Annotated in this window: 112 protein-coding genes, 2 pseudogenes and 2 other annotated features (2 of these 116 only partly in view); of the genes and pseudogenes, 23 read left to right on the top strand and 91 right to left on the bottom strand. The window is 33.8% G+C overall.

Going from position 1 to position 115,343, the window contains the following annotated elements; translation table 11 throughout:
* The 3 genes from M1D66_RS17190 to M1D66_RS17200 form a co-directional block, all read right to left on the bottom strand.
* Positions 1-1,007, bottom strand: the 5' portion of a protein-coding gene (locus M1D66_RS17190; RefSeq protein ID WP_242554645.1) for a methyl-accepting chemotaxis protein. 976 nt of this gene lie to the left of the window's left edge; 1,007 of the gene's 1,983 nt are visible here — the first part of the coding sequence; the start codon lies at positions 1,005-1,007; the stop codon falls past the left edge of the window.
* 200 nt (positions 1,008-1,207) lie between these two features.
* Positions 1,208-2,257, bottom strand: a complete 1,050-nt coding sequence (rsgA, locus tag M1D66_RS17195; RefSeq protein WP_001073050.1) for a ribosome small subunit-dependent GTPase A — start codon at positions 2,255-2,257, stop codon at positions 1,208-1,210.
* Between the two features lie 182 nt (positions 2,258-2,439).
* Entirely contained in the window at positions 2,440-2,967 is a 528-nt protein-coding gene (locus tag M1D66_RS17200) for a DinB family protein (protein WP_000687338.1), read from the bottom strand.
* A 196-nt stretch (positions 2,968-3,163) separates the two neighbouring features.
* Between M1D66_RS17200 and M1D66_RS17205 the strand changes: the two genes are divergently transcribed.
* Together M1D66_RS17205 and M1D66_RS17210 are read left to right on the top strand one after the other, a co-directional pair.
* On the top strand, positions 3,164-3,511 hold the full coding sequence (locus M1D66_RS17205; RefSeq protein WP_000426317.1) for a DUF4257 domain-containing protein: 348 nt from the start codon (positions 3,164-3,166) through the stop codon (positions 3,509-3,511).
* An 84-nt stretch (positions 3,512-3,595) separates the two neighbouring features.
* Positions 3,596-3,820: a hypothetical protein gene (locus M1D66_RS17210; protein WP_000162602.1), complete on the top strand. Its 225-nt coding sequence runs from the start codon at positions 3,596-3,598 to the stop codon at positions 3,818-3,820.
* A 294-nt stretch (positions 3,821-4,114) separates the two neighbouring features.
* On the opposite strand, the gene M1D66_RS17215 is transcribed toward M1D66_RS17210, so the two are convergent.
* Both M1D66_RS17215 and M1D66_RS17220 read right to left on the bottom strand, forming a co-directional pair.
* On the bottom strand, positions 4,115-5,290 hold the full coding sequence (locus M1D66_RS17215; RefSeq protein ID WP_001082493.1) for an MFS transporter: 1,176 nt from the start codon (positions 5,288-5,290) through the stop codon (positions 4,115-4,117).
* Between the two features lie 47 nt (positions 5,291-5,337).
* Positions 5,338-6,273 (bottom strand): aldo/keto reductase, encoded by a 936-nt coding sequence (locus M1D66_RS17220; protein ID WP_000877965.1) that lies wholly within the window; start codon positions 6,271-6,273, stop codon positions 5,338-5,340.
* Between the two features lie 106 nt (positions 6,274-6,379).
* Between M1D66_RS17220 and M1D66_RS17225 the strand changes: the two genes are divergently transcribed.
* The gene (locus M1D66_RS17225) at positions 6,380-6,688 is read left to right on the top strand and encodes an ArsR/SmtB family transcription factor (protein WP_001259906.1); all 309 of its coding nucleotides are present in this window, start codon (positions 6,380-6,382) and stop codon (positions 6,686-6,688) included.
* Positions 6,689-6,729: 41 nt separating this feature from the next.
* On the opposite strand, the gene M1D66_RS17230 is transcribed toward M1D66_RS17225, so the two are convergent.
* The 3 genes from M1D66_RS17230 to M1D66_RS17240 all read right to left on the bottom strand — a co-directional run bounded on the left by M1D66_RS17230 (position 6,730) and on the right by M1D66_RS17240 (position 10,238).
* Complete coding sequence (locus M1D66_RS17230; RefSeq protein WP_000099748.1) at positions 6,730-7,677, bottom strand: serine protease; 948 nt, start codon at positions 7,675-7,677, stop codon at positions 6,730-6,732.
* A gap of 275 nt (positions 7,678-7,952) precedes the next feature.
* Positions 7,953-8,240 (bottom strand): AbrB/MazE/SpoVT family DNA-binding domain-containing protein, encoded by a 288-nt coding sequence (locus M1D66_RS17235; protein ID WP_000648324.1) that lies wholly within the window; start codon positions 8,238-8,240, stop codon positions 7,953-7,955.
* A 117-nt stretch (positions 8,241-8,357) separates the two neighbouring features.
* Positions 8,358-10,238: an FtsX-like permease family protein gene (locus M1D66_RS17240; protein WP_001025986.1), complete on the bottom strand. Its 1,881-nt coding sequence runs from the start codon at positions 10,236-10,238 to the stop codon at positions 8,358-8,360.
* A gap of 270 nt (positions 10,239-10,508) precedes the next feature.
* Between M1D66_RS17240 and nadE the strand changes: the two genes are divergently transcribed.
* The gene (gene nadE, locus M1D66_RS17245; protein WP_000174901.1) at positions 10,509-11,327 is read left to right on the top strand and encodes an ammonia-dependent NAD(+) synthetase; all 819 of its coding nucleotides are present in this window, start codon (positions 10,509-10,511) and stop codon (positions 11,325-11,327) included.
* Positions 11,328-11,376: 49 nt separating this feature from the next.
* Here nadE and M1D66_RS17250 read toward each other — a convergent pair whose 3' ends face one another.
* The 4 genes from M1D66_RS17250 to M1D66_RS17265 form a co-directional block, all read right to left on the bottom strand.
* On the bottom strand, positions 11,377-11,838 hold the full coding sequence (locus M1D66_RS17250) for an NUDIX hydrolase (RefSeq protein WP_000024999.1): 462 nt from the start codon (positions 11,836-11,838) through the stop codon (positions 11,377-11,379).
* Positions 11,839-11,869: 31 nt separating this feature from the next.
* Positions 11,870-12,067 carry a DUF4083 domain-containing protein gene (locus M1D66_RS17255; protein WP_001048091.1) on the bottom strand — a complete coding sequence of 66 codons (198 nt, stop codon included), beginning with the start codon at positions 12,065-12,067 and terminating at the stop codon, positions 11,870-11,872.
* A 121-nt stretch (positions 12,068-12,188) separates the two neighbouring features.
* The gene (locus tag M1D66_RS17260; RefSeq protein WP_242554646.1) at positions 12,189-13,349 is read right to left on the bottom strand and encodes a transglutaminase domain-containing protein; all 1,161 of its coding nucleotides are present in this window, start codon (positions 13,347-13,349) and stop codon (positions 12,189-12,191) included.
* 150 nt (positions 13,350-13,499) lie between these two features.
* Complete coding sequence (locus tag M1D66_RS17265) at positions 13,500-14,252, bottom strand: YwqG family protein (RefSeq protein ID WP_001034844.1); 753 nt, start codon at positions 14,250-14,252, stop codon at positions 13,500-13,502.
* Positions 14,253-14,470: 218 nt separating this feature from the next.
* Between M1D66_RS17265 and M1D66_RS17270 the strand changes: the two genes are divergently transcribed.
* A complete protein-coding gene (locus M1D66_RS17270) occupies positions 14,471-14,611 on the top strand; it encodes a YjcZ family sporulation protein (RefSeq protein WP_000540419.1) in 141 nt (46 codons plus the stop codon).
* Positions 14,612-14,698: 87 nt separating this feature from the next.
* Positions 14,699-15,664, top strand: coding sequence for a patatin-like phospholipase family protein (locus M1D66_RS17275; RefSeq protein WP_000686802.1), 966 nt, complete (start codon positions 14,699-14,701; stop codon positions 15,662-15,664).
* Between the two features lie 112 nt (positions 15,665-15,776).
* Here M1D66_RS17275 and M1D66_RS17280 read toward each other — a convergent pair whose 3' ends face one another.
* Positions 15,777-15,944, bottom strand: a complete 168-nt coding sequence (locus M1D66_RS17280; protein ID WP_000816389.1) for a DUF3933 family protein — start codon at positions 15,942-15,944, stop codon at positions 15,777-15,779.
* Positions 15,945-15,956: 12 nt separating this feature from the next.
* Positions 15,957-17,399: an aminotransferase-like domain-containing protein gene (locus M1D66_RS17285; protein WP_144596457.1), complete on the bottom strand. Its 1,443-nt coding sequence runs from the start codon at positions 17,397-17,399 to the stop codon at positions 15,957-15,959.
* 118 nt (positions 17,400-17,517) lie between these two features.
* On the opposite strand from M1D66_RS17285, the pseudogene M1D66_RS17290 reads away from it, so the two are divergent.
* Positions 17,518-18,133: pseudogene (locus M1D66_RS17290) on the top strand (LysE/ArgO family amino acid transporter).
* Between the two features lie 53 nt (positions 18,134-18,186).
* On the opposite strand, the gene bcbE reads toward M1D66_RS17290, so the two are convergent.
* The 22 genes from bcbE to M1D66_RS17400 form a co-directional block, all read right to left on the bottom strand.
* Complete coding sequence (gene bcbE, locus M1D66_RS17295) at positions 18,187-19,416, bottom strand: bacillibactin exporter BcbE (protein ID WP_113303231.1); 1,230 nt, start codon at positions 19,414-19,416, stop codon at positions 18,187-18,189.
* Positions 19,417-19,652: 236 nt separating this feature from the next.
* On the bottom strand, positions 19,653-19,859 hold the full coding sequence (locus M1D66_RS17300) for an alpha/beta-type small acid-soluble spore protein (RefSeq protein ID WP_000113545.1): 207 nt from the start codon (positions 19,857-19,859) through the stop codon (positions 19,653-19,655).
* A gap of 124 nt (positions 19,860-19,983) precedes the next feature.
* Complete coding sequence (locus M1D66_RS17305; protein ID WP_000877673.1) at positions 19,984-20,826, bottom strand: sugar phosphate isomerase/epimerase family protein; 843 nt, start codon at positions 20,824-20,826, stop codon at positions 19,984-19,986.
* A 37-nt stretch (positions 20,827-20,863) separates the two neighbouring features.
* Entirely contained in the window at positions 20,864-21,847 is a 984-nt protein-coding gene (locus M1D66_RS17310; protein ID WP_242554648.1) for a DUF6005 family protein, read from the bottom strand.
* A 23-nt stretch (positions 21,848-21,870) separates the two neighbouring features.
* Entirely contained in the window at positions 21,871-22,146 is a 276-nt protein-coding gene (gene asbD, locus M1D66_RS17315) for a petrobactin biosynthesis protein AsbD (protein WP_001250560.1), read from the bottom strand.
* The gene (locus tag M1D66_RS17320; RefSeq protein ID WP_000909583.1) at positions 22,143-23,381 is read right to left on the bottom strand and encodes an AMP-binding protein; all 1,239 of its coding nucleotides are present in this window, start codon (positions 23,379-23,381) and stop codon (positions 22,143-22,145) included. The genes asbD and M1D66_RS17320 overlap by 4 nt, the downstream gene beginning before the upstream one ends.
* The gene (locus M1D66_RS17325; protein ID WP_242554649.1) at positions 23,368-25,206 is read right to left on the bottom strand and encodes an IucA/IucC family protein; all 1,839 of its coding nucleotides are present in this window, start codon (positions 25,204-25,206) and stop codon (positions 23,368-23,370) included. The genes M1D66_RS17320 and M1D66_RS17325 overlap by 14 nt, the downstream gene beginning before the upstream one ends.
* A gap of 60 nt (positions 25,207-25,266) precedes the next feature.
* Positions 25,267-27,075 (bottom strand): IucA/IucC family protein, encoded by a 1,809-nt coding sequence (locus tag M1D66_RS17330; RefSeq protein WP_001163345.1) that lies wholly within the window; start codon positions 27,073-27,075, stop codon positions 25,267-25,269.
* A gap of 297 nt (positions 27,076-27,372) precedes the next feature.
* Entirely contained in the window at positions 27,373-27,894 is a 522-nt protein-coding gene (locus M1D66_RS17335; protein WP_140335824.1) for a GNAT family N-acetyltransferase, read from the bottom strand.
* Positions 27,895-27,990: 96 nt separating this feature from the next.
* On the bottom strand, positions 27,991-28,671 hold the full coding sequence (locus M1D66_RS17340; RefSeq protein ID WP_000119510.1) for an MgtC/SapB family protein: 681 nt from the start codon (positions 28,669-28,671) through the stop codon (positions 27,991-27,993).
* Positions 28,672-28,830: 159 nt separating this feature from the next.
* Positions 28,831-29,487, bottom strand: a complete 657-nt coding sequence (locus M1D66_RS17345; protein WP_000873566.1) for a YkyA family protein — start codon at positions 29,485-29,487, stop codon at positions 28,831-28,833.
* 14 nt (positions 29,488-29,501) lie between these two features.
* Entirely contained in the window at positions 29,502-30,323 is an 822-nt protein-coding gene (locus tag M1D66_RS17350; protein WP_000409484.1) for a peptidoglycan-N-acetylglucosamine deacetylase, read from the bottom strand.
* A gap of 101 nt (positions 30,324-30,424) precedes the next feature.
* The gene (locus M1D66_RS17355) at positions 30,425-31,783 is read right to left on the bottom strand and encodes a sensor histidine kinase (protein ID WP_242554650.1); all 1,359 of its coding nucleotides are present in this window, start codon (positions 31,781-31,783) and stop codon (positions 30,425-30,427) included.
* The gene (locus tag M1D66_RS17360; RefSeq protein ID WP_000036071.1) at positions 31,780-32,469 is read right to left on the bottom strand and encodes a response regulator transcription factor; all 690 of its coding nucleotides are present in this window, start codon (positions 32,467-32,469) and stop codon (positions 31,780-31,782) included. The genes M1D66_RS17355 and M1D66_RS17360 overlap by 4 nt, the downstream gene beginning before the upstream one ends.
* Before the next feature lie 12 nt (positions 32,470-32,481).
* A complete protein-coding gene (locus M1D66_RS17365; protein WP_144596460.1) occupies positions 32,482-33,729 on the bottom strand; it encodes a hypothetical protein in 1,248 nt (415 codons plus the stop codon).
* 164 nt (positions 33,730-33,893) lie between these two features.
* Positions 33,894-34,895, bottom strand: a complete 1,002-nt coding sequence (locus tag M1D66_RS17370) for an LCP family protein (protein WP_242554651.1) — start codon at positions 34,893-34,895, stop codon at positions 33,894-33,896.
* 320 nt (positions 34,896-35,215) lie between these two features.
* Entirely contained in the window at positions 35,216-37,519 is a 2,304-nt protein-coding gene (locus tag M1D66_RS17375) for a glycoside hydrolase (protein WP_144596461.1), read from the bottom strand.
* Between the two features lie 207 nt (positions 37,520-37,726).
* Complete coding sequence (locus tag M1D66_RS17380) at positions 37,727-37,936, bottom strand: DUF6366 family protein (RefSeq protein WP_086385894.1); 210 nt, start codon at positions 37,934-37,936, stop codon at positions 37,727-37,729.
* Between the two features lie 133 nt (positions 37,937-38,069).
* Entirely contained in the window at positions 38,070-38,963 is an 894-nt protein-coding gene (gene thrB / locus M1D66_RS17385) for a homoserine kinase (protein ID WP_242554652.1), read from the bottom strand.
* Positions 38,960-40,018, bottom strand: coding sequence for a threonine synthase (gene thrC / locus M1D66_RS17390; protein WP_242554653.1), 1,059 nt, complete (start codon positions 40,016-40,018; stop codon positions 38,960-38,962). Before thrC ends, thrB begins: the two co-directional genes overlap by 4 nt.
* Positions 40,011-41,306 carry a homoserine dehydrogenase gene (locus M1D66_RS17395; RefSeq protein WP_016124457.1) on the bottom strand — a complete coding sequence of 432 codons (1,296 nt, stop codon included), beginning with the start codon at positions 41,304-41,306 and terminating at the stop codon, positions 40,011-40,013. Before M1D66_RS17395 ends, thrC begins: the two co-directional genes overlap by 8 nt.
* A gap of 155 nt (positions 41,307-41,461) precedes the next feature.
* Positions 41,462-41,693 (bottom strand) — a binding site (T-box leader).
* Between the two features lie 116 nt (positions 41,694-41,809).
* Positions 41,810-42,041, bottom strand: a binding site (T-box leader).
* Between the two features lie 384 nt (positions 42,042-42,425).
* Entirely contained in the window at positions 42,426-43,064 is a 639-nt protein-coding gene (locus M1D66_RS17400) for a pyridoxamine 5'-phosphate oxidase family protein (protein WP_197323854.1), read from the bottom strand.
* Positions 43,065-43,145: 81 nt separating this feature from the next.
* Between M1D66_RS17400 and M1D66_RS17405 the strand changes: the two genes are divergently transcribed.
* Positions 43,146-43,754, top strand: a complete 609-nt coding sequence (locus tag M1D66_RS17405) for an NUDIX hydrolase (protein ID WP_242554654.1) — start codon at positions 43,146-43,148, stop codon at positions 43,752-43,754.
* A gap of 47 nt (positions 43,755-43,801) precedes the next feature.
* Here M1D66_RS17405 and M1D66_RS17410 read toward each other — a convergent pair whose 3' ends face one another.
* From M1D66_RS17410 to M1D66_RS17440, 7 genes are all read right to left on the bottom strand, one after another.
* Entirely contained in the window at positions 43,802-44,140 is a 339-nt protein-coding gene (locus M1D66_RS17410; RefSeq protein ID WP_025118474.1) for an SdpI family protein, read from the bottom strand.
* A gap of 70 nt (positions 44,141-44,210) precedes the next feature.
* On the bottom strand, positions 44,211-45,038 hold the full coding sequence (locus tag M1D66_RS17415) for a peptidoglycan-N-acetylglucosamine deacetylase (protein ID WP_242554655.1): 828 nt from the start codon (positions 45,036-45,038) through the stop codon (positions 44,211-44,213).
* A gap of 118 nt (positions 45,039-45,156) precedes the next feature.
* Positions 45,157-46,029: an aminoglycoside 6-adenylyltransferase gene (locus tag M1D66_RS17420; protein ID WP_086385889.1), complete on the bottom strand. Its 873-nt coding sequence runs from the start codon at positions 46,027-46,029 to the stop codon at positions 45,157-45,159.
* A 290-nt stretch (positions 46,030-46,319) separates the two neighbouring features.
* On the bottom strand, positions 46,320-47,039 hold the full coding sequence (locus tag M1D66_RS17425) for a 3-ketoacyl-ACP reductase (protein ID WP_000818985.1): 720 nt from the start codon (positions 47,037-47,039) through the stop codon (positions 46,320-46,322).
* Between the two features lie 227 nt (positions 47,040-47,266).
* Positions 47,267-48,340, bottom strand: a complete 1,074-nt coding sequence (gene hitS, locus M1D66_RS17430; RefSeq protein ID WP_065211678.1) for an envelope stress sensor histidine kinase HitS — start codon at positions 48,338-48,340, stop codon at positions 47,267-47,269.
* The gene (gene hitR, locus M1D66_RS17435) at positions 48,337-49,014 is read right to left on the bottom strand and encodes an envelope stress response regulator transcription factor HitR (protein WP_000612414.1); all 678 of its coding nucleotides are present in this window, start codon (positions 49,012-49,014) and stop codon (positions 48,337-48,339) included. The genes hitS and hitR overlap by 4 nt, the downstream gene beginning before the upstream one ends.
* A gap of 85 nt (positions 49,015-49,099) precedes the next feature.
* Positions 49,100-50,860 carry an ABC transporter ATP-binding protein gene (locus M1D66_RS17440; RefSeq protein WP_000453883.1) on the bottom strand — a complete coding sequence of 587 codons (1,761 nt, stop codon included), beginning with the start codon at positions 50,858-50,860 and terminating at the stop codon, positions 49,100-49,102.
* A 240-nt stretch (positions 50,861-51,100) separates the two neighbouring features.
* Between M1D66_RS17440 and M1D66_RS17445 the strand changes: the two genes are divergently transcribed.
* Positions 51,101-51,865 carry an alpha/beta fold hydrolase gene (locus tag M1D66_RS17445; RefSeq protein ID WP_001194315.1) on the top strand — a complete coding sequence of 255 codons (765 nt, stop codon included), beginning with the start codon at positions 51,101-51,103 and terminating at the stop codon, positions 51,863-51,865.
* A 97-nt stretch (positions 51,866-51,962) separates the two neighbouring features.
* Here M1D66_RS17445 and entFM read toward each other — a convergent pair whose 3' ends face one another.
* Positions 51,963-53,213, bottom strand: a complete 1,251-nt coding sequence (gene entFM / locus M1D66_RS17450) for an enterotoxin EntFM (protein ID WP_242554656.1) — start codon at positions 53,211-53,213, stop codon at positions 51,963-51,965.
* Positions 53,214-53,951: 738 nt separating this feature from the next.
* On the opposite strand from entFM, the gene M1D66_RS17455 reads away from it, so the two are divergent.
* On the top strand, positions 53,952-54,122 hold the full coding sequence (locus M1D66_RS17455) for a hypothetical protein (RefSeq protein ID WP_001244279.1): 171 nt from the start codon (positions 53,952-53,954) through the stop codon (positions 54,120-54,122).
* 47 nt (positions 54,123-54,169) lie between these two features.
* Here the strand turns inward: M1D66_RS17455 and M1D66_RS17460 are convergent, their stop codons facing one another.
* Positions 54,170-54,772, bottom strand: a complete 603-nt coding sequence (locus tag M1D66_RS17460) for a nitroreductase family protein (protein ID WP_175879510.1) — start codon at positions 54,770-54,772, stop codon at positions 54,170-54,172.
* Between the two features lie 246 nt (positions 54,773-55,018).
* Positions 55,019-55,972 (bottom strand): D-alanyl-D-alanine carboxypeptidase family protein, encoded by a 954-nt coding sequence (locus M1D66_RS17465; protein ID WP_097862606.1) that lies wholly within the window; start codon positions 55,970-55,972, stop codon positions 55,019-55,021.
* 259 nt (positions 55,973-56,231) lie between these two features.
* On the opposite strand from M1D66_RS17465, the gene M1D66_RS17470 reads away from it, so the two are divergent.
* The 3 genes from M1D66_RS17470 (at position 56,232) to M1D66_RS17480 (ending at position 58,049) form a co-directional block, all read left to right on the top strand.
* On the top strand, positions 56,232-57,233 hold the full coding sequence (locus M1D66_RS17470) for a S66 family peptidase (protein WP_242554657.1): 1,002 nt from the start codon (positions 56,232-56,234) through the stop codon (positions 57,231-57,233).
* A gap of 143 nt (positions 57,234-57,376) precedes the next feature.
* Entirely contained in the window at positions 57,377-57,718 is a 342-nt protein-coding gene (locus tag M1D66_RS17475) for an EamA family transporter (RefSeq protein WP_000805125.1), read from the top strand.
* Positions 57,711-58,049, top strand: a complete 339-nt coding sequence (locus tag M1D66_RS17480; RefSeq protein WP_001089868.1) for an EamA family transporter — start codon at positions 57,711-57,713, stop codon at positions 58,047-58,049. Before M1D66_RS17475 ends, M1D66_RS17480 begins: the two co-directional genes overlap by 8 nt.
* 35 nt (positions 58,050-58,084) lie before the next feature.
* Here the strand turns inward: M1D66_RS17480 and M1D66_RS17485 are convergent, their stop codons facing one another.
* The 15 genes and pseudogenes from M1D66_RS17485 to M1D66_RS17555 all read right to left on the bottom strand — a co-directional run bounded on the left by M1D66_RS17485 (position 58,085) and on the right by M1D66_RS17555 (position 74,225).
* The gene (locus tag M1D66_RS17485) at positions 58,085-58,531 is read right to left on the bottom strand and encodes a DUF6376 family protein (protein ID WP_000695198.1); all 447 of its coding nucleotides are present in this window, start codon (positions 58,529-58,531) and stop codon (positions 58,085-58,087) included.
* A 90-nt stretch (positions 58,532-58,621) separates the two neighbouring features.
* A complete protein-coding gene (locus tag M1D66_RS17490; RefSeq protein WP_000459099.1) occupies positions 58,622-58,843 on the bottom strand; it encodes a hypothetical protein in 222 nt (73 codons plus the stop codon).
* Between the two features lie 184 nt (positions 58,844-59,027).
* A complete protein-coding gene (locus tag M1D66_RS17495) occupies positions 59,028-59,594 on the bottom strand; it encodes an acyltransferase (protein ID WP_001084190.1) in 567 nt (188 codons plus the stop codon).
* Positions 59,587-60,717 carry a DegT/DnrJ/EryC1/StrS aminotransferase family protein gene (locus M1D66_RS17500; protein WP_000427966.1) on the bottom strand — a complete coding sequence of 377 codons (1,131 nt, stop codon included), beginning with the start codon at positions 60,715-60,717 and terminating at the stop codon, positions 59,587-59,589. The genes M1D66_RS17495 and M1D66_RS17500 overlap by 8 nt, the downstream gene beginning before the upstream one ends.
* A 19-nt stretch (positions 60,718-60,736) precedes the next feature.
* A complete protein-coding gene (locus M1D66_RS17505; protein WP_242554658.1) occupies positions 60,737-63,298 on the bottom strand; it encodes a glycosyltransferase in 2,562 nt (853 codons plus the stop codon).
* 122 nt (positions 63,299-63,420) lie between these two features.
* Positions 63,421-64,554 (bottom strand): hypothetical protein, encoded by a 1,134-nt coding sequence (locus M1D66_RS17510; protein ID WP_242554659.1) that lies wholly within the window; start codon positions 64,552-64,554, stop codon positions 63,421-63,423.
* Positions 64,555-64,687: 133 nt separating this feature from the next.
* Positions 64,688-66,412: a thiol reductant ABC exporter subunit CydC gene (gene cydC, locus M1D66_RS17515; RefSeq protein WP_242283690.1), complete on the bottom strand. Its 1,725-nt coding sequence runs from the start codon at positions 66,410-66,412 to the stop codon at positions 64,688-64,690.
* The gene (gene cydD, locus M1D66_RS17520) at positions 66,409-68,130 is read right to left on the bottom strand and encodes a thiol reductant ABC exporter subunit CydD (protein ID WP_144596466.1); all 1,722 of its coding nucleotides are present in this window, start codon (positions 68,128-68,130) and stop codon (positions 66,409-66,411) included. Before cydD ends, cydC begins: the two co-directional genes overlap by 4 nt.
* On the bottom strand, positions 68,130-69,146 hold the full coding sequence (cydB, locus tag M1D66_RS17525; RefSeq protein ID WP_242554660.1) for a cytochrome d ubiquinol oxidase subunit II: 1,017 nt from the start codon (positions 69,144-69,146) through the stop codon (positions 68,130-68,132). The genes cydD and cydB overlap by 1 nt, the downstream gene beginning before the upstream one ends.
* The gene (gene cydA, locus M1D66_RS17530; RefSeq protein WP_000448870.1) at positions 69,133-70,536 is read right to left on the bottom strand and encodes a cytochrome ubiquinol oxidase subunit I; all 1,404 of its coding nucleotides are present in this window, start codon (positions 70,534-70,536) and stop codon (positions 69,133-69,135) included. Before cydA ends, cydB begins: the two co-directional genes overlap by 14 nt.
* A 593-nt stretch (positions 70,537-71,129) precedes the next feature.
* Complete coding sequence (locus tag M1D66_RS17535) at positions 71,130-72,185, bottom strand: LLM class flavin-dependent oxidoreductase (RefSeq protein ID WP_000417583.1); 1,056 nt, start codon at positions 72,183-72,185, stop codon at positions 71,130-71,132.
* A gap of 120 nt (positions 72,186-72,305) precedes the next feature.
* On the bottom strand, positions 72,306-72,749 hold the full coding sequence (locus tag M1D66_RS17540; protein ID WP_001205523.1) for a MarR family winged helix-turn-helix transcriptional regulator: 444 nt from the start codon (positions 72,747-72,749) through the stop codon (positions 72,306-72,308).
* Between the two features lie 153 nt (positions 72,750-72,902).
* A complete protein-coding gene (locus M1D66_RS17545) occupies positions 72,903-73,226 on the bottom strand; it encodes a carboxymuconolactone decarboxylase family protein (RefSeq protein ID WP_033687717.1) in 324 nt (107 codons plus the stop codon).
* A 3-nt stretch (positions 73,227-73,229) separates the two neighbouring features.
* Positions 73,230-73,634: pseudogene (locus M1D66_RS17550) on the bottom strand (tautomerase family protein); the annotation flags it as partial.
* Positions 73,635-73,676: 42 nt separating this feature from the next.
* Positions 73,677-74,225 carry a DUF4865 family protein gene (locus M1D66_RS17555; RefSeq protein ID WP_076876582.1) on the bottom strand — a complete coding sequence of 183 codons (549 nt, stop codon included), beginning with the start codon at positions 74,223-74,225 and terminating at the stop codon, positions 73,677-73,679.
* 120 nt (positions 74,226-74,345) lie between these two features.
* Here M1D66_RS17555 and M1D66_RS17560 point away from each other — a divergent pair, with 120 nt between their 5' ends.
* Positions 74,346-75,134 (top strand): LysR family transcriptional regulator, encoded by a 789-nt coding sequence (locus M1D66_RS17560; RefSeq protein ID WP_000404991.1) that lies wholly within the window; start codon positions 74,346-74,348, stop codon positions 75,132-75,134.
* Between the two features lie 61 nt (positions 75,135-75,195).
* On the opposite strand, the gene M1D66_RS17565 is transcribed toward M1D66_RS17560, so the two are convergent.
* From M1D66_RS17565 to M1D66_RS17600, 8 genes are all read right to left on the bottom strand, one after another.
* Positions 75,196-76,149: a branched-chain amino acid ABC transporter permease gene (locus tag M1D66_RS17565; RefSeq protein WP_002040965.1), complete on the bottom strand. Its 954-nt coding sequence runs from the start codon at positions 76,147-76,149 to the stop codon at positions 75,196-75,198.
* Positions 76,150-76,198: 49 nt separating this feature from the next.
* Positions 76,199-77,059, bottom strand: a complete 861-nt coding sequence (locus tag M1D66_RS17570) for a branched-chain amino acid ABC transporter permease (RefSeq protein WP_000382787.1) — start codon at positions 77,057-77,059, stop codon at positions 76,199-76,201.
* 21 nt (positions 77,060-77,080) lie between these two features.
* Complete coding sequence (locus tag M1D66_RS17575) at positions 77,081-77,782, bottom strand: ABC transporter ATP-binding protein (protein WP_001196696.1); 702 nt, start codon at positions 77,780-77,782, stop codon at positions 77,081-77,083.
* Positions 77,760-78,533 carry an ABC transporter ATP-binding protein gene (locus M1D66_RS17580; RefSeq protein ID WP_144596467.1) on the bottom strand — a complete coding sequence of 258 codons (774 nt, stop codon included), beginning with the start codon at positions 78,531-78,533 and terminating at the stop codon, positions 77,760-77,762. Before M1D66_RS17580 ends, M1D66_RS17575 begins: the two co-directional genes overlap by 23 nt.
* Positions 78,534-78,622: 89 nt before the next feature.
* On the bottom strand, positions 78,623-79,840 hold the full coding sequence (locus M1D66_RS17585; RefSeq protein ID WP_144596468.1) for a substrate-binding domain-containing protein: 1,218 nt from the start codon (positions 79,838-79,840) through the stop codon (positions 78,623-78,625).
* A gap of 262 nt (positions 79,841-80,102) precedes the next feature.
* Entirely contained in the window at positions 80,103-81,026 is a 924-nt protein-coding gene (locus tag M1D66_RS17590) for a CobW family GTP-binding protein (protein WP_001044939.1), read from the bottom strand.
* Complete coding sequence (locus M1D66_RS17595) at positions 81,027-81,143, bottom strand: hypothetical protein (protein ID WP_001987043.1); 117 nt, start codon at positions 81,141-81,143, stop codon at positions 81,027-81,029. It abuts the gene before it with no gap.
* Complete coding sequence (locus M1D66_RS17600) at positions 81,133-82,569, bottom strand: flavin monoamine oxidase family protein (RefSeq protein ID WP_000528002.1); 1,437 nt, start codon at positions 82,567-82,569, stop codon at positions 81,133-81,135. The genes M1D66_RS17595 and M1D66_RS17600 overlap by 11 nt, the downstream gene beginning before the upstream one ends.
* Before the next feature lie 200 nt (positions 82,570-82,769).
* Here M1D66_RS17600 and M1D66_RS17605 point away from each other — a divergent pair, with 200 nt between their 5' ends.
* Positions 82,770-83,714, top strand: a complete 945-nt coding sequence (locus M1D66_RS17605; protein WP_000715321.1) for an L-lactate dehydrogenase — start codon at positions 82,770-82,772, stop codon at positions 83,712-83,714.
* An 86-nt stretch (positions 83,715-83,800) separates the two neighbouring features.
* Here M1D66_RS17605 and M1D66_RS17610 read toward each other — a convergent pair whose 3' ends face one another.
* The 7 genes from M1D66_RS17610 to M1D66_RS17640 form a co-directional block, all read right to left on the bottom strand.
* The gene (locus M1D66_RS17610; RefSeq protein WP_001006597.1) at positions 83,801-84,814 is read right to left on the bottom strand and encodes an AI-2E family transporter; all 1,014 of its coding nucleotides are present in this window, start codon (positions 84,812-84,814) and stop codon (positions 83,801-83,803) included.
* A gap of 182 nt (positions 84,815-84,996) precedes the next feature.
* Positions 84,997-86,607, bottom strand: coding sequence for an amidase family protein (locus tag M1D66_RS17615; RefSeq protein WP_086385882.1), 1,611 nt, complete (start codon positions 86,605-86,607; stop codon positions 84,997-84,999).
* 111 nt (positions 86,608-86,718) lie between these two features.
* Positions 86,719-86,850: a hypothetical protein gene (locus M1D66_RS17620; protein WP_000997344.1), complete on the bottom strand. Its 132-nt coding sequence runs from the start codon at positions 86,848-86,850 to the stop codon at positions 86,719-86,721.
* A gap of 126 nt (positions 86,851-86,976) precedes the next feature.
* The gene (locus tag M1D66_RS17625; protein ID WP_001277021.1) at positions 86,977-87,579 is read right to left on the bottom strand and encodes a nitroreductase family protein; all 603 of its coding nucleotides are present in this window, start codon (positions 87,577-87,579) and stop codon (positions 86,977-86,979) included.
* A gap of 57 nt (positions 87,580-87,636) precedes the next feature.
* Positions 87,637-88,287 (bottom strand): DsbA family oxidoreductase, encoded by a 651-nt coding sequence (locus M1D66_RS17630; RefSeq protein WP_006922059.1) that lies wholly within the window; start codon positions 88,285-88,287, stop codon positions 87,637-87,639.
* 70 nt (positions 88,288-88,357) lie between these two features.
* On the bottom strand, positions 88,358-88,789 hold the full coding sequence (locus M1D66_RS17635; RefSeq protein ID WP_042515328.1) for an Rrf2 family transcriptional regulator: 432 nt from the start codon (positions 88,787-88,789) through the stop codon (positions 88,358-88,360).
* Between the two features lie 120 nt (positions 88,790-88,909).
* On the bottom strand, positions 88,910-89,779 hold the full coding sequence (locus M1D66_RS17640; RefSeq protein WP_086385880.1) for a LysR family transcriptional regulator: 870 nt from the start codon (positions 89,777-89,779) through the stop codon (positions 88,910-88,912).
* Positions 89,780-89,876: 97 nt separating this feature from the next.
* Between M1D66_RS17640 and M1D66_RS17645 the strand changes: the two genes are divergently transcribed.
* Positions 89,877-90,782 carry a DMT family transporter gene (locus tag M1D66_RS17645; RefSeq protein ID WP_000192791.1) on the top strand — a complete coding sequence of 302 codons (906 nt, stop codon included), beginning with the start codon at positions 89,877-89,879 and terminating at the stop codon, positions 90,780-90,782.
* Between the two features lie 42 nt (positions 90,783-90,824).
* On the opposite strand, the gene M1D66_RS17650 is transcribed toward M1D66_RS17645, so the two are convergent.
* The 5 genes from M1D66_RS17650 to M1D66_RS17670 all read right to left on the bottom strand — a co-directional run bounded on the left by M1D66_RS17650 (position 90,825) and on the right by M1D66_RS17670 (position 96,252).
* Entirely contained in the window at positions 90,825-91,445 is a 621-nt protein-coding gene (locus M1D66_RS17650; protein ID WP_212125869.1) for a YcnI family copper-binding membrane protein, read from the bottom strand.
* Positions 91,446-91,479: 34 nt separating this feature from the next.
* Positions 91,480-93,129 carry a copper resistance CopC/CopD family protein gene (locus M1D66_RS17655; RefSeq protein WP_242554661.1) on the bottom strand — a complete coding sequence of 550 codons (1,650 nt, stop codon included), beginning with the start codon at positions 93,127-93,129 and terminating at the stop codon, positions 91,480-91,482.
* 329 nt (positions 93,130-93,458) lie between these two features.
* Positions 93,459-93,878, bottom strand: a complete 420-nt coding sequence (locus M1D66_RS17660) for a VOC family protein (RefSeq protein WP_000750853.1) — start codon at positions 93,876-93,878, stop codon at positions 93,459-93,461.
* Positions 93,879-93,962: 84 nt separating this feature from the next.
* Positions 93,963-95,321, bottom strand: a complete 1,359-nt coding sequence (brnQ, locus tag M1D66_RS17665) for a branched-chain amino acid transport system II carrier protein (protein ID WP_001284786.1) — start codon at positions 95,319-95,321, stop codon at positions 93,963-93,965.
* Between the two features lie 238 nt (positions 95,322-95,559).
* Positions 95,560-96,252, bottom strand: coding sequence for an FMN-dependent NADH-azoreductase (locus tag M1D66_RS17670; protein WP_000522528.1), 693 nt, complete (start codon positions 96,250-96,252; stop codon positions 95,560-95,562).
* A gap of 292 nt (positions 96,253-96,544) precedes the next feature.
* Here M1D66_RS17670 and M1D66_RS17675 point away from each other — a divergent pair, with 292 nt between their 5' ends.
* Entirely contained in the window at positions 96,545-97,510 is a 966-nt protein-coding gene (locus M1D66_RS17675) for an arsenic resistance protein (protein ID WP_086385877.1), read from the top strand.
* A 187-nt stretch (positions 97,511-97,697) separates the two neighbouring features.
* Here the strand turns inward: M1D66_RS17675 and M1D66_RS17680 are convergent, their stop codons facing one another.
* The gene (locus M1D66_RS17680) at positions 97,698-98,945 is read right to left on the bottom strand and encodes a DUF4153 domain-containing protein (protein WP_006922049.1); all 1,248 of its coding nucleotides are present in this window, start codon (positions 98,943-98,945) and stop codon (positions 97,698-97,700) included.
* Between the two features lie 267 nt (positions 98,946-99,212).
* Positions 99,213-101,357 carry a DNA topoisomerase III gene (topB, locus tag M1D66_RS17685; RefSeq protein ID WP_000766735.1) on the bottom strand — a complete coding sequence of 715 codons (2,145 nt, stop codon included), beginning with the start codon at positions 101,355-101,357 and terminating at the stop codon, positions 99,213-99,215.
* Positions 101,358-101,679: 322 nt separating this feature from the next.
* Between topB and M1D66_RS17690 the strand changes: the two genes are divergently transcribed.
* Complete coding sequence (locus M1D66_RS17690) at positions 101,680-102,225, top strand: hypothetical protein (RefSeq protein ID WP_025710121.1); 546 nt, start codon at positions 101,680-101,682, stop codon at positions 102,223-102,225.
* 332 nt (positions 102,226-102,557) lie between these two features.
* Here the strand turns inward: M1D66_RS17690 and M1D66_RS17695 are convergent, their stop codons facing one another.
* Together M1D66_RS17695 and M1D66_RS17700 are read right to left on the bottom strand one after the other, a co-directional pair.
* Positions 102,558-104,252 carry an SH3 domain-containing protein gene (locus M1D66_RS17695; protein ID WP_000721642.1) on the bottom strand — a complete coding sequence of 565 codons (1,695 nt, stop codon included), beginning with the start codon at positions 104,250-104,252 and terminating at the stop codon, positions 102,558-102,560.
* 620 nt (positions 104,253-104,872) lie between these two features.
* Positions 104,873-106,513, bottom strand: coding sequence for a multicopper oxidase family protein (locus M1D66_RS17700; protein WP_000820025.1), 1,641 nt, complete (start codon positions 106,511-106,513; stop codon positions 104,873-104,875).
* Positions 106,514-106,879: 366 nt separating this feature from the next.
* Here M1D66_RS17700 and M1D66_RS17705 point away from each other — a divergent pair, with 366 nt between their 5' ends.
* The gene (locus tag M1D66_RS17705) at positions 106,880-107,515 is read left to right on the top strand and encodes a pentapeptide repeat-containing protein (protein ID WP_000687270.1); all 636 of its coding nucleotides are present in this window, start codon (positions 106,880-106,882) and stop codon (positions 107,513-107,515) included.
* Positions 107,516-107,609: 94 nt separating this feature from the next.
* On the opposite strand, the gene M1D66_RS17710 is transcribed toward M1D66_RS17705, so the two are convergent.
* A complete protein-coding gene (locus M1D66_RS17710; protein WP_086385872.1) occupies positions 107,610-108,893 on the bottom strand; it encodes an aminopeptidase P family protein in 1,284 nt (427 codons plus the stop codon).
* A 221-nt stretch (positions 108,894-109,114) separates the two neighbouring features.
* Here M1D66_RS17710 and M1D66_RS17715 point away from each other — a divergent pair, with 221 nt between their 5' ends.
* Together M1D66_RS17715 and M1D66_RS17720 are read left to right on the top strand one after the other, a co-directional pair.
* The gene (locus M1D66_RS17715) at positions 109,115-110,098 is read left to right on the top strand and encodes a F510_1955 family glycosylhydrolase (RefSeq protein ID WP_000683844.1); all 984 of its coding nucleotides are present in this window, start codon (positions 109,115-109,117) and stop codon (positions 110,096-110,098) included.
* 15 nt (positions 110,099-110,113) lie between these two features.
* Entirely contained in the window at positions 110,114-110,830 is a 717-nt protein-coding gene (locus tag M1D66_RS17720) for an urease accessory protein UreH domain-containing protein (protein WP_222128282.1), read from the top strand.
* A gap of 54 nt (positions 110,831-110,884) precedes the next feature.
* Here the strand turns inward: M1D66_RS17720 and M1D66_RS17725 are convergent, their stop codons facing one another.
* A complete protein-coding gene (locus tag M1D66_RS17725; protein ID WP_242554662.1) occupies positions 110,885-111,757 on the bottom strand; it encodes a LysR family transcriptional regulator in 873 nt (290 codons plus the stop codon).
* A 143-nt stretch (positions 111,758-111,900) separates the two neighbouring features.
* Between M1D66_RS17725 and M1D66_RS17730 the strand changes: the two genes are divergently transcribed.
* Positions 111,901-112,608 (top strand): alpha/beta fold hydrolase, encoded by a 708-nt coding sequence (locus M1D66_RS17730; protein WP_000109162.1) that lies wholly within the window; start codon positions 111,901-111,903, stop codon positions 112,606-112,608.
* Between the two features lie 72 nt (positions 112,609-112,680).
* Here the strand turns inward: M1D66_RS17730 and M1D66_RS17735 are convergent, their stop codons facing one another.
* Positions 112,681-113,595: a membrane protein gene (locus M1D66_RS17735; RefSeq protein ID WP_000994715.1), complete on the bottom strand. Its 915-nt coding sequence runs from the start codon at positions 113,593-113,595 to the stop codon at positions 112,681-112,683.
* 246 nt (positions 113,596-113,841) lie between these two features.
* On the opposite strand from M1D66_RS17735, the gene M1D66_RS17740 reads away from it, so the two are divergent.
* Complete coding sequence (locus tag M1D66_RS17740) at positions 113,842-114,072, top strand: DUF896 domain-containing protein (RefSeq protein WP_000789783.1); 231 nt, start codon at positions 113,842-113,844, stop codon at positions 114,070-114,072.
* A 47-nt stretch (positions 114,073-114,119) separates the two neighbouring features.
* Here the strand turns inward: M1D66_RS17740 and M1D66_RS17745 are convergent, their stop codons facing one another.
* The 3 genes from M1D66_RS17745 to M1D66_RS17755 form a co-directional block, all read right to left on the bottom strand.
* Positions 114,120-114,599 carry a CcdC family protein gene (locus M1D66_RS17745; protein WP_153595309.1) on the bottom strand — a complete coding sequence of 160 codons (480 nt, stop codon included), beginning with the start codon at positions 114,597-114,599 and terminating at the stop codon, positions 114,120-114,122.
* A gap of 207 nt (positions 114,600-114,806) precedes the next feature.
* Positions 114,807-115,202, bottom strand: coding sequence for a cytidine deaminase (locus M1D66_RS17750; protein WP_000358533.1), 396 nt, complete (start codon positions 115,200-115,202; stop codon positions 114,807-114,809).
* 33 nt (positions 115,203-115,235) lie between these two features.
* Positions 115,236-115,343 carry the final stretch of a pyrimidine-nucleoside phosphorylase gene (locus M1D66_RS17755; RefSeq protein ID WP_025710128.1) on the bottom strand. Its footprint extends 1,194 nt past the window's final position, so the window shows 108 of its 1,302 coding nt (coding positions 1,195-1,302); its start codon lies beyond the right edge, outside the window; it ends in the stop codon at positions 115,236-115,238.

The following is a 115,343-nucleotide window of genomic DNA, read 5'->3' on the forward strand; positions in this document are numbered from 1 at the left end:
ATTTCATCATTAGAATGGATTTCAATTGTTTGCGTTAAATCCCCTTCGCTTATTTCTTTAGAGGTAACAACTAATTTCTTTAAAGGCTTCGTAATTGAAAGTGTCACAAAATAAATAAGTGCCCCACCTACTACTAATGAGATAAGCATAACAATTAACATATTATAAAATACAGGTTGAGCAGCTTCAATTACTTCAGTTGCGTACATCGTCCCACCAATTTTCCAACCTGTTTTTACGTTTGTAGCAAATACCATATTCTTTTCACTACCACCATAAGAATATGTAAAAGCACCGTGATTATCTTCATAAATTTTCTTTGCCCAAGAATCAGCTGCTTTATCCCCTGATTTTTCTTGTGGATGAGCAATGATTTTTTGCTTTCCATCTAAAATGAAGGCATATCCTTTTTTACCAATATTGATTAACTTTGTTGTTTTTAATAAATTGTCTAAACTTAAATCTAGCGCAACAACCCCATTTTTATCTTCTGTTTGTTTTGCAATCGTTACGACAATATGTCCATTTCCTTTTGCCTTATATGGCTCGCTAACAACAATACCACCTTGTTTTGCCACTGCATCTTTATACCAAGGTCGTGTTGTTGGATCATAATCTGCTGCCATTTGTATATTTGGTTCCTGTACAAATTTCTTATCATTACCGGCAACATACACTTGTTCAACATCTATATTCAAATTGATATACTGAGATAATGTCTTTCTTAGCTCATCCTGATTATCCCCTTGATACATATTCCCTTGAATTACTCGTGCAAAGTTATTCACATCGTTAAATTTTGCTTCAATCATTTGATTGATTAAATTATCTAATATTTTTATATTATCGTTAGCACTACTCGTAATTTGTGATTCAAAATTCTTTTTAGCAGTTTGATAAGACATGCCCCCGATTATAGAAACGGCTGCAATTAAAATTACAAAGAATGAAATTAATAGCTTTTTTGCTACTTTCATATCACGAAACAAATTTAATAGTTTACCCATTATGAACCTCCTAATTTTCAAATTTAAAAGTTAAATTGAGTTAATTATGAATATTTCCCATTCCTTAATTATTATTTTCATAACCTATTATGGTGAATACTTTGTAAAGTTTAAACAATTAATTTCTCTTTGTCTATATATACGAATAATATTATTATAAAATTTACAAATAGAAAAAACCAAAGGGGCCCCTTTGGTTTTTACATTTTTTTATGTTGTTTAGAAAGCTTTTTCCACTTATCACGCTCTGCTCTGGCAAGGATTGCATCTTGTTTTCTTATAAAATACGCCAGTTCTCTTTGTAATTTTTTATAGCTTTTCAAACGATCTATCGTAATAAGTCCGTTTTCAATTGCACTATACACCGCGCACCCTGGTTCATTCTCATGCTTACAATCACGGAAACGGCATGTTGTCGCAAGTTCTTCAATATCAGAGAATGTTGTTTGAATCGCTTCGCTTCCTTCCCAAAGTTGCAATTCCCTCATACCGGGAGTATCAATTACGAGAGCGCCACTTGGCAATTGAAATAACTCTCGATGCGTTGTCGTATGCCTTCCCCTACTATCCTCCTCACGTATATCTCCCGTTTTTGCTACCTCAATTCCTATTAGCGCATTTAACAAAGTTGACTTTCCTACCCCTGATGACCCAACTAAAGCAATTGTTTTCCCTGAAGAAACGAATTGTTTCAACGAATCAATACCTGTATGCTCTAAACTATCAACAACAAAAATAGGAACACCAATTGCTATAGCTTCCGTTTCTACAATTTTTTGTTCTATATCATTACATATACTACTCTTTGTTAAAACAATAACTGGCATAGCGCCACTTTCATACGCTAATAATAAATAACGTTCCATCCTTCTAACATTAAAATCATGATTAAGTGCATTCACTAAAAATAAATAATCTACATTTGCTGCTATAATCTGTTCTTCTGTTCTTGTTCCAGCCTCTTGTCTTGAGAAAGAGCTTCTTCGCTGGAAAATACGATGAATAATCGCTTTCTTTTCATCTTCTATTTTCTTTATATACACCCAATCACCAACTGCTGGATAATCGCCTTTCGTAACTGCTTCATGCCGAAACTTCCCAGACAGTTCTGCCATATACTCACCATCATTACAAATAATTCGATATATATGCTTATGCTCGAGTAAAATTCGTCCTACTTCAAAGTTCTCAACAGCTTGTTCCTCAAAAAAAGAATCCCAGCCGAACGATTCTAAAATATTTTGATTCAAATTGATATCCTCCCTAGTGTAAGCTAAGCGGAAGGATCGTGCGCTCACTTATATAGTCTCGCCCTTTCCATCCACCTTTGTATTTGGTTTATTATTCATATAAGTTATTTTTGCCATAATACATCACCCCGTTCTTCTTTTAATTACTCTCATTATATGGAATTCTCCTATAAAAAGCTACATTATTTAACGTAATTTTCAAACAACTTTCTTTTGAGCATTCTAATTTGTCCTCGGTGACTAATTTCATCTTCTAGCACATGATACCAAAGATAGTGCTGGTTATATATTACACCGTTAGGCCACTTTCTTTCTGACATGAGCCACTCATCACTTTGTTCACTTAAATACTTCAGAGATTCTTCTCGAACACTTTGTAGAAGTTGTACATAATACTGTATTTCATGACCACGGATCGCTCTACCCGCTTCCCCTAAATACAGTGCATCTTCCCATATTTCTAATTCTTCTTTTGTAAAGTCACGATTTTGAAATGAAATAAGCTGATGAACTTTTTCAATAGCTGCTATATGCTTTAATAAGGCGCCAATTGAATTTCCGCTGCTCTGCATAATTAAATCTAATTGCTCAACTGATAAATTTTTTACTTCGCCTAATGTTACAGCCCTCGTATGCTCCAGCATGCTTACTAATTCCCCTATATTTTTTGTATAACCATCTACACTTCTTATTCGATAATCTATCTTCATATCACGCACCCCTTTCTGCATTCATATTATTGTAAAAATGATTCATATAATAGACTGAAACTTTTCGAAATTTTCTGTTATAATTAAATTGAATACAAAATATACCCAAACAAACTTTCTCAATATGCTTATATGAAATATTAAAAGGAATCAATATAAAATAATCGAATCTTATTCACTAAAAGGAGTGGATTCGATGGAAATGTATCAATGGCTAACCGCTGTTCTCGTTGGTGGCATTACCGGCTTCGTTTCCCATCTAATCAATAACCAAGGTAAGTTATTGCTTCCACGCCGTTTGAAAACATTTTTTCATTTTGGATTTTTAACTGATATTTTTACTGGTAGCCTAGCCGCACTTCTTGGGCTCGTTTTATTCGATGTCACCGCGATAAAAGAAATTATAAAAGTATCCATTGTAACTGCTATTTCTGGCCAAACTTTCTTACTACATCAAGCTCTTGGTGGCGAACAGGCTAAAAATACGCAAATTGGGAAAGCTGATGAGAAGATTCAAGAAATTGACAAATTATTGCGACGTTAGTGTATACTTTCTTTTAAAATTATTGTTATAATGAGAAATAAATATTTTCTATTGCGTCGTTTGTCAGGAGAAAGGGTGTTTCGTATGACAAAAAAGAAAATAGAAGATTTCTTAACAAACTCCGAAAAAGAGGAACTGCTAGAAAACTATAAATGTTTACGAGAAGCCCGCACAAAAAGCGAAGCTAACTATTTTGGTGAAGCAGTAAACCATCTATTAAATAAAGCAAAACAACGAATTATTAAAGATGCAGGTATACATGATGAAAATGCTGCAACTGTTCAATCAAAGAGAAAAGCACTGTTTTAGCTACATTAGCTAAAACAGTGCTTTTTATTACAATACTTTTCACATTACTTTCACATCTATTTCACAATTATAAGTACTCCTATATGTTAAACTAGGTATATCCTTTTCCGAGGAGCTATATGCCGATATATAAATCCCTATCTATATAGGGATTTTTTATTTCCCCATAATTTTATTACAAATCCTTTTCAATCATACAGCTCAACAACGAATTATTAAAAATACAGCAACTATGCAATCAAAAAGCACCTTCTAGACTTATCCTAAAAAATTGTTTTTTGATTTACTAAAACTTTATGATGCAATTCCTGTTTCACTATTTTCAGTAAGTTTTTCACTTTTTCTAAACAAAAATAAAGCTCCTATATATAGTAACGCAGTAAAACTACCTATAAGTATAAAATTGTGAGATACTGCAAATAACATTCCTGCTATTGCCGCACCAATCATTTGACCAATATACATAGAAGCATTTGCAAGCGCGGCTCCTGTTCCTCTTGCTGCACTAGATATGTTTTGTAAGTGCCTCATCATTAATACAAACAAAATTCCTGTCCAAAAAAACAAAGCAAAGAACGATAACTCCACCAATACAATGTTCTTTACATGTGGAAGTAATACATATAGCACTGCTGTAAATATAATTCCACCATAGAAAGAAAGGTTATAACCAATTTTATTTACGATTCTAGGACCAAAAATATTACCAGTTAAATTTCCTAACCCTAATACGAGCATAGCTGTACCTACTTCATGAACTTGTAAGCCAAATTGAATGGAAAGCCATACACCAAAAAATGAAAATGCAGCAAAATTTCCGGTTTGAAAAACAAAGTATGCAAAATAAGAAAGTGAAACCTTTGAATCTGTAAGTAATTGTTTATAACGCTGTAAAATCGCTTTTTTATTTCCACCTATATGAACCGACTGTATTTCTGGTAATACAACATAAATAAGAATGACAAGTAGTGCTGATAATATACCAATGAAATAGAATGGGATTGTATAATGTATCGTTGCTAAATAAGCTCCCAGTGGCAGCCCTAAAATTTGAGAGATTGATAACCCTGCTGTTGCAACCCCAATTGCTTTCACAATTTGCTTCTTCTCTATAAGGAGCGGAATAGATGCCCACACTTGTGGAGATACAAAAGCTGCACTTACACCTGCTAAAACTCTAAATGTTAGCATCCATAAAAAACTCGGTGCAATTCCACACAAAAACGTACTTATTGCAAAAAAACTCATACCTAGTACCATCACTTTTTTTCTGTTTAATCCATCTGATATAGGACCAGCAATAAGCGCAAATCCAGCATACCCTAAAGCATACGAACTCACCATCCATCCTGACAACTCAGTTGAAACATGATACACCTGTTGCAATGTCGGCAACAGTGGTGAAATTAAGAAAGTATCTGTACCGATCATAAACATTATCATAAAAAATACAGCTAGTACTCTGTTCATTTAGACCTTCTCCTTATATAAACAGAGGGTACTCTCCCTCTGTTTAACTAATCTTCTAAAATAGATTGGATTTCTTTCATGACTCTTTCATTCAATGCAACGTCTACCGCTTTCACACTTTCTCTTACCTGCTCTGCCCGCTTTCCACCAGGTATAACAGTATCAATTCCTTCTTTATTTAATAACCATGCTAACGCTAAATGAGACACTTCAATATCATTTTCTTTAGCTAGCCCTTTTAACTTATTCACTTTCTTAAAATTACTCTTATATGTATTTTCTTCAAATAGATTTACATTTTGACGCCAATCGACTTCATTTAATTTAAAATCTTCTGTATATTTTCCACCTAATATTCCAAAAGCAAGAGGCCCATATGGAATAAATGAAATACCCGCTTCTATACAATACGGCAACAGTTCTTCCTCAGCTGTACGTTCTAACATATTGTATGGAGATTGTACAACATCTATATGACCATGTTGATTCGCCTCTTTTAATTGTTCTATGTTTACGTTCGATATTCCAATTGAACGAATTTTCCCTTCTTCTTTTAAATGAGTAAGCTCTCCGATTGAATCTATGTAACTTGTTTCAGGATTTGTAAAGTGTAAATAATATAAATCAATATATTCAGTCTGTAATCTTCTTAAGCTATTTTCCACAGCATTCCTTAAATAACTTGGTTCATTGTTAATATAAGTTTCTCCATTTAACAACGGTTGAATTCCACCTTTTGTAGCAAGTATAAACTCATGACGTTTTCCCTTTAATACTTCTCCTACTAATTCCTCTGATCTACCGAAACCATATGAATCTGCTGTATCAAAAAATGTAATCCCTTGCTGAATAGCTTCTTCTACTAATCGCTTTCCTTCTTCTTCATTCACATCAGCATATAAATTATGTCCCCCTACTGCATTTGTACCTAAACCCAACTTTGAAATATTTAATCCTGCCTTTTGCAATTTTGTATACTTCATTTTTTCTCCCCCTATATTTCTATTGTTCGAACATATTCGAACAATAGAAATATACCACTTTATATGTTATAGTGCAAATATCTTAACTTATACAAGTAGGTGAAATATGCGTACACTCTATCATCCAAATCGAGAAGAAATTCAATTTTCTTCTGTCTTATATGCACTTAGCGATCAAATTCGTTTACAAATTGTAAATATGTTACTAGAGAAAAATGAACAATCTTGTGGTGCTTTAAACATCCCTGTTGCAAAATCAACTTTATCTCACCATTTCAAAGTTTTACGTGAGTCAGGTGTTATGTACACGCGCCTTGAAGGAACACAACGTTTCATTTCAATTCGTGAAGAAGATTTAAATGCTAGATTCCCAGGTTTATTACAAGTTGTATTACATGCGACAGAGCCATATTAAAAAAACATCTCATATTCATATGAGATGTTTTTTTAATACGGCTATTCTTTTAATAAATCTAATAATCCATTACCTTCGGATGTACGTTCATACCCTAAAGGTACAGTTCTTTTAATAAGTTGTGCATATATTTCCGGCTCTGATAACTTTCGACCGTATTCTTTCTCACACTGTTTAATGAGCAAGGCAAGCGCTCCAGCAACATGCGGCGTCGCCATGGAAGTTCCACTTAACACTGCATATTTCCCATCTGGATACGTAGATAATATTTCATCACCTGGCGCTACTAGATCAATTTCTTGATTTGAATTACTAAAACATGTGATTTTCCGTTCTAAATTGACAGCGCCGACTTCAATTACTTCCGAGTAAGCACCTGGGTAATCTAGTTCCTCTGTATTATCATTACAATCTCCATTATTCCCAGCAGCACATACGACGAGAACATCCTGCTTTACCGCATTTTGAATTGCTTCATGTAATTCTGGAACATCTTGCGGACCACCAAGTGACATTGAAATAATTCTCACTTTCTCTTGATTCGGCCCTCTCCAATTTACAGCATAATGAATTGCCTCAATAATTTGCTCGTAACTTCCAGAACCATCTCCCGCTAAAACTTTTAATACTAACATTTTAGCAAGTGGTGCAACTCCTAATACACCGACACCATTTTCAGTTGCTGCAATCGTCCCCGCGACATGAGTACCATGTCCGTTATTATCAAGATACACATTTGGATCAGCTTCATAATCTTTTGTGAAATTTCTTCCGCCGATAATACGATCTTTTAAATCTATATGATTAGTATCACACCCTGTATCTAATACGGCAACGACTACATCTTGCCCCTTCACACTCTTTTCCCATACTTGCGGAGCGTGAATCAGTTGTACACCTGGTGGAATTTCATTTACTTGTTCTACAACTTTATTTACGATAAATGGAATCAATTGTATACCTTTTTGTTTATTCACTGTACTACTCATCGTAATCCCTCCTGAAAATGTATTATTTTCATTTCAGACCACTTTTGAATACGTGTAAATGTAACATTCGTTTTATTCTTTTTGTTTTCCTTCTTTTCAAATATTTCTCAACATCATTTACTAACTCTATACTACTTTTGTATTTCCCCTATGATTTATAGGAAATAACAGCCTGGGTCATTCAACTAATAACCAAAATAAAAGGACCAATTAATGGTCCTCTTACAGTCTTTTAAAAGAATGATATGTAATTTGAAAAATAATATAAATTAAGACTAAACCTCACTCTTGTTTAAAAACTTTTCTATTTCTTTTACTAAATATTCCGCTCCCTCTATCCCAACAGTAATATTTCCATTTGCTAATGATATGTTCTGCTCTGAAACATCACCTGTGATTTGGCAAGCATTGTAAGGTTGATATTTTTGTAAAATGATTTTATCTGCTTCTACAAAAATTTCAAGCGGTGATTTGATTTGTATTCCCAATACATCGCGTAATTCTTTAGGGATAACAATTCGTCCTAATTCGTCTACTTTTCGAATAACTCCTGTTGCTTTCATATTTCTCCCCCCCTTTCTCTCTATTAATTTTTTTCACCTCGCTTTTTCCATTTTATCACTTTTTGACAATACTTGCCTCTTTTTAGAAAATTTTGTACTCGAGTTAAAAAAACACATTTAATGCATACGTAATCTCTCTTTCAATTGTTTTACATAACGGGATCTTATAAGTAAGAAGTATACAACTTGAATACCTATGAAAATACTTAATACAATTGTATTTTCTTTAAACAATGAGTACTCAAACATTTGCCCTAACGCCGTTAAGGCTACTGCCCCATGTAATGTTGCAACACCAATTGGAACGAAGAATAAAAGCGCCAATCGAATTGTAACTACCTTCGATAATTCCCTACTTGTCAATCCAACTTTTCGAATCATTTCGAACAAGCGAACATCATCCTCCAAATCGGAGAATAAACGGAAGTAAAGGAAACTTCCTGCGCAAACGAAAAATACTATACCAATAAAGAAACCTACAAATAAAATCGGTCCTGCAATTTGTAAACTTTGGTTTTGCTCGTACTCTTCCGCACTAAACGTTGAATATTCTTGATACGGTTTAATTTGATGAGTAAGCTCTTTACCAATTTCAATCTCATCTTTCGTTCTTTCAGTTTTATACATATAATCTTTTGTCTCTATAAATCCATCTTGTAATGAATCATATTGATCATTAGAGATTACATAAACATTTCCTCTTAATATTTTCCCCAATGAAGATGAAGTAACTTTTTTCACCTTTAAACTTTCATTCATATTGGGTAAAGTAATTTCTTTTCTTTCTTTCATCGCTGGCCCTGGTATATCAGCTGACAAAAATACAACCTCTTTATTTGCTACAGTATTAAATGGTTCTCCCGTTAACTTTGCATATTCCTTATAGTCTGATTCTTTTATAAAAGTGGCGCTTCTTAACGACTGTTCCTCCGTTTTCTTTGTCAAAATATTAGTTTTTGAAGCTGCTATATTATGTTTCTTTAATCCTTTGTCAATCATTTGTATATGTTGTGATTCGTTACTATTCCCTTGCTTAGAATGGTAATGAAACGCAATTGGTCTCTCCATTATCCCTTTCGTCATGGATGCGAAGCCTACTAATGTCCCTATTGCGGAAAATGCTACAGTAGAAATAATGGTTACAATAAAGAACATTCTTGCGTTATCTCTCATACGATACGCTAAATCTGATAACGTAATAATATTAGTCTGTGTCCAATAGAAACGTTTACTTTTTTTACATAATCGAATAATAAAGACACTCAGCTGCTTGTACAACAAATACGTCCCGATAATAACTACCGTTGTAACAGGAATCATCATAATAAATACCATTGCTCCATGTGATAGAAGAGCTCCTACATAGCCAGCACTAAGCAATACTACTGCTAATATTGAAGAAATGATTGATGCTTTCGGTTCCGGTTTCGCCTCTGCTGATCCTCTAAACAACTTCATAATCTTATTTTTACGAATCATTCCTGCACTAAACAATGATATGATCATAAATAAAATAAAAAACATAATACCCGTTACAACAATTGCTTTCATTGGTATGTAATAGGATAAGGAGATATCTAGTTTCAATATCATCGGAGCGACAAATAGTAATACCCCTGAAAATAACATACCTGAAAGAATACCAAAAATAATTGCCCCTATTCCAATCATAATATTTTCAAAAAAGATCAGACGCTTTAATTGATATTTCGTCATACCTAGCATCATTAAAATTCCTAGTTCACGCTTTCTCGTTTTTAAAAACATTCCCATCGAATATAAAATAAAGAAGAATGTAAATAAGTAAATAATAGACTGTGCAAAAGACATACTTACGAATACGTACTGACCTAATTCTCCTGCACTTAATGCCGGATGAAACGCAAAAAATGAATACACAAAAAAGGCCATAATTGCAAATGCACTACTCAAAAAATAGGCTGAGTATGTCCGTCTATTTCGGGTTACATTCCGATATGCTAGTTCTCTAATGTTCATATTACTTCTCCGCCCTTCTACTATCTATGTTTTTATATTAGTAAAGTGCGGAAATACCTTCCATCGATTCAAATGACAAAAACCTTACATTTTTGAAAGGTTTAAAAAAATTGCTTATACGTAGTACTTTATTTATAATGACTACATTCATATTCATACACACATCCTATTGTATATTCGTTAGTTTTGCGAAATAATAAAGGATAGAAGTATGTACCATTATACATATAAACTTATTTACCGCTTTAATATGAATAGGAGGAAAACATAATGACATTACAAGAACAGATTATGAAAGCATTACATGTTCAGCCTGTAATTGATCCAAAAGTTGAAATTCGTAAACGAGTTGATTTCTTAAAGGATTATGTAAAAAAAACAGGTGCAAAAGGATTTGTACTTGGTATTAGCGGCGGACAAGACTCTACATTAGCAGGACGCTTAGCACAACTTGCAGTTGAAGAAATTCGTAACGAAGGTGGTAATGCAACGTTTATCGCCGTGCGTCTTCCTTATAAAGTACAAAAAGATGAAGATGATGCACAATTAGCATTACAATTCATTCAAGCAGATCAATCTGTTGCATTTGATATTGCTTCAACTGTTGATGCTTTTTCAAATCAATATGAAAACTTATTGGGTGAATCACTAACAGATTTCAATAAAGGTAACGTGAAAGCACGTATCCGTATGGTTACTCAATATGCAATTGGTGGACAAAAAGGGCTACTTGTTATCGGAACAGATCACGCTGCAGAAGCTGTAACAGGGTTCTTTACAAAATTCGGAGATGGTGGTGCAGATTTATTACCATTAACGGGATTAACGAAGCGCCAAGGACGTGCATTATTACAAGAGTTAGGCGCAGACGAGCGACTGTACTTAAAAATGCCAACAGCTGATTTATTAGATGAAAAACCAGGTCAAGCTGATGAAACAGAGTTAGGTATTACTTATGATCAATTAGATGATTATTTAGAAGGTAAAGCAGTTCCAGCTGACGTTGCAGAGAAAATTGAAAAACGTTACACAGTGAGTGAGCATAAAAGACAAGTACCAGCGTCAATGTTTGATGATTGGTGGAAATAAATTAAACATAAAAAAGAAGCTAATCTTCATTTAGCTTCTTTTTTATATGTTAACGATATACCCCTACTCTTTTCTCCAATAAATCTTGCAGGCAATCTTCATGTTGTTTACAAAATAACGGTGGCATGTCGTCTAACGGGAAAAACTTCAAATCCAACGTTTCATCACCATCTACTTTTTTGTCACCTCCAACTATTGAAAATGAAAAGAACATCACAATTGACTGGGCCTTGTCTCCATTTGGATATGATTGAAAATATTTTGTATACACTCCAATAAGCTCATTTATTTCTACATCATACCCGGTTTCTTCTTTTATTTCCCGGATTGCAGTTTCCGCAGCTGATTCTCCTATCTCCATTGCACCACCTGGAAAGCCCCAAGCGTTAAAGTCTCCTCTTTTTTGCAGTAATACTTCTCCTTCTTTATTAAATACACAACCACCGGCAAAGTTTAAGAAAACATAATCATGTCCTACTTTTTCACGTAATTCTTTTATATAATTCGCCATTCTCATTCCCCTTTTCATACCTCTTCTATCGCTATTTCTTATCTTTTTCAAGCAATTCAATGATTCGATCTAGCTTCTGGTTCATATTAATCACGTGGTGTTTCTTTGCAGCACTGCTTTGTAATACTCTTCTAATAAACAAAGTAAATGATATGAAAAACAAAACGATAAGTCCGATTACTAAACAAGTATATATCAATGTAAAAATATCGCTTTCGAACAAGTTCATTCCACATTCACATCCTTATCCTTTTATTTTATCACATAATTCTTAATATTCAAAAGTAATCAATAAATAAATAAATAAATAAATAAAAAAAGCACCTTTTACAGGTGCTTTTTCCCATTGCTTAATACGTAAATGTAATTGTCGCTAATGAATAACCCGCCAATGCACTATAAGGCGCTACTTGATAAGACACACGCTTTGCACCTTTTGGCCAATTTATTTCATTTAATACTTTCTTTATATCTTGCATCGTCCCATCCATGGACTGCTTATATCGCACTTCTACTTTTTCTGGTTTGGCTGCAAACTGTTGCTGCAACTTTTGCTTAAATTCATTATAATTTTCTGCTCCGTATTCTGCAGATAAGTATTGTAAATTTGTTTCTTTTAACACCTGCTCATATACGACAGTTTTTGAGCTACCAGCTTTTATTTTGTTTGTTAATTCACCAAAATAACTTGTAGTTGCTGCTGGATATTTACTACGATCCCAGTCGTGATCTTTACTTAACTGTTCGTCAGACATGTTAAAATATGAGTAAGTTACACGCCCTGCTTTATCTGGTACTGGATCATCAAATGTAGTATCTAGGTGATACCATTTGTTTTCAATGTTCACTAAATTCCACGCGTGAGCTTGTCCGTTTCCTGTGCCTGTTACAATATGGTTTTGAATACCTGCCTCTTTTAACAACTCATACGTTAATAATGTATATCCTTGGCAAACGGCAGAACGATTCGCTAATGCTTCATATGCTGTATACGCTTGATAAGACGTATCATAAGACACATGCTTAACAACGTAATCGTGAATAGCTTTTACTTTCTCATGCTCATCCATCCCTGGTTTTACAATTGATCCAACAATTGATTTCGCCTGAGCTTTTACATATTGAGTTTGTTCTTTTGATTCACGGTATTTTACTTGCAGTGTAAACGTATAGTCCCCTGGCATTCCTTTAATAGAATATCTAGTAGACGCTACATTATATTTTACATACTCATCAGCATCTACAATTTTATTAAACTCACCATACAATTGATCCATAATATTTCTAGCATTTCTATCTTTTGTTTTATATGTGATTGTAATATTTTCTTCTCGATTATCAATCTGTTTTTTTAATTCTTTTCTGAAATCATCTAATAACTTTACATCTGATTGTGCTGTCACTGTAGTCGGATTTGTAGCTGCATAAGATACAGATGACGCTTGCAAACCTCCCATTACTATAGTTGAACAAAGTGCGGCAGCTGTCACATACTTACTTGTCTTTCCCATCTTGTCACTCCTTATATTCTATAACTATACGAAAAAGTATCGTATAGTTTCAGAGTATACAATACTTTTTCGTATAGGTCATATGAGATTATGCATATTAACTAATTCACATAAAAAGGTTGTTCTTTTTAAAAGAACAACCTTTTTTCATTAGCATGTTTGTAATACACAGCATGTATTTTCAAAACGTTGATTTTTCAAATCTTCATTACTAATACAGAAATATAGCATCCCTAGTTCTCCCCAAACCATATTACAATTTTTATGATCTGAATCAATTTGGAATAAAAGAGTCATTTGCTGCGGGTCTACTCCCATATATTCTCCTGTCTCATATAACACTTCTTCTTGTACAGAGAATGGCTCACCAAACATTTGATGGTTATCGTAGTTATCTGGAATTAGCTCTTCAAGTAATTGCAAGAAACGATCTGAATCAGCCTCATCTTCAATGAAAAGTTCTGGTAATTTGTATGTCAGTTCAAAAGTAATTGCACACTGGTTATATTTCGCTTGTATTTCATTTTCTCTTCGTAATTGCTCTACAGGAACATCATAATAAAGTACACGCCCAGCTTCTGTTAGATTCACATTTTCTTCAAAATAATTTTCAATGCAAAAGAAATACAGCATCCCCGTCTTAGGAAGATTGTGATCCATACCAACGTTTTGTAAATCACTTAAGTTAAATTGCGCGATAAATTGTAGTGGATTTCCTTTATGCTTTGGATATTCAAATAAAGCTGGTAGATCAGGAACTCCTCCCATTTTCGAACTACCTATCGCAACAGTTCCCTGCTGCTTTGGCACAACTTTTATACAAGGAAATACAGTATTAATAAGTTCTTCTTTCAAGTGTGTTAGTTCATATTTATCAATTAATACTTCAATTTTTTTATTCATAAATTCTCCTTACATTTACATACTTATTTATATCATAGTACAAAGATTATACTTCATTCTTTACAAAATCAACAAGCCTCCCAAAAACGGGCTTATCCTTCGTACGCGAACAAGTTTAAAAAAGCATACTATACATTGTTCCTACAAACACGATAATTCTTTAGTTCTTCCAGTACATTTTCCCCTCGTTCATTTTTAAATATAAGGAGGAATTCCACATGGGTTACGGATATAGTTGCTGTGGTTACGGATACGGTGGCGGCGGTTGTGGTTACGGAGGTTTCGCTTTATTAATCGTTTTATTTATCCTTCTAATCATCATCGGAGCTAGCTGTTGGGGCGGCTTTGTAGGCTGCTAGTAAACTAAAAAACTATTGTAAAAAAGCACGTACAATACGTGCTTTTTTGCCATTTCTAAATCTTTCATCCGAAAGGAAGTATGTTTAATGAAGATTGATGGTGTTTTTGAAGGAGGCGGTGTGCGCGGTATTGCGCATGTCGGGGCAATTTGCGCGTTAGCCGAAAAAGGTTATGAATGGGAACGTGTAGCTGGTACATCGGCTGGTTCGATTATTGCAGCGCTCCTAGCGGCAGGATATTCTTGTTCAGAGTTAAAAACGATTATAACTGATATTGATTATAATAAATTTACGAAAAGAACTTTTATTGATAAAATTCCTTTTATCGGCAAGGGACTCAGTGCATGGACTACTCTAGGTATATACTCTAATGTATTTATAGAAGAATGGATTGAAGAATTACTTCGAAAAAAAGGTGTTCATTTATTTACTGATTTACCAGATCTAAACAAACTCAAAATCATCGCCTCTGATATTAGTAATGGTAAAATGGTTGTCTTTCCTGACGACTTACCAAACTACGGATTTTTAAATTATCGCTTCTCTATCGCTAAAGCGGTAAGAATGAGTAGTACAATCCCCTTCTTCTTTGAACCGGTAAAATGGAGAACTCCAAAATGGAAGCAGCCTTGTTATATGGTTGATGGAGGAATTCTAAGTAATTATCCAATTTGGATCTTCGATTCACCTACCGCTCCTCGCTGGCCAACTTTCGGATTTCATTTTGTAAAAGATGAGATTCAAGCTGATCCTGCTCACTATAACGAGCCTATTTCCATGTTCAAAGGACTATTTAAAACAATGATGCAAGCTCATGATTTACGTCATTTAGATAAGGAATCAAAAGCAAGAACGATTACAATTCCAACAGGAACGATTACAAGTACTAATTTTGAACTGACAAAGGAAGAAAAAGAATGGCTTTACAATTCTGGTTATAACTCTGCTAATAAATTTTTACAAGCTTGGAACTTTAGGCAATATATTGATGAATATAGAAAAGGAAATCAAGACCGAAAGACAAATCGATTTTTTCGTCAACTTGACTCATAATATTATTACTTTGCGTATAAATACGAGAACGTTTAACAACTTAATAATAAATAAGTCTAGTAATTTCTTATATTACTAGACTTATTTATTATTATATAATCTCGTACATTGTTTAAGGATACGTTAACCCTTCGGCTTCCTCTGCAGTAATAACTATGTAACGATTTCCCGTTCTTAATCCTAACAGTTCTGCTTTTTCAATCGCTTCTTGCTTCGTCTCCGCATAAGCAGCTAAATATTTTTCTCCATTGATCATTTGGCAAATTACATATTGTTTCATTACTTTCTCCTCTTACTTTTTCATTAGTTGTGCAAGTTTTTTTATACCTATTTCAATTTCTTCTAACGTTGCGTATGAATACGATAGGCGCAAAAATTGATTTGCACTTCTATCATATAAAGTACCTGGGTTTAATAAAACCTTTTCTTGCAGAGCTTTATCAAATAAACTGCGATATGAAATGGGTACTTTTATATGTATCCATATATAAAATCCCCCTGTTGGTTCATGCCAAGTTGCTATTTCACGAAGATATTTATCTAACATTAGTAACATAAAATCTCTTCGTTTTTTCAATTCACTTCTTACAAAGCGCAAATGCTCATCATATAGACCATTTGTAAACCACTCTGCTGCAATTTGCTGGGATATAGTGCTTGAACCATAATCTGTTTGCATTTTTATGTCTGACAATCTTTGAATTACTGGCTCAGGTCCAACAATCCATCCAATTCTTAACCCTGGACTAATTACTTTGGACATGCTTCCAATATGTAGTACGATTCCATTTTTATCATAGGCTTTTAAAGGTTTCGAACAAGGTGCATCAAACCATAAGTCTTGATACACTGCGTCCTCTATAATAGGTAATCCAATTTCATTACATATTTCCATCACTTCTATTCGTTTCTTCGCATTCATACTAAAGTTCGTTGGATTATGAAAAGACGGGATTGTATATAAAATAGATGCATTAAATTGCTTCTTATATTTTGTAATATATGATGTATTTAAACCGTTCTCATCCATTGGTATTCCAATGAAACGCATTCCTGCGGATTGAAAAACATTAAGCGAGTATAAATAGGATGGTTTTTCTAATAAGATGGATGCCCCTTTTGGAAGAAGCCCCATAGAGATAAGTTGCAGCGCTTGAATTGCTCCTGAAACAATTAATATAGAGTCAGGAGATACACATATACCATGCCCCTTTAAGTATTCGGAAATCTTTTCCCTTAAATAAAAATTTCCTTTCGGCTCTTCATATCCAAGCTTCACATTTGACTTTAAAAGCTTATTCATAATTTCTTTCATCTTTTTCTCAGGTAAGAGACTCGGCGCGAGCTCACCTGTTCCTAATCGAATTACATGTGGATAAAATTCAGCTTGATTAATCTCCTGAATAGCTGGGAGATTCGGATAATGAAGTCCTGTTTCTACATAAGACTGCCAATTAGGCGGGGGTGCGTAAGTTGAAGCATTCTCATTATTATTTACAACAATTGTTCCTTTCCTGCCATTCCCTTCTATGTATCCCTTTGCAACTAGTTCACCGAAAGCCATTACAATTGTGCTTCGATTCACACCAAATGTATGTGCCAAATCTCTTTGTGAAGGTAATTTCGTTCCAACGGTCCATTCTCCATTAACGATCCTTTCTTTTATATACGTTTCTATTTGTTTATACAGAGGAGTCGCTAGAGACATATTCGGTTTCCAAACGAATCTTTCCATTATATCACCTTATATTCTTTTTGGTTGGTAACCTCCCCAACCATATGGATGGATACAAATTTTCATTTCTTCTATACAATATACACTATCATAATGAATTAAAATAGGAGGTAATATGATGAGTGAAGCAATTAATTCATGGTATCATTCTTGCATTTGGACTTATCATTCCATTAGGTGTACAAAATGTTTTTGTCTTTAACCAAGGTGCGAGCCAACCAAACATTTGGAGGGCAGCCCCTGTAGTATTAACTGCCTCTATATGTGATACGTTACTCATATTGATTGCAGTGCAAGGTGTCTCCCTTGTACTCCTTACTTTTTCTTGGCTAACTAACTCGTTATATATAATTGGATTTTTCTTTCTCCTATACATGGGCTTTGTTATTTGGAGAAGTAACCCTTCCAACGATGTAAAACAAGAAAAAAGTATGCCCTTAAAAAAGCAAATCCTTTTCGCAGCATCCGTTTCGTTATTAAATCCACATGCTATTTTAGACACAATCGGTGTAATTGGAACAAATTCTATTCAATACATAGGAAGTGAAAAATGGGCTTTCACACTTGCAACTATTATCGTTTCTTGGATTTGGTTTATAAGCTTAGCATTAGCGGGGAAATTTCTAAAAAGACTAGACTCAACCGGAAAGACAATTTTATTATTAAATAAATTTTCTGGTCTCATCATATGGGGTGTCGCGCTTTATATGTTAAAACAAGTTATTTATTCTTAATGAACGAAAGAGAATTGCATGTTACTCAAAACATCATGCAATTCTCTTACAAATTATGAAGTAGGCTCTGGTTTCTGTTTTACCGTCTTTGCATCCTTTGCTGGTTTAATCCAAATGATTGCTATGACAGCACCAATGGCAGCGAAAATACTTGTCAAATAAAACACTTCATGGTCCGCCCCTTTCATGAAAAAAGAATATAAAGGTGGTCCAGCTGCTACACCGATAAATCGCATTGAACTGTAAAATGACGTAACCGTTCCCCTTTGCTCCTTTTCAATTCCTTGTGTAATGAGGGCATCTAAACATGGGAGTGCCATACCAATCCCTATCCCCATAATAACGAGACAAAGAAGTAGTAAATAAATCCCTTTTATAAATAAAGGAATGATGACTGATGCAGCTGCCATTAAAAAACCAATATAGATACACTTCTTCATAACATTTTGATTATCTCCAATTTTTTTACCGGCCATATATGAACTAAGTGACAGTACAAGTAACGGGATAGCAAGCACACACCCTTTCCATATACCATGAATGTCATACTTTGATTCCAGTATAGTCGACAAATAAAAGAGAATTCCGAATAAAATAAGCATAATAATTGCACCTAATGCAAAAATGGCAATTAACCATCTTCCTTTTTCTCGAAACGTAGACAGAATAGATTTTATAAACTCTTTAAGTGGTGGTACTTCTCCTTCTTGTTTCTTTGCCTTTACTAGAACAAGTAATAAAACAATTGATACTACGCATAAAATTGGAATCGCCCAAAATGGTAAGAACCATACAACGGCAGCAAGAGCAGACCCTAAAATAGGGCTCAGCACTTTCCCAAATGTATTGGATGTTTCTATGATTCCTAAACCTGTACTAACTTGTTTTTCGTCTTTGTATAAATCACCAACACACGGTATAACAACTGGCATTGCACCAGCAGCACCAATACCTTGAATCGCTCTACCAATCAATATCCAATTGTAGGGATTATCAACTTTCCAAGATACCCAACCAGTTATCGCTCCTCCTATAGCCGCAATCAGCAAACTCGGAACCATTACCATCTTTCGTCCCCATCTATCTGATAAATAACCAGCAATCGGTATAAGTAGAATGGCTACGATAGAGTAAATTGTAATAATCATGGATACTTGAAACGATGAAATATGTAATTTCTTTTCAATAGTCGGCAGAATTGGGATGAGCATTGAATTCCCTAATGTCATAACAAGTGGAACTGATGCAAGCGCAATTAAACAACAGTTTTCTTTTTTTAACATGTTGGCTTCGAAACCTTTCATCATATATTTCTTACCATATAATAGCCCCGCTGGAACGTAACTTTTCATTCCACCAGGGCTATTACATCTTTACTACTTCCCATTCACAACAAAAGAAATTGGGGAAATTATAGTATTATTCCTATTCTTTGAATCCAGTTCACAATATATCCATACCAATTAATTGAAAAAAAAAGAAAGGAAGAATCCTTCCTTTCTCCTATAACCTTCTACAATTAGCGAGTATATCCGCCACCAAGTTGTTGTTCTGCCATCGCTACAAGGCGTTTTGTAATTTCACCGCCTACAGAACCGTTTGCACGTGAAGAAGTATCAGCGCCAAGTTGTACACCAAACTCTTGTGCAATTTCATATTTCATTTGATCTAAAGCTGCTTGTGCTCCATGTGATGCTAATTGATTAGAATTACGATTTCTAGCCATTACCAATCACCTCCTTATTTATATATAAATTGTGTTAAATTCAAATTAAAATACATGGAAATTTTTGGTTATTTTTTACCATAAAAAAAGAGCCTCTAAAACGAGACTCTCACATCATTTCACATTACGAACTTACTACTTCTAATTTTCTATTTATTAATACTTTCATTTCTTCTTTTAATATCTCTTTTGAATTATGTCCAAACCATTCTAAGGAAGCAAAAAGATCCGTACCTCTCACTTCCTGAATAATCTCATCATAATTTACAATACCTTCAAATAACGGAACCATACCAATACGACTTCCTGCTGCAGCATATACATTGTTAGGTTCAAACACATGCAAATAATCCGCTGAAGATATATTCTTAAAATGGTAATGTAGTGTCCACGGCTTTAATCGATGGAAACTGTCTATTGGATTTGCGCCAGACTCCCATATATGAAGAAAATCAAGATTTATTTTTAAATTCGGATGATTTACTTCTTCTAATAGTTCTATAGTAGAAGGCAATGTGTCCGTTAGTGTATTGGGATGTGTTTCTAACAGCACATACATATTGTGCTGAGCAAATACATCACAAATCTTACGTATTCGCTTTACATACTCTTTTCTCTCTTGTTCCGAGAAGTCCTTGCTCCCTTTTTGCCCAGCAAACGTGCGAATTTTATTCGTATTAAACCAATTAGCTAGTACTACAAGTTGTTCACTTTTCTCTATCGTTTTTTCAAAATCTGCTGATAATGATATATCTAAGTAATCACTTATCATCGTAATTTCTAAGTTTTTATCCTTTAGAAAAGTCAATTCTCGTTCTGTCGTTTCGCGTTCTTGTATATACAAATTTTGTGCATGCGTCCCCCATAATTCAATTCCTTCAAAACCGTTTTCATATGCAAATTGAACAATATCAGTAAATGAAATTAATTGATGACGAAATGAAATGGTACATAGCGAATATTTCATAGCATTAAACTCCCCTATCTTAAATTCAGTTAGCTTATTAAAGAGTTGCGACAGATTGATTTGTTTTCATACCTTTCCATGATAGAAACTGTCTCTCTAATTCCTTCTTAATCTGCAGTTCAATTGCATTCATTTCATCCAGTTTTTCAATAATCGATACTAGCATACCTTTATTATTCGTCATTGCCATTTTAATTGCACGATACTGTACATTTGTAAATCCTTGTACAATAACCTCTACCCGATCACACCAATAATCAAATTCTTGCTCCGAATATTGCAACGTTTCACGGAAGTATGCAAAGGCATGCTCATAACTATATTTACGAATTGCAAGTACTGGTATTTGTTTTACTGCTGCTACAAGTCCAGAAAGCGCATATCCTTCTTCCTCATTTGCCATTTTTACAATTAATTTTTTCAGTTCCATAGTCAGTTCATTGTCGTTCTTTTTGAATGTTTCTGTGAAATAACTAGCTACTATTTCTTGCGTTGGCTCCCCAATTCCTTCTATATCAATGAAATACCCTCCACCAAATGGGTTATCTTGAATAGAGTGAAGTACTTTTTCTCTTTCCATATTTCCTTCCCAACGAAAATCTGGATCTAGCATGAACCACTCTTCTTCTTTCTCTGTTTTTGATATCATTAAATAATGTGGAAACGGTTTTTGATGAAATTTATTTTCCCTCTCTGGTAATAGAGACATATCAACCATTACAATGACATAACGATTTTCCGGCTTGTTTTCTACTAATTCTAAAAACGTTTCTACATTGCTATCTTTATCTTTTGCATGATCATACCATTCGTTTACTTTAATACCGTACAATTTTTCAAACCAAAGTAAATAATGATCATGGTTAATGTTTTCAGAGTGATATGAAATAATTCCGCCTTCTGTTATATCAAAATCTCCATCCCATAGTCCAAAATAAAATGGACGAAAATCAATGTCGCTACGCCTTTTTATAATTTCACAAAAACAACTCACTAAACAGTGCACTTTAATTGAAGTCATACTCTCATCCACTTTCCTAAAGGTTAGTTATTCACATTTACTTCCTGTAACGGCTCTAACTCCTCCATAAAATCAAGCAAAGATCCTACAGTAAGAAATGCCTTTGGATCTACCTCATCCTCTGGAACGCATAGCTTTACATCCATTTCTATGTATACAATAAGCTGTAACATCATTACCGAATCTATATATAAATCTTGATTTAAGCGCATCGTTTCTTCTAAATGCGTTACATTTTTCAGTTCCATTTTTTCTATCATAATTTTTAACACGGCATTCTTTAACGCTTCCCGTCTCATGTTGTAACCTCTCCCATCTCTAGTAACTTTCTACTTACTTTTCCAGTTTTATTTTTAGGAATTTCATTTACACTTTCAATTTCATACGGAACTTTATAAGAAGGTAAGTGCTGAATACACCATTCTCTTATTTTCACTGGATCAACATGAGAGATCACTTTCGCTTTAACTATTTCGCCCATCACAGGATGTTTCCCTCGATATACAATTGCCTCTTGCACACCTTCCAATCGAAGCATCGTTTCTTCTACCTCTATAGGAAAGACTTTTAATCCTGAAACATTAATTACATCGTCCATACGCCCCATAAAATGAATGCCACGCTCAGATTTATAACCTAAATCTTTCGTGAAAATTTCCTTATCATTCATTTTCACGACAATTTCTTCCGGTGCATTTTCATCTGAACCTATGCTAATACTTGCATGAGGTAGAGGGTTTCCTAAATCTAAATGGCTTTTCATATCATGACATATACTAATACAACCTGCTTCAGAACAACCGTATTGCTGCATCATATATGTTGTCATTTCTTTTAGTTTATAAAATAGTGCTTCTGGCAAAGGCGATCCTGATGTCATAATTTTATGAAACTGGAACGTTCCTAATGGAAAACTCCCCATAATGTGTAACATAAGTGGTACTGCATATATGATATGTTTTTCTGTATTGCGAACTATATTTAATGCGAATTTAGGATTTTTGTTCGTAATGATTACAGGTTTGCTCCCCCTCGTAATTGCTGATAACGTACCACATATTAGTCCGTATGAATGTGAAACAGGAGCCATAACGATTGGCACTTCATCTACTTCACAGTTTAAAGCTTCATTATAGGCAGTAATTTCTGTATCAACTTCCGTCCATGCTCTACGAATCAGTTTCGGTTCTCCCGTAGTTCCCGAACTATATTGCAATAAAGAAGGCTCTTCTAGTAAAAAGTTCCCTACTTCTAATTTTGTAAAATCGCCATATTCTCCATATAAAACTCCTACACAATTTGCACGCTTTGCCATTTCAATAACCGTTTCTTTTGGCGTATCTTCATGTATAAGTAATACTGATGATTTCTTTTCTTTTAAGAAAAACACAAGCGTAATAATATCGAATGGATCTTTCAGACAAAGTGCAAATCTATTTCCTTCTGCTTCTTGAAATTGTTCCAATTCCTCATAAACTTGTAATCTCAAATTAAAATCACTTTTGCTATACTCTTGTTTATTAACGATTAGCATAATTTCCCCCTGTAACAATTGATTTTTGTTTCATAAGTTTTCTTACTCTATACAATGGATTTGGAACTTCATGAACAAGCGATTCCACATCCATATATAATCGACGTTTCGTTAATTGTTCAGCATAGAATGTAGGTGCATATAATTGAATATTTTCAAATCTACCTTTCAAATGTGGATATATTCTTAAATGATCTTCAATTTCTTCAACAACCATCATCCAAAAATGTTCTTCTTTCAATCCATATTCATCCGCAAGTACGAATGCTAATTCTCCTAAATTAAACAGGAATAGTGCATCTAACACCATCTCTTGCAAACATTCAATGCCATCCATTTCAAAGAAATCATTCATTTTTCCATTCGCATATGTTTTATGCATTTTAGTAAAGTCGGGACATTTGTCAACTTCTTTCAAATATGGACGATAAAACTCAAGCCCTTCATGAAAATCCTTTAACGCAATACGAACAGGCACCCCTTCTTTATGGACTAGAATCATATTTTGTCCATGTGATTCCAGTGCGATGCCATGCTCTACAACAAGATGTATAACTGGTATTATCGCTTTTTGAATAAGTAATTGTAGCCAATCCTTCATTCCATATTTATTCAACCACGCATCAATAATTGGTGTACCATCTTTCTCTTTAGCGTATAAACCATTAAAAGGAATTGCATCCTCTTGTGCATCTAAATACTTATGAACGCTTTCGCGCCAAATACATCCTAATGAACCATATATAGCTTTCTTATTCGTGTCATACGTTACACTTGAAAACTCACTTAACAAGATTAAACGTGCTTCATCCATTAAATAGGCGTCATTACTTACAACATCATTTAACCAATTTGATATTACTGGTGCACTCACAACAGAGTATGGTTTCAGCGTACGAAGTGTTGAAGTGTTGAGTAAATTCATCGATAATTTAACGTACGGTTTCTTTGGACTCGTAATATTTCTTAACGTTCTCATTGACTGTTGCGCGCAATAATCGTCCTCTGATGTTCCTAAATAAATAATAAATTTACCCTGTATATGATCCGCATAATTTGAAATGATGAAATTCTCCCACTGCCATGGGTGAACAGGTATAAACACGTACTGTTTTGGATTACATCCCTTATTACGAATTCGTTCCATAAACTCTTCTAATTTACGATCGCCAATCTCCTCTTTTAAAAGGTTGTTATACATCACTTCATTCTCATAACCTACAGTCGCATAATTCTTATGTGCTGCAATCCATATGAGTTTTATTGGCTGCATAAATTCATAACCATATTGAAAATTGTCACGATATTGAAATCCAACACGTGCTTTATAACTAGGATGGTATGGATGGCCATCTATTAATTGGCTTTCAAACTCATCGTAAGATTTTTGAGTATGTTCTCTCTTATTATTTCTTTCATATTGTGCAATCGTGTCTTTAAATATTGTTTGTTCTAATTCGTGCATAAAAGAATCTAATTTAGCTTGTTCTACACTAGTAACCCGAAAAACTTCTTCTAGAAATTGCGAGACAGACTGTATTTCTTGCTGTTCATCTTGAACTCTTACTATTAATGAGTCTAACGAAATACGTCCAAATGTCATCCGTTCCCTGCCATAGCATTTGTACGTGACACTTTTGTCTTCTTCATCAAGTCCTTGTATTAGAAAAAGAAGTTGTTTTTCTTTTTCTATGCGAACCGGTGTAATAATCCCCTCATAAATTAACGATTCTACTAATTGACGTAGCACTCTTCTTCGTACTGAAATGTAATCTTCTGATTCGAGCGCCTTCAATACTTTCGTATGATACATGTCCACTCTCATAAAACCCTCCACCTTATGACAAAATACCATTATTTGTATTACGTGAAATTTTAACGTTATTTATGAACGAACAGCCACTTCTCTAACGAGTGGATTATGTACTTGCACATAAATAGCTTGCTCCAATGGATTACTTAACTCATCGACATCGAAAAATCTCGTTAGTAAATTTGCTTTACACGCTAACTTATCTTCGTCCAATAATTCTCTTAAAAATGTAGAAGGTTCCCGGTTATATGGAAGAAATGATTCAAGTACAGACCTTAATTCCGAGAGAAGAATTTCCTCCTTAATTAATCCTGCTGTGCCAAAACCATTAATGAGGCCAAACATATGATTGAAAATTAAGTAGTAACGAAATCTCTCATCCACAATATAGTCGTCATATAAATTTCCAGTACGTTCTCCAATACCAGCTAATTCATTATTAAGCATCTCTTTCATTGAGTTACAGAAATAAAATCCTTGATTATCACGGAAATAATATTTGATCGGATAACCATCTTTTAGCTGAACAACGCTATTTTGCTGATGAGCTTCTAATGCAACACCATACTGTAAATACATCCATACCATTGGCTTTAAAGAAATATTCATATATCGTCTAAACCACTCTAAGCTTACTTCTTCACAGCTTTTACTTTCTAAATCTGCTAGGCGATGAATAATATTCGATAACCGCGTACGCTCCCCAGGTATAGCGTCTTGAACTAACCCAGCAATTAATGTTGCGTCGTTTGCATGTTCACTATAAAAAGGATTCTCACGAATAATCACTTCAAATCCAGATTCTTGTGTTCCATAATTTAATGTAATAAAGGCTGGGTCACAAATAAAATCAAATCCTGGAAATCTTTCTCGTACTTCACCAATAGCCGTATTTAACATTTCCTTCCCTTCAAGACCACTCTCAAGTTCTTTCAGTTTATTAATACGCATTGAATTCGTTACTTTCACCGGAAATGAAAACTTAAGCATATACTTCGAATTGGGATGATATAGCGTCCTTAGTGATGATGTTGCCATATAATACTTACCTACAGGACCAATATACTCAAGCAATTCTTGAACTATCCAATCTTGTACGTAAGCTTGATGCAAGAGCCATTCTGCCTGAAGCGGATGAATTGGAATTAATGCATATTGATCTTCCTTACAGTACTTCGCTATAAATTCCTTACTAACCATCTCATCATTACTTAATTCTTCTTTTATAATCATTGTTGTAGAATCTGATAATAATGATTTTTCATTTACTATACTTTTATGTGCCCGAAAATAATGAAGCTGACATTCTCCTTTTAATTCTGGAGAATACATTGCACTTTTCCAATCCAATATCCCCTGTCTACTCTTTGGTGTAGGATGAGTTAAATGCCCAAATAATAAAGACTGCTCCGCTTCTATAAAAGTTGTATGAAAACCGTATAATGCGGATGTATCTTCTATTCTCTCTTTTGTAAATTCCTCAATATTTTGACAACTACGAATGACTCGAAGCATAAGTTCCGCAGGATTCGTTCCTTCTCCGTAGTTGATAGACATCTCTTTTATTAAAAATGTAATAACTGTAACATAATCTGCTGTAATAACAGAATGACTATCTCCAATTTGATAATAAAATTGTTCTCCAAACAAATGGCGATCTGTTGATGATTTATATATAACTTCTCCATACAAAGTAACGTTCTGTGCCGATAGCCGACAACATAAATATGTGGGGACTGTATCTCTATTCAACGTATTACTGAAGATACTTTTCATTCTTTCATCCTCTGTAATCCATTCTCCACTCCCTGTTTCTCTTAAATAACAGTTTAAAAAGCTTTGTAATGTTGCATGTTCTGCGATTTGTTTCGCATGCTGCATGTTGGTCCTCCTCTTTATATTAAAGCTATCGAAATTTTATATAATAAACGATAATTGAATATCGTTATCAATTCTGATTCTAATTGATAATGATATTCAATTCAAGAGTATATTTCAGAATTTTTTTATCTGATTTAATTTTCCTTGTTTTCTCCCTTTTCTTTAATCTAGTTAAAAATACACAAAAAAATAATCAGCTTCAAACTACATACTTACTATTTTTCATTAGTAATCTATCCAAAATGGTTAAACAAAAGAGGTATACCTTAATTGGTATACCTCTTTCAAACATAAAGTTTACATAATAATATTATTTATATCTCTCCAGCAATATGCTGTCTCTTCTACCTGTAATCGCTCTAAAAATTTTGTATCAATTTTTTCTGGGTTAAATTTTTCATAAAACTTTTTAGAAGGATTATTCGTAACAACCCAAACTAAAAGTGATTGCATATCATTCTTTACACATTCTGATAGTAACGCTTGAAATAACTTTTGTCCTATTTTCATTCCTTGATACTCTTGTAAAAGGTAGATTGCATATAATTCTCCATCACAATTATATGTATCAGTTCTTTCTATCCCCCCATCGATGAATCCAACTATTTCTCCATTTAAATTCTCTGCTACAAATCTAAATTGATGATTACCTTCTTTTTGAAAAATATCTTCCCATTGTTTTTCTCGTTTCTCATATGCTATGTTATCTAGAATTTCGTCAGCAAATATCCCTTTATACGCTGTCTTCCAACTATCGACATGCACCTTTGCTATACCTTGTATATCATCCTTTATTGCTCTTCTAATATGTATTCCCATCATTTCTCCCCCTTTATTACTCATCATTATATCAATTTCATTCCTTAAAAATCCAAATAAAAAAGAGTGAATTCACTTCACTCTTTTTTATCACAATTATCTACTTTCCACTTCAACTGAAACTACTCGATCAATCTCTTTCAGGGAACTATATAATTCTGTTGTATATAAATCTTCTGGAGCTAAAATAACCATCTCTAGTTGCTGAAATGCTCCACTATCTATATCTTTAATTTTCACGCGTTTCACATGCATGCCTAAATTTTTAATTTGCTTAAATATACCATCTAACTCATGATGCTCTTTAACAGTAATTTTTATAGATAAATCCTTTTGTCTTAATGAATACGGTCCTGCAATTTTCACAAGTTGCGGAAGTACATTAATCGCTAAAATAATTAAAACCATAGCAACTGTCGCTTGTAAATAAAATCCCGCACCAATTGCGATTCCTAAAGCTGAAGCAGCCCACACCATAGAAGCTGTTGTTAATCCAGAAATAACGTCATTACTTCTTCGTAAAATGACACCTGCGCCAAGAAAACCAATTCCACTAACAATTTGAGCGGCCAGTCGCATCGGATCCATATTTGTATGTCCTGGAACAGAATATACATGCACAGATTCAATTGAAACCATCGTAATTAAACAACTTGCTACAGAAATAACCATACTTGTTTTCACACCAAGTGGTTTATTCTTTAGCTGCCTATCTATCCCGATGAATAATCCTAAAAAGAGTGCTAAACCTAATTTGAGTAAAAATTCATATGACATATTCCCATTCTCCTTACTTTACAATGTTTCCCTTAGAATAACTCACTATAACTCTTTTATGATATCAATTCCAGTCTTTTCTATTCATTTAACGTAAAAAACCGAAAAAACATTTATAACGATGTTTCTCCGGCTTTTTATTACACTTTAGATTCTTCTTTATTTCTGATCTTTAATCTTAATTTCTGCACCTTTGTAGAATGCTAATTTACTGTCATTATACTCTTTTGTAAATTTGTTAAACTGCTCTTTCGACTTTTGTGCTTCCACATTTAATTCATTAACAGTTTTAACTTTTTCACCGATTTCTTTTAATTTCGTTTCTTTTACTTTTAATTTTTCATACAGTTCTTTTTCAGTCGCTAACACTTTCGTGTAATTTTCATTCATCTTTTGGAATGCATCATAACGATTCTTATACGACTCTTCTACTGCTTTTGCTTGTTTTTGTAACTTCTTATCTTCAATCTTCTCTATATTACTTTGAACAGATTTCGTTTCCTTCTGTGCTTTTTCTAGCATTTCTTTCTCACTTTTCAATACTTTTTCACGATCATCTACATTTGCAGTAGCTTGCTCTATTTTCTTCACAACTGCTTCATTATGATCTTTACCTTCTTGCAAAATTTGAGCATATAATTCTTGCCCTTGTTTCTCTAACTGCTCTAATTTTTTTGCTTCATCCACTAAAGATTTTTCTTGTGTTGCTGCTGTTTCAAAAGCTGTATATAGATTTTCTTCTGGCTTTTCACCGAAACAACCTGTTAAAAGTCCTACTGATAATGCTCCAACTACTGCTACTTTTCCATACTTCAACGTTCATTCCTCCATTACATACGGTTATCATGCCAGAAGTTCACTGGGAAGTGACTCTCTTCATGATAAGCTTCAAACTCATAACCTTTTTCTTTTAGCCCCTTTAAAATTGCTGGCACAGCAGCAACTGATTGCGGGTGAATATCATGCATTAAAATTACTTCTTGTGGTTTTGTTGCGTTTGTTAATACGTTTTGAGCAATTTGTGCTGCAGCTGCATCAACTGGCATTTTATTGTATCTCCAATCTAATGAATCAATTGTCCAATCCCATACTTTAAATCCGCCTTCTACCACTTTATTTCGAAGACCTTCATTCAATCCAGGCATCGAACCATATGGAGGACGTGTTAATTTAGGTGATTTCCCAATAATATTAGCGATTAAACCTTGATCTTCTTTCATCTCATTTACATACTCGCCATTTTTATATAACTTTGCGAAATTATGTGTCATACTATGCATGCCTACATAATGACCCTCAGCATTTTCACGTTTCACTAAATCAGGAAATTCTTTTACATTCGCTCCAATTAAAAAGAACGTCGCCTTCGCATCATGTTGTTTTAGCGTATTTAATAATTCAGCCGTATATTTCCCTGGCCCATCGTCAAATGTAAGATAAGCAACTTTTCTTTCTTTTCCATTAAAACGACTTGGTGCCGTTTTATTCATTTCAACTTTCGGCTGTTCACTTGCAAGCTGCACTACATTTTCTTGTTTCGCAACAGCTTTTGCTGGTGAAGTAATTGATTGAAACATGTAATACCCAATAGCTACTGCGGCAATCGCTATTAAAACGACTACTATTTGTTTAATTTTTAAAGCTTTTTCCATTCTATCGAATTCCTCTCCCTATTAATCTTATATATAAATCGCCCAATATAATTATACATCTATTTATTTTTATTTCACCATATAAATAGATTTTATTTGTATTATAATGGGAGTTTTATCAAAATTGTTGTTCCTATTCCTTCTTTGCTTGTAACACTAAGCACACCACCATGAAGCTCTACCATTTTTTTAACGATAGCTAAACCAATACCTGCACCTGCAGCATGATTATTAATTTGGTAAAATGATTGCTCAATATATGGTAAATGTTCTTTAGCAATTCCAATCCCTTCGTCTCTTACCTTAATCACTGCTCGTCCTTCTATTTTAGTCGCTTCAATGTGTATTGTACTTTTTTTATGTGAATACTTAATTGCATTTTGAACAATATTCAAGAAAACTTGCTTTAACCTATTTCGATCTCCCATCAATTCAATTCGGTCTATAGTAGTAATAAATTGAATTTCCTTCTCTTCCGATTTAGGAGTTAATTGCCAAATCGTCTCCTCTAGTATATCGTACAACTGCACCTTTTGTTTATATAAATTAAAATGATTTGATTGTAATCTTGAAAAATCTAGCAATTCTTCTACTAAATGAATCAATCTATCTGTCTCACCTGAAATAATGCCCATACCTTGCTTTATTTCTTCTTCTGTTAAATGATCTACTGTTTTTAACGTCTCACTCCAACCTTTAATTCCTGTTAAAGGCGTTCGTATTTCGTGCGAAATAGAAGCAATGAATTCATTTTTCATCTGCTCAGCCTTATCTATTTTATAGGCCATATAATTTAAACTATGTGCCAATTCACCTAATTCTCCAGGATAATCTTCTTTAATTTTTTGCTTTAATGTGCCTTCTGCAATTTGTGAAGAGGCTTGAATAATGGATTCAATTGGTTCAACAAATGAATTTGCCAAACGTCTACTAATTAAGAAGGCGACTCCCGAAATAACAATACCTACAGAAATAGTAAACGTAATAATTTCAATAATCTTTTTATTTACATTTGTTAAAACAGTCGTATATTTTAAAACACCAATAGTTTGTCCTTGATGTATAAGTGGGCTTAGCACCTCTAGTTGTTTTTTATTACCTTTCGTAGTAACTTGATTATACATTTCACCTTCTAATAATGATTGTGGAATATTTACTTTACCTTTTACCTTTTCACCACTTGAAGATTGTATAACCGAGCCGTGACGATCAATTAACTGTAATTCTGTTCCTTCTAATTGAAAGCTACTAATTATGTCACCACTATATTCTTGTAATCGAATAAAGTATAGTGAATTGTATTCTGAAAAAAAACGTGTACTCGTTTTCGCATGAGACTCTATATATTGCACAATACCATTATAATAGTATCGATAAATTGAGACTGAAAATACAACTTCAAATAATACAAGCATAAGTGTAATGACCGTCATAAAATATAAAGTCACTTTCCGTTTCATCTCATACTTTCCTTCCACACATATCCTTTTCCCCACACCGTAAGAATAAATTCAGGTTCTGATGGATTACATTCTATCTTTTGACGTAACCGTCTCATATTTACATCTACTACTTTCGTCTCACCTACGTAATTGGTTCCCCAAATCATATTTAAAATTTCATCACGCGAAACTGGCTTTGAAGCCTGATTCATTAAATACTGTAATATCATATACTCTGTAGGTGTTAAATCGACTAATTGTCCATCTTTATACAATCTTTCTTCTATAATATTTAACGAAAATGGACCTGACGTAACAATATTCGTTTTTTCTTCATGTACTTCTATTCTTCTTAATAAAGACTGTATACGTGCAGTTAATACTACTGGACTAAACGGTTTTGCAATATAATCATCTGCACCTATTCCTAGTCCTTGCACCTTATCTTCATCTTGTACACGTGCGGTTAACATAATAATACCCATTTTTTTATTTTCTTTCCTGATAGCCTTACAAACTTCTAAACCATCAATCCCCGGTAACATTACATCCAGCAGTGCTATATCAACAGTTTGTTCACTCAAAATCTGTAATGCTTCTTCTCCAGTAGTAGCTTCTATTACATAAAATCCAGCACGTTTTAAATTTAAAACAATAAAGCTACGGATCGTTAATTCATCTTCTAAAACTAAAATTTTTGACATAATTCCCACCTCCTACTCTTGTTGATAATCCGCTAGCGGTTTTATATATGCTTTCACTTTTTCAAATTCCGATTGCTTCGGTACTGCATATACGTGAGAAGCCGTTTTAATTGCTGCGCTGTAGCCTTTTATATTGAACCATTCTTTCCGCTTAAAAATATGAACTTCAAGCCATATTTTATTTGTTCTTGTATCCAAAAACTTTTGAGAATTTGATTCTTTTTGCTGATCTGGTATTGTAATTTTCCCTATTAACTCTTTAGGAATTTTCACATAATACCCTTTTTCTATATCTATATATCGTTCTTCAATTGGTTTAATTCCAGATTCACTCCACTGTATGTAACGTTCAAAAAGCGGACTGTCACCATGTGATTTATCCTCCCAACCTTTTGGACGTACAGTACGAACAAATTCAATAATGCCGTCTTCATTAACATCTTTACTTTCTACAACATATTCATTAAATAAATCTTCTTTCCCACCTATAGGTAATACTTCATAATGATCCTGATCAAATTTTGCTACATAAGTTATACCTGAATGAGCCCCTGTTCCCGCATCGATTACAACTGCCTTTAATGATTTAGAAATACGCCCCATTTGTATTCTTTGAATACTATTTATAAATGGATCGTATGACACTTCAGATAAAGTCTTAAATTGTTCCATGAACTCAACTGTCAGCTTCTCATCTTTTTCAAATGTAACAAGGCTTATATCTTTCAGTCCATTTTCATTTAGATCCTCTATGAATAACTTCGTATAACTTCGATTATATATTTCCTTCATCTCTTCATTTTCTTCCGAAAAAACATACATAACATGTTCTAACGATTCACGATTTACAGAGATTCCGATTAACAACTCTCTCTTCCCGTTCCCTGTAAAATCACCGACTTCAACGATATCTACATCTCCACCATCAAATTTATGTGTGGACTTTATTCTCCAGCCATTTCCGATTTCTTCATATACGGCTAAATATACGCTATGATCTTCATTCGGCAATTTATAAAATAAGATGGCTTCTTTCTTATTATCTTGTTTAAAATTCATTGACCAAATCATCTGTTTATCTTTGTTAGACATTGGAGTAAGTAAGCGATAATTAACAGGTAAATCTTTATCAATTTGTTCCTTTAATTCATTAATCCATTTTTCATTTGTAGGAGCTTCCATTAGACCTGTTGGAGCTTCAGACATTTTACATCCAGTCAATATAAAGATAATTCCCATCATGCTTAACCATTTCTGCATATGATATCTTTCCTTACCACAAATTTTGAATATGTCCTTTTACTTTTTTACCTATCCATTATACTCATACATATGAGTATAATTTTTCTAAACTAAAAAATCGTTACAGAAAAGTTACAAATACATTCCAAAAAAAAAGATTGGCAAAAGCCAATCTTTTTTTATTATTCGTTTCGGACTGATTTTGGCGTTACACCTAAATGATCATTTAATTTTTTTGAAATATCTTTTACATTTTTTTCATTTGGAATGTAATAATAAATACCGCCGATACGTTTATCTGTACCTTCTATTTGCAATTTTTCCATTTCTAAATTAGATCCTGCCATATTTTTTGTAATGGCAAGCATATCGTCAAATGTTAAGTTCGTTTTCATATTTTTATCAACCGCATCTAGTAAAGAGCCCATTTTGCTAATTGATTGAACAGACATCGCTTTTTTGGCAATTGCTTCTATTACAAGTTGCTGTCTCTGTCCACGCATTGCGTCACTATCAATTTTACGCGTTCTTGCAAGTGCAAGTGCTTGTTCTCCATTTAAATGTTGGTAACCTTTTTCTAAATGAATCATACCAGCTTGGTCTTTACTATCTTGTTCAGTGAAAGTAACTGGTACATCAATATCAATACCACCAATTGAATCGACAATTTGTACGAATGATTCAAAGTTAAACTTCACATAATAATCAACAGGGACATTCAAAAATCTTTCCACTGTATCGCGTGTACTTTCTACGCCACCAAATACGTGAGCATGAGTAATTTTATCTAATTTTTTTCTAGTTGGAATGTACACACGTGAATCACGTGGAATACTTACTAGCTTAACAGTCTTATCATCTTTATTAATTGTTGCTAATAAAAGTGCATCTGTTCGAACTGCTTCGCCATATTGGCTTTTTCTCATTTCACTTCCATCTACACCCATGATTAATATTGAAATATTATCCTTTAAAGGTTCGACTTCTTTATCACGCTTTGATGACTTATCAATTTTTGCATACGCATCATTTACAACAGCTTTTGCTTTATTATATATAAACGAACCATATCCTACTCCTCCAAAAATAAGTAGGAAAAATGGAATTAATATGAACCATTTTATTGACTTTCTTTTAGAACGCTTTTTATTACTTCTCGTATTTTGTTCTAATTCAGAGCTCATACCCATTCGCCTCTCTTTCTCTTTACCAAGTATAATGTAAGTCTATTTATCTTCATATTGAATTTCCTTTCACTAACCTTACAATTTTGTAAGGTTACTACTTAAACCCAATACGTATTCCATTTCACATTATACTCTCGTACTTATTTTTGGCAAGTCACTATTTACCAATTTCAAAAATTTAGCACTTCGCAACATGCGGATTTACAAATTTATTAACTCTTTCATTTTAAATTAGAATGTCTTTTTCCTAACAAACGATATGAATAAAGAATCCAGCTAATTATAAAATCGCTATGAATACAGTATATTTAACTTTATTATTTCTCAAACGGCGTATACACACTTTTCTTCCCCTGATTATCAATGTAAGCCGACTTTGCTTTTATTTTCGTTTTTTCTATTTCCATGTCTTCATTTGAGAAGTTTACAATGATTTTAATATCTTTTCCATAAGAAACAGATTGTACTAGCTTATCTTCTGACAAATACGCAAAATTCGTCATCTCTTCTTTTACTGCTTTTTCATGAACTTCATTCCAAACTTTTAGATGCTCTGTAATTTCTTTTTTATGCTTATTCCACTCTACTTCATCTAAATGGTACAACGGAGGAACATTATACAATAATTCAGACAGCATTCGATTTCCAACTTCATCTTTTACCTTTAAACTTCCCCATTCCCAATGATGCGTTGTAATAACGGAATCATTGTATACTAATTTATATAATGGTACCGAATATACTGGGTTTAAATATACTTGTTTATATTCTTCTTTCAATGGTACTTGTTTTGCATATTTTTCAGGCACATTTTGATTTGGTGACCAATATCCACCGACATAATACGGACTTGTTTTATTTTTCCGCATATCTTCATCGTCCCATTTAATAACAGGTGTTTCAATTCCGTGTGCAAATGCAATCGTACTACTAGCAAAATCATTTCCGCCTTCAGAACCAACGACCATACCCTTTTCTTGCGCAATGTAGTCCATTCTTTTTAAACGTGCTTTTAAATCTTGCTCTTGCGTCGTTATATGTTTCGCTGAATAGTCATCGTAAATTTCACCTGTCGCATCACAATCAATAAACCATGAATTATATTTAGGACCATTTTGTAATATATCATTTATGCGTTCCTTTACACTAGGCAGCGATAAAGTCGGGTTTAACTTGCGACCTCTACCTAAAAAGCCTTGCACCTTTTCTCCGTTTTTCTTCGTTACAGTAGCCTCTTCGTATAATGACGGGTCATTAAAGGATGCTGTGTTCCAATTTTTATCACTTTTTTCGTGAATGGAATGATATGAATCATACGGACCAACTAAATACCCCATTTCCTTAGCTTTTGTCACGAAATTAGGTTGCATAAATCCTTGTTCCCAGTTCGGCAGACCAATCCATGCTTTTTCTATTCCTGCCTCTTTCATTTCCTTTAGTATGTCCGTTCCATCTGCATTACCCCATTTACTTACCTCTTCAACCGCATCACCAAGTAGCGACTTTAATAAATGCTTATTTAAGCTATACAATTCTGTATTCGTTAAGTGACCTACACCTTTCTTTAATAGCACACTAGCTTCCTGATTAACGTTTTGAAAAATATCCTCTTTATAAAATTCCTTCATAGATAACACTTCGTTTATATAACGTAAAATAACATTTTTTTGATACTTATCAATAAAATCTTGTTTACTTACTTGATCTAATACATTCAGTTCCCCAGGCTCTGAACTATTCTTTTGAATAAGTTCTTTTATATGACTAAACAGCGGGCTATTTATTTGCTCCCTTAGTTTTGACCAATTTATATTACTTTCTGATAAACCATTTTGATTCCAAAAATAAAAATGCGCCGCTCCATATAACTTTTCGATTTCTTTATTTTTTCTAGCCTTTTCTTGTAATGTTTTAAATTCACCTTTTCGAACAATATCATCCTTATACAGTTTAGTAATGCTTACCGCATCATTATTTGTCACATATAATTGAAATCCATATGTTTTATTTTTATTTATGCTCGGAAATTCATGTGTAAAATCAAATCCTATTTTCGGATCCGAATGAAATTTCAATTCATTATTAAACATATTCTTTGCAATATATACAATTGAATATTTCGAACCATTTAATGCGAAAAACTTCATAGAAAATGATTCAGCAAATGAATATGCATCATCCTTTAAAAACTTCTTCCAATTCTCATCATTGCTCGGAATTTGCTTACCCTCCCATAACGGAAGTGTATAATTTTCAGCTTCTACTTTCGGCCATGTAAAGCTTTCTGCACCAGTCGATTCCACTTCAATGTTTAAGTGGTCTTTTTTCTTTTCTAATTTTATTTTTACTTTTTGATCTGGATATTCCCACGATGTACGATCCTTTTCTTTTTTTACATTCGATACCTTCATTTTCGGTAGGGGTTGTGATGCCTGTTCCTTTACCCCCTCATGTTCTACAGTTAATGTGAATGTTTCTGGATTTACATCATAAGTAAAATCTTTATACGTCGCTTTCTTTATTTTAGACTCTTGTACAGCATTACTACCTTTTACGTCACAACCGACTAAAGTCGAAAACGACATAGTTGTAAGAAGACATATCGCTATCATTTTTTTCATCCTCTGCACCTCCACCAATGAATATACAGGTGCTTTGTTACAGGAATGTGGCAAAAAATAATAGAGCTAGCATTTTGCTAGCTCTATTTGGAGTATTAAAAGTTGATATGAACAACTATAACTTGCTTAGAAGATATGTAATACAGTAACTGCGTTTTTTCTCAATAATTATGAAACTAAACAAATCAAAATTTTAACAAGCATTCTTCAACTGAAAAAATAAGTGTATACAATGTATCCTAAAAATAGTACTAAAATGATTATTCCTGTGCCTTTCCAATTCATACCGCCTGCTATATCAACTGGACTACCTGTTTCCGCTCTATTGAGTCCGTCATGTAAAGAACCCGTAGGATTACTTTTTAATTCACTTTGTCTCATATGCTCTCTTTTTTCTTCTGGTGACTCTTTATTCATGTAATCACCTCCAAAATGAATGCACTCTTTACTTACATTATTCAAAATCAACATTTGTTTTATATTTTCTTCCGAAAAAACCTAATTTAAAATAGGTTTGCAACGTAAAGAAAGCTAGCCATGCCAGCTTTCTTTACGATCCAATATGCTCTTCCTTATTTACAATAATACCTTTATGGTCGATTTCAAGCTCACATACTTTCATATCTGTAAATACTCTCGCTAATTGCTCAGCGATTTCTTGACGTTTCTCATATGGCGTTAATATAAAAATAGATGGTCCCGCACCGCTAAGTGCTGTACCGTACGCACCAAATTCTTTTGCGCATTTACGAATAGATGGTAATAACGGTACGAGTTCTAAACGATATGGCTCGTGAAAATGGTCTCTCTCCATCATTTCACCTACAACTTCCCACCGCTTTTGACATAATGCAGCTACTAATACGTTACTTATCGCACTCGCTTTAACTGCCTCATGAAACGGAAACACCTTTGGTAATACAGATCGACTTTCATCTGTATTTAATTCTTCATTCGGAATAAGAGAAATTACCCCTAACTCCTTGCTCTCAATTCTTACGACGGAAATATCCTTTCCATCAAGTGCTCCGATTACAGTTCCACCTAATATAGAAGCAGCAACATTATCAGGATGTCCTTCAAAATTTGTAGCAATTTGAACTTTTTGATCAGCAGTTAAGTTCAAATTGCCTAGTTGATTCGCAAGTTCTATCCCAGCTACAATCGCTGATGCACTACTTCCTAGCCCTCTCGTTAATGGGATATTACTAGTAACTTCTATTATATGGGGTGATATAGAAGGACAGACTTTACATGCCGTGCTAACGATTAAATTTTTATCGTCTGTCGGAATTGATTCTTCAAAGGAATGGATTACTTGCCATTTATCAGCTTTTTCTTTAACCACCACATCTAAATACAATGACAAAGCTATTCCAACTGAATCAAATCCAGGACCAACATTTGCCGTACTAGCAGGGACACGAACACTTAATGGTATCACGACATAATCACCCCTTTAATATGATCTTTAATTTGTTCTATATCATTTGACAAACTTGCGATGTCTAGTTGATTTGAAGAAATAGCGATATCAGGATCCTTCAAACCATTTCCAGTTAATACTGCAACAACTGTTTCTCCCTTTTTGATTTTTCCAGATTCAACATGTTTAATTACGCCGGCTAATGAAGCATTTGATCCTGGTTCAGCGAAAACTCCTTCAGTTTTTGCTAATAACCTATACGCATGTAAAATTTCTTCATCTGATACCATATCTATTTCACCACGAGACTGCTCGGCAGCCTCTACTGCATATGACCAACTTGCTGGGTTACCGATGCGAATCGCTGTTGCAATTGTTTCAGGTTCTTCAATTACATGCCCTTTTACAATTGCAGCTGCTCCTTCCGCTTCAAAACCATGGATTCTTGGCTTCTTATAACCTTTTTCTTTCTCATATTCACAGAAACCTTTCCAATATGCTGTAATATTTCCTGCGTTCCCAACAGGGATAGCTAGAACATCTGGTGCATTTTGCAATTGGTCACAAATTTCAAATGCTGCCGTTTTTTGCCCTTCAATTCGATAAGGATTCACTGAATTTACTAACGCAATCAGCTCTTCTGCAGCAATATTTCTTACAGCCTTAAGTGCATCATCGAAATTCCCTTCTATTGAAATAATTTCAGCTCCATAAGCGACCGCTTGCGCTAATTTTCCATGTGCAATCTTTCCTTCTGGTATTACGATAATGCATTTCATCCCAAGACGTGCCGCATATGCTGCAGCTGATGCTGATGTATTACCTGTTGATGCACAAATGATTGCTTCTGAACCTTCTTCTTTCGCCTTAGCAACTGCCATGACCATACCACGATCTTTAAAAGAACCTGTCGGATTCGCTCCTTCGTACTTACCGTATAGCTGAATCCCTAATTGTTTTGATATGTTTAATAATGGAATAAGTGGTGTGTTTCCTTCCATTAAGCTGACATCAGGTGTATTTTCATTCACCGGTAAATAAGAAGCATACTGTTTTAATAGTCCTTTATACATATTGTTTTTCCTCCTCAATAATGTAGTAACTGTTTATTTCACTTGCGACAGCTTCTATCGCTCCTAAAACTCGTTCAAATTGATACTTGGAAGTTCGATGTGTCACAACAACAACTTCTGCCAGTTCACGGTTTAAAGGTAATTGAATAACTTCTTTTAAACTTACAGAGTAATTAACGAAACATTCTGTTATTTTTTGCAACATCCCAGGCTCATCTCGTAATGAAATACGCAAGAAATATTTCGAAACTACTTCTTCATCACCTTGTAATTCATAAGGAACTGGTTCTTTTAACGCACTTTTATTTTTCGGCACTTGATTCATATTTTTAACGATGGAAATAATATCACTTACTACAGCAGAACCAGTTGGCAACTTTCCAGCTCCAGGTCCGTAAAACATTACTTCTCCTACCGCTTGACCGTGAACATATACTGCATTAAATTCATTATTCACATTTGATAATGGATGCTGGCTCGGTAAAAGCGTCGGTTCTACACTTAAATGAATGGCTGATCCTTGTTTTTCTGCTTTCCCAATTAACTTCATAGTAAATCCTAACTTTTCAGCCATTTGTAAATCTTCTTTTTCGACCTTTCGAATCCCTCTTACTTGCACATCATCTAATGAAACATTCATCGAAAAACCTAAGTTTGCAAGAATCGCTACCTTTCTCGCCGCATCTAGTCCATCTACATCTGCTGTCGGATCCGATTCTGCAAAGCCTAATTTTTGTGCTTCCTGTAAAGCCTCTTCATAAGACCATCCATTTTGACTCATTTTTGTTAACATATAATTTGTTGTACCATTTACAATTCCCATTATTTTTTCAATTTGATCTGATGCTAGCCCATCAGTTAGTCCTCTTAACACTGGAATACCGCCCGCTACACTCGCTTCGTAACATAAATCACAATCATTATCGTTCGCCAGTTGAAGAAGCTCTGCACCATATACAGCCATTAAATCTTTATTTGCTGTTACGACATGCTTTTTATTTCGTAAAGCCTTAACAATATGCTGCTTTGCTTCTTCAATTCCACCCATTACCTCTACTACAATATCAATATTTGAATCATTTAGAACTTCATCTGCATGACTTGTTACTGCAATTCCATCAATACAAACATCGCGTTCTTTTTCCAAATCACGTACAACGACTGTTTTCACTTTCACTTCGTATCCTGTATCAAGTGCGATTTTTTTATAATGTTCTTTCAAAATATGAACAACACCACTTCCGACCGTACCTAAACCTAATACCCCAACATTTATAACGTTATTCATCTTCTAATCTCCTCCTAAAAGTTTAATTGTTACATCTATAAATCACCTTACTCTGCTTTTTTGTCATGCAGGTGGTGGTTATTTCCGTACTTATAAATCGTTTCATATTACCGCACCTCCTTTCAAAGTAATAAAAAAAACACACCCATCCCTAGGAAAGGGACGAATGTGTTTTCGTGGTTCCACCCTTGTTCCAATCTAGACGTATTTCTCCCTAGATTGCTCAAGTTCAGATAACGGCTGATACCGTCAATAATTACTAGATTACTCGTTCACTATTGAAGTTCAAAGGTGGTAAAATCATTTCTCGTGTTAGGAAGCTCACACCCTTGGCTTCCCTCTCTGTAAACCGTAAAAATGATTTCTTGTCCTTATCGTTACTTTTTTCGTTCATGTTTATTTGTTAACTCATTATACTCGCATAAAAAACAAAATCAATACTATTTTTTAATTATTTTAAATTTTCGATCTATAATACTATAAAAAAACACATTCTTCCCTAGGAAAGGGACGAATGTGTTTTCGTGGTTCCACCCTTGTTCCAATCTAGACGTATTTCTCCCTAGATTGCTCAAGTTCAGATAACGGCTGATACCGTCAATAATTACTAGATTACTCGTTCACTATTGAAGTTCAAAGGTGGTAAAATCATTTCTCGTGTTAGGAAGCTCACACCCTTGACTTCCCTCTCTGTAAACCGTAAAAATGATTTCGTGTCCTTATCATTACTTTTTCGTTCATGTCTATTTGTTAACTTATTATAGTTATCAACTTTTTAAAAAGCAAGCCTATTTTTACTAACTATTTTCAAAATAACTTTTTATTATATTTCACAATAGCATTATGCAACTGCCACTCAATTTACCTATTTTGTCATTTCTCCAGTTTATAAATCAACGGTTCATATATAAAGTGAAACTTTAATCAGTGGGGATTTTGTTCATCCCCACTGATTATTAGCCTTCACCAATCGGGATATTACGGGCAGTTGATTCCCACCTGACTTCTTTGTTTTCGCTGAATTTTGAGGTAGGGGTCTTACTGCCCGTTAATGCGGGATAAATTCCCCATTCTAAAACCCGTACATATCTGCTCTACAAAACTATATTAATAAAATTTTTAATACAATCTTTTTGTATAACTTTCTTCTAAAGAACGTGCAACATCTTCTTCTGAAGTATTCACTTTCGCATGCTCCAGCAACATTTTTGCTGCTGAAGGTAACTCTTTTTTATTTAACCAAGATTCTGATTCCCACATCTTAGAACGAATAAACGCTTTTGCACAATGAATGTAACACTCTTCTATTTCAACAACAATTCCAAGTAACGGATTGCGTCCATTCGCCTGCATTTCTTTCAAAATTTCTTCGTCGTTTGTAATATATGCTTGGCCATTTATTCTGAGTGTCTCCCCAAGACCTGGAATAAAAAAGATTAATCCTACACGTGGATTTGAAATAATATTCAAAATGGAGTCTATACGACGATTTCCTGGTCTTTCTGGAATGATAATTTTATTATTATTGAGTACGTATACAAATCCAGGTGCGTCTCCTCTCGGCGAGGCGTCACACTCCCCCAACTTATTTGCAGTAGATAATACTAGAAAAGGAGATTTAGAAAGGAAATCTACACAATGGTGGTCTAATGATGAAATAACTTTTTTCAATGCTCGCTCACTTGGTTGCCCCAATATTTTTCGTAACTCTTCCTCTGTTGAAATAATCGATTTTATTTCCATACGCTCTATCTCCACTTATAATCGCCCCTTTTTCTTTATTTTCCCAAAATTCAATACGAATATTGTATAATAAAATTTGCAGAAAGGGGAATTAAAATGACAGAGTGGTTAACAATATTTGATTCTGAAAGAAATACACTTGGGAAGAAATTACGCGATGAAGTGCATCGTGACGGTGATTGGCACGAAACATTTCACTGTTGGTTTGTAGAAAAAGATGCTAAAGATATATTCTTATATTTCCAGTTACGCTCTAAAAATAAAAAAGAAGCTCCATGTATATGGGATATTACTTCAGCTGGACATATTATGCATGATGAAGATGTACAAATTGGTGGTCTTCGTGAAATCGAAGAAGAATTGGGGCTTTCCTTTCAAACTACTGATTTAGTATACAAAGGAATCTTTAAAATAGACTATGAAATTTCAAATCTTACTGATCGTGAATTTTGTCATATGTATTTTCACAATGTCATCAATCCACTTCCATTCGCACCAGGTGAAGAAGTAGACGATGTGATGAAAGTACATGCAACTTCTTTTCTACAACTATTAAATGGAGAGATTTCATCTTTAAAAACGATTTCAGTCTTAAACAATAAACCGATTACGATAACATTTGAAGATATTTATCCGTATGATCTTGCATACTATGAATTTGTTATAGAGCAAGGAAAAGAATTATTAAAAAATAATAGTTTATAAATAAAATAGGACTCCTAGCATAATATTGCGTAGAGTCCTATTTTTTATTATTGTTCAAGTATTTTTAATCTACTCTCTACTTGTATAAATAAACGAATGATTAATAACAGCATAACCACTATAATCGCTATTATTGTATGTGGATATCTAAACAGTATACTAATAACACTTCCAATTAACATCATGATAAATCCGTTTTGCTTCATCACTTCTGCACTATACCTGTTACCCGCATCCCATAATTCCTTATTTTTCATAGATCGTTTCGTACGATAACCATATGCCGCATTAATATCGGTCGGTGGATTTTTTTGAAGAATAATTGCCGCAAGTATAAAAATAATACCAATCAATATGCTTATTCCTATGTTTACTAGTGCATCAATCAATTATATCCCCCCTAACTTACACTTTCATTATACGACACAACCCTTATTTTTCCAATTTATAACACATTCACTTTCTTTCTTTCGATGTCTGGAACATACTTGGAAGTGTTACAAAACGTGCCCCTTTCGTTTTTAACTGCGGAATGATTTTGTCCAGTGCATCAACAGATCCTTGTAAATGCCCACCTGGAGTAGAATGCTGCAGTATGACACTACCTGGAAATGAATTCCCTAACACATTATTTGTAATCGTATCGGCACTTACACCTTTCCAATCAACTGTATCAACACTCCACTGTACAATCATAAAATTTTGCTCAGTTGCCCAATTCAATTGATTTTCAAGTATTTCACCATACGGTGGACGTATAAATTTAGGGGCATAGCCGGCTAAACGTTTTAATATTTCTTCCGTTTTTATAATTTGATTACGGTACTCATCCTCATTTACTTTCGCTAAGTTCGGATGACTATACGTATGATTACCAATTACATGCCCTTCATTTGCAATACGCTTTACTACGTTCGGAAATTTTTCTGCGTTTTCACCAAGTAAGAAAAAAGTACCTTTTACATTATGTTGTTTTAACTTATCTAAAATTTTTGGCGTGAATTCTAAATCTGGTCCATCATCAAATGTAAGAGCGACTTCCGCTTTATTATACGGTCCTGAAAATGCGTACGCATATTTTTCAACCCATGAAAATGGTGTCCACGATCCACGATCATCTGCTTTCATTTTCACTTCATAGTTTTGAGGAATATATACGTATGGCAATGCGCTTATATATTCTCCATAATAAAATGAGTTATATGGCATATAAGCATACGAAACATCTCGTTCTAGTCCCCATTGATATGGAGCAAACATTTGTGGCGAATAAAAATAATACATGATAAAAAACCTCCCTAAATTTTCATATGTGATTCATCTGCACTTTGTTAGAGAAATTGTTAGTCATAAACAAAAATAAGACTGTCCTTAATTAGGACAGCCTTACTACTTTATATTATTAATAAATTGATGTACTATCTTTTGGCAAAGCTTTCACATGTTTTAAATAATTCGTCACTTTATCATCCTCATCTTGCGGATATTGATATTCATATGTGTTAGCGATTTCGTTCGCCACTTCCCTAAATAAATCACCCATGACAAAGAATGACTCCCATATGTTTTCATATTCTGCATTAGAAAATGTCCTTTTAAATTGCTCCCACATATCTTCTTCAATATATTGCTCGAAATGCTTTCCAAACTTCCCTGTATTAACTGTAAAGTCTGTTTTCATACCAATATGCCATTCTAGCATTACGATGAACATATCTCGCACTGGTCCTTCAAGCATTCCTTTTGCATAAGAAAGTTCCTCTCGCCATAACCCTTTTGCCACATTTGTACTACACCACCAAAATTCATTACAACAATCTAAAAACTCTTTTTCTGTAGGCTTTTTTATTAAGTAATCCTTATCGCTTGCTGGCGGGAATTCTTCCAGACAATTATCTTTATCAAGAAGCAGTTTACTTAAACTATCTTGTCCAACGAACTTTTTTATTAACTCAACTGGAACTAGCGTTAAATCAATCCGATTCCCATCCATGAACTGCATTAAATACGGAAACTTCCCATCTTCATCTGGTTGAACTAACGACATTTCTTCTGGCATTTGTACTATCATTATTTCTCCAAATCTATGAACCCAATTATGATTAGACGTAAAAGATTGTATATCATTTACAACATACATAATATCATAGTCTTGAAAACAATCTCTTTTCACATTTGGATTTACACGCGATCCATTCATGATAACTGCTCGAATTCTTTCATCCTCTTTTGCTATATTTATAATTACGTCTAACATTTCTTTTTCAGTTCTCATCTACTTATATCCTCCAATTTTTTAATATATAATATAGTGTTATGTATACTGGAGGTCCACGAGCTAATCTCGTTATACACGATACATGTTATAATTTTTGAAACTTCTTTTTCATCCCTTTTTCCTCCTTACATCACTCTTTTACAACTGCCATCCCTTTCAATTTCCCAATGCTTTCTACCATTTACTTTTAATTATACCGAAAATTCTGTCTCGAATACAAAAAATAAAGAAGGGATATCTACCCCTTACAGAATAGATATCCCTTCTTTTAAATATAAATTTAATTCCTATGGATTAGTAGACCAAAGCCCAGCAGATTTAATAAACGTACGTTTATTTAATTTCAGCTGCGCTACGATAAATTCTGCAATATCTTCTGCTTGCATTACTTTATCAGGGTTTCCATCAGTTAATCCTAAATCTACAGCCATATCAGTTGCTACTGTACTTGGAGTTAAAGCTGTTACACGAATGTTATGTTTGCGAACTTCCATCGCTAACGATTCTGTTAAGCCAAGGACACCAAATTTAGAAGCACTATATGCACTTGTTACAGGTGCACCTTTTTGTCCTGCTGTAGATGAAATGTTAATGATATCACCAGATTGTTGTTCAATCATGCTCGGTAAAGCTGCACGAGTTGCATAGTATACACCCATTAAGTTTACTTGAATGATTTTTTCCCAATCAGCAACGTCTAGTTCTAAAAACTTACCGAATTTAGAAATACCAGCGTTATTAATTAAAATATCGATAGATCCTAAACCATTTTTTAACGTTTCAATCGCAGTTGTTACTTCTTCGTATGAAGAAACATCAGCAGTTGCAATAACAGCTTTTACACCTTCTGCTTCTACTTCTTTCGCTACAGCTTTTAAGTTTTCTTCTGAACGAGCTAATAAGCCTACATTTACGCCTTCTTTCGCTAATGCGATTGCTACAGCGCGACCAATCCCTCTACCTGCTCCTGTAATTAAAGCATTTTTACCTTGTAATAATTCTGCCAAGTATAACACTCCTTAATCATCTCAGTTATGTATTATATTAAAATTGTATCTATGTTTATGTAAAAAGGCAATGATGCACTTTCATGTGCGTAGGTTACTTGTAGGTAACTGTAGAAAATTACTATGCATTTATTACACGTATTTATCATTATTCATGCAAAATAAAGACACCCTCCTCATAAGAGAGTGTCTGCGTATGAAATAAAAAATGGTTCTTTATCACTACACTATTTTTCTTCATAATTAGGAATACGCACAATAAATTCAGTACCTTTTCCTTCCTCACTCTCCACTTTTATCTCTCCTTGATGAAGGTCGACTACTTTCTTTACAATAGCTAAACCTAAGCCACTTCCTCCATAGGCACGATTTCGTGAAGAATCCGCTTTATAAAAACGCTCAAAAATATGTTGTTTCTGTTCTTCTGATATACCAATTCCTGAATCACGGATACGCACTTCCACTACTGTCTCATGTTCCTTTAACTGAATAGTAATCGTACCACCGCTTGGAGTAAATTTAATACTATTATGAATTAAATTAATCCACACTTGACTCATACTTTCTTGGTCAGCAATAACATATACTTTTTCTAAATCTAATTCTAACTCAATTTCTTTTTCAGCCCAGAGTGGTTCACTATTTAACACAATTTGCTTTAATTGTTGATCTAATCGATAGCTCACTCTTTCTGGTGTATACTCTTCTGATTCTAAAAGAGTTAGCTTTAGTAAATTTTGACTTAGTTTAGATAATCTCGTTGTTTCAGTTTCAATAATGGTAAGATAATGCTTTCTTTTTTCCTCAGAAAAATTATCTTCTTGTAGTGCTCTAGCAAATCCTTTTATAGAAGTTAATGGTGACTGTATTTCATGAGAAACATTTGATACAAACTCTTGTCTCATTTTCTCCATCGTATTCAGTTCATCTGTCATATCATTTATACTTTTTACGAGCACGCCAATTTCACCATCATACTTTTCTTCATTTCTTATTTTTACGGAGAAGTCTCCTTTTGCAATTTTTTGTATCGGTTCAATAATAGTCCAAATCATCGCCTCTCGTTTTGGTCTCATTAATATTCCAATCAATGTCCAAATAAGAATAATAAAGACAAAACCGACCATATCACTAATTAGAAAGGCAACAAACGGCGATACGTTTACGTCAAAAGCATTCAATAAACTAGTTGCTACATAAAATGCGATAGACCAAATGATAGTAAGAATAGAAAAGAGCGCTAATACCGCTCCAAATACTTTCAGCATCTTCAACTTACTCATTCGTTTTCTTTTTCTCATTTACTTACCTCTAAGCGATACCCTAATCCTCTTATTGTTTTAATACTAAATTTCGATTGCTCTTCTTGAAACTTCTCACGTAACCGATTAATATGAACGTCTAGTGTACGTTCATTCCCTTCAAAATCATATCCCCATATTTCTTCAATTAATTGCTCTCTCGAACAAGTTCTTCCCGATTTAGACCCTAAAGTAAAGAGCAGCTCAAATTCTTTTAACGGTAACGTAACCGTTTGTTCTCCAGATGTAACTTCGAATGTTTTACGATTTAATAATACATTTCCAACTTGAATCGATTGCGAAACTGTAATTTGGTAACGTTTCAATAATGCCTTTACTCTCACTACTAATTCTATAGGATCAAATGGTTTTACAAGATAATCATCTGTCCCAAGGTGAAATCCTTTTACTTTTTGTGATGTTTCCCCTTTGGCAGTTAGCATCAGAACCGGGATATCATAGTATTTTCTTAATTCAAAACATACATCAAATCCATCCATATTTGGCATCATGATATCAAGAATAACCATATCGACTTTTACGTCATCCATTTTCTGAAGTGCATCTACTCCATCAATTGCCTCATATGTTTGAAAACCTTCTCGTTCTAAAAATACAGAAACGAGTTCTCTAATGTGTGGATCGTCATCTACTATTAAAATTTTAGGTATCAAAGGAACCATTTCCTTTCTACTTAGCATCTAATATATTGTTTAAAAATGAATCATCAGTGGAGTAAAATCCCACTGATGATTCATTTTATAATGCACCCTCTTTAATTTTCAATTGCTGCGTTGCAAACTCACGATACATATCATGCGTCTGTAATAATTCATCATGCGTACCACTACCTGTAAGATTCCCTTTTTCAATAAAGACAATTTTATCTGCATCTACAACAGTAGAAAGTCTATGCGCAATCACTAATGTTGTTCTGCCTTTCATTAAGTTATTTAACGCTTTTTGAACGACAGACTCAGATTTACTATCTAAGCTTGAAGTCGCCTCATCGAGCATAAGAATTTGCGGATTTCGAAGTAACGCTCGGGCAATGGCAATTCGCTGTCTTTGTCCCCCAGAAAGTTTCACACCGCGTTCTCCAACTTCTGTTGCATAACCGTTTGGTAAGTCATGAATAAATGCATCAACATATGCCATTGCTGCTACTTTTTCAATTTCTTCATCCGTTACTTCGCCCTCAACACCGTAACAAATATTATCACGAATTGTTCCATCAATTAACGGACTATCTTGTGATACGTAACCGATTTGACGTCGCCATGACTCTAATGAATAACTCGTAATTGATTCTTCCCCTAATTTAATGGCGCCACTAGTTGGCTCATAAAAACGTTCCAGTAATGAGAATAACGTTGTTTTCCCACTACCACTTGGTCCTACAATCGCTGTCACTTTTCCAGATTCAATTGTGAAATCAATATTTTTCAAAACTTGCTCTTCTTCGTTATACTCAAAATGTACATTTTCAAGAACAATCGGTTGCTTAGCATTTGTCACTTTCACACCAGTTTCATGATCTTCTACTTCATATTCTAAAATCGTACTAATTCTTTCCGTTGCACCAATTGCCTTTTGGAATTGTGTAAAGAACATAGATAATTGACTCATCGGCATTACAATTTGAACTAAATACAAAATAAACGCTACAAGTTCACCGGTTGTTAATGCACCGCTAGAAACTCGCATCCCGCCATACCCTACGATAATAACAAGTAGTGCCATTAAAACAAACGACATAACTGGCGAAATTAATGCTTGCACTTTCCCTTCTTTCAAACCAAATTGTAATAACTTTTGTATACCTGTATTGCCCGTTTCATATTCTCTTTTTTCTGTATTTGAAGATTTCACTAAACGAATTTCTGATAACACTTGCGTTAACACACTTGTAAAAGATGCCGTTTCATCTTGAAGCGCTTTTGAAATCTTATACATTTTTCGTCCAAGTGGAACTAAAATTAATACAGACAACGGAATAACCGTTAAAAGTAACGCAGTCATTTTCCAATCTAAAACAAATAATACAATTAACGATCCAACAATTGAAATACCGCCTGTTAATAAGTTTGACAAATGCTCAGAAATTAACGTTTTCACTACACCTGTATCATTCGTCATACGGCTAATTGTATCACCTGTTCTATTTTGATCGTAATAAGATACCGGCAAGATAAGTACCTTTTTCCACAAACGTTCTCTTAGTCCCGCTACAATCTTCTGCCCAATATAATTTAGTAAATATATAGACAACCCTGCCGCAATAGTTTGCATTACAAAGAAAGCAACTAATCCAACAATTTGTCCTGCACTAATTGAAGAAAGCGAAAAATTATCTACTAATCCTTTTGTAAGCATAGGAATAAATAAACTCGCTCCCGTAGAAAGCAAACTCATTAATAACGCAAAAACTAAAATTCCTTTCGGAGGATTTGTATCTTGAATAAGGCGTAAAAACTGCCTCCAACTCCCTTTTTTCTTCATTTCATTTCTAACTTCCATTCCTGTTCATCTCCTCGTGTTAAACAAAACTGTTCTTTCTAAAATTAGAATACGATACAAATGTAAACTGAATGTAAACACACTTTTTCTATTTTTACAAAATATACATAAAAACTCATCTTTACAACAGATATAAACATCTGATATTATTACCTGGTACTTAATATTATTCTATGTAAATTATAGATAAATAATTTACAACACGATATAAATCTCCAGTTAGTGAAAGGAGTATCCTTTTTGCAAACAAATATACATTCTAAAAAGGAAACAATTATTTTTATTCATGGATTAGTTGGCAATCGTCGCGCCTTCAAAAAGGAGCAAAAACGTTTTTCTTCCTCCTACAACATTATAACTTATGACTTATTAGGTCACGGTGATGATAAAGGAGAAGCAATCGACTTTTCATTACAGCGCCTCGTAGATCAATTATTAAACTTATATGAGCAAGAAGGTATTAAAAAAGCACATATTTGTGCGCTAAGTTACGGCTGTTACATCTCTACAATTTTTGCACAAATGCATCCAGAAAAAGTATTAAGTATTTGTCATATTGGAGGACATTACAATAACCCTTCTCGTTTATATAATGTATTTCAAAATTTTTGGGAGAAGCGAGGAGATGAATACTCTAAATGGCTCTCTCAATACGCAAATACTATTTTTCCAAGTGGTATACTAAAAGCAAATCCGTTCGCAGTCATTTCAAGAAATATTTACTACCGTTTCGGATTACAATTACATTCATCCATAATTGCCCAGTCATTACGACATCGGTTAGAATTCGATTTAAAATCTAAATTAAAATCACTTCCTCACCCTATACTATGGGTAATGGGAGAGCATGATCATCTCTATAAATCTTGTCTATTTGATTTGAAATCTATTTTGCCTAACGTTCTATATAGGGAAATACCTTTAGCAGGACATGCAGCGAACTTATTTCGTCCTAACTATTTCCATGACTTATATGATCGATTTTTAAATGGAAAGTTAAAATAAAAACTATTAAACTTCCAATTTATTCAACTATAAAAAGGCTTCCCAAGTTTCCTTGGAAAGCCTTTTCTCTATACGAAAAGTATATAAAACTACTTTCTTAGTATGCTTTTGTGTAACCAGTTAGATGTTTAGCCCAGTAAGAGTTATTAATTGAACTAATTCTTACACCAACTGTTTCATTCTCCGCACTAATGAACTTACCATTTCCTAAATAAATACCCATGTGAGAAAGACCTTTTTTATAAGTATTAGAGAAGTATACTAAATCACCTGGTTGTGGATTGCTTGTTTTTGTTTTCGAACTCCAGTATCCAGCAACATCTAAACGGCTACCTTTATGACCAGTTTGATTTAAAACGTAGTAAATGAATCCACTGCAATCGAAACCTCCTTTAGGAGTTTCACCACCGAATACATATTTCGAACCATCTAAAGATCTAGCGAATCCAGCGATTGAAGATGTATCTCCACCTGTTGTTGGTTGTTGAACGTTATTTGTAACGTTGTTTACTCCGCCTTTTACAAACTTAACGAAGTCTGCACTTACGTAACCTGTGCGGCCGTTATGGTTAATTTTGTACCAACCATTTTCAGCGCCAGTAACGTTTAATACTTTACCATTTGTTACTCCACCGATTACAGCGTTGTATGTAGCTGGGCCTGTACGTACTTTTAAAGCACCAGTGTTAACAACATAAGAACCACCAGTTTGAACTGTTGTAGTATTGTTGTTTGTAGTTGGTTGTTGTGTTTCGTTAGATACAGCAGAACCACCTTTTGTTACGAAGTCTTTGCTTACGTATCCAGTTCCACCATTGAAGTTGATTTTAAACCAATCTTGTACTTCACCTACAACTTGTACTGTTTTACCTTTGTTTACAGAACCTAATACTGTATGAGATGTACTTGGGCCTGTACGTACGTTAAGTGAAGAAACGTTTACTGTGTAAGTACCTGTTCCTTGTTGAACAGTCGTTCCTGTTTTGCCACCAGTCGTTACGAAGTCACCACTTACATAACCTGTTTGACCATTTACGTTTACTTTGAACCAACCATTTTCTTGTCCAACTACTTGTAGCACTTGGCCTGATTTTACTTTAGAAATAACGTTATGTCCTGTACCAGCACCTGAACGAACATTTAATACATCAGCAGTTACTGTGTATTTTAATTCAGAAGTTGTTTCTACAGTTTTTGTTTCAGTTACAGTCGTTTGAGTTTGAGTTTGAGTTTGTCCATTAATTTCTTTTAGCGCTTCATTTGAAACTTGTGCATGAGCAGAATCCATTCCTGGAACTGCAACGCCAGCTACAGAAGCTGCTGCTAAACCTGCAATTACTTTTTTCATAAGTTGTCTTTACTTCCTTTCCCTACTATCCTCTTAAAAAAAACTAAAACTTTAATACTTTACAATATTATCAAAGTAAAATATTCATCCAGTTCCATTTTTTAGCAAGAGTTTTATTTTTCACACAGAGTTCATTTTAAATGAACAAAGTGAAATCCGTGTGAACTTCATGTGAACTTTATCATTAAACACAGTGTTTTTGCAATGGTTTTTTCAAATTTCTTATATATCGCATGAAAATTCGACATTCCATTTAATATTTTAATATAAAATATCCCTTTTCTATCTATTATAAAAAATTCTATTAACCTAATACAAACTCAAGTATGTATTTCCTTATAAAGCTCCTTACATAAAGTATACTTTCATCATGACAAAAATCACTCTATTTATCAATAGTATAATATTTTTAGAAAACTAAATTTCTATACTATCTACAATTTTGAAATAATTTGACGAATTGTAAGATTTATTTCACAAAAGCCATTTCTCCTTTAAAGAAAACACACACTATACCAACTGTTCTCTTTTTCCGATAATGGAATTTATAGGATGTTTATAGTATTATATACATATCTTAATAAAAAAGAATTTTAGCGAACTGATTAAAGTTTCATTTTATAAAATGAAACTTTAATCAGTAAGGGTTTTATACATCCTCCGCTAATTTTTAACCCTCACCACTCGGGCTGCCCGTTAATACGGATTTTTATTGGAATAAAAAGAGGAGGCATATTTGTGAGAAATATAATAGATGATCCAATACAAAAAAATATAGAGCTATACTATGCTTTTATTCAATTCGTTTCAATGATAACATTACAAAAAGTATCCGCTATTGAAACACGTAAAAATGAATTAAAAAATCAGATGAAAAATGCCGGACAAAAAAACCCTTATTATGTATAAAAAAAGGTGAACAGGTTATATTCCTGTTCACCTTTTATCAAATTATTTTATTTATAAATTTTCACACGGTTTTCTAACGGTTGGAATTCTTTTTCACCAGCCTGTACTACCGGTTTACCAAATGGCATTTGCGCAGTGAGTTTCCAATTTTCTGGAACACCCCACTCTTTTCTCACTTCTTCATCAATTAGTGGATTGTAATGCTGTAATGTAGCACCAAACCCTTCAATTTCTAAAGCTGTCCAAATTGCAAATTGTAACATTCCTGATGATTGCTGAGACCAAGTTGGGAAATTATCTTTATATAATGCAAAGTTTGCTTGAAGGCCTTCCACTACTTCACTGTCTTCAAAATATAAAACCGTTCCATAACCACTTTTAAATGCATTCATTTTTTCTTCAGTAGGTACAAAGTTATTTTCAGGTACAATTTTTCGTAACGTTTCTTTCGTAATATCCCATAATTTATCATGTTGTTCTCCTAATAAAACAACAACACGAGCACTTTGAGAATTAAAAGCTGAAGGTGTATGTTTTACAGCATGATAAATCACTTCTTGAATTTTCTCATCAGAAACTACTTGCTCTTTACTAATCGCATAAATAGATCTTCTGTCTTCAATTGCTGAGTAAAAATCTTTTGCCATCATAATTCCCTCCAATTTTCAATTGAGGCTATTTCATATGTATATATCATATTACGCCCCTCAAACTTATTATTAATAAGCTTATAACTTTATAATATCACAGCAACAAATAAACTCAAATGTTAACACTTGTATTTAGACTCTTTTTCCTTTTTAAAATGAAAATAAAAAGACTGTTTGTTGTTATCTAAAATTAGTAACAACAAACAGTCTTACTTATGTAGCGATCTAGATTCGTATTTTACTTACTTAATTAACTAATCCAAATGCATACGACATTAACTTATTTGTCTCTGTAAAACGTTTTGTTTTACTTGATGTCCCCATGACCACTGTAATAATTCGATTATCACCTTGCTTTGCAGTCCCAGTAAAACAGTATCCTGCACTATCTGTAAATCCAGTCTTTAGTCCGTCTATTCCTTCTATATATAAACTTTTATTATTTTTATTTAACATGTCGTTTGTGCTTATAACATTAATATTATTAAATGCTAGCTGACTTTGACGTAAGTGAGTCACTTCTAATATTTCCGGATAATCTTTTATAAGATGATACGCCAATTGTGCTACATCACCAGCCGTCATTTTTGTTTCACTTCCATCTGGCTCTTGTAATCCAGAAGCATTTGCAAATTTAGCATGTTCCGACATTTTTAACTGTTTCGCTTTTGCATCCATAAGCTGAACGAAATCTTTCTCCGATTTTGCCATATATTCTGCTAAAGCCACAGCTGAATTATTAGCTGACTCAATCATTAATGCATGATATAAATCTTTAACAGTTAATGTGTCATTAACTTGTACTGGGATTCTCGCTCCCTCTGTTTGTGCCGCCTTCGCACTCATTTTCACTGGATCTTCCCAGCGAACTTTCCCGTTATGTATACTCTCTAGTAGGAGATACGCTGTCATCATCTTAGACATACTAGCTGGTGCAAAAGCTTCATTTTCATTATATTGATAAATAATATCTCCATCACTCGCATCGATAATCATAGCTGCTTTTGCGTTAATTTCTGGTGGGATGTACTTTGGCGGGACTACTTTTTCAGTAAATCCTGCTTTAGGTAGTTCTGCCACTTGCAAAGGTTGTCCCTCTACATTCGCTACGCTCTTTTGATTTCCTTGGAATAAGAACCAACATATCCCTAAAATAATGACTAATAGGACTGTCATCCTTCCCCATTTTAACCGATTCATTTCAAAACTCCTTTAGCAAACCTTTTATACACTCACATTTAACCTTATCAACAATTCCATTATACAGTCAAGGTAAAAGGTATATTTATTCATATACAGCAATGATTATTTTAATTTATTTATGTTAAACTTACAATGTTGAAACGTAAGAATATTCAATAATAAAATCTCGTAAATAAAGCGAAACTTTAATCAGCCCCCCAATCGGGCTACCCGTCAAATAGCGAGATAAACTATTTAATAGAAGGGATTCATACAAATGCTACTTCCAAAATCATTAAAATACGGAGACACAATTGGGATCTACTCCCCTTCTTCACCAGTAACCTACACTTCTCCAAAAAGATTTGAACGAGCAAAATCTTACTTACAACAGAAAGGGTTTCATATATTAGAAGGTTCATTAACAGGTCGATATGATTTTTATCGTTCTGGTAGTATACAAGAGCGTGCTGAGGAGCTAAATGTCTTAATAAGAAATCCTAATATTTCTTGTATTATGTCAACAATTGGTGGGATGAATTCAAATTCAATATTACCTTATATTGATTATGATGCTTTTCTAAAGAACCCTAAAATAATGATTGGGTATTCAGATGCAACTGCTTTATTACTAGCAATTTACGCCAAAACAGGAATCCCTACATTTTATGGACCAGCTCTCGTCCCTTCCTTTGGCGAATTTGAACCTTTTGTTGATTGCACATACAAATATTTTGCTGAAACTTTACTACATGATCATTCTCTTCCTTATCATATAAAACAACCATTATTTTGGTCAGATGAATTTATTAATTGGGAAGAAAAGACGAAGGAGAAAGAACTTCGACCAAACGATTGGATTTCAGTAATTGATGGAAAAGCTACTGGGCGTATTATTGGCGGGAATTTAAACACGATACAAGGAATTTGGGGTAGCCCCTATATGCCACATATTCAAGAAGGCGACATTCTCTTCATTGAGGATAGTTCAAAAGATGCAGCTACTATTGAAAGAAGCTTTTCATTACTTAAAATTAACGGTGTATTCGATAAAATTTCAGTTATCATTCTTGGAAAACATGAGCAATTTGATGATTGTGGTACAAATCGAAAACCTTTTGAAATACTATTAGAAGTACTTCAAAATCAAAGAATTCCTTTTCTAGCTGACTTCGATTGTTGTCATACACATCCCATGATTACCATGCCTATCGGTGTTCAAGTAGAGTTGGATGCAACAAATAAAACGATACATATTGTAGAACCTTGGAAAAAATGAATGCATAGCTTCTATTGTTTTACAATAAAAGCCATGATACTATATAATTTGGAATGTGAAAGATTAAACAAAATACGTTCCAATATCTATCATTAGAAAAATTAGGTATAAATATATATTTATATGCAAAAGAGAGTGAATAAATGAAACCAACTATTAAAAATTACGTATTTTTACATGTAGCTTTTTTGATATATTCTATCATTATGGTTTACATGAAATGGGCAGCTAAATTCCCCATTGCTTCCATCTCATTTTTTGTTGCTTATTTCGGACTAGTTATACTTTTATTCGGATATGCAATTTTATGGCAACAAGTAATTAAACATTTCGAAATTTCAAAAGCATATTCACATCGCGGAATTATTATACTGTGGTCAATGCTTTGGTCAGTATTTCTATTTGGAGATACGATTCAGTGGAATCATTTACTTGGTGCAGCTATTATTATTGTCGGAATTGTGGTGGTGACAAAAGATGAATAGTTATATGTTATTATTTATTTTCGGGATAATTTTAGCTAATTACTCACAAATATTATTAAAAAAAGCTACTTTGCAACAATACGATTCTAGAATAAAAGAATATGTGAATCCTTATGTTATTATCGGCTACTCTTTATTTGTAATTAACGCCGGATTAAATGTTATCGCCATGAAGGGTATGGCATTAAAACAAGCATCAGCATTAGAATCCTTAAGTTATATCATCATATTAATTTTCGGTTGGTATTTCCTAGGAGAAAAAATAACGAAACGTAAACTCATCGGCAACATGATTATTATCGTTGGTGTAATCGTTTATTGTATCCAATAGTAAAAAGCTCCGTTTATCACAAACGGAGCTTTTTACTATTGACCTAAATTTTGCACTTTATCTTTCAAATCTCGAACTTGATCTACCGTCTGCATAAGCTCAGAGTTTTTAAATTGCTCTACATCCACTTTCCCTTCTTCTATCTTTGTCATCGCCGTATCAATTAACGTATTTAATTTTTCGTTATATCCGACGATTTGTTGATGAAGATCCTTTGCTACATCAGGTGGCGTTAATTCATTGAATGCGGGTATATCTTGTTTAATTTCACTAAGCTTCGTTTCTAATTCTTTTCGAGCCTCGCTATCATTAATGGCCTTTTCTGCTAATGCTGGCGCATCATTTGCAAATGCACTTATTTCATTTACATAATCTGTCGCCTTTTGAGCATAATCTATGGAGTTCTTTCCTTCCTCCACTATTGAACATCCCATTAAACCAATTGAAACTATAAATACTAATAAAATTGATTTTATTTTCATTTTAGACCCCCTTCGTCCTTATAATTGTCTGTAATTTTCTCTATACATAACTTCTAGCTAAATTGTTTATAACCTTTTTCAAATAGCTATTTACCCTCTTACATGCCCTATTATCGTTACAACATCTATTTCTATATGTACGCTTATAATATCTTCAATTATATCCATATACCCTTGTCCTATAGCTGTTCCATAGTGTAATGTAAGCCCCTTCTTTTCATACACTGACTTTGGCACTGAAAAAATAAATCTCCTCAAGTTTCTTTCATCAGCTGGTTCCATAATTAAAACAATCCCATCCTCATCAAACATATACGCTCGCCCTCCAACTTTACATTCACTATGGCTCAGTATTGCCTTGGTCAGCAAAATTTAAAACATAATAAGTTAAGATACACTCTGCTCTATCATAAAGTGAAACTTTAATTAGCCCTCACCAGTGGAATCTTTATCGGCAAATAGCGAGATAAAAATAAAAAACATTCATTCTTTTTTGTTAAGAATGAATGCTTTTTAAAAAATCAATTTCTAACTCTAGCATCTTTTTTTGACGAGGTTTTACTTTTCTTACGGGAACTCCAGCGTAAATATACCAATCATCTAAACTCTCTTTTACCATACTCATCGCACCGACTGCCGTACCTTCTCCTACCGTTACATTTGGAAAAATAATAGAATTAGCACCAATAATCACATGTTTTTTTAAAATAACTTTTTCTGCTTTCACATTCCTATATTGATTCGGGACGGTTGGACCCATTAATGTATTTCCACTGAAATCATCAAGTACTGCATATATGATTGTTTTAGCTGAGATGTTTGCAAAATCATGCATTTCAATCCCAACTTCCCCTCCATATAACGCTGTATACGCTGATATGTGCGAATAACTTCCAATTGTGATTTTACCACTTAAAATGCAAAAATCATCAATTCTTACATGATTGCCAACTGATATAGCACTCGGATTATATATACTTGCTTTTTTACTAACCAATACATTTTTCCCAACAGATAAAAATCCAACTTTCTTTAGTTCTTCTTGACTATAAAAACTATTCATCTACCGACACCACCTTCTGCTCTAAACAAATTACAATTTGCTCTACTAGTTCTTTCGTCATTCCTTCCCATAAAGGTAAACTTACGATTCGTTTTGCTATTTTATTCGTCTTTGTTAAATCTGTAGACTTATAGTTTTTAAAAAGAACTTGTTGGTGGCAAGATGGTGAAAAGTATAATCTAGCTTCTATTTTCTGTTTTTTCAGTTCTTCTATTACTTGTATGTTGCGAACTTCTTCTGGACAAATGATAGGCATAAATTGGTGAATAACCGCTTCTGTCTTTTGGACTTTCCACCCTTTTTTCATTAACCCAGTATTTTGTAACAACTGTTTATACCATTCAGAAATACGGCTGCGTTCTTTTAATTTTTGATCCCACTTTTTTATAGTCGCAATCCCAATAGCGGCTGCGTATTCAGACATTTTACAATTAAACCCCATCATCGTGCATTCACGATTTTTATCAAATCCGAAATTCCCCATTCTTTTAATATGTTGTATATCTTCTTCGTTTTTACTATATATGAGCCCTCCTTCACCAATTCCGAACGGCTTTGTTGCATGAAAGCTATATACGATCATTCCACTAAAATCTTGACCGTAATGCATCCCTCCATTCATTAAACCAAATCCCGGCGCCGCATCTACGACAACCGGAATCCCCTTCTTCTCTAATTCTTCATATTTTTCTAAGTTCATCCATGATCCAAAAGTGGCGTACGGGATAACAATCGCAACCTCTTCTTTTAATTCTTCTATCTTATCCAAAAGTACGGTTTTATCCATATACCAATCATCTATTGAAATATCAATAAAGTAAGGTTCCAGTCCACACCAAATAGCGGCTAAGGCAGTCGCAGGGAATGTAAAACTAGGCATGAGAGCATACTTTCCCTTTCTTCTTTTCTTTAGTTGAATAGCCGCCATTAACCCTAACGTTGCGTTTGCTACTGTTGTAACAGCTCCCCTGTTTTGAAAAAATGACGACATAATTGTTTCCTCAAAACGTTGATTTATAGGTCCATAATTCGTATATATGTGAGATGTATCAATTTCCTTCAATTCGTCCAAATACTCACTTACAGGTACAGTTGAAGCACGTAAAAAAGGAATATTCTCCATATCTATCTATTCCTTCCTATCATTTTCGGACAATATAGAGCATATCTGTTTCAGATAATCCAAATTTCCTAGCACTTTTCATTCCTTGTTTTTCCGCTATGTTATATAATTCTACCTTAAATCCTGCATTCATTAATCGTTGAATAAATCCCGATTGATTATAAATTCTCACATGATCTTCTTGCCCAAAAGCTAATTTCCTCAATTGTGGTGTTACAATTAATTCATTCTCTACAATAAAATCTACATTCATTACGATTGGTACTTGAATAATTCCCCATCCATTTGGCTTTAACACTCTATATAACTCTCGCATTGCTTTGTCATCATCAGGAACGTGTTCTAACACATGGCTACATACTATTACATCAAAAGTATTACTATCATATGTAATCCTTGTAACATCAATTTCCTTCATTAATGGATCCTTTGGTTCTAAGTCACCACATACATACGTAATATTTTTATACTCGTTAAACCAATCTCTTAACTTCGCTTCAGGTGCAATATGAAGCATTGTATAGTTTCTATTTAACAAGTCCGTTTCCGTTTCAATGTACGCACGGTACAATCTTTCACGATCCATCGAATTACAAACTGGACATATCCCTGTATCTTTATTCCACATTTCAAATTTATATTTCGGAAAATCATAATGTGCTGGCCAAGGTGAAAATTTTTCAAATTGTTGATTACAATATTGACAATAACAAGATTCTTTCTCGAACATATGAGCAACTAACTTATTTAAGCCTTTTTTTATCTTTTCATTATAAATTTGATCTAGTTCGCCATTTCTTACTGCATCCTTAACTATAAATCCCGCATTTTCTAAACAATAAGATAAACTCTCTTTATACTCACTTTCGGAGCTTAAAAACCCACTATTATATGCATCTATAATTAATTCAATCCACTCTTCAATCGTCATTAAAATAAAATGCATTTGTTTTTGATTTTGTCCACTATGTTGTCTAAAATAACTAAGAGGTTCATGTATATAAACTACTTTTCCTTTCCTCATCATATCTAGCCAAGTTGCAATGTCATTAATAGCAGAATAAGCCTTTCCTTTAAAATATCCAAACTTCCCGTCAAACAAATCCCGATTAAACAAAACAGTTGTCGGCTCACCAACTACATTTTTCAAGTTTTTTAACATATAATTTCCTAATTCTTTTCCTTCAAAAAGTGTAGTTTCTTTCGCGATTTTCATATTTAATGTTGAAGGTGGTAATATCTCTCCATTCTCATCAATCAGTTCACGATATGACGTCACAAATGAAATATTTTCTAACGTCAAAAAGTATTTCATCATTCTCTCGATCTTTTCATGATGAAATAAATCATCATCTAATAAAAAGTTTATATAGTCCCCATTCGCAAGTTCTACACACTTATTAAAGTTTTCGGCAACTAACGGTGTTTCATTTTTAACATATGTAATACACTCATATTCACGTAAGTACGGTTGAATCATAGCATTGACTTCATTATTTGTGCTATCGTCAGAAATAATAATTTCAATATTTTCATATGTTTGATTCAAAGCGCTGTTGAGTGCTAATTCCAAGTAATAAGGTCTATTGTATGCAGGAATAAGTATACTTACTTTCGGTAATGAAGAATTATTATTTATATGTTGTTTTTTCTTTTCTATGTTTATTTTCTTCGCTCTAATTTTTTGGTAATAGTCTAATGTATATAATATTGATGATGGAACTATCCTTCTTGCATAATCTAGAAAATTAGTTATCGCTTTGTCTAACTCTTTTTCGGTGGATAAGAAACCATATTGTTCTCCTGCTATAATACTGTGTGAAAAATCTTCTAACCCATCCATCATTTTATTAGATTCATTTAACTGTTGATCTGGATGTAATCGAAAGTAACTAAGTGTCTCTGCTATATATACTGCTTTTCCTTTACTTAATAAAGATAACCATGAAGCTATATCTACGTTACATAAATACCGCCTCTTATCAAAAATTCCATATGGTTCTTGTAAATCATTTTTACGAAATAAAACTGTTGTCGGTTCTCCAATGTAATTTTTTTGATCCACAATTACCTTATTTCCTAATTCTGTTCCCTCTATAATGGTATCCTCTTCAAATAAACGGACAGTCGAATAAATATGTCGCAGTTCTTTCCCTTTATCATCAATTACTTGACGATGAGATGTTACAAGCTTAATTTCATTATCTAAATCATTGAAAAAATACTTCATCATTTTTTCAATTTTATTCACATGAAATACATCATCATCCATTAAAAAATTTATATACTCACCGTTCGCTTCATTAAATAACATTAATGCATTTTCAAATTGTCCGAGAGTTGATCTATTTTTTATATAAATAATATTTGAATGATCACATAAGTATTTTTGTAACAATTTTTCTGTTTCATCATTCGTGCTGTCATCTCCAACTATAATTTCTATATTAGGGTACGTTTGTTCTAACACACTACATAACGCCTTTTCAAAGTAACGAGGACGATTGTACGTAGGAATTAATACACTTACCAACGGAAGTTGCTCTACCACCTCTTCATTTCTTTCAATACGAGTTCTCATTTTAACTCTCTCACCTCTTCGCATATTATTTATATACGCGACACAAAAATCACATTACTTTAACTGTATGGAGCCTATATACTTTTATGCAAACATGAAACAAAATATCATACTTTTCGTTCCTAAATAAACATATTTAATAACGCGGACATTTTATTTGCACCTTTTTTATTCATATGATCACTATCATAAAAATCATCATCACAAAATAATGGTGAATCAAATAGATCTATAATTTGAAAAGAATATTGAGTTTGAAAATCATTTATAACTTTATAAAAATCTTCTTTTAATTTCTTACTACTACAATTGAAATAATGTGAAGTAACAGGGAACACAACAATTAATGGCTTTATATCATTTTTCAACAGTAATTCTAAATATTTCTTAAAAATCATTTTATTTTCAACTAAAGTATGAGGATACGCCAATTTAGCATGTGAAGCTGCTCTTATTTTCCCGTGTTCTTCAAAAGGAATATGAAGAGAAGTAGTATTCCATTCAGCATTTATCCAAGGCAGTATCAATGATTCATCTTTTAGTTCGTCTAATAAAATATATTCAAAATGCAAATTAAAAATAGAAAGAAGTGGTTTCGGAGTATTTAGATGTGAGAATCCATCAGTGGGTAGAGGAGAGTGAACTACAGTATGATGACCATCTTGAAACAATGGATAATATACTTTGTGAATTCTATATGATTCAGATGATAACGACATATCAAAGTAAAACGAGAAATAGGCTATTCCTATTAAACAATATTGAAATGAATGATTGTTTGATAAAAGTTGTGACGCTATTAAATAATCATAGTATAGATCTTGCGATGGAAGTGTTAATTTTATTGACTTTTTTGAGAGAAGCTCCGTATTTATGCCACAATGTGGATAAGACAAACCGGTAGCAAACAATTCATACGTCGGATCACTCTTTGCTGTTTTCATAGAAATGTATAAAGACATAAGATCCGGATTTATTTGATAGATAGAAATTAATTTATCCTTCCATTCATACATGTATTTTGTTAAATTAATAATTTTTGAACTTTGCACGCCCCTATTTATCAAGTCATTTGTAAGTTTTTCTGCGTCCCCTCTCCAAATGACTATATATTGAAAAGAACTTTCTATACGAACAACATCTGAAACGTCTACAACATGAACTATTGTTTTACATTTATTTTTGTCTAACGTATTTCGAATCCTCTCCCCTGATAACTCATCACTTAAAACAATGATTTTATATTGCTCCTTCATGTACATCCCCTCCATTATATGTATAATATGAAATTCATTTTTAATTCGTAACAATCATATACACCTGCAATCTAACAAAAAAAATAGCTCCACCATTAGGCGTAGCTATTTTTACAATTATTGCTTATTCAAATTATATTCCTTTATCTAACTCATAAAGTTTACGATACTTTTCATTTTCTTTCAGAAGTTGTTTATGACTACCTTGCATGACAATTTGGCCACGATCAAGGAATATAACTTCGTCTACATGTTCTATCCCTACAAGATGGTGCGTAATCCAAATAACCGTCTTTTCTTCCGTTGCAGAAAACATTGTTTCGATTAAAGACAATTCTGTTTTTGGATCTAAACCGATAGTCGGTTCATCAAGTACAATAATTGGTGTTTCTTGCATAAGAGTTCTAGCAAAAGCAACCCTTTGTCTTTCCCCACCAGAAAACCGCTTTCCCATTTCATGCATTTTTGTTTGTAATCCGTCTGGAAGAGAAGTAACATGTGCAGCTAATTGTGCTTTCTCTAAAGCTTTCCATATCTCTTCATCCGTCGCCTCCGGTTTGCCAATTCGTACATTATTTCCAATTGTTGTATCAAACAAATGCGGCTTTTGATTTAATACAGAAATATATTTAGATAAAAGATTCGTATGAGCTCGTTCACCATTCAATACAACTTGGCCATTTACTGGGCTTAACGCCCCTGTTAACAATTTTAGTAAAGTAGATTTCCCTGTCCCACTTCTCCCTAAAATAGCAATTTTCTTCCCTGCTTTTATTTGTAATGATACATCTTTTAATACAATCTCATTACTATCTGGATAACTATACGATACGTGATTCAGTTCAATATCTACATGTTTTGGTTCAATATAATCTTTCTCTCCATGCAAATCCGTTTCATCATGTAAAACACTATCACTTTCTACGCCATTAAGACGATGGGTAGATTCTACGTACGACGGTATTCGATCGATGGCATCTGCAATAGGAATAAGCGCGTTTGTTACAGATAAAGTCATTAATACGAAAGCTGCGATAACTGTAGGAGCAATTTGTTCACTTGCCGCTTCATTCCCAGTCCATATGATCATCGAAATAACTACAATACCTACTACTAATTGAATGATACTGTCCCGAATATGATACCAGCGTTTCACTCTCTTTTCGATTTTTAACAACTGATCATTTTGTTTTACATACTCATTAATAAATTCATCTTTACGACCACTTGCTTGCCAATCAGATAATCCAAAAACAGCATCTGTCAGTTGTTGATACAAACGGTTTCTTCCTTGCTTTAAAGTAACATGATGTTTCTTCATCAAAAGTAATGATACAAACGGAAGAAGAAAAACGATAATAGCTAACATACAACCTACAATAAGTGCAAAAACAAAATCAAATGCACCGATAACAAGTACGAAGATACTATAAACAACTAACGCTAATATGCTAGGAAATATTGTACGTAAATATAGGTTTTGCAAATGCTCTATATCTTCGGATAACACTCCTAACATATCACCCGTTTGAAATCGAGAACGGAAAAATAACGCCTGTGGTTCTACTATTCTATATAGCCTCGTTCTCATTTTTTCTAATATACGTAGTACGACATCATGCCCGACTAGGCGCTCTATATAATGAAACACAGCTTGCCCTATACTAAACGCTCTTGTTGCAACAATAGGAACATATACAGCCATTACATTTTCTGGTCTAAGGGCAGATTTTGAGATTAAATAACCTGAAATAAAAAGTAACATCGCTCCTGAACTAACTCCAAGAAGACCAAGGAAAATAGTTAAAGTCATTCTACCTTTATTTTGTTTTATATAAGGTTTAACCCAGTTACTCATTTCTCTCCCCTCTCTTCCCTATGAAAATGTAATGTCTCATTCTCTAAAAGTTCTTCATACGTCCCACTTTCTTTCATTTCCCCTTTATTTAAAATAAGGATATGGTCCATTTGTTTCATCCAATGTAGACGGTGAGTTGCTAAAAATACTAACTTTCCATTAAATAAACGTAACATCGCTTGCTTTATTTCAAATTCGGTTTCAATATCAAGATGTGCCGTAGGCTCATCTAATAAAATGATTGGTTTTTTACTTAAAAGCGCACGCGCCATAGCAACACGCTGTTCTTGTCCGCCACTTAGCATACGTCCACCTTCTCCAATTCTTTCGTGCATCCCATTTGGAAGTGATGTAACGAGTGAACGAAGGCCGACTTCATTAATAACTCTTTCAACTTCTTCATCTGTTGCATTTGTTTCATAAAAACGAATGTTATCCTTTAATGAAAGCGGAAAAATATAAGGTTGCTGCGGAATATAAGCAATATTTTTTTGCCAATCTTCACGAGTAGATCCATCAACTTCTAGACCATTTACTAACATCTTTCCACTCGAAGGAGATAAAAAACCTGCTAATACGTCGATTAACGTCGATTTCCCTGCACCACTTTCACCAATAACACCAATAGCACCGTTACCTTCCCAAGTAAAATTAATTCCTTCTAATATAGCCTTTTCAGATTCAGTATTATTAACTTTGATATCTTGTAATTTCAAGCTACTAGAGGCATTCCATACTATATCTTCATTTAAATCTTTCTTTTGTATTCCTTTTTGTTGTTGCAAAATCTCTTCTATTTGCTCCATCGCAATTTGTCCATCTAATGTCGCATGATAATTTGCTCCCACTTGTTTAATCGGCAGAAAATATTCCGGAGCTAAAATCAAAATTGTAAGGGCTGGTAATAGTATAATCGTTCCATCTATTAAACGTATCCCTAATCCAACCGCCACAAACGCAATTGATAAACTCGTAAAGAAATCTAATGCAAAAGAAGAAAGAAAAGCAACTCGCAAAGTACGCATCGTTGCTTTTCTATATCTTTTACTTACTTTTTCAATCTTTCCTTCGTGCTGTTCACTTTTCCCTAAATACTTTAATGTTTCTAAACCTTTTAACGTATCTACAAAATGATTCGAAAGTACACGATATATCTCATACTGACTATCTGCCATTTTTTGCGCTGCTAATCCGAGAAGAATCATAAATATGATCACGATAGGAATCGTTACAACTAAAATGATTCCAGACTCAATATCTAGCGTAAAAACATATAGTACAATTAGACCTGGAACGATACTACTTCTAATCATTTTAGGAATCGTTAATTCAATATATGTTTTAAATTTCTCAATCCCCTCAATTGATAAGGTAACCAGATGACCAGTTCCAACAGTTTGAACATACCTTGGACCTAATGTGAAATAGGCCTCTATCAATTGTTTTCTTAGTAACGACCCTGTTTTTTCAGCAAAACGTTCCACTAATATTTGTGATGTTCGAACTACTATGTTACGCGCTGCAAACGCGATACCAAAATAAACAACTTCACTTAATATTGTTTGTACTGTCTCTCCATGAAATAAAAACGTAATAGCTCGTGCTAAAAAGATTGTTTGCGCAATAATACTAAAAGCTTCTAAAATACTAATAATCGTTAACGCTACATATAAAATACGGCTACCGGGATAAGACGGAAGTCCTCTTTTTCTTTTCATTAGTACTCCAAATCGTTGTCTGACTTAACAGGTTGTCTAAATACATAATAACTCCATATTTGACTTCCGATAACGAAAGGCAAAATAGCAATCGCAAAGTAAGTCATAAGTTTTAATGCATAAGCTCCTGATGCTGCGTTGTAAATTGTCAAATCATTCATTGCTCCTAAAGAGCTAATCATAACACGTGGGAACATACCGATAAATACACTCGCACTTAGTAAAATGATTGTTAAACTCGTCATAAAGAAAGCCCAACCATCTCTTCTTCTTTTATTTAATAAAGTGGACACTAATAGTGCTACAAAAGCTCCGATTGGTACCATAATCCATTCTGTTCCATGAGCAGTGAAAATGTCGGTTTTCCATAACCCCACACCAGCAAAAACAAGAAGTGTAATTAATGAAAATGGTGCAATTTTTATTGCAGCAATTCGTGCACGTTCTCTCAATTTACCAGTTGTACGTATCGTAAGAAATTGTAATCCGTGAACAATACATAGTAGGAGAAACATTACTCCTCCAAGTAACGCAAATGGATGAAGTAATTGCAAGAATCCACCTACAACATTTTTACTCTCATCAATAGGTACACCTACCATAAAGTTTGCAATCGCAACTCCCCAAAGGATAGGAGGTAACATACTTCCAATAAACATCCCCCAATCCCATGCACTCTTCCATTTATGATTATCTATTTTCGCACGAAATTTAAAGGAAACACCTCTTAAAATTAAAGCAAGAAGCATAAATACAAATGGAATATAAAAACCACTAAATAAAGTTGCATACCAGTGCGGAAATGCCGCGAACATGGCTCCACCAGCACAAACAAGCCATACTTCATTCGCGTGCCAGAACGGTCCTATTGTATTTAAGTAAACTCGTTTTTCAAAATCATTCTTTCCTAAAAACCTCGAAACCATTCCTACACCAAAATCGAAACCTTCCAGTACGAAGAATCCAACAAACAAGATTGCAATAACTAAAAACCACAACTCATTAAGAAATAACATACTCTTCCTCCTTATCAAATGGATCATGGCTTTGATAATCCTTTTTCGTTTTCTTATTCGTGTGGCCCTTAATGGTACGAACAAATAAGTACACACAAATTCCACCCATAATTAAATACATTGATGTGAATGAAATAAGTGAGAATAATACTTCACCGAATGTTACATTTGGTGATACAGCATCTTCTGTTTTCATTACCCCAAATACTACCCAAGGTTGACGACCCATTTCAGTCATAATCCACCCTACTGTATTACCGATGAATGGAAGAGAAATTGCATACACCATTAATTTTAAATACCACGTTTTTTCAGCTAAACGATCTTTTCTTGATAAGAACCATCCGTAAGCTCCTAGAAGAAGCATGAATGTTCCACTCATTACCATCGCTCTAAAACTCCAAAACATTGTATGCACTGGAGGAATATAATCTCCAGGTCCATATTTTTCCTCATATTGTTTTTGAATTTGATTCATCCCTTCAACTTGACCGCTAAACTTATCATACGATAATAGACTTAGCATATAAGGGATTTGAATTTCAAACGAATTTTCTTTCTTCTCTGTATCAATTTTCGAAAATACTGTAAATGGTGCTGGATCCTCACTTGTATTCCATAGCGCTTCAGCTGCCGCCATCTTCATTGGATGTGTCTTAATTAATTGTTGCGCTTGTGCATGACCAAAGAATAATACAAGCGCCGTTGTAATTGTTCCAACAATGATAGAAATGCGGAAAGATTTTTTAAATACTACAGTTTCTTGTCCTTTTGTAATTTTCCATGCACTTACACCAGCAATAAAGAATGCACCTGTTGCAATTGCCGCTGTAATTGTATGCGGGAATTGTACCCATAGTTGTGGGTTTTGAATAATGGCTAAGAAATCATTCATTTGCGCACGACCATCAGCTGCCATTTCATACCCGACAGGTGACTGCATAAATGCACTTGCAGTTAAAATCCAGAATGCTGATAACATCGTTCCAATTGAAAGGAGCCAAATACACATTAAGTGAATTCGCTTCGGTAATTTGTCCTCACCGAATACCCATAAACCTAGGAATGTAGACTCAATGAAAAATGCCAGTAATCCTTCAATTGCAAGCGAGGGACCAAATACATCACCTACAAAACGTGAATACGTTGACCAGTTCATACCAAACTGAAATTCTTGTAAAATACCTGTTACTACACCTACTGCAAAGTTAATAAGGAATAATTGCGTCCAAAACTTTGCCATCTTCTTATATACTTCTTGCCCTTTTACCACATACAACGTTTGCATGATCGCAATAATAAAAGCTAAACCAATTGATAGCGGAACAAAAAAGTAATGGAAAATCGTTGTTGATGCGAACTGTATTCGTGCCAATTCGAGCGTTTCCATACTAAAATCACTTCCTTCATAGTTTTTATAATAAAAGTTAATTGAGCAATCTTATCAAACTCAATTATTAAGAAATACGAAAAGACAAAAACATTTTGTATGTATTGTCGAAAAATATGAAGTTTCAGTTTTTCAAACTATTGTAATGCTATTTTTTACCTTTTCACTATTTCTGTAGTGTTTTATTCGTTAATCGAATTGTATAATATACCTGCATAGTAAATTCAGGTTATTTTTGACGTATTATTGACATCATTTTGTCTGAAATATGTCTTTTGTCATTTTTTTGAAGCAGATTTTTCTCATTAGCAAAATGTGTTTTTTCAATATACTTCTTACTTTTATATCTATAAAACAATCGTTTTTTCTTCATACGCTTGACTTTTACCCGAAAAAATGTCCTCAAAAGCAACCTCGATAAATGCTTATTTTTTGTCAAGAGAAAAATGTATTTCCAAAATTCAAACTCGAAATAATGTTATTCAAAAATAGAAAATAACTTCCCTCTTCCTCGACTAAAAGTTCATTTTTTTGTCATGTTTCCAGAACAAATAAAAAAACTGAGAGTCGATTAAACTCTCAGTTTTTTTTATTTATTTTGCTGTATGTTTTCTAACGGCTGGTAAAATTTCAGTAGCAATGAATTCAATATTTTTCTCAATTTTATCAAATGATACACCGCCAAAATCAATTTGTGCCATAAAGCGTTGTTGGCCAAACAATTCATATTGGTAAAGCATTTTCTCAATGATTTGTTGTGGGCTACCAACCATTAAAGCATCACGGTAATCTATTGCATTTGTAAATTGCTGTTTCGGATACCCACCACCGCGCAGTGTAAGCATACCAGCATTAATGTGAGGGTAATATTCACTAAGTGCATCTTGTGAATTTTTTGCCGTATAAAATAAACTCGTTGTTGCAACTGGCAAACTTGTTGGATTGAATCCACTTTGCGCAGCCGCCTCACGATAAGCATCTACTGATCCTTTAAAGTTAATAGCTGGACCACCTAGTGTTGTTATCATCATTGGCACACCTGCACGTCCTGCTTTAATTGCACTAGCTGGTGGACCTCCAACTGCACGCCAAATTGGTAAGTTATTATTTTTCGCTCTTGGAATAACCGATGCATGTGCGAGCGGTGCTCTAAACTGTCCATTCCATGTTACATGTTCCTCGTTATTAATTTTTAATAAAAGATCCATCTTCTCTTCGAATAATTCTTCATAATCATTCACGTCATAACCAAGTAAACTATATCCTCCAATACGAGATCCACGACCAGCCACAATTTCTGCACGTCCATTAGAAATCAAGTCAATTGTAGCAAAATCCTCATATACTCGTACCGGATCAGATGTACTTATTATCGTTGCTGAACTTGCAATTTTTATATTTTTCGTAGCTTGTGCAATAGCTCCTAAAATAACTGTATGAGCTTGTGTTGTAAAATGTGTTTGATGACTTTCACCGACAGCAAACACATCAAGCCCTGCCTCATCTGCTAACTTAGCTGTTTCAATTAATTCATGAATTCTTTGTTCCGTACTAATTTTCTCTCCATTATGCGGATTTAAAACATGATCCCCAATCGAATATAATCCAAACTCCATCCCTTTACTTGTATCCATACGGTATTTTTCCATCATTACTCTCTCCTTTAATGAAGTGTTATTAGTTTCTCTTTTAAAAACGTTTGTAAGTCAAATGTATTTTCCTATTGCCTATAACTTCACTTGATTAGTCAATTGATAGTGTAAAAAAAATTACTCTTGCGGTAATTCTTTTTTTTCACTATGCTTATGAACTTTCGTCATCAGCTCATATAATATTTTCTGCTCTTCTTCATTTAATACATCATCAAAAAACGATGATTGAAATGCAAGTTGCTCTGGCAATGCTCTCTCTAAAGCTGCTTCTCCTTGCTCTGTAAGACTAATTGTTTTCGTTTTCCAATCTTGTTTTCGTACAATATACCCTTCCTTTTCAAGACGAGTTAACATTCGAGAAATGCCACCTTGTGTAACAGTTACCTTTTCAGCTAACTCCATTTGTGTTAGTGGTTGATACGTACGTATTTGCAAAAGCACATCAAATTGAGCTGTCGTTAAATCAAAACGTTTTAAAAACTCATTTGACATTTGATTACTTTGGTTCGTAAATCGTATTAAACGTAACCATATTAATGATCCTATCGTATTATCACGCATGTTTGATCACTTCCTATCGTGAATCTTACTATCACTTTACTACGCAAGTGATAAAAAAGCAAGAGAAAATGTAATAAATATAGCGATAGAGTATTGCATAAATAATGAAAAGTAAGAATTCATATAAACATGAATTCTTACTTTTCATTATTCTTAGCTTTTCATTTCATTCATTACTATATTTAAAGCTGACATAGCTTTTGGCCAACCAACGTAAAAAGCCATATGTGTTATTAATGCAACCAATTCATTCTCCTTAATCCCATTTTGTTTAGCTAGCTTCAGATGAAATGGTAATTGTTCTGTATTACCGAGACTGATTAGTGCTGACACAGTACACAAACTTCTTTCCCTTAATGTTAAAGTGGCATCCCGCCACACTTCCTCAAATAATATCTTTTCACTATAATGAGCAAATGCAGGTGCCATTTCTCTCATTTTCTTTTTAATATGTACTTCAATAAGTTCATTTTTCATTTTTTCTCCCTTTATTTTCACCATTTGTGCTATTCCTTGACCAAATGACCAGTTTTCAGCAGCTGTCTCATTTATTGTAATAAAAATATCCGAAGTTTTAACATCGGAATATTCCGTAATCTTCAAGGATACCGATTGATACAAATCTTTTTTCTGTTGCACCGTTCTTCCCGGTCCACATGTAATAGAAACATAAATCATATTCTCTGTTCTCTTTTCTCCTCTTTCCAACAAATAATATGGATTATATAAAAATTTGTTTTGTTGGTAAGGTAAGAACATTTGAAAATAATCATTTTCAGGGATGTTAAAATGTTCAATTAATGAAAGATGGATACATTCCCCCATTTTTTCCAACTCTTCTTCATTTAATATGTTTTCAGGATAATAAATCTTCACAAAAGGCATAGACTTTCATTCCTTTTCTTATTTTTAATATACAACAAAATTTCATCGTGAAATGTGTAAAATCTCATATACTGTAACACCCTTATTCACTACAATTTCAGGCTTCTCTTCATAAAACTCAAACCTACTATATCCCCATTTATCCGGATTATAAACGATTATATTCCCTAAACACTTTTCATTGTTTTGTACATTTTCATTCATCGTGTTTAATTGAGTCCCAATCAGCGTTTTACTTTGCGAAATACTTCCTGCATATTCAACAACATATCTACTTTTCTTAAATCCATCACTTAGATTAACAACTAATGGAACACCTATATGTATTTGTTGCCAACCAAACGATTGTAAAATATTATCGTAATACCCTTCAAAGATAAATTTATTCATCCCTTCATGCCCATTCCAAATATATAAAGGTGCATAGCAGTTATAAAAATTCCCGTCTTTCTCCGTTTCCGTAATTAAATAAGCTTTAAAATTTAGTGCTTGGAAACCATCAGTTTTATAGCCATTATCCTTTACCCTTTTCTTAATAATTTCCATGTCATAATCCTTTGGAAGAATGACCTTATATTGCATTCCAATCATGTTTATCACTCACTTTCAATCTTATATACATTATGATAAATCGATAAGTGGCTAACGTAAAATAGGTATAAATTATGTTTGGTATCATTTATAATGATAGTGCATAAGGGGCTGAGATACTTGGAAATAAATGATCTTATTATATTCAAAACTGTAGCCAGTGAGGGTTCTATTAGTAAAGCTGCTAAAGAGTTAGGATATGTTCAACCGAACGTAACTGAGCGAATTAAAAAATTAGAACAAGAGTTAGAAACACCTTTACTACATAGAGATAACAAAGGCGTTTCCTTATTACCTGCTGGTGACATTTTATTAGATTACACGAATAAAATATTAACTCTATTAGAAGAAGTAAAAGATGAAATTAAAACGAGTGGTTCTTCTTATATAATAGCGACGTCACAATCTATTTTGACAAATTATTTAAGTAAGCGTATTGAAGAAAACTTTAGAAATTATCAAATATATGTAGAAAGTAGTAGTCATTTGCAAAAATTACTGCAGCAACAAAAAGTTGATATGGTCATAACTTATGAGGATTATCCTGACGCATCGTTTAAAAAAGTGTTCACGACCTCAATTTCTGTAGGCTTATTAAAAGCGAAAGAAAAATGTACCATTGATTATTCAAAAGAAATTTTCTTCGTTAGCAATGACAAAAAGTGCCCTTTTAGAAATAAGACGATACAATTTCTAAAAGAAAATAATTTATCTCAGCGTCAACTTCAACAATTAGATTCTTATTCGCTTATGGAAGAGTTTATTCAGGACGGAAAAGGGATAGCCTTTTTGCCGATTAAAAATGATAAATTGGTACCAATTGAAGATGTTCCAGTTGAGAAATTAGCTGTTCATTTTTTTACAAATCAAAACTCTTTCAAACAAATCCCTGATGAACTATTTGGTTAATAAAAAATCCCTCCTTTATGAATCTAAAAGAGGGATTTTCATATTCTATACAATTGATTTTTCACACATTTTGCTCCACTTCTGCACTTTTCTCCTTCTTATTCCGTTTCATATTCTTCAGTCCCTTAACCGTGCCAACTAATCCTTTCGGGAAAACTAGCAATACGATAATGTACAATAAACCAAGAATAATTGTCCATCGTTCAAAGATCGGATACTCTGTAGCTAGTTCTGATAAATAATATTTTAGAGATTCAATAATTCCAGCTCCTGCAATTGCTCCAATTAACGTTCCAACCCCACCAATCATCGTCATCAATAATGCATTTAATGTCATTTCAATTGAAAATACAGTCGTATTAACAAAACGCAATGTGATAACAAATAAACCACCGCTAATCGCAGCTACTACTCCTGCAACAATGCTAGCAATAATTTTATAATGAAGCACTTTATATCCTAGTGCTTCAACACGTTGCTCATTTTGGGAAATTGCCTTTAATACTTTTCCAATAGAAGATTTGGTGAAAAGACGTAACAGAACAAAAATGATAAGTAAACATATAAGTGTTACATAATAAAACGTAAAACGATCACGGAATACGTCTGGTACCCCAAATGTAAAACCATCTCCTCCGTGAGTAAGCCCACGCCATTTTTCAGCAAGTACGAAAAATAACTGTGAAATAGCAAGTGTTAACATTGCATAAAAATGACTTTTCAATCGTAAAGAAAGCAAACCAATTATATAACTAACGATTGCTGAAACGATAATTGCAGCTACTATTCCAATTAAAAAGTTCGTTATTGATACGCCTTGTCGATCAAATAAAAGCGCTACCCCATATGCTCCTATCCCAAAGAACATACAATGACCGAACGATACAATTCCTGTATACCCCAGCAATACATCAAAACTCATTGCAAAAATAGCAAAGATGAAGATTTGAGTGAACAAAATTAACAGGCTCCGTGAATCATTTACGAACGGAAATACACTTAAACAAATGAGCATACATACTCCGAAGTATACTTTAATTCGGTCCGATGTGTTGTTCACCATTTCACCCCTTTTCACCAACAAGTCCAGTTGGCTTCACTATTAAGAAAAATAGTAACATTAACATATTAATTGCAAGTGATAAATCTGGTATAAAATACGCTGTAAAAGCACCAGCTAATCCGACAATTAAAGAAGCAATAGCTGAACCTTGAACGCTTCCTAATCCACCGATAATTACTACTATAAAAGCTAAAATTGCATACTGCATGCCCATCTCGGCGAAAATAACGCCCGAATACGGTGCTAATAAGAATCCTCCCAAAGCTGCCATCCCTGCCCCTAATAAAAAGACGAAAGAAAATATCGCTTTTACATTAATACCAAGCGCTTGAACCATTTCTTTATCCATTACACCTGCACGGATCATAAGACCTATCTTCGTCTTTTTGAGTAATAGTAGTAGTGCAATGTAAATAATTATCCCAATTAAAATAACAAATAGACGATATTTAATTAATATAATACCTCCGAATGTAAAACTTCCTTGTAACCATAACGGTAATTTTGCACTAATAGGGTTTGGCCCCCAAAATATTTTAATACACTCACTAAGAACGAGCATTCCTCCAAGTGTAACGAGCAGCTGTCGAACATGATTTCCATATACCGGTCTAATAAGAAACCTTTCTAAAATAAATCCTAGGAACATTCCCATGGCTACTGCTCCAACTAAAGCTAATATATAACTTCCTGTCATATTAAATAACCAAACACCTGTAAATGCTCCCCATGCAAATAAACCACCGTGTGCAAAGTTTAAAACGCTCATTAGACCGAAAATAAGTGAAAGACCTGATGCTAACAAAAAAATGAGCATCCCTGTTGAAATCCCATTTACAAATAAATTGATTAACACATCCATCCTTTTCACCTCGGATTCATGTTAAGAGATTCCTAAATATTTATGACACATTTCCTTATCCTTTTTTAATTCATTCATAAAACCGTTATGAACAATTCGTCCGTTATCCATAATGTAAAAATAATCGCCAATTTGACTGGCCATCATAAAATTTTGCTCAACAAGTAAAACTGTTGTTTTCTCTTTCATCTTCAAAATAGCTACCATTAATTTCTCCACCATTATCGGGGATAGCCCTTTGCTCGGTTCATCAATAAGTAATAATCCATCACTATTAATAAACGCTCTTGAAATAGCCAACATTTGCTTTTGCCCTCCGCTCAAGAGCCCACTTTTCTTATTCCAAAACTGCTTTAAATCCGGAAATAGTTCCAGCATCCACTCTATTTTCCCTTCTACTTCCTCACCTTTTCCCCTAGCAAGAGCGAAAGTTTCTTCTACTGTCAAATCATGAAAAATACCTTGATTTTCTGGTACATACCCTATTCCTTTCCTTGAAATTAAATGTGTAGGTAATCCACTCACTTTTGCACTATCATAATAAATTTCACCATCTGCAATGCGGTGAAACCCCATCACTGAACGTAATGTCGTTGTTTTCCCTGCCCCATTTCTACCAAACAGTACAGTAATCGTCCCTTTCTCAACAGCAAGAGATACTCCTTGTAAAATATGAAACTGATCTAAATACGTTTCTATATTATTCACTTGTAATAGTGCCACTATATAATCCCCCTAAATAAGCACTTTGTACACGCTCATCTTTCATAATTTCTTCTGGCAATCCTTCAGCCAATAACTCTCCATGAAATAAAACGATAAGATGATCTGACAAACCTAGTATCATATCCATTTTGTGTTCGATAAGTACAATTGTGCTCTCTGGATGTTTCTTAATATTTTCAATCACTTGTAATATAGCAGGGACTTCCTCAACCGAAATACCTGCCGTCGGCTCATCAAGTAATAACACATCCGTTTTTAAAGCTAATAACATCGCAAGTTCTAGCTTCCTTTTCTCTCCATGTGCCAAATCTTTCGCTAATACGTTCTCTTTCTCATGAAGTAATACTGTTTTTAAGAAACGTCTCGCCTCTCCAACTTGTTGCTTTAATTTTGCTGAACTCGGGAAAAAACTATAGTAATCTTGTACGAATGATTGAACACTTAAACGGACATTTTCAAGTACCGTTAATTCTAGGAATATGTTTGTAAGCTGAAAAGAGCGACCGATTCCTAAGCGTGTTCGATCTGAAATCGATAGTTTTGTAATATCTTGCCCTTTAAAATACACTTCACCTGTTGTGGGTGAAATCTGGCCACTTAGTAAATTAAATAACGTTGTCTTCCCCGCACCATTTGGCCCAATAATAGAAATGAGCTTTCCTTTTTGGACAGTTAAATTTACATCTTTAATAACTTGATGTTCACCAAAAGATACACTAAGATTTTTCGTCTCTAGCAAATGTGTCACGAAATCCCTCCCTTTAAAGCCGTGAGTATGAAAGAAATATGTATAAAGAGGGTCCCCCCTCTTTATACAAAAACAACAGAAAATTCAGTCTATTTATTTTGAACTGGTGGTTCTGTTTCTTTCATCTTTAATTCTCGCTCTAACACTGGCACCGGATAATCAACACCGTCTTGCTTTTTCAATGTGATAGAATACAGTGTCTGCATCGCTTGGTGGTCCTTCTCTCTAAACTTCATCTTTCCTTTCGGTGTATCAAATTCCATTCCTTCCATTTTCTTAATCAGGGTATCTACATCTGTATCACCTTTTGTTTTCTTTAAGGCTTCTACAATAGAAATTGCTGCTGACATTCCTCCCGCTGTAAACAAATCTGGCACTGCACCATTAAAACGTTTTTTATGCTCTTCAACTAGCCAATCATTCACTTTATTTTTTGGAAGTGTGTGATAATATACAGAAAAACCTTGCATACCTACTAATGCATCCATTGTTTTTAATGCTGGTATATCTGGCGCACCTGTAGAAATTTTAATACCTTGCGCTTCCACATTCATATCTTTCAACTGTTTCCAAGGTGAATTTGCCCCTGCCCAAACGATAAATAAATAATCTGGTTTTGAACTAATGATATTTTGAATATTCGCTGTAAAATCTGTTGAATTTGTATCCGCGTATTGCTCATTCACAATGTTCGCACCTAATTTTTTCGCACCCGCTTTAAATGCAGCAATCCCTTCACGACCAAAAGCGTTATCTGGGGCAAATGTTGCAATCTTTACATCTTTTTTCGCAATTGCTGCTGCTCCTGCAATCGCATCTTGTGAGGAACTTCTTCCAGTTCTAAAAATATATTTATTCCAGTTCTTCCCGGTAATACTATCCGCAACTGCCGGTTCTACAACCATAATCTTTTCATATTCTTCAGCCAGTGGTAAAACCGCTAACGTATCACTTGAACTAGACGATCCAACTAAAAAATCAACTTTCTCTTCTTCTAATAACTTCGTAGCTTTTTTAACTGCTACATCCGCTTTCGTTTCTGTATCTTCTACAACAAACTTAATCTTTTTCCCATCTACTTTCCCAGTTCCACCAGTTGCATAATCTAACCCTAATTCAAATCCGTTCACTGTTTGTTTTCCATACGATTCTAGCGGTCCTGTTAAAGAAGCAAGGACTCCTACCTTAATCGTTTTTTCATCCTCTGTACTTGTTTTCTTTCCTGAACAAGCTGCCGTTATTAATAACGAACCTAAAACACAACCAGTAAACATTGTTTTTAGCCACTTACGTTTTTTCATCGACATTGTGATCCTCCCCATACTTTACTTTCTGATAGAATCAAACACGCCAAAATCCCCTGTCCGTAATCATGACTAACTAATTCGATAGATAATGGAAAACTCTTGTAGTACCCTCTACATTCGGCACAAATATATAATCACCTTCCTATGTAATGGAAACGAACATACAATCAATATATATTCTGCAATCCAATTGAAAATACTGTTTCATTTCAGTAATGACCATACAAAAAGACTAACTTATTTTTAAGTTAGTCTTTTCCCTTTAATTAGAGTTAAGTTCTACTTTCTCTAACCCTTCAGCCAATTGTTTCTTATCTAGTCCTTCTCCTATTACTACTAAGTTTGTCGGGAAACCGAAGTCTTGTTCTAATAAAGTTGGTACTCCGAACGAATATTGGAATAGGTGAGGGTATTTATCTCCATGGAATTTCACAAAACCTTTCACTCGATAAATACTATCTGGTAAATTCGAAAGCCATTCATATAATTTGTCTTGATCAATCGGTTTCGTAAATTGATATGTCATTGTTTGTATATGTAAATGCTGTTTGACATGTAGTGTCTCGTGTTCCTCATCATTTGGAAATTCTGCTTCTTCTATATCTTTTAAAGATATATTACAATACTTTGTCTCATACATTTTCGCATGATCATTTATTGCCTTTACTTCTTCAAATACTGTATTCTTATCTTCATCTGTTAGTAAATCTGCTTTATTAACAAGAATGTGACTACCAAATTTCAGTTGCTCATGCAATAGCTGTTGTACATTTGCACTTAATATACTTCGATTTAACCACCTTACTGCATCTAAAACGACTACAATTGATTTCACTTCCAGAAAAGGAGCTAAAATTGGCGAGACACACGCGTCTAACACTTCAATTGGATGCGCAACACCTGTCGTTTCTATATAAATTACATCTGGTCTTTCTTGTTGGTATAACGAATGTAATTGTATTTCAAGCTCTTCTTTTAACGTACAACAAATACATCCTTTAAGAAGTTCTCTTAAAACATTCTCTTTTCCAATAATATCTGTATCTACTGAGTATTCACCAATTTCATTCATTAATACTGCAACTTTTCTATTCTTCTTTTTCTCTGCTAACAATAAATTTTGTAATAATGTTGATTTTCCACTACCTAAAAAACCACCTAATATATGAATCTCCACTTTATTCATTCAACCGACCATCCATTTCTTTACTTCAAATGTATTCAAAGCGTAATAATTACGATTTATATTTATCATTTTATTAAAAGAATGACCATTTGTAAATATAAGAGATTCACTGTTCATTTACTTCATATGCAACTCTAACTCCAGACTCAATTGCCCCTTGCATCCATCCATGTGTTAATGTCGTATGCTCTCCTGCAAAATGTACTTTTCCAGATGGTGGTGTAATATACGGAAATAACTCGAGCTCTTGGCCTGGTTCGAAAGCTGTAAATGCACCGCAAGAATACGGATTTTTACTCCAGCTAAAAGATGTTCCAGTGACAAACTCACTATAGACGATGTCACCGTATATTTCCGCTAAATTTTTTAATGCGTAACGAATACGATCTCTTTGCGGGAGACTATCCCATGTTAACGCCTCATCTGCCCACGTATAACTTGCTATAACGATAGCTGGTCCTGGAGTATGAATGCCATAACTCGGATAGTATGTAAACCGTATCGGTAAATCAGTAATAGATTTACCGCCACACTGTCCCGCTTTCTCCCAAAATCTACTTTTAAACTCTATTGCAATTTTAGTTGCAGCAATATAATTTAATTCACGAATTGCTCTTTTTTTAAAATAAGAGAATAAATAGTATGGCTGAACTTCTACAAATCTTAACGCTGAAAATGGAATTGTAATAATAGCAAAATCACTTGTTATTGTAAATTGCTCTAACGTTTGTTCATGATTTCCTTGTAACATTACTTTATTATCTTCTTGTATAATTTTATCAACCTTATACGGCATTAAAATATGTTCCCTTAATTGTGGTAAGAATGCATTCGATAACTTATCCATTCCACCAGTTATTTCATAATATTTCGTTGTTGAAGTAAAGAAAATCATTTCACGTAATACTTCAATTAAGGACATTCCCATATAAGCTTCCATATCAAGAAGTACCCCAATCATATCTATCGCACCATCTGAATAATACTCCATTAAAAATGAACCAAGCGAATACGTTTTATACTTTTTTTCAACGATAAGCCAGTTTTTATCAGGATCCTTCTTAATGTAATTTAGTATTGGTTCTAATACTTCAATCATTAGCTCTTCTGCCGTTTTTCCTCTTTCTTTATCCAAAACCGGATATTCAAGTACACTTGGATCATTTTCAAACACATTCAATCTCGTTTGAATGTTATTCGTATAAATGATATCTGCAAAAGTTTTATTTATAAAAAGGTTTAAAGGTAGTTTAAATTTATGAATATACGCTAAGGTTAACTTATGGGTGTCAGGGATTCTCATCGGGCCCGCATTAAAATATAAACCCACACTAAATGGTTCCCGAATCGTATACACTCTGCCACCTATTCTGTTATTTGCTTCTATAATCGTTACTTCGTGCCCAGCCTCTTTTAATAAAGAACCTGCAACTAATCCAGAAATCCCTGCACCTGCAATCGTAATCCGTTTTGGGTTATTCTTTTTAACAAGCCCTGCATGAATAATATGAAGCATTTCTTCCATTGCTAATGGATTCCCCATGCCATTTCCCCTTTTACAAAGGATTTTACTGAATTATATTCGGTTCACTGAATTCCTATGTTTTGTTCGCTGATTTGCACGGATACATTTTCAAATACTTGAATATCTTTTATAAAATGTAATAAACTAGATATGACTCTATAGAAGTAAGACGTATTATCTTACATAATAAAATCAATGAAATTGCGAGGAATTTTGAAATGAAAAAAGGTATTAACCGTGTTGTATTAGTAGGAACAGGAGCAGTTGGATGTAGTTATGCTTACTGCATGATTAACCAAGCCGTAGCTGAAGAATTTGTTTTAGTCGATGTAAATGAGGCAAAAGCTGAAGGGGAAGCAATGGATTTAAGTCATGCTGTTCCATTCGCACCAGCTCCAACTAGAGTATGGAAAGGCAGCTACGAAGATTGTAAAGATGCTGACCTTGTAGTTATTACAGCTGGATTACCACAAAAGCCAGGCGAAACACGTTTAGATTTAGTTGAGAAAAACGCTAAAATCTTCAAACAAATCGTTCGCAGTATTATGGATAGCGGATTTGATGGCATCTTCTTAATCGCAACAAACCCTGTAGATATTTTAACTTACGTAACTTGGAAAGAATCTGGTTTACCGAAAGAACGTGTAATCGGTTCTGGTACAACGCTTGATTCTGCTCGTTTCCGCTATATGTTAGGTGAGTACTTCGATATTGGTCCACACAACATTCACGCTTATATTATCGGAGAGCACGGCGATACTGAACTTCCTGTTTGGAGTCATGTTTCCGTTGGTATCCAAAAACTACAAACACTGCTTGAAAAAGACAACACGTATAATCAAGAAGATTTAGACAAAATTTTCATAAACGTCCGTGATGCAGCTTACCATATTATTGAGCGTAAAGGCGCAACTTATTATGGTATCGGCATGTCACTTCTACGTGTTACAAAAGCAATTTTAAACGACGAAAATAGTGTATTAACTGTATCAGCTTACTTAGAAGGTCAATACGGTCAAAAAGATGTTTATATCGGGGTACCTGCTGTTTTAAATCGCGGCGGTGTTCGTGAAATTTTAGAAGTTGAATTAAGTGAAGATGAAGAATTAAAATTCGATCACTCTGTTCAAGTATTGAAAGAAACAATGGCTCCGGTTCTTTAATTAAGATAAAAAGCAATCCAATTTATTTTGGATTGCTTTTTATTTTCATTATCTCCTATGACTTTTTAGTGATTTTCTATCATTTCTTATTTTTTAGTCGCATCCTCATTGTTTATATCAAGTACATCTAATAAAAAGATAAAGATTGGTATCCCGATAATAAGCCCCCATATTCCGAGGAAATGCTCTGAGAAGATAAGAATCATAAATGTGTAGAATATTGGTAAATTTGTTTTTGCAGACATAAACTTCGGATTTAAAAAATAACTTTCAAGAGCATGGATTACTGTTATGAATACGAGTATGTATACTACGTACATAACTCCGCCTACGTTGTAAGCAATGATACAAAGTGGAAACAAAGAAATAATCACACCTGCAACAGGAATCAAGCCTAGTAAGAAAATCATAACAGCTAATACAAGTAGCTGTGGAAATCCTAAAACGATTAATGCAATAACAGTAAGAATACAATTTACCACGGCAATTAAAAACTGAGCTTCAATTACTTTGCCGAACGATCTTGCAAATCTTTCACCAAAATATGCAATTTCCTCATAAAAGATTTTTAACTTACTATCTTTAAACTTAGATGTAAATGTAATAATACGCTCTTTTTCTAATAAGAAAAATAAGCTTAAAATTAGAGATAATAATATTTGTAAACTTACCTTCCCTATATTTGCTATTGATTGATATATGACGTCTACACCTTGTTCTATATATTTTGATACTTCCATCCCATTAATTGTCGAAAGTGCATATTTAACGATTTCATTATCAGGTGGATTTTGAAAAAACAGTTTAAATTGATAAATTAATTGTGAAATTTGTATCGTCAGCACAGGTAAATATTTATATAATGTTGTGCCTATAAAGGAAACTAGTATTATATATAAACATGCAATAACAATTTTCCGGTTTACTTTCAATTTTCTTGAAATAAAACGTTGAAATCGATCCATTAAAAACGTCAGTATAAACGTAATTAATATTAAATTAATCATACTTTTTAATGCGTATAATACAAGCGCTACTATTATTAAAACGAGAAACCGTTGAAACCCTCTACTTCGAAAAAAACTCTTTACTTCATTCATTAAGAATTAACCTCCCCCTTCAATGGATGGAAATTGAATATATTACATTTTATGAACTCCTATAGACAATCTTTCTTACTAATTGAGAAGAATCCTTTTTTTCTTTTCATATTGTTAGATTCGTTTAACTGGAATCCACCAACATAATTTCGGTGGATTCCAGTTATTTTTCATATAATCTTTTATAAACTAGGTGATTTTCTATTTTTAGACTGCTGTTCATACGCATATCCAATATTGAAAAGCTCTTTTTCACCAAACTGTTTCCCTACAAACACTACACCGATTGGTTCTCCATTTTTATCATATCCAGCAGGAACCGCTAATTCCGGATAACCAGCTACAGCTGATAGAAGGACTTCATCGTTATTAATCATAACTAGAGCATCCAAACCTTTTTCTACTAAATACCTATCTAGCTCTTTTCTTGCATTTTCTTGACTCGTTTGCACTACGTTTTCAAACTCTTCTTTCGTTATAGCAGATTTTTCAGACCCTTCAATTAATGTTTGTCCGTATTTTATTCGTCTTTTACTATCCTTTTTATTAAACGCTATAATCTCTTCTAACGATTTTACCGGTACATTATTTTGCTGTGAAAGATAGTCGTTTACATTATGCTTGAACTCATATTCTAATGTTTGCAAATTATCTACACCCTCAGCACTTAACTGGATATTATCAGTTAATATCGCACCTGCATCTTGAAGGTCTTTTCTAATTTTTTCTGCTACTGCTTTTCTATTTTCATCTTGTTGGTCTACAGAAAAAAGAAGCCCTATCTTTTTCCCTTTTAATCCATCTATTGATAAATCCTTTGTATAATCAATCCTTTCTTTATCTTTCATTTTTTCTGTCATAACATCTTTTTCATCATAACCTATCATTGCATTAAATAGCGTTGCTGCATCTTTTACTGTTCTTGCCATAGGTCCTGCTGTATCAAGAGTTTCAGCTAATGGAATAATTCCTGTTCTACTTACCATACCTAAAGATGGACGTAACCCAACTACTGATTGCTGCGCCGCTGGTGCAACAATCGATCCCGTCGTTTCTGTTCCAATTGCAAGCGGCGCAAAATCTGCTGCAACTACTGTAGCAGATCCTGAACTTGATCCTGAAGTATCGAATGTAATCGGACCGTACGGATTTAAATTTTGTCCTTTCTTCCCGCTATACCCGCTTGGCATTGTAAAAGATAAATAGTTCGCCCACTCAGACATATTCGCTTTTCCTAAAACAAATGCTCCTTCTTCTTTCAACTGCTTCACAATTGTTGCGTCTTGATCTGCAATCCAATCTTTTAATACATAAGTTCCTGCACTAGTCGGCATCACTTTTTCCGTCTGTACATTATCTTTTACAACGACAGGAATACCATATAAATTCGACTTTTTGTTTCTCCCCCGCTCTTGATCTAACTTTCTTGCTTCTTCCATCGCATTAGGATTTATCTCTGTAACAGAATTTAATGTTATTCCATTTTGATCATGTTCTTGTATTCTAAAGAGATAAATACTCGTTAATTCTTCATATGACAACTTTCCATCATCAATCATTTTTTGAAGCTCATCTATAGTCGCATTTACGACTTCTTTTTCTTTTATCTTTACATTTTCTATATTGATTCCTTTAAGCTGATTATGTATCGGTTGTAGCACTCTTTCTTTATCATATACAATACGCTCAGGTTCCTTTGGAAAATAATTTTTATACACGTAATATCCGCCGGCACACGCTAATAAGACAATGCCTCCAGTGATAGACAGCGTTACCTTTACCCATTTCTTCATGTTGCTTCCTCCACTCTATAAGATGCTTAGCTATACAAAAAAGAGAGTTACCTTTTACTTAACTCTCTCCAATCAAAATGCTAAATGAAAAAATGAAAGATTTCAATCTAATTACTTCTTTTTTTGCATTTGCTTTGCTAACATTTCTTTCACTTGATTATACGTTAATCCTGAATTTTTATTTAAACGCTTTACTTCCTCAACATCAGTACCTACCACTGTATATTTTTTCTCATCATTCATTTTTCTAATTCCCTTCTCACCGTATTATTTCTTATATTTCTTCCCTAAATGCGCATAAATTAACACCACTACAAAAAAGGAAGCTGTTTTTTAGCACAGCTTCCTTCTCGTTACATATTGTATTTCTTAATAAAATTTCACTACATCTTCAGTAGGCAAGAACGTTCTTTCTGCTGGTTGTTCGTTTGGTTCACCAAATGGCATTTGACCTACTAAGCTCCACTCTGCCGGAATGTTCCAAGTTTCTTTCACTTCAGCATCTACGATTGGGTTGTAATGTTGTAATGACGCCCCAATTCCTTCAGCAGATAATAGCATCCACACAGTATGTTGTAACATCGCATTTCCTTGATGAGACCAGAATGGGAACTGATCTTTGTATAATGGGGCATTTTCTTGCATTTTTTCTACAGTTGCTTGATCTTCAAAGAATAGAACTGTTCCTACACCTGCATGGAAGCCTTTTAGTCTTTCTACAGTCGCTTCAAAGTTTTCTGCTGGTACGCGTGCTCTTAGTGTTTCTTTAACGATATCCCAAAACTTTTCATGCTCTCCATCCATTAATACAACCATACGACCACTTTGCATATTGAAAGATGTTGGTGCGTGTAAAGCTGTTTTTAACACTTCTTCAATTCTTTCTTTCGTAATTGCATCGTTTTTTGTTACTTTACGAATTGAACGGCGGTTCACGATTGCTTCTTTTAAGTTTGTTGTAGTTGCTGACATTTTAATTCCTCCAAATGTTTGTTTTATAATTTTTTTTGTTATTTCATAACAAGCGAATTAGCAATATCCATCGGTATTACATTGCATACCTTCAAATGAATTTGTTTTATCCTTTTCAATTTCTTTATCAATGACCCTTTCTAGTGTTTCTTTACTAGCAAGCCCTTGAATGACTTCATCTCCAATCATGACAGTTGGAACAGCCATAATATTCGCTTCATCATATGCGTGTTGAATTGCTTCTTGATGCTTTTCTTTATATTTACGAGTTACTAAAGCATCTTTAAATTCCGCCTCAGGAAGTCCTATTTCTACCGCTAATTTTGTTAACACATCAATATCTTCAATGTTTTGCTCTTCTTGGAAAAATGCTGTGAATACGCGGTGATGATACTCATTACCTAGTCCACGTTCTTTTGCAAATTGACATCCTTCGAAAGCTAAATGTGTATATGGATGTGGTGAAACACGTGGCAAGCGCATATCAATTCCTAACTTCTTTGCTGTCGGAAGAATGAAAGCATCCCATGAACCTAATTTTTCTGGTTCATTCCATGGATCTATTTTTGAATATGGACTTGGACGTAATTCAAATGGCATCCATTCAATCTCTACATCTTTCTCTTTCGCTACCTCATCTAATGGACCTTTTGCTAAAAAACAAAACGGACATATAAAATCTGAGTATACTTTCATTTTTACAGTCATAACTTTTACACCTTACCTTATCGTTGTAATCAAACCAGTTACATTGATGATAAAAAAATATAAATATTATTTAAACATTCATTTTTTCTTGCAAAGTTTCAAACAACTGCCCCATCGTAATATTTCTCAAAACTTCTTCCATCGCGGATTGTGCTTGAATTAAAATAATTTCTAACACCGCTTGAATATTCGCCCCAATTGGACAATCTGGATTCGGTTGCTCGTGAATATGAAATAGCTTGTCTTCTTCGACTACGTTCACTGCATGATACACATCTAACAATGTGATTTCATGTAAATCCTTTAGTAATCCCGCGCCACCCGGTCCACGATTTACGTAAACAAAGCCAGCTTGTTTCAAGTACGACATCATTTTACGAATGACTACCGGATTCGTATTTACACTTTCAGCCATATAGTCTGAAGTACAAAGTGAAGATGGATTGTTTTTCAAAATAGATAAAATATGAACAGCTATGGAAAAGCGGCTACTAATTTTCATCGTAATCACCACCTTGATGTAATCATTATAGTTACAACTAAAAAATAAGTCAATCCTTTTCATAGATTTTTTATAAGCAAATTAAAAAGTGCCCCATTATGATATATGAGACACCCCTTTTTATTCTGCAAATAGCGCTTGAAATTCTTCAATAAATAGCTGTACAGCGATTGAAGAATCCTTTAATGAAGGAACTGCTAAAGCAATTTCTCTCCATACTTGCGGTTCCAATTCTCTCGTTTGCACATTATGTGGTAAATTCGTTAAAGATAATTCAGCTAATATTGCAATGCCTAATCCTTCTTGAATCATATTTAAAGCTGTAGTAACGGTAGAAATTACATACTCAGCCCGAAGTGGTACGTTGGCTTGTTTAAACATATCAATGATGGGTGGTTCGTATCCGCCCTTACATAATATGATCGGTTCATTCTCCAAATCACGAATTGTAATAGAGTCCTTCTTACAAAGAGGATGATCCTCTCTTAAGATAGCAACCATTTTTCCCTTCGTTAACGGGACAATCTCCATCTCTTTATTAGGCAAAATAACAATTCCTATATCAACAACCCTCAATATTAACCAATCTTCAACTTCTTTAATTGTTCCTTCGCAAAGAACGACCTCTAAGCTCGGATACTTCTCCTTAAAATGGTTTATCATTTTCGGTAAGAAATGTGCAGAAGCACTCGGAAAACTCCCAATTCGAATCGTCCCCACTTCGTGTCCTTTCTCCATCGCAACTTCTTGTTCAATCTTCTCTACACCGTTCAAAATCTCTCTAATATGTACAAGAATTCTGTTTCCTACATCCGTAACGAGTAATCCTTGTCGTTTATCACGTATAAGAATCGTAACTCCTAACTCTGACTCAATACTTGAAATGGCATGACTTACAGCTGGCTGCGTCATATTTAACACCCTGGCAGCCTTCGTAAAACTACCTAACTCAATAGTTTTTATTAATACTTGTAGTTGTGTAATAGTCATAACTAATCACTTATACTCCTTATAAAAAAGATTCATTTTATTTATTACATTCGATATCATATCATAGTGAAATGAATAACAACAAGGAGGTCTTACCGTGACACAGCTTTCTCGAACTAAGACGGCCATAATCCTTACCTTCCTCGTTTTTATGTGGGGAATCAATTGGCCTTTATCTAAGTTTGCCCTGCATTATACACCACCCGTTTTATTTGCAGGCGTTCGAACTTTAATTGGAGGATTCATTTTACTCCTTTTCGCTCTACCCAAATATAAAGAATTACATTTAAAAGAAACGTGGCATTTATACGTTATTTCTTCTTTACTTAACATCATTATATTTTACGGGTTACAAACTGTTGGTCTTCAATATATGCCTGCTGGTCTATTTTCGGCTATCGTATTTTTACAACCTGTTTTACTTGGTATTTTCTCATGGATATGGCTTGAAGAAGCAATGTACGGCTTAAAAATTTTCGGGCTTGTACTCGGATTTATTGGTGTAGGTGTTATTAGCTCTAGTAGTTTAACTGGACATATTTCTGTCATTGGCATTCTTCTTGCATTAGGATGTGCGATTGGCTGGGCACTTGGAACAGTATTTATTAAGAAAACTGGTCACCGTGTGAATGCCATTTGGATGGTAACAATTCAGCTTCTTATTGGTGGTCTTTGTTTAATCGGATTTGGCTCAGAATTTGAAAGTTGGTCTAGTATTGCTTGGAGTATGCCATTTGTTAGTGTACTACTCTTTATTTCATTCTTTGTTATTGCAATGGGGTGGCTTGCATACTTCACACTCGTTGGAGCTGGTGAAGCGAGTAAAGTAGGGGCTTATACATTCCTTATTCCCCTTATCGCTATTATTGTAAGTTCAATCTTCTTACATGAAGCCATTACAATGAGCTTATTTATTGGCCTATTATTTATTGTTGTGAGCATTTGTTTTGTAAATATAAAGCCGAAAACACTTGCTGTAAGGCAGCAGGTTGAAGTGAAATAAATATGAGAAAGAGCCTACTATTTGTAGACTCTTTTTTATATCTTATTTTTTACGACGCACTACAAAAACACACGCACCTACCGAAGATACAATTGCCAAAATAGATAAAACAATCGCTATCAATTGCATATTACTAGTACCTTCATTCTTTTCTACATTAGATACTTCACCATGTTCTCCTATTAATGACGTACCTTTTGCAATTGTAGTAAGTGAATGCGGTTTTTCAGCTTTCTCATCGCCTGTCCATTCAACAATTTCTCCGTCTTTATATTGTTGATATGCATCCCAAGCTATTTTTTGTTCTTTATCCGGATTTTTAGCGACGAAAGTAAATCGCTGGAACTGACCGGGTAAAATCCCTTCTCCTATTGCTTCCCATACTACAGTTTTCACGTTTCCGGCATTATCTTTTTGCTCCTCAACTTTCCATCCTGGCACTGGTTCATACTGCTGGAACTCTACTCCAGACGGTATTTTCAGTGTAACTTTTGTTGTTGCTACATTTTTTTCAACTGGTACTTTTATCGTATATGTCTCCCAAGAACCAACGTCAGAAGTTGCTGGTTTTACAGTGACGTGCGCACTAACAGGTAACGAAAACATTCCCATTGCAATAATTATTGCGATCATTGTTGTTCCTAATTTTTTTATACGTTTCATTTTCTATTAGCTCCTTTTCATACATAGCTTCTTTTTATCTGCCACCGACAATAAATTTAAAATCTGTATCGAAACTATCAAGAGATTTTGTTAATCCATGAACATGTATATTCCAGTTTCCTGTCATATTAATATACATACCTTCTGCTTCATATTCTCCCGGTGAAACTGCCGAAACTTTAAATGATCCTTTTCCCATATTCATATCTAACGATTGAGTCGTTAATATAATTTGTTCCATATCAGTAACGGGTTGTCCGTTCTCATCCTTTAAAGTAATATGGAATATATTTTGTCCTACTCTATTAGGACTTACATTTAGCGTCATTTCATATCCATTATCTAATTGTTTACTCTCTGTAAAAGGTCCAGTAGGAGGCATCGGTGGTGTTTGTACGTTTGTCATAAAAGCTACGATTACGAAAATGATAATTCCAATGATAAACTCTACTTTCACCGTAGCACCTAATCCTTGCTGCGCTCGCATTCTCCCTTTCATATAATGAATAATTCCCAATATCCCCATGAAAATGAATAAAAGTATCTTTGTTAATAAAGCCAATCCATACTTCGTATCAAATAACGAGTGGATTGTTGGAATAAAAAATGTACTGTTAAAAAGGCCTGTTATTAAAATCACGATAACAGCACCTGTTACCCACGGTGAAAAACGCTTAATCATATCCCAATACATATGCCACTTGTTATCCTCTTTACGTAAAAGAAGAATAATAGATGATAAACCACCAACCCATAATGAAGCTGCGAATAAATGTAGAAAATCCATAACGACAGCAATCTCTTTAAACTTTAAACCATATGCGTGACTATTAAAGGCTTTCATAACAAGTAACCCTATAAATAATAGTATTGGAATACTCCATACTTTAAACGACGAATACTTCTCATGCTTCACCGCAAAATACGTAACAATTATAAGCGTACTAATGAGAACCATTTGAGTAATCCATACATAACCAAAAACAGAAAGCTGTAATGTTTCTTTTAATAGTAAAGGGTTGAATGCTTCTAGCCACGAAACATCAGCATTTATTTTCGCTTGCAGTGGTAGATTGAATAACAAGCTAATAAATATCCCTAATAAGGAAATCCATATTATGTTCTTACTCCTTGATCGAACCGAGGTTGCATTCCCTTTATACATAATAAGATTAAAGAATAGCACTCCTATAAATAGTGAGAAACTTGTATATAAAATTCCACGTTCCATGATCATATCAATTTGCGGAACATACCCCATCTCTTCCACTTGTACATCGTCTGTTTCCGCCTCCGCTAATCCAATACGGAATGGAATAACCCCTTGAATTGGATGTCCATCAGCTGAAATAGCTTTCCACTGAATAGAGTAGAGACCATTTTTGAGGTTTTCTTTTAATCCGGCTTCTAATAGTTTTTTATTTTTTTTATCAATATGAGCATCTTTTAAATCGACCCTTTTACCTGATGTATCTCTCACGTACAATGTATTAAAACGTGAAACTTGTATGTCCTCATCGAATTCAATTTTTACAACAGATGGTGCTCTCTTCAACGTTTCATTTTCCATAGGGTTTGATTTCACAACGTACGCATGAGCAGATGCACTTTTCGGTATCAATATGATAAGCACACATGCAAGTAATAACCATGTCCCTAATCTTCTCATTACTTTCACACTCATTTCACTTCTTTCTTCCTCATTGCTCTATTTTCATTCCTTTAACTTCCAAAGTTTGATTCTTGGGCAAAATATTAACCTGATTAAATATAAATTTCTATAAAGTATAACTCTTTATTTCTCTTCCACCTGTAAACTTCCAATATAATAGTAACTATTATGATGGATACAACTTACATTTTTAAAGCCGATTGTTATTATATCATAAAATATATTTATGTAAGTTATCAAAGAAGAAAAGTTATCGTGAATCATTTGTGAAGAAAATGTGAAATACATAAATAAAAAGGTATTACGTTATTACGTAACACCTTTAAAAAAATATCCCTCTCCTATTTCTCTTCCGGATAATCACAATACTCGATAATCGTTCCTTCAGTATCCGCTGGGTTAAGATAAATTAACCTTCTACCGTGCTTATTAATGCGTAGTGTATGCTCTAATGTCCGAATACCTTGTTCTTTTAACTCTTCTAGAGCCACATCTAAATCATCGACACGATACGCAACGTGATGTACACCTTTACCTTTTTGTTTTATAAATCGGGCAATTGGTGAAGTGGTGTTATTTGTCGGTGCAAGTAATTCAATTCTATCTCCATCCACTTCAAGAATGGCTACTTCACTTTCTACACCTGTTGTCTCACTTACGTAACGATCTATTAATTCTCCTGATAGAATCTGTTCATAAAAACGTATCGTACTATCTATATCACGAACTGCGATTCCGATATGATCAATTGTTTTTTTCATTTTATTTCCCCTACTACTTTATTTTTTCTCATTATTAATAGTAACAAAAAAAGCTATAGAAACAAGTTCTATAACTTTTTTTATTTAACCTATTTTCTTATCCGCTCTAGTTGCTGGTTGAACTTGGTTTTTCACTTTTAAAATGCTAAGTCCATATCCGATAAATCCACCGATAATCGCTGGGAAGATCCAGCCTAATCCTACTTCCTGCATCGGAAGGAATTTAGTGAACACTTGGCTTACTACTTCAATGTTAACTCCAGCTGCACTTAATCCATCGAATAAGCTGATGATAAATGTTACGATTAAGCTCACTTGATAAACTTCAGCTCTTCCTTTGAATAATGAATGGAAGAATGTTAAGAAAATCAATACGATTGCTAGTGGATAAATTGCTGTTAATACTGGAACAGAAACTGCGATTAACTGTGTTAATCCTACATTTGCAACAATTGCACTAAATACACATAGCGTGATTGCAATTGCTTTGTAAGGAACATTTGGGAATAACTTATGGAAGAATGAAGAACATGCTGATACAAGTCCCACACTAGTTGTTAAACAAGCTACTGTAATCATTAATCCTAATAATACTCCGCCATATGATCCGAAATAGTAGTTAGAAACTTTCGCTAATACTTCTCCGCCGTTCTCTAAATGTCCAAGCTTTGCAACACTTGAAGCACCCATATAAGAAAGTGCTGTATAGATAATTGCTAAAATAGATGCTGCAATAATTGTCGCTTTTGCACAAACGACCATAATTTGTGTTTTCGTTTTCGCACCTTTTTCTTTAATAGCATTGATAATGATAATCCCGAATACGAATGATGCAAGCGTATCCATCGTTAAGTATCCTTCTTGGAATCCTTTAAAGAATGCATGTGATGTATAAGCTTCCACTGGTGCTTGCATATCTCCAATCGGATGTATAAAAGCAACGATTACTAAAATACCGATGAAAGTCAACTTAATTGGTGTTAAGATTTTTCCAACAATATCGACAATTTTCGCGGGATTTAGCGAAAAAAAACAAGTGATACTAAAGAATATAATTGTGAAAAGAATTAAAGGTGTAGAACCTACTCCTTCTGGCATAAACGGTTTAAGACCAATTTCATAAGAAACATTTCCTGTTCTCGGTATTGCAAATAACGGACCAATCGCTAAGTATAAAACTGTTGTAAACACAATCCCAAACACTGGGTGAGCACGACTAGCTAACGACTGCAAATCATCTTTACCTGAAAAACCAAATGCTAGCACACCTAGTAATGGTAATCCAACACCAGTTACTAAAAATCCAGCGTTAGCAATCCATACATTCTCTCCTGCTGATTGACCAAGCATCGCTGGGAAAATTAAATTTCCCGCTCCAAAAAATAGTGCAAATAACATTAATCCAATAACTACTATGAACGAAAACGGTACTTTATTCGCCATAATATAACCCCCATTCAAGTTTCCTTATCTCATTTTCCAATTTTAACTAATTGAATTTTCTGAATATTTAATTTAAGTATCAACTATTCTTGAACTCATTATAGTTTGCTATATAATATTTTGCAATACTATTTTCGAACTTTTCTTTTATTTTATAAATATACATTTTTTAACATGAAAAATAGACTAAAAAACCAACATGGTCATCCATGTTGGTTTTTCCATTTACTATCATGAATTAAAATTTTGCTGCTACTTTTTTAACGTTTTCTAGACCTTCTTCAACAATTTGTTGTGAACGATCTGGATATTGATTGTGTCCTTCAATTACAACTGTCTCTGGATTTGTAATTCCCCAGAATCCAAGTACCGTTGTTACGTAATTAACTGCCATTTCCATAGGAGCCATTTGCTCTGAAGAGTAATCTGAACCACGAGCACCTAACACAACTACTTTTTTACCACCAACTAAACCTTCTGGGCCATTTGCTGTATATTTAAACGTTTTTCCAGCTTGAGATAAGTATGAAATATATGTGATTAATGGCGCTGGTACTGTAAAGTTCCATAATGGGAATGCAAATACAACCTTATCAGCTTCTAAAAACTGATTTAAATATTGATCTACTGTAGCAACTGCCTTCTCTTCTTCAGCAGTTAACTCCATGCCTTGGCTACGTTTATATCCACCTGAAATCGCGATATTTCCGTAATAAGGAAGATCTAATGCAAATAAATCTAATTCCGTAATTTCTGTATTTGGATTTGCTTCTTTATAAGTACTTACAAATGTTTCATACATTTTTGAACTAACTGCTTGCTCCGCTGGACGATCGTTTGCTTTTACAAATAATACTTTTGACATTTTTTTATTCCCCTCTACATTCGTATTTTCTTCTTTTTTACCAAATAATGAGCTAAATAGTCCCATTTTCTTCACCTAATCTTTCTTTTCATATTCATTATTCATCATCATAAAAATTCTTATTCTAAGAAAAAGTTCCAATAGATACCTTAAGTTACACTATCACAACTTTTTGTTATTTAATTACCTTATGTAAGTGATTGTAATATAGTCACTTACTTTAGTCAAGTAACTTTTAATAAAAAATAAAATCTCAACTTAAAAATATTAACTAAAATACAATTGAACACCAAATACATCTTTATTACTTGTATAATAAACTTTGAGAGGAAAATTCATATATAGAAAGGATTTATTCATGAGCACTATAGAAAAGCTTCAAACTTTTATTATTCTTTTTGCTGTTACATGCGGCATCGTACTCGGACAATTTAATATGATACATACGTATTCAGACAAATTTATTGTCCCCTTCTTATTTTTCATGCTATATGGATTATTCCTCAGCATTCCATTAAAAGAAATAAAAAACGGATTTCGCAATTTAAAATTTGCTGGAACAAGTCTTACTATTAACTTCTTATGGACACCTTTACTCGCTTGGGGGTTAGGAGCACTATTTCTTTCCGATCATCCAGCACTTTGGGTTGGATTTATAATGTTAATGGTTACTCCATGTACAGATTGGTACTTAATCTTTACTGAAATAGCGAAAGGTAATGTAGCACTTTCTACTGCAATTTTACCTGTAAATTTAATTTTGCAAGTACTGCTCCTTCCCATTTATTTATTTTTATTTGCTGGTGTCATGAAAACTGTAGCGATTTCTGTTTTAGTAGAAAGTATTGTTATCGTAATCGTCTTACCATTTATACTTGCACACGCTACAAAGTTCATTATGAATAAAATGAAAAAAGCTGAAACTCTCGAGAATAAACTCATTCCGTTTTTCAGCTCTGCTCAAATTATATTTTTAAGTTTAGCAATAGTAGCGATGTTTGCATCACAAGGTAAATATTTACTGCAAAATATGAATGTCGTTTTATTATTACTCGTTCCTGTTCTATTGTTCTTCATCATTAATTTTTTAATAGGACAATTTATCGGGCGCATGATGCATTTATCTTACAAAGATACAGTAAGTCTAAGCTTAACAACGTTAGCAAGAAACTCACCTGTTGCACTCGCTATCGCTGTGACCGCTTTTCCAGACGAACCTCTTATCGCACTTGCACTCGTTATTGGACCATTGATTGAGTTACCGGTACTAGCTTGTGTGTCACAAGTTTTGTTGCTTATTAAGAAAAAACGGCAATATGCATAATAAAAAACGTCCCATTTTGGGACGTTTTTTATTATGGAAAGATTACATACAACACTTACTTCTTATTTATCAATACAAATGAAATTACCGAAACTACAAACGTAATAATACCAATTATAAATTGATCGGCTCTAAAAATTTTATATGTTATAGAGAATTAACTTTTCGTTACATTAACAGATCCTTTCTAATTAAAAATGATAGGAAACGTAAATATAACGAAAGCTGCCCAAAGTCCGTATATTGGCAAATACTTCGTAACGGCATCTTGGATAGCTTTTGGTCCTGATTTATTTTGCAAGAAACGCATATAGGAAAACATAATCCAAATTAAATTTGCCCAGACTAGTATGTTTACACCTAAAACAGCAAGTCTATTAGGTGTAATCCCGTAAGAAGAAAGTCTGAATACTATGGCTGACAATGCGACAGTGTCAATAATAAGCGCCAGAACAATTAAGGAAAAATTTATATAATCTGAAATGTTCTTTTTCTCGTCCGAGTCACTCTCAACGATAGAAAATATAGTAACAGCTAATACGCCAAGCAGTATTCCGTTGAAGGCCATTAGGAAATTGCGATCCAAGAATGGATTTTTTCCGACCCAAATTACCGTTATAAGATAGATAAGCAAGGTAATCAGGACGAGAGGACTAAAAATTTTAGATATGTATGGTGTAATATTTTTAGCAAGCTTAAGATTCATTGATACTAAGTATGCAGTCACAATAGCGAGAGCCGCTGCTCCAAATAAAACAACATTACTAAAATAGAATTCTCCTATATCTAAGTCAACAAAGCTAAATAAACGCATGGTGAATACCGCAAGTATCATTCCGCTCACTGCCATGCTCCCGTAGAGAAGACAATATTCTAAATTAAATTTAATATAGGCTAATCTTGTACTGCCTTTTGAATATTCATTTCCTGTAAATGCAAGCCCTACTAAGCCCCATAAAAATATAGGAAGATGTAAATACGCAAGTATGGTACTGTCTTTATAATTTACTGGCAGCGTATTAAGATAATACCCGGAAATTAGGAACAACGCTGCAAGGGAATAAATAATACTTTTTTTCGGAGTATTATTGTAAACAAAATAAGCAGCAATAAAGGGAATTACACCAAAAGCCAAATTAATTGGAGCAATTGCTTCCTGCTCAACAAAGTGGAAAATGATTCTAGTGCTTATGCCGGCCAGAATAGCTAAAAGGCCCATGAATAAGAAACCTTTTTGAAACAAAGATGTTTTTTCTTTATTTACCTTCTCCTTGAAATGCAACCTTTCATACCAAGCAGCTAGAACCTGGGAATCAGGATTTTGGTCCCATGCTTGTGAGAATGATTTTTTAAAAGCTTTCGGATCTTTTCTATACATCTTCTCCAACTCATGAGGGTTATCCATATTTTCGATAATCAAATTTTGATTGTTCATAATTTTACCTCCTCTAATAAAAAACAGCTTTGTTACCTTTCTATAAAAAGCATCTCACTGATTTATTATGATAATGATTTTAATACACAATTTATTGTTTTACAATAAATAATTATCAATTATAAAGATTTTTTTATTGTATATTTCATTTCAAACAAAAATATATAGTACTACTTATTCAAAAAAATATCCTATAGAATAGACTTTTTTAAGCGTCTATTCTATAGGATATTTTTTAATTATCATATTTTTATTTGTTAAAACAACTTAATTCTCAAACACAAAATTAATCTTATTATCTTTCCACTCTAACTTCGCATCAAATGTTTTCTCGCCCTTTTTAAAGCCTTTAATTAAATCGGTCTTTTCACCTCTTAATAGCTTTGTCATATTCTTTTGCGAAATTGTTTTACTTAATATTTTCTTCGAGATGGTAAAGTCACATTGTGTCGTGTTGTAATTAGAACAGCCGTAAAACGTTGACTTATCAATTACATCGCCATCACATTTTTTACAGCTACCAACCTTTTTACCTGTTGTAAATTTCGATCCTTTTCGCTCAATCGATTCAACATGCAATCCAGTAAAGTCCCATTTCTCTGACATTTCCACTGCATCTTCAATAATTTTAGCTGATAGCTTTTTCGTCTGTTCCATAAATGTAGCTGGTGAAGCTGTACCTTCACCAATTTCCGCAAGACGTTGTTCCCATTTCGCAGTCATTTCTGGTGAAGCTAGTATTTTGTCACCAATTGCGGTAATTAATACTTTTCCTTTATCAGTCGCATACACTTGGTTTTTCTTTACATCTATATACTTACGGTCTTTCAGCATCGTAATAATACCTGCGCGAGTCGCTTCCGTACCTAAACCTTCTGTTTTCTTTAATACTTTCTCCAGCTCTTCATTCTCTAAATACTTACCAGCTGTTTTCATTAACGTAATAAGTTGTCCTTCTGTATAGCGCTTCGGTGGCTGTGTTTTTCCTTCTTTCACTTTCACCTTTACAACTTTTCCTTCTTCGCCTTCAGCTACAATTGGAAGAATGGTTTCGTCATCTTTATCGTCTTGGAAAATAACTTTACGCCAACCTTCTTGAATTTGCTGTTTTCCTTTTGAAATGAATTCAGCACGTTCATCTACAAGCGTTACAATCGTTGTATAGTCAAAGATTGCAACTTCATAATGAGCTGCTATAAGCCTTCTTACGATCATATCGTATATTTTCTTTTCATCACCTGATAGTCTGCTTGGGTTTGTAACTTGCTCTGTCGGAATAATTGCGTAGTGATCTGTTACTTTCTTTTCATTTACATAACGCTTGTTATTCATAATGGATTCAACCGGAGCCGGTAATAAGCCTTTATATTCATCAAACTGACTTAACTTCTGTAAAATATCAGGGAACGTCGCTGCTTCTCCTTGTGTAACATAGTTAGAATCTGAACGTGGATAAGAAACAATCCCTTTTTGATATAGTGCTTGCGTTATATCAAGCGTCTTTTTCGGTGAAAACTTAAAGGCTTTATTTGCCGTTGCTTGCAGTGATGATAAGTTAAATAAAAGCGGCGGCTGAAACTCTTTACGCTCCGTTTTCATTTCCTTCACAACAGCCGGTTTCCCTTGGCAAAATGCCGCAATTTTATTCGCCATATCAGGGTCTTTTAAGCGGGATTCATTATCCTTTTCCCATTTCCCGTCATATTTCTTTCCTTCTATATTAAAGGTTGCAAACACTTCCCAGAAAGGCTCTGACTTAAAGTTTTCAATTTCTTTCTCTCGCTTTACAATCAATGCTAACGTTGGTGTTTGGACACGACCAGCAGAAAATACATCATTCATTCCTTTTTTCTTTAACAAAATACTAAAGACACGTGATGCATTCATACCAACAACCCAGTCAGCGCAAGATCTTGTGTATGCTTCGTAATACGTATTAATTGTATCTGATTCATCAAGTAGATTTTTAAATCCTTGGTAAATAGCTTGCTTCGTTAAAGATGAAATCCATAGACGTTTCATCGGCTTTTGCACGTTACAAAGATTAATAATATTTCGTACGATCAGTTCCCCTTCACGCCCAGCATCTCCTGCGTGAATGATTTCTGTTACCTGTGGATTATGTAACAGCTGTTTCACAACGTTAAATTGCTTATACTTTGACTTTGTTACTTCAAATTGAAATCGTTCAGGAATCATCGGTAACGTATCAAGTGACCATTTTTTCCACTCTGCGTGATAATGCTCTGGATTACATAACTGCGTCAAATGACCAATTGCCCATGTACAGTACGCTCCATTTGGAAATAACTCATTCGCTTCTACTTCTAAATATCCATCTTTCCGGCGATATTTAAACTGTGAAACAAGAGCCAACCCTTGATCTGGTTTCTCGGCAATAATTAATTTCATTTTATAACTCCCTATCTGTATTCCAGTGTTACTTTCATTGTCTATATGTTTAGAAGCGATGATAAAACAACAATCTTATTTATCATTCGCGGTTTGTCTCGCAAATGGGAGACCTATAATATTATACGCTTATTCTTTATGGCTTCACAATAGAAACTCATAATATAACAATTTCTTTCACATGCTTACAATTAAAAAAGACGCCCTAAAAAATCAAGCGTTCCTTTGCTTACATCTATGAAATTGTGCAGATAATATGCAGATATAAATTATCATAAGTACACATATGATAAAATGAACGATAGGACAAGGAGGTATCATAATGTTTGCTTATACGTTAACTACCTTAACACTTTGCTGTACCTCAATTCTTATTACATCCAATATTTCTAAACGTAAGGGTACCCTAATGGAGTATATGGTATTTATTATGTCTTTTAGTATGAGTATCGGTTTAAGTATTGGTTTTTATTTAGGCATTCTCTTTAAGGGGGAATTACTATATTCTACTTTACTTGCTATTTTAATTAGTGGTTTTATCGGTTTTTTAGTGGGTCTACGTTTTCACCTATATACTGCTTTAGAAGGAATGTTTTCTGGATTAATGGCAAGTATGATGGGAGCAATGATTACAGAAATGTTAAATGCTCAACAAGCTCATAGTATATTGTTCATTAGCCTTTTACTTACTATAACAATAACTATGTCATGTATGATTCAGTTTTTATCAGAAAGTTTTTCTGCTGTTATTCAGCGACGTTTTCCATTATTACTCTCAATTGGTGTAGTAATTATCCTGACTATATTTGTAACGTTCCCAGAGCATATCCCGCCCACCTCTTCCACAGAAGAACAACATAAACATTAACAACTATAATCGATCCCCTCTACTATTTCATCATAGTAGAGGGGATCGATTTCATTATTTTTATTTCTTAACAGACAAAGATAAAAACACTTTGAATTGTTAGTTCAAAACTTCTAAATCTATGAAATTCTCTTTACTTGAGAAAATATACTATTCCAGGTTGAAATAATAAAGCGAAACTTTAATCAGTAGGGGTTTTGTTCATCCCCACTGATTATCAGCCCTCACCAATCGGGCTTTTACGGGCAGTTGATCACCAACCTAACTTCTTCGCTTTCGCTGAATTTTGAGACGTGGGGCTTACTGCCCGTTAATGCGGGATAAATTTTCAATTAACCAATATATATTTTTGGATCCATAGCATTGCTCTTCTTTGCATTCCATTCACCTTTATGGATTTCAAAATGTAAGTGCTGTCCTTCAGATTGTCCTGTATTCCCCATTATGCCAATTTGTTGTCCTTGCTTCACTTTTTGACCAGCAGAAACAGGACGACTCTTTAAATGAGCATATACAGTCGTATATGTTTGTCCGTTAATATTGTGAGAAATAAACACAACATTACCATAGCTTGTAGAATAATAAGAGCGAGTGATTACCCCCTCTGCGGCAGCAACAACCGGCACTGTTCCTGAAGCAGCAATATCTAATCCATGATGCATTTTCCCACCACGTTTCTCAAATCTAGAAGTATATCTTCCTGCAGCTGGTTGAATAAAGTCATTTGTTTTATTTACCTCTTGGGATTGCCGCCGCTTCTCTGCATCAGTCTCACTTGTTTTTGATAAAAATTCACTTGATACATAACCGTTTTTACCGTTGTAATTAATTTTCAACCAGCCATTTTGTTCAAATAGAACCTGTACTTTTATTCCTTTTGATAATGCACCAATTACACCATGATTTGTACCAGCGCCGTTTCTTACATTTAACACGTTTACGTTAACATAGTAGTCACCAACTGTTGCCCCAGTAGATAGATTACTAGTTTCAGGTTTTGATGGTGTACCTCCTTTAACGAATTTTACATATTCACTACTTACATAACCAGTTCTTCCATTATGATTAATTTTCAACCAGCCATTTTCAACGCCAGTTACTTGCAATATTCGTCCGTTTAATACACCACCAATTACACTATGGTAAGTAGCAGGGCCCGTGCGAACACGTAAAGAAGTAGCGTTTACAATGTATGTGCCGTCAGTTTGAACCGTAACATTCTTTTGTTGTTCATTTGTTTGGTCTACATTTGCATTAGAACCACTCTTTGAAATATAATCTTTACTAATATAAGCAGTTTGTCCACTATAGTTAATTTTGACCCAATCTTGAATTTCACCAGTTACTTGAACAACTTGTCCTTTATGTATAGAGCCTAAAATTGCATGGGAAGTACTTGGACCTGTACGTACGCGGAGAGAAGATACGTTAACTTTGTAATTGCCACTCGCTACTTGAACTTTTCCATTGTTATTGTCGCTTCCATTTGAACTACCGTCTATTACAAATTGACTGCTTACATAACCTACTTCTCCATTATGATTAATTTTCAACCAACCGTTTTCTTCTCCAATAACTTGTAAAGCTTTCCCTTCATATACGCGCCCCATTATCGCACTAGACGTATTTGGCTGTGTGCGAACACGTAATACATTAGCAGTTACAGTTTTACTACGACTCATGCTTACATTTGTCTTCGCTGATACATTATTTCCCGAAACAAATTCACTACTTACATAGCCAGTTTTTCCTTTATGATTAATTTTCAGCCAACTGTTTTCTTCTCCAATAACTTGTAAAACTTCTCCTTCATACACGCGTCCCATTATTGCACTAGACATATTTGGTTGTGTGCGGACACGTAGAGCATTTGTATTTACTGTTACTTGATTTTCATATTTTACTACATCAGTCGTTTGCTCATGCTTCGTGTCTTTTGGTATAACAGTATTTTTCGCTTGAGCAGTACTAATAAATACACTTCCTGTAACAGAAGCTACTGCTACACTAGCTAAAATCTTTTTCATAAGTACAAAACACCTTCCTATAAACACATTCAAGTATCATTATATTTTTCCCACTTAAACCATTCAGCAAAATTATTCTTTTACTTCCCATATTAAATTTCTAACCATTCACAATACTCTATATCTAGTAATAAAAGAAATTTAAATTCATAACACTCTGAAAATCCTCTCATTCTTTCAACCGAACACTACACAATGTAGTTTTAATTACCAAAAAAATACCTAAAAAATAATCACCTATAATTAATACTACAAAAATAAAAAAATCATAATTGAATCCTTCTTCATTTAACTCATAATTTTGCTTGCATATCTGACTTCTCCTTTCACACTACGAATTGTAGTATAAAATAAAAGAAAGGTCAAATATAAGTATTCAATCTTGTGGAACTACAATATAATACAATAAATTTATCCACTTCTAATCAAAAACCACCATGTTTTTTAATTCTTAAATAACAAAAAACATTCTCACCTTGTAAACTCTTTCTACAGGATAACCTTCTCGTATTATCTAAACTTTTATAAAAATAATATTCCCAATTCACAACATGACATATAAAAGCAGCAACCTATTAAGATAACTGCTTTCATCATTAATAAACTACATGATTTTCACATTATTCTGGTTTATTAGGAATATTAGGGTTTGGAACATAACTAGATTCATAATCTGTATAGTTCACTTCCGTTACCATCCCTGCTGAAGCATGATGTAGGTCGTGACAGTGGAACATCCACTCGCCAGGATTGTCTGCTACAAAGGCTACTTCATATTCTTCTCCTGGCCTCAAATTCAATGTGTCTTTAACAATCGGAGAACCTTCTATCGGTTTTCCATCTTTACTCAACACCTGGAAGAAATGACCATGTAAATGCATTGGGTGATCATCCATTTTAGAACGATTTACCAACTTCACTTTTACTAAATCACCCTTTTTTACTTGAATTGGGTCAATATCCGGAAATACCTTTCCGTTAATTGTATATACCATTTCATTTCCATTCATTTGCGTATTTAAGTCCATATTATATGTGGCAGTATACTCTTGATTTAACGGGAAACTTCCTAATTTTTTAGTACCATATTTCATGATATCTACTTTCGGTAATTTTTCTTTTTCGTCTGCTTTATCTTTCATCTCTTTGCTGCCATCATATTCAATAACAGCTTTCATTCCTTTTGCACCTTTATTTTTCGAATGGTCTTCAACATACCATTTCCCAGTTTTATTAGCAGTAAATTCAATATCATAACGTTCACCCGGTGCGATTGAAATTACTTTATCCTTTATAACTTTTGGATCATTTATTGGTTGACCATCTGTCGCAATTACTTTTATATCATGACCGTGAACATGTATATCATGTGATAGATAACCAGCATTAATGAGTCGAAGACGAACTTTTTCTCCCTTATTCACTTTCAATGGCACTACTAAATCACCGCTTTTTCCATTGATTGTGAATAAATCATACATACTCATATCATGACCTTCCATCTTCATATTTCCATGGTCCATTCCTGCCATATTGCCAGAGTCTTTTTGATCACTGCCCATGTCCATACCAGAATGAGCCATGCCGTTCTTATCATTATTCTTTTCCTCATTTTCATTACCTTTAGATTTATTACCTATTTGCCCTTTTGTCATTTCTTTTAACTGCTTATTCATTTCTTTTTTATCTGTAACCCATTCATCCAACATTAATGTGTAATCTTTATCATATTTTTCCTTTGTATCTTCTACAATAAGTGCTCCATACAAACCTCTATCTAATTGATTTACAGAATCTTGATGCGAGTGATACCAGTACGTTCCTGGTACGTTCGCTTCAAATTCGTAAGTGAAACTTTTTCCTGGTTCAACTGCATCTTGTGTCACGCCTGGAATTCCATCCATGTTATTTGGGACAGGATATCCATGCCAATGAATAGATACTGGTGCAGATAATTCATTTTTTAATGTCACTTTCACCTTTTCACCTTTTTTCACCCGAATTTCTGGACCAGGTGATGAGCCATTAAATGTCCAGACTGGAACAATAACACCGTTACCTAACTTTTGCTTTTCTTCTTTCGCTACTAAAGTAACTTCTGGTCCTTTTTCAATCTTCAATGGTTTTGTAGCTGTTTCAGCCTGTATTGTTTTTTTATCTTTCATATTTTTATGATCATTTGTTGTATTTGTGGCCAAAGAACATGCAGCAATTAAAAATATTACAGAGACCGTAACAGCTGTTAATACAAATCGCTTCATGGAAAATCCCTCCTTTTTCTTTTTCAAAATCATTATAGAACTTGATTTTCAAGAAAATAAGGAGATGTAATTAGATAATACGTAAGCTAATTGGAAGATTACTAAAAGCGGAGACATTACAAGAGGCGAATATTTTAAAAATATAAAATACTTTCCTTGTAGCGACTATATTAGCCGTTCTCATATTTATTTTGACGTTATTTCTTAAGAAACAATAACACTGCTATTATTAAATAAGAAAAATGTAGCTAAAATGCTCTTCACAAAAGAACTTAGATTTTTGTATAATAAGAACTAATGTTCCTCACAAGGAAACAATGGACTCAAATTACACAAATATATCAAATAGAAGAGGATTGATATACGATGAAAATTGATAGACCAAAAATTTCACCAGAGTTATCTTCAAAGAATTTTCAAGATATTTTTTATGAAGAAGATCCAACATTGGAAGTGTGTGAAATTATAGACTCCACTTTCGAAAATGAATCTGTAGATAGAGTGCGATTATATGATGCGGTGATAAAAAACTGTAAGTTTACTAATACAGACTTTAGCAATATTGATATTACAGATGTTTGTTTTGAAAACTGTGATTTATCAAATGTTAATTTAAGCAATTCTTCTGTTCACAGAGTCGAATTTAAAAACAGTAAATTAATCGGAGTAAATTTCACAGAATCTAGCTTAGGAAATGTTAAATTTGAGAATTCAATTTTGAATTTAGCGGCATTTGGAAATTCCAAACTAGAAAAAATCATCTTCAATGAAACTTCATTAAATAATGCAGATTTTTTTGACTGTAAACTTAAAAAAGTTGAATTCCAATTATGTAGTCTTGATGAAGCTAATTTTGATCAGACATCACTGAAGGGGATAGATATTAGTTCTTCTACCTTTGATACACTTACAGTTTCAGTGAACGATTTAAGAGGATGTAAAGTATCAACATATCAAGCTGTTCAGTTTGCTACTTTATTAGGATTAATAATTAAAGATTAGTATTTCGAAGAAAAGAACCCTATCCCGAATCATGGATTTTTTAATTGTCCACGATTCGAGATAAAGTTCAAATAAATTAGTGATGACTCTTTTATTATTTAACTACAGCTTGGTTTCCTTTTACATGTTCATTATTTACACTCATAAATTCTTCAATTTCTTCAACTTCCCTAATGATATCTTTTGACAAGTTTTCATACCCGTCTTTCGTTACAAGAATGTCATCTTCAATACGAATTCCAATTGATTCTCCTTCAATATAAAGACCAGGTTCAATTGTTATAACCATACCTTCTTCTAACACTCTATCTTTATATGTTCCTACATCATGTGTATCTAAACCAAGGAAATGGCTGACACCATGATAATAGTATTTTGATAACTCTTCATCTTCTTGAATTAAACCGATTGCTTTACACTCTTCTACTAGTACCTTTTTTGTATGCTCATTTAATGCAGCGAACTTTAATCCTGGCTTAATAAGTGCTGTTGTTTCTTTTAATGCTTTTAATACAATATTATAAATTTGTTTTTGACGACTAGAGAATATTCCATTTGCCGGGAATGTATAACTAATATCAGCGTTATAGTAGTCTTTTTGAGCACCTAAATCTAGTAATACTAAGTCACCATTTTGAATTTGTGCATCATTATCTTCATAATGAAGAACTGTAGCATTTTTCCCACTCGCCAAAATTGTATTGAACGCATGGTACTTAATGCCAGATGACTTCAGCGTAAAATCAAATTGTGCTTCTAATTCATACTCCATCATGCCTGCTTTTGCATGCTTAAGTACGTTGTAAATACCGTCTTTCGTTATAGCAATCGCTTCTTTAATAATTTCAATTTCTTCCTCTGTTTTAAATACTCGTAATTCACAAATGTTCGGATATACATTACCAATTGTTACGTGTGGGTATTTTTCTCTTACATGTTTAGCAAATGCTAATGTTTTTGTCTCCGTACCATTCCAATCACGACGTTCTATATCTAAATATAGATGCTTCGCATTTTCTGTAAAAAGTATATTTGACATTGTCTTTTCAAAGCTATCTAAATATACAACTTTCTTTATACCTGAAATTTTCTCTGCTTCTTCGTTAGAAACTGTTTTACCGACCCATTTTTCCATTACTGGATCTGACTTTTCAATGAAAAGTGTTTCTTCAACACTACTTCCAACCTTTTTCAGCATAAAAATAACATTTGGTTCATCGATTCCCGTTAAGTAGTAAAAATTACGATTCGGTACAAATTTATAATGTGCATCAGCTGACATATGCGGTGCTTGTCCCGCAAATAATATCGTAATAGATCCCTCTGGTAATGTGTTTGCTAATCGTTCTCTATTTTGAGCAAAAAATGTTGATTTCATAATAATCCCCCTAGTGTTCTATGTATGCTTGTGAAACTAATCATCAATACAATTCATTCTATTATTGTTATAATTTTTCGTCAATTAATAGTACTCATAGCCAAAGGAGAATTTTCATTACTAAGGTCCCTTCCACGCTAAATTATGCATACCACTCCACAATTTCTTGACATTTATTCCATATACTTAAAATCACGTATATAGGAAAGGGGCCTACAAATTTGAAACATTATGTAGCAACAGGGTTAGCAATTACTTCTTTATTAATAATTTCAGGATGTTCTAGCAACGTCGAAACAGCACCAGTGAAAAAAGAAACGGCGCAATCTCAACCAAAAAATACAAAAACAGCAAATACGAATCCGCAAGACTTCTATAAAGAAATTACATCTGGAAAAATCGAGCACATTCATGGAATTGGCTATGCAGGAAATATGCCAGGTGTTTCTATTGCCACTCATAGCGGGATAAAAGTTTATCAAGATGGCAAATGGTTTGAAACTAAGACTGAGCTACATGATTATATGGGATTTCAGGCAACGAAGAACGGATTCTTTGCCAGCGGTCACCCTGAACCAGGTGCAAATTTAAAAAATCCTTTAGGATTATTGAAAAGTTCTGATGGTGGTAATACTCTTGAAAAGCTAGCATTTTACGGAGAATCTGATTTTCATAACCTTGCTGTCGGATATAATACAGAAGCAATTTATTTATACAATGAGCGTCCAAATTCTAAATTACAACAAGGTTTTTATTTCAGTACGAACAACGGACAAGATTGGGAAAATAGTAAGTTAAAAGGTCTTTCAAGTACGATTCATTCCTTTTCCGTACATCCGAATCAATCTAGTGTAGTCGCAGTAAGTGCCAAAGACGGTGTTTACTTATCCACAGATTACGGAAATACGTTTGAAATATTCGCTAAATCACTTGAATCGACCGCAATTACATTAAGTAATGAAGATGTTATTTACGCGCCTATCAATAAGCAAATCGTAACGAAGAAATCAATTGCTACAAATGAGGAGACAAACATACAAATTCCACCTTTAGATCCTAAAGATACAATTATGTATATATCACAAAACCCTCAAAATTCAGCTGAAATTGTATTTGCTACAATGAAAGCAAATGTGTTCCTTTCTACAGATGAGGGTAAAACATGGAAGCAGCTTACTAAAGAAGGAACATTCCAAATTAATTAGAAGGGTGAATATAACGTGTTTTCAATAATTAGTGAATGGAGCTATCAACTCATGTCTCCTTTAATAGATGTCGCGAATGCTACGAAATCAGTACCTCTTTTATTTGCGTTTTTATTAGGCATTGTAGGTACACTTGCTCCTTGTCAATTAACAGGAAACATTAGTGCTATTACACTTTATAGCAACCAATCTTTACAAAAAGGACATGTATGGAAACATATACTTTTATTCATTTTAGGAAAAATAATGGCTTTTACGACGCTTGGGCTATTAGTATGGTTTTTAGGAAAAGAGATTCAGCAAATATTAACTTTGTATTTCCCATGGTTACGCAAAATGATGGGACCCCTATTAATTTTAATGGGGTTAATGGTGGCAGGTATTATAAAAGCAAGAAACTTCTTCTCAATCAAATTTATAAGAAAACAAAATGAAACTGGCTCATTTTTACTTGGATTCTTCTTTTCCTTAGCTTTTTGTCCGACTATGTTCGTTCTATTTTTCGGAACGTTAATCCCTTTATCTTTCTCATATAATTATGGTTACTTGTTTCCAACATTCTTTTCGCTAGGAACTGCTCTCCCTATCGTTGGAATTATGTTCATCATCTCTTATCTTGGATTAAATGGAACATTACTTAAAAAAAGTAGGAATATTGGCAAACGCGTTCAACAGGTAGCCGGTGTTCTTCTTATATTAATCGGACTTTATGATACCGCTCTTTATTGGTAATACATACAAAAGATAAGCTTCAGTGAAATGAGCTTACCTTTTGTAATATTATATTCATTTTTTCTTTTGCTGTAGTTGAGCTAATAAGTTCTTAACAAACGCGAGAAACAGCGGGTCATTCTCTTTTTTAGGTGACCATTGCATAATAAGTTGTCGTGGAATTGTAATTTCTATCGGCTGTACAATGACGTCATGAATAATTTGCTTATGTAGTCCTGATAACGGGACGATTGTTATACCATTAACTTGTATAGTAAGTGCTAATGCTGAACTAATTGTTTCTGACTCCATCACTTTATTAACTGTTATTTCATTTTTCATCAAATACGGTTCGAGCACTTCTTTGCAACCAGAAAGCGGCATAATAAAAGGATAATTTTTTATATCATTAATAGTAAGGTTAGGCGGAACTTTTTTTGAAGAAACCATAACATACGGATCTTCACCAATGACATCATAATGAAATCCTTGTATTAAATTTTCTTTTATAGAAATAGAAAAATCTGCACTACCTGATGATAGCCAATCTAACACTTCTTGATAGCTTCCTTCTCGAACTGCAAGTACATATTGACTATGATCAATATTCCCTAGTTGAATACACTCCGCCAAACAATATACAGTAACGGAAGGATACGTAGCTAGTACAATTTTATACAAGCTTTTATTTTTCAACTGTAAAGCTGTTTCCTCAAGTTTTTCATACTCCATTAGAAGTCGATTCACACCAACCAAAAATTCTTTTCCATGTTCAGTTAGAATCGTTCCTTGTCTAGAGCGATCAAATAACGTTATAGCATATCGTTTCTCTAATTTATTAATAATATGTGTTATTGCTGGCTGTGTCATATGTAATTCCTTCGCTGCCAGACTAATGCTATTTAAACGAGCCACATATGTAAAGACTTTAAAATCAAAAACATTCATTCTGTTCTCCTTATATAAAATATATTTATATCATCTATAAATAACCTTCATTATATTTATAAAACCACTTCATTTATACTGAGTATACATCATCAATATTGCAAATAGATGAAACTTATATACCCTAGAGGAGTGTTGATTAAATGAGTACTTACATTTTAGTACACGGAGCATGGCAAGGCGAATGGGCATGGGAATTAGTTAAACCTGAATTAGAGGCTTTAGGTCACACAGTTGTTACACTAGATTTACCTGGAAGCGGAAAAGATATGACTCCTTCTCAAAATATTACGTTAGATTCCTATGTTAGTGCCGTAACGGAAGTTATAAATCAACAAAATGAACAGGTTATTCTAGTTGGACATAGTATGGGTGGAATCATTATCACTCAAACTGCTGAACTTATACCAAATAAAATCGATAAATTAGTATATCTTTGTGCCTTCTTACCACAAAACGGAGAAAGTCTTGGTAGTAAATTAGACGGAGAAGACGGCCCGCAATTCACTATAAATGAGAATGACTTAACTGCTGAACTTATACCTAATCTAATTGAACAAACATTTTTAAATGCTATAGAAGACGAAGCGATTATAGAAACTTCTTTTAAACAAATGCGTCCTCAGCCACTAGGACCATTCCAACAAGAGCTGAAAATATCTGAAGAAAACTTTGGAGCCATAGATCGCATTTATATTGAAACGACTCTAGATAGAGCGATTCCAATTGATTTTCAGCGCCGAATGAATACAGAAACACCTTGCAAGAAAATTATTACTTTAGAAGCTGATCATTCTCCATTTTTCTCTAAAGTATCAGAGCTTGTTCTTAACTTAAATGAATTAAGCTAAATTTTTCATAAAATAAATAGACACCTGTGAGTGTCTATTTATTTTACTAATTAAAAGTTATCTATACTCTATCTACATTGCCATGCCCTTTTGCTTCATCTCCCACTTTTTATACAGTAGTACTGCACCAAATAAAAATACTCCCGCAACAAATGAAGCTACTGGTAACATTTTTATCATTTCATCTGGAAATACGAGCGGCAATAATGGAAATGCATACGCTGCCGGAATACGTACACCAACAATTTTTAATAAAATAAGCATTAATATCATATTTAATAAAGTGACTACAATCCATGAATCAATTGCAAAGTACAATACCGTTCCAACAGTTGCAGATGCAGTTAATACGACTATTTGTTTAAAAGCCATTTTTTCATTGTACATCGGCTTTTGAAGTGATTCATACACGACAACTAATATTGGTGGAATAACTGCTAATTGTTCATAACCAGTTATCCAACATAAACTGATCCACACAAAGTTTAGTATTAGAAATACAATCATATACTTATACTGTATATTCACTTTTCGCTCCAGACCACTGTTCAATTTAAATATAAGTACACCAACCATTAATATAAATGTTAAAGCGCAGACCGCGATAACAAATGACCATTCCGTCGCATTTGTTACTAATGGTAATAAACCTGTCGCAATTGATGGTGCTAAGTTGGATTGAATTACACGCAAAAACAGCATCATGAATACAAGCGTTAAGCTTACTTTCCCTAAATAGGCTATATCCATTTGATTCACCATAAAACCGATTACAGCTGTTATTGACGGTGCAATAAAAATTTTTTCTGGTTGTCTTAACCATCCTGGCTCACGATACGCCCATAAAGCAATTGCCATCGCCGCTATTTCCGGCAAAATGACTTCTGGATCATTTAATAACACACCAGCTATTACCATAGCTAAAATAAATAAAATAGCAATCGTATATGAGATGATTGTTTCTTTCTTTGAAATTACTGCATTCATTATTGCATACTCCTTTTTGCTTATTGCTTTCATAATGTAAAACAACAAGTTAATATACCCTACCACAGTATTGTATATTAACATCTTTTCTATTTCAAGTATTAGTAGTCATTTACATTCTCTCTCACCCCATACACTTACAAAACAAGGCATTTTATAGACATTGACACTTATTAAAAGATAGGTTAAAATAACTATACATTAGTAAGTAGCTAATGTAATTAAATCTAACTAGAGGTGAAACAAATGAAAAATATTTTATTCCGTATTAACGAATTGTCAAAAAAAGAAAAAGCAACTGGATTAACAGTTGATGAAAAACAAGAACAACAAATGTTGCGTCAAAACTATACACAAACATTTCGTGGAAGCTTAGATTCCATTTTATTAAACACAAAAATTGTTGATCAAAATGGTCTTAACGTTACACCAGCCGCATTACAAGATGCTCAAATACGTTTAAAATTAAGCAAATGAGTTCCGCGCTAAAGAATTTTAATAAAACATAAACAGAGCTGGATTTCCTATATAGAAATTCCAGCTCTGTTTATTGTCTTTTCTAATTTAGTAAACGAGCGATACATCGCAATTCTCCACGACACAATCATCGCAAATGCAAGTAAGAAAAACATTCCGCTTAACTCTGCCAAATCAATTGATTGGCTTAAATATGACTTTAATGCCACGCGTACAGCTAATAAGCCTACTAAAATAAATATGAATGCTTTTGACGGTTTCATAAATATATGTTCGCCTTTCATTTCGAACTTAGTTGTTTTAATAAGAAAAATAGAAAAGATAAGCCCTATACTAATTGCCTCAACTATTTCTAACGATGTTAATCGAAACTCTGGTAAAAAGTACATCATTGCGCCTGTACTCATAAAAATTGGCGGCAATATAATTTTCTTTTTCGTTACCGGCTTTTTCGCTGCTTTAAAACGTAGAAACATTACCCCAACAGCCATACAAACTGCTACGACACTTGATAAAAGTGCTATCATACTTTTCACTCCTATCTATTTAAATGACTTTTTTAACAAAATCATAAACCAATAAGTAACTACATCCCGCATTATAGAATTTCTTCATTATATTCCTCCTGCTGTAAACTTTCCATATTCGCTGCAATCATTTTATGCAAAGTTTATGAACGGAATATGAACAAAAAAGCCATTCTGCAATTAATTATTGCAGAATGGCTTTTTAACTTATTTTAAATCGTCAATTGTGAAAGCACCTGGAAGTAATTGCTCAACAGTCACTTCTTTTTCATCACCTTTTACATTCGTTAATAATACAGGCATTTTCGGATCACAGAATTCAGCAATTACTTGTCTACACGCACCACATGGTGAAATAGGTCCATCAGTTTCTCCTGTAATAACTAAATAACTAAAATCGCGCTCACCTTCTGATACTGCCTTAAATATTGCTGTTCTTTCTGCACAGTTACATAAACCGTAAGAAGCATTTTCTATATTACAACCAGTATAGATTTTCCCTTCTTTCGTAACTAACGCTGCGCCAACAGGAAATTTAGAATACGGAATATACGCTTTCGATAACATCTTGTTTGCTTCTTCAATATATTTTTTCTTATCCATATTATTTCCCCCTCAAAGTAAATGAAATGATGATTAGTCAGTAATAACTGTATGAACTAATTTAGGAGCCACTGCTGTTTCAGCGATAGAGATGTTTTCATAAATTTTTGCTTTTACATCTTCTACATTTTCACGATTTGC

Source organism: Bacillus sp. PK6-16, assembly GCF_056530295.1.

Excerpts from the sequence above, each read along its gene's own strand:
- M1D66_RS17215 (WP_001082493.1), bottom strand. The coding sequence starts at position 5,290 with ATGAACAGAGTACTAGCTGTATTTTTTATGATAATGTTTATGATCGGT.
- M1D66_RS17300 (WP_000113545.1), bottom strand. The coding sequence starts at position 19,859 with ATGGCTAGAAATCGTAATTCTAATCAATTAGCATCACATGGAGCACAA.
- cydD (WP_144596466.1), bottom strand. The coding sequence starts at position 68,130 with ATGAAAAGAAAAAGAGGACTTCCGTCTTATCCCGGTAGCCGTATTTTA.
- M1D66_RS17380 (WP_086385894.1), bottom strand. The coding sequence starts at position 37,936 with ATGAATAAAGAGTCACCAGAAGAAAAAAGAGAGCATATGAGACAAAGT.
- M1D66_RS17335 (WP_140335824.1), bottom strand. The coding sequence starts at position 27,894 with ATGGGAATACATATTAGAAGAGCAATAAAGGATGATATACAAGGTATA.
- M1D66_RS17660 (WP_000750853.1), bottom strand. The coding sequence starts at position 93,878 with ATGAAAAAAACAATTGATCATATCGGAATCGCAGTTCGTGATATAGAT.
- M1D66_RS17480 (WP_001089868.1), top strand. The coding sequence starts at position 57,711 with ATGAATAGTTATATGTTATTATTTATTTTCGGGATAATTTTAGCTAAT.
- M1D66_RS17280 (WP_000816389.1), bottom strand. The coding sequence starts at position 15,944 with ATGAAACAATATGTAATTTGCCAAATGATCAATGGAGAAAAATATTTA.
- M1D66_RS17635 (WP_042515328.1), bottom strand. The coding sequence starts at position 88,789 with ATGAAAATTAGTAGCCGCTTTTCCATAGCTGTTCATATTTTATCTATT.
- M1D66_RS17670 (WP_000522528.1), bottom strand. The coding sequence starts at position 96,252 with ATGGGACTATTTAGCTCATTATTTGGTAAAAAAGAAGAAAATACGAAT.
- M1D66_RS17270 (WP_000540419.1), top strand. The coding sequence starts at position 14,471 with ATGGGTTACGGATATAGTTGCTGTGGTTACGGATACGGTGGCGGCGGT.
- M1D66_RS17510 (WP_242554659.1), bottom strand. The coding sequence starts at position 64,554 with ATGAAGGAGCAATATAAAATCATTGTTTTAAGTGATGAGTTATCAGGG.
- M1D66_RS17225 (WP_001259906.1), top strand. The coding sequence starts at position 6,380 with ATGCGTACACTCTATCATCCAAATCGAGAAGAAATTCAATTTTCTTCT.
- M1D66_RS17325 (WP_242554649.1), bottom strand. The coding sequence starts at position 25,206 with ATGAGAGTGGACATGTATCATACGAAAGTATTGAAGGCGCTCGAATCA.
- M1D66_RS17305 (WP_000877673.1), bottom strand. The coding sequence starts at position 20,826 with ATGAAATATTCGCTATGTACCATTTCATTTCGTCATCAATTAATTTCA.
- M1D66_RS17240 (WP_001025986.1), bottom strand. The coding sequence starts at position 10,238 with ATGAACATTAGAGAACTAGCATATCGGAATGTAACCCGAAATAGACGG.
- M1D66_RS17205 (WP_000426317.1), top strand. The coding sequence starts at position 3,164 with ATGGAAATGTATCAATGGCTAACCGCTGTTCTCGTTGGTGGCATTACC.
- M1D66_RS17540 (WP_001205523.1), bottom strand. The coding sequence starts at position 72,749 with ATGCGTGATAATACGATAGGATCATTAATATGGTTACGTTTAATACGA.
- M1D66_RS17420 (WP_086385889.1), bottom strand. The coding sequence starts at position 46,029 with ATGAGAACTGAAAAAGAAATGTTAGACGTAATTATAAATATAGCAAAA.
- M1D66_RS17505 (WP_242554658.1), bottom strand. The coding sequence starts at position 63,298 with ATGAGAACTCGTATTGAAAGAAATGAAGAGGTGGTAGAGCAACTTCCG.
- M1D66_RS17725 (WP_242554662.1), bottom strand. The coding sequence starts at position 111,757 with ATGAATGTTTTTGATTTTAAAGTCTTTACATATGTGGCTCGTTTAAAT.
- brnQ (WP_001284786.1), bottom strand. The coding sequence starts at position 95,321 with ATGGCGAATAAAGTACCGTTTTCGTTCATAGTAGTTATTGGATTAATG.
- M1D66_RS17615 (WP_086385882.1), bottom strand. The coding sequence starts at position 86,607 with ATGAAGAAATGGGTAAAGGTAACGCTGTCTATCACTGGAGGCATTGTC.
- M1D66_RS17255 (WP_001048091.1), bottom strand. The coding sequence starts at position 12,067 with ATGAACTTGTTCGAAAGCGATATTTTTACATTGATATATACTTGTTTA.
- bcbE (WP_113303231.1), bottom strand. The coding sequence starts at position 19,416 with ATGTTAAAAAAAGAAAACTGTTGTTTAATTGCGCTTGCATCAGTTCCA.
- M1D66_RS17595 (WP_001987043.1), bottom strand. The coding sequence starts at position 81,143 with ATGAACAGTGAATCTCTTATATTTACAAATGGTCATTCTTTTAATAAA.
- M1D66_RS17495 (WP_001084190.1), bottom strand. The coding sequence starts at position 59,594 with ATGAATAGTTTTTATAGTCAAGAAGAACTAAAGAAAGTTGGATTTTTA.
- M1D66_RS17730 (WP_000109162.1), top strand. The coding sequence starts at position 111,901 with ATGAGTACTTACATTTTAGTACACGGAGCATGGCAAGGCGAATGGGCA.
- asbD (WP_001250560.1), bottom strand. The coding sequence starts at position 22,146 with ATGAGACGGGAAGCGTTAAAGAATGCCGTGTTAAAAATTATGATAGAA.
- M1D66_RS17340 (WP_000119510.1), bottom strand. The coding sequence starts at position 28,671 with ATGTCATATGAATTTTTACTCAAATTAGGTTTAGCACTCTTTTTAGGA.
- thrC (WP_242554653.1), bottom strand. The coding sequence starts at position 40,018 with ATGTATAAAGGACTATTAAAACAGTATGCTTCTTATTTACCGGTGAAT.
- M1D66_RS17535 (WP_000417583.1), bottom strand. The coding sequence starts at position 72,185 with ATGGAAAAATACCGTATGGATACAAGTAAAGGGATGGAGTTTGGATTA.
- M1D66_RS17640 (WP_086385880.1), bottom strand. The coding sequence starts at position 89,779 with ATGACTATTACACAACTACAAGTATTAATAAAAACTATTGAGTTAGGT.
- M1D66_RS17695 (WP_000721642.1), bottom strand. The coding sequence starts at position 104,252 with ATGAAAAAGATTTTAGCTAGTGTAGCAGTAGCTTCTGTTACAGGAAGT.
- M1D66_RS17440 (WP_000453883.1), bottom strand. The coding sequence starts at position 50,860 with ATGGAAGTTAGAAATGAAATGAAGAAAAAAGGGAGTTGGAGGCAGTTT.
- M1D66_RS17710 (WP_086385872.1), bottom strand. The coding sequence starts at position 108,893 with ATGAAATCAACATTTTTTGCTCAAAATAGAGAACGATTAGCAAACACA.
- topB (WP_000766735.1), bottom strand. The coding sequence starts at position 101,357 with ATGAAATTAATTATTGCCGAGAAACCAGATCAAGGGTTGGCTCTTGTT.
- M1D66_RS17570 (WP_000382787.1), bottom strand. The coding sequence starts at position 77,059 with ATGGATGTGTTAATCAATTTATTTGTAAATGGGATTTCAACAGGGATG.
- M1D66_RS17565 (WP_002040965.1), bottom strand. The coding sequence starts at position 76,149 with ATGCTCATTTGTTTAAGTGTATTTCCGTTCGTAAATGATTCACGGAGC.
- nadE (WP_000174901.1), top strand. The coding sequence starts at position 10,509 with ATGACATTACAAGAACAGATTATGAAAGCATTACATGTTCAGCCTGTA.
- M1D66_RS17285 (WP_144596457.1), bottom strand. The coding sequence starts at position 17,399 with ATGGAAAGATTCGTTTGGAAACCGAATATGTCTCTAGCGACTCCTCTG.
- M1D66_RS17545 (WP_033687717.1), bottom strand. The coding sequence starts at position 73,226 with ATGAAAAATGAACTTATTGAAGTACATATTAAAAAGAAAATGAGAGAA.
- M1D66_RS17485 (WP_000695198.1), bottom strand. The coding sequence starts at position 58,531 with ATGAAAATAAAATCAATTTTATTAGTATTTATAGTTTCAATTGGTTTA.
- M1D66_RS17260 (WP_242554646.1), bottom strand. The coding sequence starts at position 13,349 with ATGGGAAAGACAAGTAAGTATGTGACAGCTGCCGCACTTTGTTCAACT.
- M1D66_RS17350 (WP_000409484.1), bottom strand. The coding sequence starts at position 30,323 with ATGGAAAAAGCTTTAAAAATTAAACAAATAGTAGTCGTTTTAATAGCG.
- M1D66_RS17555 (WP_076876582.1), bottom strand. The coding sequence starts at position 74,225 with ATGATTGGAATGCAATATAAGGTCATTCTTCCAAAGGATTATGACATG.
- M1D66_RS17235 (WP_000648324.1), bottom strand. The coding sequence starts at position 8,240 with ATGAAAGCAACAGGAGTTATTCGAAAAGTAGACGAATTAGGACGAATT.
- M1D66_RS17265 (WP_001034844.1), bottom strand. The coding sequence starts at position 14,252 with ATGAATAAAAAAATTGAAGTATTAATTGATAAATATGAACTAACACAC.
- M1D66_RS17395 (WP_016124457.1), bottom strand. The coding sequence starts at position 41,306 with ATGAATAACGTTATAAATGTTGGGGTATTAGGTTTAGGTACGGTCGGA.
- M1D66_RS17675 (WP_086385877.1), top strand. The coding sequence starts at position 96,545 with ATGAGCACTATAGAAAAGCTTCAAACTTTTATTATTCTTTTTGCTGTT.
- M1D66_RS17475 (WP_000805125.1), top strand. The coding sequence starts at position 57,377 with ATGAAACCAACTATTAAAAATTACGTATTTTTACATGTAGCTTTTTTG.
- M1D66_RS17275 (WP_000686802.1), top strand. The coding sequence starts at position 14,699 with ATGAAGATTGATGGTGTTTTTGAAGGAGGCGGTGTGCGCGGTATTGCG.
- M1D66_RS17610 (WP_001006597.1), bottom strand. The coding sequence starts at position 84,814 with ATGAATGAAGTAAAGAGTTTTTTTCGAAGTAGAGGGTTTCAACGGTTT.
- M1D66_RS17585 (WP_144596468.1), bottom strand. The coding sequence starts at position 79,840 with ATGTCGATGAAAAAACGTAAGTGGCTAAAAACAATGTTTACTGGTTGT.
- cydC (WP_242283690.1), bottom strand. The coding sequence starts at position 66,412 with ATGAGTAACTGGGTTAAACCTTATATAAAACAAAATAAAGGTAGAATG.
- M1D66_RS17705 (WP_000687270.1), top strand. The coding sequence starts at position 106,880 with ATGAAAATTGATAGACCAAAAATTTCACCAGAGTTATCTTCAAAGAAT.
- M1D66_RS17320 (WP_000909583.1), bottom strand. The coding sequence starts at position 23,381 with ATGCTAATCGTTAATAAACAAGAGTATAGCAAAAGTGATTTTAATTTG.
- M1D66_RS17200 (WP_000687338.1), bottom strand. The coding sequence starts at position 2,967 with ATGAAGATAGATTATCGAATAAGAAGTGTAGATGGTTATACAAAAAAT.
- M1D66_RS17745 (WP_153595309.1), bottom strand. The coding sequence starts at position 114,599 with ATGATAGCACTTTTATCAAGTGTCGTAGCAGTTTGTATGGCTGTTGGG.
- M1D66_RS17655 (WP_242554661.1), bottom strand. The coding sequence starts at position 93,129 with ATGAGTGTGAAAGTAATGAGAAGATTAGGGACATGGTTATTACTTGCA.
- M1D66_RS17700 (WP_000820025.1), bottom strand. The coding sequence starts at position 106,513 with ATGAAGCGATTTGTATTAACAGCTGTTACGGTCTCTGTAATATTTTTA.
- M1D66_RS17470 (WP_242554657.1), top strand. The coding sequence starts at position 56,232 with ATGCTACTTCCAAAATCATTAAAATACGGAGACACAATTGGGATCTAC.
- M1D66_RS17625 (WP_001277021.1), bottom strand. The coding sequence starts at position 87,579 with ATGTCAGCAACTACAACAAACTTAAAAGAAGCAATCGTGAACCGCCGT.
- M1D66_RS17490 (WP_000459099.1), bottom strand. The coding sequence starts at position 58,843 with ATGTTTGATGAGGATGGGATTGTTTTAATTATGGAACCAGCTGATGAA.
- M1D66_RS17360 (WP_000036071.1), bottom strand. The coding sequence starts at position 32,469 with ATGTCAAAAATTTTAGTTTTAGAAGATGAATTAACGATCCGTAGCTTT.
- cydB (WP_242554660.1), bottom strand. The coding sequence starts at position 69,146 with ATGTTATTTCTTAATGAGTTGTGGTTTTTAGTTATTGCAATCTTGTTT.
- M1D66_RS17750 (WP_000358533.1), bottom strand. The coding sequence starts at position 115,202 with ATGGATAAGAAAAAATATATTGAAGAAGCAAACAAGATGTTATCGAAA.
- M1D66_RS17605 (WP_000715321.1), top strand. The coding sequence starts at position 82,770 with ATGAAAAAAGGTATTAACCGTGTTGTATTAGTAGGAACAGGAGCAGTT.
- M1D66_RS17680 (WP_006922049.1), bottom strand. The coding sequence starts at position 98,945 with ATGAACAATCAAAATTTGATTATCGAAAATATGGATAACCCTCATGAG.
- M1D66_RS17735 (WP_000994715.1), bottom strand. The coding sequence starts at position 113,595 with ATGAATGCAGTAATTTCAAAGAAAGAAACAATCATCTCATATACGATT.
- M1D66_RS17210 (WP_000162602.1), top strand. The coding sequence starts at position 3,596 with ATGACAAAAAAGAAAATAGAAGATTTCTTAACAAACTCCGAAAAAGAG.
- M1D66_RS17330 (WP_001163345.1), bottom strand. The coding sequence starts at position 27,075 with ATGCAGCATGCGAAACAAATCGCAGAACATGCAACATTACAAAGCTTT.
- M1D66_RS17740 (WP_000789783.1), top strand. The coding sequence starts at position 113,842 with ATGAAAAATATTTTATTCCGTATTAACGAATTGTCAAAAAAAGAAAAA.
- M1D66_RS17620 (WP_000997344.1), bottom strand. The coding sequence starts at position 86,850 with ATGAATGATGAGAAAAAATATACAGTGGTAGGTACTGATGTTGAGGAA.
- M1D66_RS17650 (WP_212125869.1), bottom strand. The coding sequence starts at position 91,445 with ATGAAACGTATAAAAAAATTAGGAACAACAATGATCGCAATAATTATT.
- M1D66_RS17630 (WP_006922059.1), bottom strand. The coding sequence starts at position 88,287 with ATGACTGTAAAAATGAAAGTATACTCAGATTTTATATGTCCGTTTTGT.
- M1D66_RS17600 (WP_000528002.1), bottom strand. The coding sequence starts at position 82,569 with ATGGGGAATCCATTAGCAATGGAAGAAATGCTTCATATTATTCATGCA.
- M1D66_RS17415 (WP_242554655.1), bottom strand. The coding sequence starts at position 45,038 with ATGTATTATTTTTATTCGCCACAAATGTTTGCTCCATATCAATGGGGA.
- M1D66_RS17405 (WP_242554654.1), top strand. The coding sequence starts at position 43,146 with ATGACAGAGTGGTTAACAATATTTGATTCTGAAAGAAATACACTTGGG.
- M1D66_RS17370 (WP_242554651.1), bottom strand. The coding sequence starts at position 34,895 with ATGAGCTCTGAATTAGAACAAAATACGAGAAGTAATAAAAAGCGTTCT.
- M1D66_RS17310 (WP_242554648.1), bottom strand. The coding sequence starts at position 21,847 with ATGACTTCAATTAAAGTGCACTGTTTAGTGAGTTGTTTTTGTGAAATT.
- M1D66_RS17355 (WP_242554650.1), bottom strand. The coding sequence starts at position 31,783 with ATGAAACGGAAAGTGACTTTATATTTTATGACGGTCATTACACTTATG.
- M1D66_RS17690 (WP_025710121.1), top strand. The coding sequence starts at position 101,680 with ATGTTTGCTTATACGTTAACTACCTTAACACTTTGCTGTACCTCAATT.
- M1D66_RS17460 (WP_175879510.1), bottom strand. The coding sequence starts at position 54,772 with ATGATGGCAAAAGATTTTTACTCAGCAATTGAAGACAGAAGATCTATT.
- M1D66_RS17590 (WP_001044939.1), bottom strand. The coding sequence starts at position 81,026 with ATGAATAAAGTGGAGATTCATATATTAGGTGGTTTTTTAGGTAGTGGA.
- cydA (WP_000448870.1), bottom strand. The coding sequence starts at position 70,536 with ATGGAAACGCTCGAATTGGCACGAATACAGTTCGCATCAACAACGATT.
- M1D66_RS17230 (WP_000099748.1), bottom strand. The coding sequence starts at position 7,677 with ATGAGTAGTACAGTGAATAAACAAAAAGGTATACAATTGATTCCATTT.
- M1D66_RS17220 (WP_000877965.1), bottom strand. The coding sequence starts at position 6,273 with ATGAAGTATACAAAATTGCAAAAGGCAGGATTAAATATTTCAAAGTTG.
- M1D66_RS17365 (WP_144596460.1), bottom strand. The coding sequence starts at position 33,729 with ATGCAGAAATGGTTAAGCATGATGGGAATTATCTTTATATTGACTGGA.
- M1D66_RS17250 (WP_000024999.1), bottom strand. The coding sequence starts at position 11,838 with ATGGCGAATTATATAAAAGAATTACGTGAAAAAGTAGGACATGATTAT.
- M1D66_RS17500 (WP_000427966.1), bottom strand. The coding sequence starts at position 60,717 with ATGGAGAATATTCCTTTTTTACGTGCTTCAACTGTACCTGTAAGTGAG.
- entFM (WP_242554656.1), bottom strand. The coding sequence starts at position 53,213 with ATGAAAAAAGTAATTGCAGGTTTAGCAGCAGCTTCTGTAGCTGGCGTT.
- hitS (WP_065211678.1), bottom strand. The coding sequence starts at position 48,340 with ATGAGAAAAAGAAAACGAATGAGTAAGTTGAAGATGCTGAAAGTATTT.
- M1D66_RS17465 (WP_097862606.1), bottom strand. The coding sequence starts at position 55,972 with ATGAATCGGTTAAAATGGGGAAGGATGACAGTCCTATTAGTCATTATT.
- M1D66_RS17375 (WP_144596461.1), bottom strand. The coding sequence starts at position 37,519 with ATGAAAAAAATGATAGCGATATGTCTTCTTACAACTATGTCGTTTTCG.